General features: G+C 60.1%; 68 protein-coding genes (1 of these 68 cut by a window edge). 38 read left to right on the forward strand and 30 right to left on the reverse strand.

The window, feature by feature from the left end:
* Together J3U87_RS33785 and J3U87_RS33790 are read left to right on the forward strand one after the other, a co-directional pair.
* On the forward strand, positions 1-4,514 hold the 3' portion of the coding sequence (locus J3U87_RS33785; RefSeq protein WP_272932444.1) for a non-ribosomal peptide synthetase. 4,453 nt of this gene lie to the left of the window's left edge; 4,514 of the gene's 8,967 nt are visible here — the last part of the coding sequence; its start codon lies off the left edge, out of view; the stop codon is at positions 4,512-4,514.
* Positions 4,515-5,853: 1,339 nt separating this feature from the next.
* Positions 5,854-6,459 (forward strand): hypothetical protein, encoded by a 606-nt coding sequence (locus J3U87_RS33790; protein WP_237380415.1) that lies wholly within the window; start codon positions 5,854-5,856, stop codon positions 6,457-6,459.
* Between the two features lie 385 nt (positions 6,460-6,844).
* Here J3U87_RS33790 and J3U87_RS33795 read toward each other — a convergent pair whose 3' ends face one another.
* Positions 6,845-7,144: a hypothetical protein gene (locus tag J3U87_RS33795; protein ID WP_237380417.1), complete on the reverse strand. Its 300-nt coding sequence runs from the start codon at positions 7,142-7,144 to the stop codon at positions 6,845-6,847.
* 408 nt (positions 7,145-7,552) lie between these two features.
* Here J3U87_RS33795 and J3U87_RS33800 point away from each other — a divergent pair, with 408 nt between their 5' ends.
* The 3 genes from J3U87_RS33800 to J3U87_RS33810 all read left to right on the forward strand — a co-directional run bounded on the left by J3U87_RS33800 (position 7,553) and on the right by J3U87_RS33810 (position 12,212).
* Entirely contained in the window at positions 7,553-8,323 is a 771-nt protein-coding gene (locus tag J3U87_RS33800) for a hypothetical protein (RefSeq protein ID WP_237380419.1), read from the forward strand.
* A 269-nt stretch (positions 8,324-8,592) separates the two neighbouring features.
* Positions 8,593-11,514 (forward strand): CHAT domain-containing protein, encoded by a 2,922-nt coding sequence (locus J3U87_RS33805; RefSeq protein WP_237380422.1) that lies wholly within the window; start codon positions 8,593-8,595, stop codon positions 11,512-11,514.
* A 266-nt stretch (positions 11,515-11,780) separates the two neighbouring features.
* Positions 11,781-12,212 (forward strand): GFA family protein, encoded by a 432-nt coding sequence (locus J3U87_RS33810; RefSeq protein ID WP_237380423.1) that lies wholly within the window; start codon positions 11,781-11,783, stop codon positions 12,210-12,212.
* A 27-nt stretch (positions 12,213-12,239) separates the two neighbouring features.
* On the opposite strand, the gene J3U87_RS33815 is transcribed toward J3U87_RS33810, so the two are convergent.
* Both J3U87_RS33815 and J3U87_RS33820 read right to left on the reverse strand, forming a co-directional pair.
* Entirely contained in the window at positions 12,240-13,034 is a 795-nt protein-coding gene (locus J3U87_RS33815; protein ID WP_237380425.1) for an ABC transporter permease, read from the reverse strand.
* Complete coding sequence (locus J3U87_RS33820) at positions 13,031-13,627, reverse strand: ABC transporter ATP-binding protein (protein ID WP_237380427.1); 597 nt, start codon at positions 13,625-13,627, stop codon at positions 13,031-13,033. Before J3U87_RS33820 ends, J3U87_RS33815 begins: the two co-directional genes overlap by 4 nt.
* 1,314 nt (positions 13,628-14,941) lie before the next feature.
* Between J3U87_RS33820 and J3U87_RS33825 the strand changes: the two genes are divergently transcribed.
* The 6 genes from J3U87_RS33825 to J3U87_RS33850 all read left to right on the forward strand — a co-directional run bounded on the left by J3U87_RS33825 (position 14,942) and on the right by J3U87_RS33850 (position 23,198).
* The gene (locus tag J3U87_RS33825; protein ID WP_237380429.1) at positions 14,942-15,685 is read left to right on the forward strand and encodes a DUF3592 domain-containing protein; all 744 of its coding nucleotides are present in this window, start codon (positions 14,942-14,944) and stop codon (positions 15,683-15,685) included.
* Positions 15,686-16,031: 346 nt separating this feature from the next.
* Entirely contained in the window at positions 16,032-16,409 is a 378-nt protein-coding gene (locus J3U87_RS33830; protein ID WP_237380439.1) for a GntR family transcriptional regulator, read from the forward strand.
* Complete coding sequence (locus tag J3U87_RS33835; RefSeq protein ID WP_237380440.1) at positions 16,406-17,263, forward strand: ABC transporter ATP-binding protein; 858 nt, start codon at positions 16,406-16,408, stop codon at positions 17,261-17,263. Before J3U87_RS33830 ends, J3U87_RS33835 begins: the two co-directional genes overlap by 4 nt.
* Positions 17,260-18,207: a hypothetical protein gene (locus J3U87_RS33840; protein WP_237380442.1), complete on the forward strand. Its 948-nt coding sequence runs from the start codon at positions 17,260-17,262 to the stop codon at positions 18,205-18,207. The genes J3U87_RS33835 and J3U87_RS33840 overlap by 4 nt, the downstream gene beginning before the upstream one ends.
* Positions 18,208-18,628: 421 nt before the next feature.
* A complete protein-coding gene (locus tag J3U87_RS33845; RefSeq protein ID WP_237380443.1) occupies positions 18,629-19,510 on the forward strand; it encodes an ABC transporter ATP-binding protein in 882 nt (293 codons plus the stop codon).
* A 112-nt stretch (positions 19,511-19,622) separates the two neighbouring features.
* Positions 19,623-23,198 (forward strand): ABC transporter permease/M1 family aminopeptidase, encoded by a 3,576-nt coding sequence (locus tag J3U87_RS33850; RefSeq protein WP_237380445.1) that lies wholly within the window; start codon positions 19,623-19,625, stop codon positions 23,196-23,198.
* Positions 23,199-23,215: 17 nt separating this feature from the next.
* On the opposite strand, the gene J3U87_RS33855 is transcribed toward J3U87_RS33850, so the two are convergent.
* On the reverse strand, positions 23,216-23,911 hold the full coding sequence (locus J3U87_RS33855) for a DUF4276 family protein (RefSeq protein ID WP_237380447.1): 696 nt from the start codon (positions 23,909-23,911) through the stop codon (positions 23,216-23,218).
* A complete protein-coding gene (locus J3U87_RS33860) occupies positions 23,898-25,007 on the reverse strand; it encodes an AAA family ATPase (protein WP_237380448.1) in 1,110 nt (369 codons plus the stop codon). Before J3U87_RS33860 ends, J3U87_RS33855 begins: the two co-directional genes overlap by 14 nt.
* A gap of 169 nt (positions 25,008-25,176) precedes the next feature.
* On the opposite strand from J3U87_RS33860, the gene J3U87_RS33865 reads away from it, so the two are divergent.
* The 3 genes from J3U87_RS33865 (at position 25,177) to J3U87_RS33875 (ending at position 35,783) form a co-directional block, all read left to right on the forward strand.
* Complete coding sequence (locus tag J3U87_RS33865) at positions 25,177-25,938, forward strand: cysteine peptidase family C39 domain-containing protein (protein WP_237380450.1); 762 nt, start codon at positions 25,177-25,179, stop codon at positions 25,936-25,938.
* Positions 25,939-27,169: 1,231 nt separating this feature from the next.
* Positions 27,170-31,417 (forward strand): hypothetical protein, encoded by a 4,248-nt coding sequence (locus J3U87_RS33870; protein ID WP_237380452.1) that lies wholly within the window; start codon positions 27,170-27,172, stop codon positions 31,415-31,417.
* A gap of 670 nt (positions 31,418-32,087) precedes the next feature.
* Positions 32,088-35,783, forward strand: a complete 3,696-nt coding sequence (locus J3U87_RS33875; protein WP_237380454.1) for a serine/threonine-protein kinase — start codon at positions 32,088-32,090, stop codon at positions 35,781-35,783.
* Positions 35,784-35,835: 52 nt separating this feature from the next.
* On the opposite strand, the gene J3U87_RS33880 is transcribed toward J3U87_RS33875, so the two are convergent.
* A complete protein-coding gene (locus J3U87_RS33880; protein WP_237380456.1) occupies positions 35,836-37,965 on the reverse strand; it encodes a winged helix-turn-helix domain-containing protein in 2,130 nt (709 codons plus the stop codon).
* 867 nt (positions 37,966-38,832) lie between these two features.
* On the opposite strand from J3U87_RS33880, the gene J3U87_RS33885 reads away from it, so the two are divergent.
* From J3U87_RS33885 to J3U87_RS33895, 3 genes are all read left to right on the forward strand, one after another.
* The gene (locus J3U87_RS33885; protein WP_237380458.1) at positions 38,833-39,273 is read left to right on the forward strand and encodes a nuclear transport factor 2 family protein; all 441 of its coding nucleotides are present in this window, start codon (positions 38,833-38,835) and stop codon (positions 39,271-39,273) included.
* Entirely contained in the window at positions 39,270-40,001 is a 732-nt protein-coding gene (locus J3U87_RS33890) for a hypothetical protein (RefSeq protein ID WP_237380460.1), read from the forward strand. The genes J3U87_RS33885 and J3U87_RS33890 overlap by 4 nt, the downstream gene beginning before the upstream one ends.
* 449 nt (positions 40,002-40,450) lie before the next feature.
* Positions 40,451-41,782, forward strand: coding sequence for an SET domain-containing histone-lysine N-methyltransferase (locus tag J3U87_RS33895; RefSeq protein WP_237380462.1), 1,332 nt, complete (start codon positions 40,451-40,453; stop codon positions 41,780-41,782).
* Between the two features lie 544 nt (positions 41,783-42,326).
* Here the strand turns inward: J3U87_RS33895 and J3U87_RS33900 are convergent.
* The gene (locus J3U87_RS33900; protein ID WP_237380464.1) at positions 42,327-45,770 is read right to left on the reverse strand and encodes a CARDB domain-containing protein; all 3,444 of its coding nucleotides are present in this window, start codon (positions 45,768-45,770) and stop codon (positions 42,327-42,329) included.
* A gap of 676 nt (positions 45,771-46,446) precedes the next feature.
* Between J3U87_RS33900 and J3U87_RS33905 the strand changes: the two genes are divergently transcribed.
* Complete coding sequence (locus J3U87_RS33905) at positions 46,447-47,253, forward strand: arylamine N-acetyltransferase family protein (RefSeq protein ID WP_237380466.1); 807 nt, start codon at positions 46,447-46,449, stop codon at positions 47,251-47,253.
* Between the two features lie 371 nt (positions 47,254-47,624).
* Here the strand turns inward: J3U87_RS33905 and J3U87_RS33910 are convergent, their stop codons facing one another.
* Positions 47,625-47,840 (reverse strand): hypothetical protein, encoded by a 216-nt coding sequence (locus tag J3U87_RS33910; RefSeq protein WP_237380467.1) that lies wholly within the window; start codon positions 47,838-47,840, stop codon positions 47,625-47,627.
* Between the two features lie 584 nt (positions 47,841-48,424).
* The gene (locus J3U87_RS33915) at positions 48,425-49,033 is read right to left on the reverse strand and encodes a LysE family translocator (RefSeq protein ID WP_237380469.1); all 609 of its coding nucleotides are present in this window, start codon (positions 49,031-49,033) and stop codon (positions 48,425-48,427) included.
* Between the two features lie 106 nt (positions 49,034-49,139).
* Here J3U87_RS33915 and J3U87_RS33920 point away from each other — a divergent pair, with 106 nt between their 5' ends.
* On the forward strand, positions 49,140-50,078 hold the full coding sequence (locus J3U87_RS33920) for a LysR substrate-binding domain-containing protein (RefSeq protein ID WP_237380471.1): 939 nt from the start codon (positions 49,140-49,142) through the stop codon (positions 50,076-50,078).
* Here J3U87_RS33920 and J3U87_RS33925 read toward each other — a convergent pair.
* The gene (locus J3U87_RS33925; RefSeq protein ID WP_237380472.1) at positions 50,072-50,695 is read right to left on the reverse strand and encodes an NAD(P)-dependent oxidoreductase; all 624 of its coding nucleotides are present in this window, start codon (positions 50,693-50,695) and stop codon (positions 50,072-50,074) included. The genes J3U87_RS33920 and J3U87_RS33925 overlap by 7 nt on opposite strands.
* A gap of 71 nt (positions 50,696-50,766) precedes the next feature.
* Between J3U87_RS33925 and J3U87_RS33930 the strand changes: the two genes are divergently transcribed.
* From J3U87_RS33930 to acs, 7 genes are all read left to right on the forward strand, one after another.
* Entirely contained in the window at positions 50,767-51,354 is a 588-nt protein-coding gene (locus J3U87_RS33930) for a TetR/AcrR family transcriptional regulator (RefSeq protein ID WP_237380474.1), read from the forward strand.
* Positions 51,355-51,557: 203 nt separating this feature from the next.
* Positions 51,558-54,476 carry a sensor histidine kinase gene (locus J3U87_RS33935; protein ID WP_237380477.1) on the forward strand — a complete coding sequence of 973 codons (2,919 nt, stop codon included), beginning with the start codon at positions 51,558-51,560 and terminating at the stop codon, positions 54,474-54,476.
* Complete coding sequence (locus J3U87_RS33940) at positions 54,477-55,793, forward strand: sigma-54-dependent transcriptional regulator (RefSeq protein WP_237380478.1); 1,317 nt, start codon at positions 54,477-54,479, stop codon at positions 55,791-55,793. It abuts the gene before it with no gap.
* 631 nt (positions 55,794-56,424) lie between these two features.
* On the forward strand, positions 56,425-56,685 hold the full coding sequence (locus tag J3U87_RS33945; RefSeq protein WP_237380480.1) for a DUF4212 domain-containing protein: 261 nt from the start codon (positions 56,425-56,427) through the stop codon (positions 56,683-56,685).
* Complete coding sequence (locus J3U87_RS33950; RefSeq protein ID WP_237380482.1) at positions 56,682-58,352, forward strand: sodium:solute symporter family protein; 1,671 nt, start codon at positions 56,682-56,684, stop codon at positions 58,350-58,352. The genes J3U87_RS33945 and J3U87_RS33950 overlap by 4 nt, the downstream gene beginning before the upstream one ends.
* A 198-nt stretch (positions 58,353-58,550) precedes the next feature.
* Positions 58,551-59,678: a hypothetical protein gene (locus J3U87_RS33955; protein ID WP_237380484.1), complete on the forward strand. Its 1,128-nt coding sequence runs from the start codon at positions 58,551-58,553 to the stop codon at positions 59,676-59,678.
* 15 nt (positions 59,679-59,693) lie between these two features.
* On the forward strand, positions 59,694-61,652 hold the full coding sequence (gene acs, locus J3U87_RS33960; protein ID WP_237380486.1) for an acetate--CoA ligase: 1,959 nt from the start codon (positions 59,694-59,696) through the stop codon (positions 61,650-61,652).
* Positions 61,653-61,802: 150 nt separating this feature from the next.
* Here the strand turns inward: acs and J3U87_RS33965 are convergent, their stop codons facing one another.
* Positions 61,803-62,759: an alpha/beta hydrolase gene (locus J3U87_RS33965; RefSeq protein ID WP_237380487.1), complete on the reverse strand. Its 957-nt coding sequence runs from the start codon at positions 62,757-62,759 to the stop codon at positions 61,803-61,805.
* 245 nt (positions 62,760-63,004) lie between these two features.
* Here J3U87_RS33965 and J3U87_RS33970 point away from each other — a divergent pair, with 245 nt between their 5' ends.
* The 4 genes from J3U87_RS33970 to J3U87_RS33985 all read left to right on the forward strand — a co-directional run bounded on the left by J3U87_RS33970 (position 63,005) and on the right by J3U87_RS33985 (position 67,146).
* Positions 63,005-63,895 carry an AraC family transcriptional regulator gene (locus J3U87_RS33970; RefSeq protein WP_237380488.1) on the forward strand — a complete coding sequence of 297 codons (891 nt, stop codon included), beginning with the start codon at positions 63,005-63,007 and terminating at the stop codon, positions 63,893-63,895.
* Positions 63,896-64,034: 139 nt separating this feature from the next.
* Positions 64,035-64,736 carry a glutathione S-transferase family protein gene (locus tag J3U87_RS33975; protein ID WP_237380490.1) on the forward strand — a complete coding sequence of 234 codons (702 nt, stop codon included), beginning with the start codon at positions 64,035-64,037 and terminating at the stop codon, positions 64,734-64,736.
* A 299-nt stretch (positions 64,737-65,035) separates the two neighbouring features.
* Positions 65,036-65,716, forward strand: coding sequence for a hypothetical protein (locus J3U87_RS33980; protein WP_237380491.1), 681 nt, complete (start codon positions 65,036-65,038; stop codon positions 65,714-65,716).
* Positions 65,717-65,799: 83 nt separating this feature from the next.
* Entirely contained in the window at positions 65,800-67,146 is a 1,347-nt protein-coding gene (locus tag J3U87_RS33985; RefSeq protein WP_237380492.1) for a PQQ-binding-like beta-propeller repeat protein, read from the forward strand.
* A gap of 612 nt (positions 67,147-67,758) precedes the next feature.
* Here J3U87_RS33985 and J3U87_RS33990 read toward each other — a convergent pair.
* The 17 genes from J3U87_RS33990 to J3U87_RS34070 all read right to left on the reverse strand — a co-directional run bounded on the left by J3U87_RS33990 (position 67,759) and on the right by J3U87_RS34070 (position 98,119).
* Positions 67,759-69,255, reverse strand: coding sequence for a hypothetical protein (locus J3U87_RS33990; RefSeq protein ID WP_237380494.1), 1,497 nt, complete (start codon positions 69,253-69,255; stop codon positions 67,759-67,761).
* Between the two features lie 392 nt (positions 69,256-69,647).
* The gene (locus tag J3U87_RS33995) at positions 69,648-73,265 is read right to left on the reverse strand and encodes a hypothetical protein (RefSeq protein ID WP_237380496.1); all 3,618 of its coding nucleotides are present in this window, start codon (positions 73,263-73,265) and stop codon (positions 69,648-69,650) included.
* 539 nt (positions 73,266-73,804) lie between these two features.
* Entirely contained in the window at positions 73,805-75,529 is a 1,725-nt protein-coding gene (locus J3U87_RS34000) for a flavin monoamine oxidase family protein (protein WP_237380497.1), read from the reverse strand.
* A 687-nt stretch (positions 75,530-76,216) separates the two neighbouring features.
* On the reverse strand, positions 76,217-79,558 hold the full coding sequence (locus J3U87_RS34005; RefSeq protein ID WP_237380499.1) for a two-component regulator propeller domain-containing protein: 3,342 nt from the start codon (positions 79,556-79,558) through the stop codon (positions 76,217-76,219).
* A 526-nt stretch (positions 79,559-80,084) separates the two neighbouring features.
* Positions 80,085-81,371, reverse strand: a complete 1,287-nt coding sequence (locus tag J3U87_RS34010; protein ID WP_237380501.1) for an ankyrin repeat domain-containing protein — start codon at positions 81,369-81,371, stop codon at positions 80,085-80,087.
* 584 nt (positions 81,372-81,955) lie between these two features.
* Positions 81,956-82,852, reverse strand: coding sequence for an oxidoreductase (locus J3U87_RS34015; protein WP_237380502.1), 897 nt, complete (start codon positions 82,850-82,852; stop codon positions 81,956-81,958).
* Between the two features lie 70 nt (positions 82,853-82,922).
* Complete coding sequence (locus J3U87_RS34020) at positions 82,923-86,093, reverse strand: efflux RND transporter permease subunit (protein ID WP_237380504.1); 3,171 nt, start codon at positions 86,091-86,093, stop codon at positions 82,923-82,925.
* 8 nt (positions 86,094-86,101) lie between these two features.
* A complete protein-coding gene (locus J3U87_RS34025) occupies positions 86,102-87,277 on the reverse strand; it encodes an efflux RND transporter periplasmic adaptor subunit (RefSeq protein WP_237380506.1) in 1,176 nt (391 codons plus the stop codon).
* A 32-nt stretch (positions 87,278-87,309) separates the two neighbouring features.
* Positions 87,310-88,773, reverse strand: coding sequence for an efflux transporter outer membrane subunit (locus J3U87_RS34030; protein WP_237380508.1), 1,464 nt, complete (start codon positions 88,771-88,773; stop codon positions 87,310-87,312).
* A gap of 216 nt (positions 88,774-88,989) precedes the next feature.
* Positions 88,990-89,559, reverse strand: coding sequence for a TetR/AcrR family transcriptional regulator (locus J3U87_RS34035; protein WP_237380510.1), 570 nt, complete (start codon positions 89,557-89,559; stop codon positions 88,990-88,992).
* 980 nt (positions 89,560-90,539) lie between these two features.
* Positions 90,540-91,376 carry a metallophosphoesterase gene (locus J3U87_RS34040; RefSeq protein WP_237380512.1) on the reverse strand — a complete coding sequence of 279 codons (837 nt, stop codon included), beginning with the start codon at positions 91,374-91,376 and terminating at the stop codon, positions 90,540-90,542.
* A gap of 296 nt (positions 91,377-91,672) precedes the next feature.
* Positions 91,673-92,371: a class I SAM-dependent methyltransferase gene (locus J3U87_RS34045; protein ID WP_237380514.1), complete on the reverse strand. Its 699-nt coding sequence runs from the start codon at positions 92,369-92,371 to the stop codon at positions 91,673-91,675.
* Positions 92,372-92,575: 204 nt separating this feature from the next.
* Positions 92,576-93,478: a cyclic nucleotide-binding domain-containing protein gene (locus tag J3U87_RS34050; protein WP_237380516.1), complete on the reverse strand. Its 903-nt coding sequence runs from the start codon at positions 93,476-93,478 to the stop codon at positions 92,576-92,578.
* Positions 93,479-93,926: 448 nt separating this feature from the next.
* Positions 93,927-94,784: a DUF4198 domain-containing protein gene (locus J3U87_RS34055; RefSeq protein ID WP_237380517.1), complete on the reverse strand. Its 858-nt coding sequence runs from the start codon at positions 94,782-94,784 to the stop codon at positions 93,927-93,929.
* A 1-nt stretch (position 94,785) separates the two neighbouring features.
* On the reverse strand, positions 94,786-95,280 hold the full coding sequence (locus J3U87_RS34060; protein WP_237380519.1) for a DUF2271 domain-containing protein: 495 nt from the start codon (positions 95,278-95,280) through the stop codon (positions 94,786-94,788).
* A gap of 31 nt (positions 95,281-95,311) precedes the next feature.
* A complete protein-coding gene (locus tag J3U87_RS34065; RefSeq protein WP_237380521.1) occupies positions 95,312-95,983 on the reverse strand; it encodes a PepSY-associated TM helix domain-containing protein in 672 nt (223 codons plus the stop codon).
* Positions 95,984-96,019: 36 nt separating this feature from the next.
* Positions 96,020-98,119, reverse strand: coding sequence for a TonB-dependent receptor domain-containing protein (locus J3U87_RS34070; protein WP_237380523.1), 2,100 nt, complete (start codon positions 98,117-98,119; stop codon positions 96,020-96,022).
* A gap of 484 nt (positions 98,120-98,603) precedes the next feature.
* Here J3U87_RS34070 and J3U87_RS34075 point away from each other — a divergent pair, with 484 nt between their 5' ends.
* The 5 genes from J3U87_RS34075 (at position 98,604) to J3U87_RS34095 (ending at position 107,248) form a co-directional block, all read left to right on the forward strand.
* Complete coding sequence (locus tag J3U87_RS34075; protein ID WP_237380525.1) at positions 98,604-99,212, forward strand: ECF-type sigma factor; 609 nt, start codon at positions 98,604-98,606, stop codon at positions 99,210-99,212.
* Positions 99,213-99,824: 612 nt separating this feature from the next.
* Positions 99,825-101,861: a LamG-like jellyroll fold domain-containing protein gene (locus J3U87_RS34080; RefSeq protein WP_237380527.1), complete on the forward strand. Its 2,037-nt coding sequence runs from the start codon at positions 99,825-99,827 to the stop codon at positions 101,859-101,861.
* A 749-nt stretch (positions 101,862-102,610) separates the two neighbouring features.
* Positions 102,611-104,812, forward strand: a complete 2,202-nt coding sequence (locus J3U87_RS34085; RefSeq protein WP_237380529.1) for a serine hydrolase — start codon at positions 102,611-102,613, stop codon at positions 104,810-104,812.
* Positions 104,813-105,036: 224 nt separating this feature from the next.
* Positions 105,037-105,810, forward strand: a complete 774-nt coding sequence (locus J3U87_RS34090; protein ID WP_237380531.1) for a response regulator transcription factor — start codon at positions 105,037-105,039, stop codon at positions 105,808-105,810.
* Positions 105,803-107,248: a sensor histidine kinase gene (locus J3U87_RS34095; protein WP_237380533.1), complete on the forward strand. Its 1,446-nt coding sequence runs from the start codon at positions 105,803-105,805 to the stop codon at positions 107,246-107,248. Before J3U87_RS34090 ends, J3U87_RS34095 begins: the two co-directional genes overlap by 8 nt.
* Here J3U87_RS34095 and J3U87_RS34100 read toward each other — a convergent pair.
* Positions 107,220-107,609, reverse strand: coding sequence for a hypothetical protein (locus J3U87_RS34100; protein WP_237380534.1), 390 nt, complete (start codon positions 107,607-107,609; stop codon positions 107,220-107,222). The two genes, J3U87_RS34095 and J3U87_RS34100, sit on opposite strands and share 29 nt — an antisense overlap.
* Before the next feature lie 137 nt (positions 107,610-107,746).
* On the opposite strand from J3U87_RS34100, the gene J3U87_RS34105 reads away from it, so the two are divergent.
* From J3U87_RS34105 to J3U87_RS34115, 3 genes are all read left to right on the forward strand, one after another.
* Positions 107,747-108,175: a hypothetical protein gene (locus J3U87_RS34105; RefSeq protein ID WP_237380538.1), complete on the forward strand. Its 429-nt coding sequence runs from the start codon at positions 107,747-107,749 to the stop codon at positions 108,173-108,175.
* Positions 108,176-108,345: 170 nt separating this feature from the next.
* Positions 108,346-110,259: an efflux RND transporter periplasmic adaptor subunit gene (locus tag J3U87_RS34110; protein WP_237380540.1), complete on the forward strand. Its 1,914-nt coding sequence runs from the start codon at positions 108,346-108,348 to the stop codon at positions 110,257-110,259.
* Complete coding sequence (locus tag J3U87_RS34115; protein ID WP_237380542.1) at positions 110,259-113,345, forward strand: efflux RND transporter permease subunit; 3,087 nt, start codon at positions 110,259-110,261, stop codon at positions 113,343-113,345. Before J3U87_RS34110 ends, J3U87_RS34115 begins: the two co-directional genes overlap by 1 nt.
* A 1,386-nt stretch (positions 113,346-114,731) precedes the next feature.
* Here J3U87_RS34115 and J3U87_RS34120 read toward each other — a convergent pair.
* Positions 114,732-115,163 (reverse strand): type II secretion system protein GspG, encoded by a 432-nt coding sequence (locus J3U87_RS34120; protein ID WP_237380543.1) that lies wholly within the window; start codon positions 115,161-115,163, stop codon positions 114,732-114,734.
* Positions 115,164-115,343 lie beyond the last annotated feature (180 nt).

Below are 115,343 nucleotides of genomic sequence, written 5' to 3' on the forward strand. Positions count from 1 at the left end.
TCGTGATCGCCGGGGACCAGGCCATGAACCCCGACCCGGCGGCGTTTCTCGGCGAGCGCCTGCCGACCTGGATGATCCCCGCCAAGTTCATCTACCTGGACCGTTTTCCGCTGACACCCAACGGCAAGGTCGATCATCGCGCGTTGGCGGAGCACCCGGAACTCCATTACGAGCCGATTCCCATCGCCGATCCCGCCGACAGCTACCCGCTCTCCCACGCCCAGCGACGCCTGTGGTTCCTCAGCCTTTCGGACGAGGGCTCCCGCGCCTACAACATGCCGCTCACCTATCGCATCGCGGGCGATCTCAACCCCGAAGCGCTGCGCAGGACCTGGGCGGACCTGCGCCGACGCCACGAGAGCCTGCGCACGGTCTTCCGCGCCGACAACGGCCATCCCATCCAGCAGATTCTGCCGGACGAGGCTTTCCCGCTCCCCTTTGTCGCCGAGGATCTGCGTCACAAATACCAGCCGGAGGCCGAAGCCAGCCGCCGCTTCGAACGAGAAGCGGGAACCCGCTTCGACCTGGAGAACGGTCCCCTGTGGAAGGTTCTGCTCTTCCGCACGGGCGACCGGGCATGGGCGTTGATGCTCCATCTGCATCACATCATCAGCGACGGTTGGTCGATCGAAGTCACCATGGACGAGCAGCGCCTGCTCTACCTGCACCACCAGGAGGGCACGCCGCTCGAATTGAGCCACAACCGGATCGGTTACAAAGACTTCGCGACCTGGGAACGGCGGTTCGATTTCACCGACATGGAACACCACTGGATGGCCAAGCTGCGCGATCACGCGGGCCCGGTCGCGCTGCCGTACGACCGGCCACCGGGTGATCACCACTTCCAGGGCGCCTACCTCTCGTTCTCGCTCGACAAGGCCCAGACGGCACGCCTGCGCAGCCTGGCCGCCACCGGTCGCACGACCCTGCCCAACGCGGTGCTCGCGCTCTGGGCCCTCGCCTTGGCGCGCTTCAGCAACCAAACCAAATTCAACCTCGGTTACGCCGACGCCAATCGCCGTCACCCCGATCTGACCGGGTTGCTGGGCTTTTTCGTCAACATGCTGGTCCTGCCGGTCGATTTCGAGGACACCCACGATTTCGGTCACATGCTGGCCCGGATTTCGGATTCGGTGTTCGAAGGCCTCGAGCACGGGCTCTACCCGTTCGACCGCCTGGTGGAAAAACTCAATCCCACCCGCGACGCCAATTCGGTCCACCTGATCAACGCGGTGTTCGGCTACCAACGGTTCGGCGCCGAGGACCGCAGCCACCATTCCATCCTCAATCCACAGGGCTTGTTCGGACCGAGCACCGAAGTTCACTCGATGTTCAACCAGGCCTTCGACCACGGCACCTCCAAATTCGACCTGACGCTCTTCGCGTTCGAGCACGAGCACCAGCTCCAGTTCGGTTTGGAGTACGACAGCCGGGTGTTCGAAGAGCGCACCGTGGACCTGCTCGTTCACTTTTTCACGACCCTTTCCAAATACACGAGCTGCCAGGACACGTCGGCAGATATCGACGCCCTGCTGCGCGAGCGGGACCGATTCGCGCTGGAGGCATCCGAGCCGATCGCCATCCAGGAAGACATTGCGGCCCGTTTCTCTCGAATCGCACGGCGACAGCCACGGAAATGCGCCCTCACCGACGGCCTGTCCCACTTGACCTACGAGGAGACGGACACCCTTTCCGACCGCTTCGCCGCGTGGTTGGCGCCGAAGCTCGGCGCACATCGCCGCGTCGTGGTCATGGTGGAGACCGGCCCCGAATTGGGCTGGCTCCTGCTGGGCATCCTCAAGGCCGGCGCCACCTACGTGCCGCTCAACCCGGGCTTGCTCCACCGCCACGTGAAGCGGCTGGTCGAAGACGCCGGCGTACGCGTGCTGGTGACCGATTTCGCCCATCAGCACCAAGCCGAGGAACTGTTGTGGCACTTCCCCAACCTGCAGCACCTGTTCAACATCGAAGGCGACGGCCACGCGCTCGTGGAACAGCCCGGTGAATTGGGCGACGTCACGCTCTGGGACTACGTGGGCACCTCGGCCGCCGACGACATCGACGCGGGTGGCTGGCAGGACAGTTACACGGGCAAACCCTTCAGCCGCACCGTCATGGACGAATACGGCGACAACGCGCTGGACAAGCTTCGACCCTACCTGACACCCGACACGCGCGTGCTGGAAATCGGCTGCGCTTCGGGGATTACCATGGTTCGCGTGGCCCCGTTGGTCGGCCGCTACGTGGGCCTTGATCTTTCGCCACGCGTCCTGGCCCACGCCCGTGCGCGTGTCGAAGACGCGGGTTGGGACCACGTCCGCTTGGCTTGCCTGGAGGCCGTGGACGTGGACATGCTGGACGAGGAGGGTTTCGACCTGATCGTCATCAATAGCGTCATTCAGTGCTTCCCGGGTTACAACTACCTGCGCGAGGTGTTGGCCAAATGCGTCCACAAGCTCGGGCCGACCGGTCGCATCTTTCTCGGCGACGTGATGGATCTGGCCCGCAAACAGGAAATGATCGTCTCCCTGCGCGCCCACCTGGCCTATTCGCCAAAAGCCAAGACCAAGATCGATTGGTCCAACGAGCTCTTCCTGTGCCATGCCATGCTCGCCGACCTGGCCCACGACCTTCCGGCCATTCGCGCCATCGAGATCGGCGACAAGCGGCCCTGTGATTTCGACAACGAGTTGACGCGCTATCGCTTCGACATCTTCCTGGAAGTCGACCGTGAATCTCGGGACCAGGTGTTCCCCCGCCTCAAGGAACGCCACGATCGAAGGAGCCTGCCACTGCGTCCCGATCGAGTTGCCGCACCCGCGAACCCGGTGGCGCTCGTTCACCACGCCTCACGTCGCGACATCGCCATCGATCAAAAGGGCATCCTGAACCTGGTGACGGACCAGGGCGATTTGGCCCTTGCGCAAGACGACCGCGTGCTCCTGGTCCATCAGCCTTTCGAGGAAGTCCACCTGTTCGAGCTGTTCGGCAGCCTGCTCAACGGCGCCACGGCGGTGATCGCCCCGCAAGACGTGCTGGCGAACGGCGCCGACTTGGCCAGGATCTGGCGCGATCGACAGGTGACCGTGGCACTGCTGCTGACCCCGGTCTTCCACGATCTGGTCGCCGGGAATCCCGCCGCACCGGCCCCCCTGCGCAAACTGATCACGGGAGGCGACCGGCTCGAGCCGGAGTACGTCGCATCGGTGCGTGAGGCGTGTCCCGCGCTGCAACTGGTCCACGCCTGGGGACCGTCGGAAGCGACCGTCATGACCACCACGCTCACACTCGACCGCCCATACCATCAAATCCCGGCAGGTAAACCGTTAGCCGGCAACGAGATATTGATTCTGGACCAAGAGGGCAGGCCGACTGCGACGGGCATTGCCGGTGAGGTCTTCGTCGGCGGCGCAAGCCTGGGTCCCGGCTACTTGGACGAAGAGGAAACACGCGATCGGTTCGTTCGGCTGCCCCACCGGCCACGAGGGCACTGGTTTCGCACCGGAGACCGGGGGCGCGTGGACGTATTCGGGAACCTGCACATCCTCGACGACACGCAGGTAGGACGGCGCCATCAGGAGGCCGTTCCGGAGGAGCCGTCCGAGTTGACGGCGTCCGACGCCACGCTCGCCGCATCCATTCTGCGCATTTGGTGTCGCGAATTGAACCAAGCCCACATCGAACCCCACCACAATTTCTTCGAGATCGGCGGCCACTCGCTCAAGGCTGTCCGCGTCCTGCACCGCATGCAGGAGGAGCTGGATCTCAAGATTCCGCTGGCCGTGTTCTTCAACCATCCCACGGTTTCCGGCCTGGTGCGGGCGCTCCAGTCGCGCGGCGATCAGGCCGAATGGCTGATGCTCAGCGAAGACCACCCCAACCTGCCGGATATTTACTTCATTCCGCCAGGCATGGGTCAGCCGCTCATTTTCAAAGGGTTGGCCCAACGGTTGAGCGGTCGCTTCAACGGAGTCGGCATGTTCTACCCCTCCTCCCGCGACGCCTGGACCCTGGAGACCATGACCCAATCCATCTTCCACGGCATCATGAAGCGCCACCGAAGCGGTCCGGTGTACTTGGTCGGGTACTCGCTGGGTTGCAACCTGGCCTTTCAGATCGCCAAGGAGCTGGAGATCCACGGGCACCCCGTCAACGTGGTGCTGATGGACGGCCTGGTCCTGGACGGTCGCAAGCGATTCGGAGACGACCGCAACTACGAAATGGAGCAATGGCTGGCGACCTGGAACTTCGAGGATCGCGAAGATCTGGCCGAATGCCTGGCGCTCTGCTTCGACGCCATCAGCGGCCGCACGACCCTGGGCTCGATCGCGGGCGACCTGCTCGCGATCGAGGCCCGCGACAACCCGGTCGCGACCGAGATGGAGAAGTGGAAAGGGTTCTGCGAGGGCGAATTCCGCCACCTGAAACTGCCAGGCAACCATTTCACCATGCTGCTGGAGGACAACGGCAACCTGGACCATGTGGCAGATCTCTTGGAAGAGCGGTTCCGCTGACCATGCCTCCGCGTTTCGCGCCAGGTGCGTCGCGGCAGTGACTGCGGATTTTTACCACGGAGTCGCCGCCCAGGCCGGGGGCCGGATTGCCGGACCACCGGGTTTCAGGTGGGTAACTAATCGAAGCGAATCGTTTGGGAGTTCCCGCATTTGTGAGAGGGGCGTCGTTGCAGTAAGTTGGCCCGCCGGGCCGACATTTTTCGACGAACTCCCCGCACATCCGCCTTTTTAGGTTTTTATCTTTATCTTCGAGCTTTACAGAGTTTGTTACATAAGAGCCGCGAACCAGCGGGCAAACCCGCTCGATTTCGAGAAAGAAACAGCACACCTGGTTTCTGGCGAAGGGCCATGGGTCGTTCATCCAAAAAATTTAGCAGGAACGCATGAACATCGGAAACCAGGAAAGGATCGGCATTTGGTGTCACATCATGGTCCTGCTTTTCCTGGTTTCGATCATTCCTGCCTTCCTGATCAAGATTTGACGACGGCAAGACCCAGCTCAGGTTGAATACACCACTTTGTTTCAAGAGAGTTCACAGAGGGAAAGGAGTTAATTGCACTCACCGTAAGTGTCTTAATTTTCAACCACTCTCGCTGTCGCTGTTGGTTTTGAGATACTTTTGCTCGCAGTATGGATGGTTGGACGCGGCTGAGGCTGGTGTCCAACTATCCACAGGTTCCCTTCTTCGAAAGCAAAGGCACATTGTTTCTAGCCGTCTCTTTCACTTTTGATTGAGATCCTTTTCACTAGAACCCTCTCCGTCTTACATGTGGATTAATACCTCAAACTATGTGTCTTTTTCACACTATAAAAGACATTCCTACCTTGAGCTCAAATCTCGATATTCTCATCTGATGATGGGTGGTGACCAACACCAGACAAAATACGGATTTTTTATAAAACAACATTGCCTCATCTCTCAAAAATCACTTTTATAAATTTAAGCGATCAATGTAAAATATTACCATTTCCAAGCACATGATAATTTTCGATATCAGGAGCGCGAAATCTCGGAATGTCTTTCGAGGAACACTTAGATCCCATTTGCGATTTTTTCAAAAAATGGATTAAGCCTCAAGAGGCAGAAGAGACATTACACAAACTGTCTTTATTGAATGCAAAAAAAGCGTTAGAGCTTTTCCTGCCTGGTTCCTCCATGCAGGAATCTCCCGCATCGTGATCATCGGATCCACTCAACCCGGTGTTCTCGCTCGGACGGACGAATCCCCCTTCGCCCTCGAATACCAATTTCCGATCATGCCTCGCAAACCACCTGCGCGGCAGGAGGGCTGAAACTCTCTTGAATCAACCGGTGGCGACCGAACGGGAGGAATCGAAATGGCCCAGTCGGAAGGAAATTGTGCCGAACCGCAGGATAAAAAAAACGAAGAAACAGACCATCCCCAATCTGTGATGCGATCGAATACCTCATGGTATACCACAGATCATCCAGGCGTTATTGAATTCACCAGTGTCCATGCACCATGGGAAATCGACTCAGCCCATATCACGCAAATCTATGCCAGCCCTCCCAACTGCGTCATTGGAAAACCCAGTCCAACCGGCCCCTATCCCGAATCGATTCTATTTCCAAATGCGACACCCTTCACGTTTCATCCCCATGTTGCACATACAGGGCAGGGATCAAAAAATCTCTTCATTGGCTTGTCCCAAGGCGACGAGTTTGTACTCGTGGGCTTTCGTGTCGACCAAGATTATTTGAGGCCCGTCACGCTTTACGGATACTGGATGGATTTTCGTCCCTTATTAGAAAAGTCTCGTGATGCCAAGGACCTTGTTCCCTTTAATGACTTCAACAAGGCCTTCGATGAACTAAATAAAGGTAGCAAAAGTGGCGCGGACTTTATCAATGAATTCCTCGCGATCCAAAAAAAAATGACCGGTGGGACCGGCACATATGGCGCCGGAAATCAGGGGACCTGACATGAATGGGTACACCGCGAAGTATTTCCAATCCATAAGCCCGCTCAAAGCCACACCTCCCACACCCTATTCGCCAAAAACGCCATTCCCCGAGCTCATCCGGGAGAACCACGCCTATTTCGGACTGGAATCCTGCGAAACCTATCCATTCCCACCCATCAGGATTCGGTTGTTGGTGATCGTCGATGGCAAACTTCAATTCGACAACTCGCCTTGGGGTCTATCCAAAATGTTGCACGCACTCCTGTTCAATCCACAATGGTGGGTCAAATTCTACATCACCTGTGCACACCGTCAAAAATCGAAGACGTTGAAACTGAAGAACATCTTGGGCAAAGATATTCGCAACAGCAGCATCTGTAAGCGCATCAAAGAGCACGATAACTCACCGTTCAGATTCGAGCGCGATACGATTTGTACAAAGGGCCGAAACCGAAACGAGGTCAGGTTCAAATTCGATCAAATCTGGTTTTTCGGGACACTGGCCGATACCGACCCCCTCCAGCCGCACGAAGTGGACATCCTGCGAAGTTTCATGGATGCAGGATACGGGGTCTTCGCCACGGCGGATCACGGCCTCCTGGGCAATGCGCTCTGTGGTCGGCTTCCCCGCGTGCGGCGCATGCTGCACTTTTCGAAGGATCCTCTTCCAAATACCACCACTCATCGAAACAATACCGTACATCCCCGAACCCCTCCCGACCCGTTGTTTCCGGAACACCAGTCGGATGAAATCCCCCTTTCGCTGAACGTGCGGTATTACTACGACTACCAACTCACGCATCCCCTTCACGAACAACAGATTGTCGACCCCCTCCTCTTCCGCAGATATGCACTGCCCCATCCCATTCTTTCGATGCCTTGGCCCCTGAACGAGGTCAACGCATTGCCGGATCACCCTCACGAAGGCGAGGTCCTGGAATGCACCAAAGAAGCGCTGGAAGACATAGGTGCTAAAAAGGGTCCGGGCATCGGGCCCTTTGTCAACGAATTTCCCTATGCCGCCAGAGATTCATCCACGTCATTGCCTCAAGAACCGCCGAGACTACCTTGGGAAATCGTGGGGTCCACGTTCAATCGGAGCACCAAACTGTTGGTGGATCGAAACTTCCAAGAAGACCAAACACAGGGCGATCGACCCCCTTCGGAATTTGGCGCGGTGGGCGCCTACAACGGCTTTCTGGCTCTAGACCCGGTTGGGCGGATCGCGGTGGATTCTTCGTTTCACCACTGGACCAACCTCAATTTGAGAGGTTGGCCCGATTGGCACCGTCTGGGAGAAGCTCAAAAGAAAGAGAACCTGACCCGCGAGGAAGAACAAGCATTCGCCAACATCAAAAAAATAAGAGGGTACTATACCAATCTTGCGACCTGGCTCGCTCCCTGGGAAACCCAGCGCCTGATATCCGTCCACGCGATTGCCTCATCCATCCAGCGAACCCCTCTCGAGGAAGCCCTGCCCGATCCGCCGCCTCACAATCTCGCCAACTATTTGAGGTTTGGCCAGCTCACCATTTACCACCTACTCCCGCTCGTGGCGGAAACCCATATTCGCACCTGGTGGATCTATTTTCTGGAGCCAGGCCAAGCAGGTTCACTCCTCGACGAGCATAATCTGAGGGTCGATTTCCATCTGGAAGTGCTGGACGAATGTCTGCTGGGTGCCATTGTCCTGTGGTATTGGGAATACTGGTGGAAAGATGGAAGATTACCCAATGTCGAGGACTTGATCGTCGTCGCGGATGAAGCCATAAGGAGTGGATGGGAACATTACAAACGGGCATACATCACACAAACCAAAAAAGCTTCGGAAGCACTGATCAAACGAATCGACAAACTTTTATATCCAACCCCCGGCCCTTGACCTAAATAGAGCGATTCTGGGTGGGCACGATCCCATACGGTCCCAGTGAAGGCGCCTCTGTGTCCTCGGTTCCAAACGAACCTGCGATACAAAGAAGTGTCGCGAACTGGGACCTTATCCTTGGATGGTCGAGGTGCGAACCCCGGCGTTGCCGCTCGTCATGCCTCCGAAACGGGAAACGGCATCCATCCGACTTGCTCTTGAAATCGATCACGCGTCTTCGTATGTTGGAACCATCCACCCTCCAGCATCCAACGCTCGGAAAAGCCATGCCGTTCGCTTCGAAACCCACCGGTCGTTCCGCCATGCCCAGCCTGGTTCCCTCGATGACCACGCTCACCCTTCGCCTTGCCCTGGGAGTGATTCTAGGGTACTCGATCGGATGTCGTTCCATGCCCGCCCCCACGGGCGCCAGGGAGGCCACCTCCCCCAAGCTGGAGGCAGAGGCGCTCCCTCCTCCGCCGGAACCCCCGCCTTTGGGACCTACCGATCACCATGTGGCCGAGTGGTATTGGAAGCAGGCGGAGAAGGCACGGAAGCGCGGTACGCCCGCGTGGCTGAGGCGTTCGGTGGAACAGTATGATTGCGCGGCGGAACTGTATGCGCAATCCGGCGACGAACTCGGGGAGGCCCGAGCCCGAAACGCGGGGGGACTGGCCTGGTTTGAATTGGACGACTACGACGAGGCGGAGGCCTGGCTGAGCACCGCATTGAGTATCCGGGAACGCGAGGGGGATGCATTCGAGCGCGCCCAAACCTTGAACAATCTGGGATTGGTACAACTCGGGAAGGGCCTTCCCAAACAGGCTTATCCCTACTTTCTGCGTGCCCTGCCCCTCTGGCAGGAAGCGGAAAAGCCCATGGAAACAGCCTTCACCTGGAATTGCATGGGCGGCGCTTGGGATCAATTGGACCAACCCGCCGCCGCCCTGGAACAATACCGGAAGGCATACGAGGTCCTCGATCACTACCAGGAAGAAGAAGCCCTGTGGGGAAAAGCCTTTGTGGCCAACAACATCGGGGTTGTGCTCAATTACCTGAACGAATTGGATCGAGCTTCGAGTTTCCTCGAGATGGCGCTGGCCATTTGGCCAAAGCTGGACAACCCGAGCGGCGAAGCCCAGACACTCAACAACCTCGGTTGGACACGCCGTCTTCAGGGCGATCCCGAGGCCGCGCTCGACCTGCACCGGCGTGCGCTTTCCAAAAGCGGCGCGATTCGCGATCGCGCCTTTTCCCTTCACAACATCGGGGTGGTCCATTTCGAACAAAACCGGCTTCGAGCATCGGAACGATACTTCAACCGAGCTCTGGAGCTGCGCGAATCCATGCAAGATCATCGTAGCGCGGCCTATTCCCACTACAGTCTCGCCCGCACGGCTGCGCTCTTGGGTAACCCCGACGCCGACGACCGATTCAAAGACACCCTGCATCGCGCCCGGAAGGTGGGCGACGTGGCTTTGGAAATCGAGACATTGGTGGGGCTCGCATCGCTGGCGCGTTCACGTCAGGACCCGGCCTCCGCGCTGACGCAGGTTAACCAAGCCATCGACCTGAGCGAGCACCAACGCGTAAAAGTCCCGCACGGCGACATGCGGGCCGAGTACCTCGCAACCAAGATGAGGGCCTACCAATTGCGCATCGACCTTTTTCTCGACCTGCATCGCCAACGACCTACAGAGGGCTTCGACGGCCTCGCGCTCGCAGCCACAGAGGCAGCCCGCGCCCGCTCCTTGGCCGACTCGCTTCGAAAAACAAAGGAAATCCGAGACTTTCCCTATACCGAATCCAATCGCGACACCACTTCAGGCAAGCGCGATGCAGCGGGATCTTCAAAGGCGAACCCTATCGCGGAACCGCATGTGACAGAACCGTTCATGGCCGCGTCTCTCGAAGATTCGGCGGGGAGCCGACTCTCGAAGGCGCTCGACAGCCCGGCAAGCTCACCAGGAGGGCCCGAAAGTGCGGTAGCGAAGCTTCTTGAATCCCGGACCGCCGAGGCGGCGGCTTGGCTGGACACCGTCCGAACGTCCCTTTTGGGCGAGGAAGATTTGCTCATCTACTTTTGGCTGGGAGACGATCGGGGCTACGCCTGGATCCTCGATCGAGAGACACTGATCAGCGTCGAACTCCCTGCCCGCGCAGCCCTTGTGGGAATGATTCGAACCACCTCCTACCGGGCAAAACACCACGTGATCAACGCACAGTCCATCGAAATCGCGGCCCGGAATTTGAGCGAAGCCCTCTTCGGAGATCTTTCCCCATATCTGACCAAACACCGCTTGATTCTCGTACTCGATCCAGGCCTGCTGGGCGTCGCGTTCGCAGCGCTCCCCCTACCTCGAGGATGTAACCCGGGCACCGACGAAACGTGGATGATCGACCGTTTCGAGCTGATTCAAACACCTTCGATCCAAACGCTCGCCCTACTGCCCCAAGTCCCCGTCTTCGAAACAACGGAAACGGCAACCGTCGCGGTCTTCGCGAATCCCACCTACACTCCAACCAACGAACGAAAGAGCACGCCTCCACCATCCCCGCCTACGGGTCAACCATCGGCGCGGCTTACCGATGCTTCCGCCGATCCATGGCGGTCTCCGGCACAGACGGAGCTGGTCCCCTTGCCGTTCTCCAGAACCGAAGCGATGAATATCCAACGCATCGTAGGACCTGGACGAACGGTCATCCGCCTTGGCCCCTCTGCGGCCCGGCTTCCCCTGTTGCGCGGGTTCGGCCGCGATCATCGGATTCTGCATTTTGCCACGCATGCCACCTCCGACAGTGCCCGTCCCGAACGATCCGGCTTATGGTTAAGTACTTGGAACGAGGAAGGAAAGGCAGTGAACGGCCTACTGAATCTCCACGAAATCTATGGGTTGGAATTGAACGCGGGATTGGTCGTACTCAGTGCATGCGAGACAGCGCGAGGTGCCGAAATCCGGGGCGAGGGAGCGCTGAGTCTGGCTCGCGGTTTCATGGTTTCAGGCACCCCGCGAGTGGTTGCAAGCCTCTGGCGTGTCTCGGATGAAGGTACCGCCCATCTGATGACACACTTTTACGAAGGCGTGTTCCAACGACAGTTGGCACCGGCAGCGGCGCTGCGCCGAGCCCAGTTGGCACTGAGATCCAGTGGCGATTGGTCGTCCCCCTACTACTGGGCCGGTTTTCAGCTATATGGTCGTTGGGATTGACCCACAGGATTCCACTGAGGCGCGGCGACGAAACAGCCATCATCATGCGGACCGATGAGTTGAGCCGAGTGCCGATAAGTTCGAGTCGGTTTCCGAGTCCCAACCATGCCAAAGATAACCGGTCCCGATCATCAACACTTCGGGTTTGAACGTCGTGCTCACGAAGGGGAGGCTAACCTCCTGCAAGCGGGTGGTTTTGCGAGGAGTGGTATACTGGGCTCCTGCTTTTTTCGCGGTCCTATCCCAATCGACGAGTGAGGTCGAACATGTCAGACGAGAACAAGATCACCCTCGGCGGCTGCCTGTGCGGCTCCGTGCGATACCAGGTCAAAGGCCCCCTACGCGACGTGGTCAACTGCCATTGCAGCATGTGCCAGCGCCAACACGGCAACTTCGGCCCACACACCAAGGCGCGTAAAGTCAACATCACCATCACCAAGCGCGAGGGGCTCGCCTGGTACAAGACTTCCGACGTCGCGCGGCGCGGCTTTTGTCGCGAGTGTGGTTCCGGCCTGTTCTGGGAGCCGTTTCACCTCGACGCGACCGGCATCATCGCCGGCACCCTCGACGGCCCGACCGGGCTGAAAACCATGGGCCACATCTTCGTGGGCGAGAAATCGGATTTCTACGAGATCCAGGACGAATTGCCGCAATTCGAAAAATCCTCGAACGGGCAACTGGTGAACGATTACAAGTAATGGGCGGAGGTGGTGCGGGTAACGAACTCACCCGGCCAAGCGATCCAGCCGCAGGCGGTGCCGTTCGTCGAACAGGCGACGGGCCGTCAGGCGCACCGAACAAATCACGCCCAGGCCGGTTCCCGCCGCGATCAGGAACATGATCAGGATTTGGTACTTCACCGCCTCGGTCGGTGGGCTGCCCGCCAGGATCTGACCCGTCATCATGCCGGGCAGGCTCACCAATCCCGCCGCGGCCATCGCGTTGACGATGGGGATCAGGCCGGCGCGAATGGCTTCCCGCGAAAGGGCCAACAGCGCCTCCGTGCGATCCTGACCCAACAACAGCCGCTGCTCGATGGTTTCCTTTTCGCGGATCACCGATTGAAGCAGGCGATCCACCCCCAGGGCGACGCCGGTCATGGTGTTGCCCAGCAGCATGCCCAGCAGCGGAATGGCGTACTGCGGGTCGTACCAGGGCTCGACGCCGATCATGGTGCGCAGCCCCAAAAAAGTGACACCGAACGAGGAAACCATCATCGAGGTGGTGCCCACGCCGAAGCCCCACCAACCGCGCAGGGGGCGTTTTTGGCGCGCCATCACTTCCCTGCCCGCCGCCAGCAACATGATCGAGGCCACCAAGGTGGTCCACCACCAGGCTTCGTTGTCGAAAATGAACTTCAGGACCAGACCCAACAGGGAGAGCTGGACCGCGGTGCGAAGGGCACCGATCACGAGTTGCCGGCCGATGCCCAGCCGCGTGCGCCAACTGATCAAGGCCAACACCAGGACCAACGAGGCCGCGATGGCCAAGTCCAACGGGGTCAGGGCGATGACACTCATGATTCCGCCTCCGCCGGCCGTGTTTCGATGTGGAATCGGCGATTGGATACCCGTTCGATCTGGGCCGGCTCGTGGCTCACCCACAAGACAGGCGCGCCCAGGTCTTTTCGATAGCGCGCAATCACCGTTTCGACCCGTCGCTTGTTGTCCTCGTCCAGGCTGGCCGTGGGTTCGTCCAACAGCAACGCCTTGGGCCGGTGGGCCATGAGGCGCAACAACGCCAGGCGTTGTCGTTCGCCGGTGGACAGGCGATGGATCTGCCAGTCCCACACATCCTCTGCGAAACCCAAGTCGGCCAAGTCGTCCGCGCGGCGTTCGTCGAAGTGCTCGCCCACGGTTTCGAACCACCAACGGCTTTCGGTGGGAAGAAAGCCAACCAGACGCCGCCAGGTGGGCGCACTCATTTCGTTGCGGGATCGGCCGTCGAGAAACACGTCGCCTCGATTCGGGTCCAGGTCGGCGATGGCCCGCAGAAGCAGCGATTTCCCGGAACCGGAGGGGCCCACCACGCAGAGGCACTCGCCCGCACCGACGTGCACATCGATGGGATCTCTTCCAAAGGCCTGCAGCCGCTTGATGTCCAGGTCGGGCATAGGCGGTTCCCGCGCTCCACCAAATCCAATTCGTGCAGGCAAGTATACCCGAGATGGCGCTTGCGCGCGCGGGCCGACTCGGTTTCCAAGCAGGCATTTTTTTCACCGCAGAGTCGCGGCTCAGGCCAAGGGCCGGATTGCCGCGCGCCGGTGTGCCAGACCATCGGTATTCCGACCACTGGGTTTTGAGGTGGGGTGACAATCGAAGCGAATCGCTTGGGAGTTCCCGCATTCACGAGAGAGGCGCAAGGCCTGTAGGTTGGCCCGCTGGGCCGACTTTCGAAGCGACGTAACCCTCGATGAAGCGCCATCCCAAAGAGCCTTGCCGATCCTTTCCCTAAACGCTCACCCCAAAGCACCCATCCTCGTTGTTCCCGCATGCCGAGGGAGAAACCAGGCCAGTAGGTTGGCCCGCTGGGCCGACGTTTCGAAGCGACCCAAGCAACAGCAATCAATTGCGCCAAAGAGCGAAGCCGATCATCTCCCTCGCGACCCCGATCCGAAGTCGCAAAGTTCAAAGTCCCCGCATCGCGAGAGGGGCGCCAGGCCTGTAAGTTCACCAGCTTGGTGAACCAATCGAAGCAACTCAAGCAACGACAATCAATTGAGCCAAAAAGCGGAGCCCGATATCTCCCTCGCGACCCCGATCCGAAGCCGCCAAGTTCAAAGTCCCCGCATCGCGAGAGGGGCGCCAGGCCTTTGGGTGGAGCAGCTTGCTCCACCAATCGAAGCGACCGAGCACAGATCGAAATCGATCATCGGGAGATCTAGAGGCCCGACTTATCCGCTTCGCTCTATTACCACTTGATCTTGCGAAGCATGGGCTGCTTCGAAGTGTCGGCCGGGCCGGCCAACCTACTGCAATGGCAACTCTCTCCTGGATTCAGGAACTCCTGGATGACGAGCTTCGATTGGTGGAGCAGGCTGCTCCACCTACAGGCACTTCGCCTCTCTCTCGATGCGGGAACTGCTAGCATGCGCCCTTCGAAGTGTCGGCCGGGCCGGCCAACCTACTACAATCTCGACCCTCAAAGCATGCGGGAACTCCTCGCATGGATTACTTCGACAAGTTCATCCGGCGGGCTTACCGCCCCTGATGCCCCTACCTGGCATGACGAATCTCTCGGCATTCGGGTACCCCGAGCGGATTTACTTCAAACGAGGATCCAGGACTGGGACGATCACTTGGATATCTGCAAAAAAACTTGCTTTCAAATGTCTAAAATCTCCAAGTTGTCTGCACCGATACCCGTCACGAACTGTGAAAAGCTTCAAGAACGTCTCTGTGCGATCCAAATCGGAAATGAGGCGCCTATGGTCGATGAAGTACCCCCGGACCTCGCAGACAAAATGATCGATGCCCTCGCCTCGAGCGACATGGCCCATGCTCTCTTGCTCTACCACCGCGTCCGCGGCTCGGATTTGGAAACCGCCTGGAAGGTTGTGGCGCAAATGCTTCGGGACCTGGGTGAGGAACCGAATGCATCCGCACGACATGCGATCATTCGCGAAGTCAAGGAAGTGTTGACCATGGACCGGCGCACCAGATTCAAGCGGTTCATGGGTGCCCTCGCCCTGGCGCTACTCTGTTGCGGTTTCTCGGGTTACGTGCTCTTGGACAAATCGGCACGGCTGAAGACCTCGTTGCAGTCCTTGTTTTGGTCCTCGGCCCAAGCGACGGTTCTCGAGGTGCGAACCCATTCCACACGAAAATATGAACAACAACGGCAGGTGGACCGCCATTACCAAGACCTTCAATACCAATATGCGGTGGAAGGAAACCTGTACACCGGCTACAGGGGCAACCTTCAGTATTACCCGGGACTCGGGGACGAGCCCTTGAAAAAGGGGGACCCGATCACCGTTCTCTATAACCCGAAGACGCCTGGCCAATCCCTCTATAAGCGATCGATCTATCGCTTGGTCGTTACGTCCCTGTTCAACCTGGGTATTCTGGGGTTTGGCCTGTTGGTCGCGGTGTTCGCTTTTCACCGAGAGCGGCGTTGGCGCCATTTGAAGCGATTGGATGAGCAAATGGGTGAGACCACTCAGAGCTGATCTGGCCCAGCCGACGCGGCCCGGTTTCGGTTCGTTGCCCGCTGCCCGCGTTCACCGCTGTCCCTGCGCCAATCCCGACGCGAGATTCCCCACGCAACGGTTCGTGCCACGAGTGGACCAAAGGGTCCTGCACAAAAAAAGCCATCAGGTGTCGCTTCCCGAGTCGCCGCCGATCGGGATGGGCATTTGTCGTTCTGGCTCGGGTCGAGATGCCCCAGGGTTTCGGACCGACTGTTTCAACGGAGGTTCCGAGGCCGAGCAACAAAAAGAACATCTCTCCCGTAGTGGTGTTATACTTGAGTACAACACCTAAACACTAAGCAACCGGAACCCCACAGGCCCATCCATGCACATCTCCTGGAACGACAACATTCCGATCTACATCCAGCTAAGGGATCACATGATTGCGCTCATTCTTTCCGGCGCGGTGGCCGAAGGCGAAGCCCTCCCTTCCGTGCGCACCGTCGCCGCGGATTTCCGGCTCAACCCGATCACCGTATCCAAAGCCTTCCAACTCCTCGTCGAAACCGGACTGGTGGAAAAACGACGCGGGCGCGGCATGTTCGTCGCCGAGGGAGCACACCGGCAACTGCTTGCGGCCGAACGCGCCAAGTTTCTGACCGAGGAGTGGCCCGCCATCGTGTCGCGCATCCGGCAACTGGGCCTGGATCCCGCGGAACTCCTCGAATCCGTCGGCCAACCAAAGGGGGACACACCGTCATGACCGCGATCGTCAGCGCCCGCGGGCTCCACAAACACTACGGCTCACTCCGCGTCCTTGACGGCGTGGACCTGAACATCGAGAAAGGCGCCATCGTCGGCCTGATCGGACCGAACGGCGCCGGCAAGACCACCCTGCTCAAGGCCCTGCTGGGTCTTTGCCGGTTCGAAGGCGAACTGGAGGTGCTCGGTCTCGATCCCAGGCGGCAACGCCACGACCTGAGCCGGCAGATCTGCTTCATCGCCGACGTATCGGTGTTGCCCCGTTGGCTGAAGGCCGGCCAGGCTCTCGAACTCGTACGCGACATCCACCCCTTGTTCGATATGGACCGCGCCCGGTCGTATCTGGATCAAACCCGGATTCCCATGAACAAAAAGGTGGCGCACCTCTCGAAAGGCATGATCACCCAGCTCTACCTGGCCCTGGTCATGGCCATCGACGCGCCCTTGTTGATTCTGGACGAGCCGACCCTCGGGCTCGACATCCTCTATCGCAAGAAATTCTACGACCACCTGATTCAGGACTACCACGACCGCGAACGCACCATCATCGTGACGACCCACCAGGTCGAGGAAATCGAGACGCTGCTGACCCATCTGCTGTTCCTGAAGGACGGCAAGCTGGTGCTGAACACCTCGATGGCATCGGTCGCCGACGAGTACTGCGAACTGATGGTGCCCAAGGATCGCGCCCAAGCCGGCCGCGATCTGGGTCCCATCGGCGAACGCGAGGTGTTCGGTCGCAAGTTGTTTCTGTACAAAGGGGTGGAGCGTGATGTCCTGGGCCGCTTGGGCGAGCTGCACACGCCGGGCATCGTCGACCTCTACCTCGCGTTGATGAAGGAGGACGCCGCGTGAAATCCTTCGTCGCCCTGCTCAAACGGGAGTATTACCAGTACCGGGGTCCCCTGCTCTTCACACCGCTCTTGATCGCCGGCATCCTGTTCACCCTCGCCATGTTGAGCCTGTGGACCCCCTACCGGCTGGTGGAGGCGTTGATCGATGCAGGTCCACAGGAAAACTTCGCCCAGCTCCCCGAGTTCCTCGCCGGCCAAGACGCCGCCACCCGCCGCGACACGATGGAACGCTTGTTGTTCGGCGTCTCGATTCCCTTTCACATCGGCTGGTTCATTGCGCTCCTGGTGTATCTGTCGAACAGCCTGTACCGCGATCGCCGCGACCGATCGCTGTTGTTTTGGAAGTCCCTTCCCATTTCGGACACCCGCAGCGTGGCGGCCAAGGTGGTTTCGGCCAGCCTGGTGGGGCCCGCCATCATGTGGTCGACCATCGTCGTCATCCACCTGCTGCTGTTGATGTTGTTGGCGATCATGGCGTGGCGGTCGGGGGTTCCGGTTTGGGATACCGTGCTGCTGCCCGGCAATCCCTTCTCGGTGTGGTTGAGGCTGGGATTGGGTTACCTGTTGCAGATGGGATGGTACCTGCCCCTGTTCGGCTACCTCCTGCTCGCCTCGGCCCACGCCCGCAAGTCTCCGCAACTCTACGTGTTCGGCCCCTTGTTGGTGCTGGCCCTGCTCGAGGGCATGCTTTCGAGAAGTATCGAATTCCTCCGACTGCTCCAAGTCCGGGCCTGGGGCGGGCCGGTTCCGATGGTGCTCAAAATCCCCAACGGCATGGTGGGATTCCCCATCGAACTGGACCAGACCAACCTCGATTACCACGTCATCCATTGGCAGGAACTGCAGGCGTTCCTGCTCCAACCCGCTTATTGGCTCGGCCTCGTGCCAGGCCTGCTCATGATCGTCGTGGCCATCAGGGCCTGCCGGTACCACGAAGATCTCTAACATCCCCAGCTACTACCAGACCCACAACCCATAGCGCCTACCGCACCGGTTCGCCCCTTCCCGAGGGTTGATGCCGCGAAGCCCGATCGCTCCTTGCGAGGGGATCGCCAGGGCCGTTCGAGCAAGGCGCCCCACTTTCCAAAGACGAGACAGATAAACGCCGGCCCCACGGGCAACTGGCGCGAGAGAACCGATCCCGAGGCGTCGGCAGGGATTCGCTTGCCCCAAATCCGGGTAGCGCGATCCCGAAGGCCACCCTTCATCCCCACCCCGCATGATCGAGGTCCGTCCCCGGTTCGCTCGCGGTGCGTCCAGACTCCCGGATCCGCATATCCAACACAAGCACTTTAAACACAACAGCTTGCAAATCAAAAAAAACACAAACCACACCACTTCCCGGTCGAAACGGACAGGAGGAACCATGTTGTCCATTCGGAATCTCTCGAAAACCTACGCCAATGGGGTGCGCGCCATCGACGACGTGAACCTGGAAATCGGGCAAGGCCTGTTTGGGTTGCTGGGCCCCAATGGAGCCGGCAAATCATCGCTGATGCGCACCATCGCAGGCCTTCAGGCACCCGACTCGGGATCGATCCACTTCGACGACACCGATATCGTGGCCGATCGGCCGGCCGTTCGCCGCGTCCTCGGCTACCTGCCTCAGGAGTTCGGCGTCTATCCCCGCATGTCGGCCCAGGCGATGCTGGACCATTTCGCGATCCTGAAGGGTTTGACCGACCGGCGCGCACGCAAGGCCGAGGTCGCGGCCCGTCTCGAGCAGACCAACCTGTACGAGGTGCGAAAAAAGCCCGTGGCCAGTTTTTCCGGGGGCATGAAACGTCGGTTCGGCATCGCCCAGGCCTTGCTGGGGAATCCGGCCTTGATCATCGTGGACGAACCGACGGCGGGTTTGGATCCCAGCGAGCGCAACCGGTTCAATCGGCTGCTCGCCCGACTTGGGGAACAGGCGGTGGTCCTGTTATCGACACACATCGTGGACGACGTGGCCAATTTGTGTTCCCGAATGGCGATCATGGGCGGCGGTCGCATTCTTCGACTGGACAGTCCTCAACGCACGGTTGGGGAACTGCGCGGTCTGTTATGGCGCAAACGGGCCACGATCGAAGAACTCGCGGAACAAGAAAGACACTGGACGCCGATCGCCACCAAGCTGAGCGGCGGCCATACCTGGATATGGGTCCGCGCCGAGACGAAACCGGGCGAGGACTTCGAGTCCGTGGAACCGCGGTTGGAGGACGCCTACTTCGAAACCCTGCGCCGCCACGGTCTCCAGGCCAGCTAGCGCCCGTCCGGAAACGGAATCGTGGCTGCTCTCCCAGCCGCCCGGCACGACGGACCGGGTCTCAGGCCCCGTTCGCCAAGTACCGGCAACCCACACCTTGGAGGTTTTGTCGATGTTCGCTCACGTGTTCCTGTTCGAAGTGAAATTCCAATCGCGGCAACCGCTGATGTACATCGCGTTCGGCATTCTGTTCTTCCTGGCTTTCCTGGTCTCGAGCGACGAGAACGCGGTGCTGATCGGCATGACGCCAGGCCTGCAGGCCGACGCTCCCCTGGCCGTGGTACAGGCCCTGGGGACCTTCAGCGTCATCGCCGTCCTGCTCGCCACGGCCCTGGCCGCGAGCCCCGTCCTACGCGACTTCGACCTCCAGGCCGCCGAGCTGTTTTTCACGACCCGGGTGGGCAGAGGCGCCTATCTCCTGGGCCGCTTTTGGGGTGCCTTCACCTGCACGGTTCTCGCCTATGGCGGTGCGATACTCGCCGTGTGGCTCGGGTTGACGTTCGTCGATATGGAAGGTCCCCGTTCGGCAGCTTACGGCTTCGCCTACCTCTTCGGTATCGGTGTCATGGCGATTCCCAACCTTTGGATCATGTGCGCCTTTTTCTTCTGTCTCACCACCCTGACCCGCAATCGGTGGATGGGCTACGTCGCGGCACTCGGCCTCTTGATGCTGTTCACCGTCATGGCCCTCGGCAACGACCCGAAACACCTGACGCTGACGGCTCTGGCGGATCCGTTCGGGACGGTGGCCCTCGCGGCCCAAACCCGCTATTGGACGGCCTTCGAAGCCGCGACCCTGGCGCCCAGCCTTTCCGGCCCTTTGGCCCTCAACCGCCTGATTTGGCTTGGTTTCTCGACAGGCTGCCTGTTCCTGGCCTACCGCTTCGCGCCTTTCGGCAACCTGCCGCCGGTGGGTCGCGGCACGCGGACGGTGGCGGACTCCGGCGATGACCCAGTTCCCTCGACGCATCTCGCGAAGGGGCAACGCCCGCGCTTCGAGAACGCGACGGAAGTGCACCAGTGGATGTCCCAAACCAGACTGGAAATGGCAGCCACCTTCAAGAGCCTGGCCTTTTGGTTCATCCTCGGCATGGCCGTGCTGACTCTGCTCCTGGCGACCACGGCGTTCATGACCGGCGCGCGCGGCGCACCGCTGTACCCCACCACGGCCAACATGCTGGACTCGATCCGCGGTGTCCTGTCCGTTCCGTTGCTTCTCGTCGTGATCTATTACGGCGCCGAGATGGTGTTCCGCGAGCGGCACCATCGCGTGGCGGAAATCACCGACGCACTGCCCTACCCGAATTGGGTCATGCCGATCGCCAAGCTGACGGCACTCCTGGCCATGGTCGCGACCATGCTGTCGGTCTGCGGGCTGACGGCGGTGACCTATCAATATGCGAGCGGCTACCCGGACGTGGAGTGGGGGCTCTACCTGGGCGGGCTGCTGGGAAATTACGGGGCGCCCTTCTACCTGCTGTGCGCCCTCGCGATCTTTCTTCAGGTGGTCGGCAACCATCGCTTCCTGGGCATGTTCCTGATGCTGCTCTACGTCGTGGGTCAAAACATCATGGACGGTCTGGACTTCCGCCACCACCTCCTGCGTTTGACCCTGCCGCGGGCACCCTACTCCGACCTGAATGGGTTCGGTCACTTTCTGGAGGCCCGCCTGTGGTTCGTCCTGCTCTGGTCGTTGGGAGCGGTTCTGCTGATGGGGCTGGTCCATCTGCTCTGGATGCGGGGCACGGAGGACAGGCGCCGATTCATCGGCCGGCTCCACCGGAAGCCAGGCACCCCGCTGCGCGTGCTGTTCACCGCGGCGGGAACGGCCTTTCTCGCCACCGCGGCATTTATCGGGTACAACGTTTACATCTTGAACGACTATCAAACGACCCGGGAGCGGCAGGCACTGGACGCCGAATACGAAAAGCGCTACGCCCAATACGCGAACCTGATCCAGCCGCGGGTGACGTCGGTCGAGGTCAAGGTGGATCTCTACCCCGCGGCGCGCGATCTGGAGGTCAGCGGTCGCTACCGGCTGGAACACCAGGGCGCGGAACCGATCGACTCGATTCACCTGAGCCTGCCGCGCAATCCGGACCTCGAGATGACCAAACTCGTGGTTTCCGGGGCGGAGCAGCGCCACGCCGACCCAACCCATGGCTATGTCATTCATAGGTTCGACGAACCCATGCAGCCAGGAGAGATTCGAGATCTCGAATTCGCGTTGCGTTGGGATACGCGTGGCTTCGTCAACGACGGCAGTTCACGGCGCCTGGTCCACAACGGCACCTTCCTCCTGAACCGCGAGATCATGCCCTTGCCCGGCTATCAACGAATCTTCGAACTCGAAGATCCCAAAGTGCGTCGCGAGCACGGCCTACCGCCCGCCAAGCCGATTCCGGACATCGAGGATCCCGGCGCCCGGGACTTCGGCGGGTTGAGCGGCGTGCGCTTCCAACGGGTCCGCTTCGAGGCCGTCATCGGTACGGAGGCGGGCCAGATCGCCATTGCACCGGGACGCCTGGTGAAGCGGTGGCAGGAGGGCGATCGGAACTATTTCCAGTACCGGTCGGAGGCGCCCATTCTCGACCTGCTCGCTTTTCTTTCGGCCGATTACCAAATCCAACGAGGCCGTTGGGAAGAGGTCGATCTGGAGATCTATCACCATCATGGCCACGGCAGAAACAACCCGATCCTGATGGACGCGATGAAACGGTCACTGGCCTACTTCAGCGAGCACTTCGCACCTTACCCCTATCGTCAGATGCGCATCGTCGAGTTCCCCGGCTACCAGGTGTTCGCCCAGGCATTCGCGAACACGGTGCCCTACTCCGAGCGGTTCGGGTTCACGACCGATCAGCGGGATCCCGACGACCTGAACTTCACCTTCTTCGTGACGGCCCACGAAATTGCCCATCAGTGGTGGGGTCACCAGGTCATGAGTGCCGATGTGGCGGGTGCCCCCACGATCGTGGAAAGCCTGGCGGAATACTCGGCCTGGATGGTCACGCAGGAGACCTTCGGCAGGGGGGTGATGCCGCGATACCTGAGATATGAGTTGGACCGTTACCTGCGCGGGCGAGGTGGCGAGACGGTTGGCGAGCGCCCCCTTTCCAAGACCTACGACCAGAGCTACATCCACTACGGTAAGGGCAGCATGGCCTTGTACGGCCTGCAGGCCTACATCGGCGAAGCGGCGGTCAACCGGGCGCTGCGGAAGTTCCACGACCGATTCGGGTTTCGCGAAGCGCCCTACCCCACGACAGAGGATCTGCTGGGTTACCTGCGTGCCGAGACGCCGGCTGAATTACAGGATTGGTTTACCGACACCTTCGAACGCATCGTGCTCTATGACGTCAAGGTGAGCGGGGCATCCTGCCAAAAGCTGGATTCCGGTCGGTTCCGGGTTCGAATCGAAATGGAGAACCGGGTGCTGGATGCGGACAGCGAGGGCCGCGAGATGGCGCGACCCCACTTTCTCCTACCGGTGGAGATCGGCCTGTTCGCGGGCGACCGCGCTGAGCCCGACGCAGCCATCTACCACGTGCGCCATCTGCTGACGGAGGCGGACCGCACTCTGGAGATCGAGGTGGATCGGCGGCCGGACTGGGTGGGCATCGACCCCTACCACATCCTGATCGACCGCAACTGGGACGACAACGGCATGCGCATGCCAGCCGACTAGGTCATCGGAGCAATCGATCAACCCTGGGGCGATCGAGGCAACGAGGCCAAGCGAAGCAACCAGGCGTGAAAGTGTGGGCATCGGTCGCGCATGGTGGCCATGCCGATCGCTGCGGCGATTCGGTTTCCCATCGCGACCTTCTTGTATCCGGGCAACCACGCCATCAGGTACTTCGACGGGCCCTTGGCCTCGTTGATATGTTCGGGTGTTTCAAACTGGGACAGGGCTTTCCGGATTTTTCGCTCATCGATTTCGGTGATCTCGGACAGGATCGCCGGATCACTGAAAAGCAAGGCTTCGAACTCGTGCATCGCGAAATAGGGAATGAACCGACGGCCTACACCGTAGCGAGGTAGCGAATCCTCCAGCACCGCGCGAGTCTCGGCTTCGATGATCTCGGCTTTCCGCCCCGGATCGAGCTTGGTTCCGGCTTTGGCCAGATCCGAGATGCGTTCCCTGCCCGGCCACTTGGGATCGATGCGGAAGAAATCCAACATGGTCGTCACAAAGGTGTCGTTTCGTTGTTTGAGCAGGCGAGCGATGTCCTTTCTGGCGCGCTCGAAACGCACATCGCCACCTTTGTGGCCAGGAGTACCGACCAACGTCGGATGAAGATACACGCCCTGGGAAGCCAATGCAGGCGCAAGGGATTCGCGAGCGAAAGTCCGTTCGGTTTGTCCCTCCACCAACAGGTACACTTCAACAGGGTTCACGGACGGGACCTCCCTCCACGACGTTTTTGCGCCACAAATCGCCGAGCGAGTAGTCATCCAGCCACGAAACCAACGCTTCGGGTTTCAGACGCGCGAAGGTGGAGGCACCTTTCTCCCGGTTGACCACCACGATGTGCTCGGGATCGAAACAGTCCACCAAGGTGGGCGATTGCGTCGACACGATCACCTGGGTGCGCTTTGCCGTGGAGCGAATCATTTCGGCCAGGATCTCGATGGCGTAGGGATGCAGACCCAGCTCGGGTTCGTCGATCAGAATCGTGGAAGGCGGATGGGGCTGCAAAAGCGCCGTGGCCAGGCAGATGAACCGGATGGTGCCGTCGGAAAAGTGATAGGGCTGCATCGGGTAATCGGAACCCACTTGCCGCCAGGCGAGCTTCACGACCGTTTTCTCTCCCATGGACGTGGACTCCAGAACGAAATCATCGAAAAACGGGGTCACGAGGCGCACGCTGTCGACGATGTCGCGATACTGTCGCGGCGATGTGTTTTTCAAAGCGAGCAGGAAAGGCGCGATGTTGCCGGCGTCGGCTCTGAAGTGGCGGTGATCTTCGACAATTTCGGAGCGCCGCATGGCTGCATTTTTGCCGGTATCGTGGAAATGGTAGAAAGTCCAACTGGAGACTGACTCATGGACATAGTGACCAACACCACGCCTCGCGGACAAGCCAGTCCGGTTTTTCACGATACTTAAATGGCTTTCAAAGTCATTCTTACCAATGGTTTGCCAACCACCTAAATGGTACTTTTGTTCCTCGAGCGTAATCAGCAACTTCTCTTGGGCTGTCGGTTCCAATTGAAAGCGATACTCGTTCGGACCGAAAACGAAATGAGCCGAGATCGCGGAAGTCAGCTTGGGTCCATTGAACAGGAAATCGTAGGCGCCACCTCCACCGAGCACATAACGAGAGAGATTTTGATCCACCATCGCGCGCAGCAATCGAAACATCTCGAGGAAATTGCTCTTGCCCGCACCATTGCCGCCAATCAGCACATTGAGGCTGCAGAGTTCAAAATCCTTCAATGCGCGAATGGACTTGAACCCTTCGATGGTGATTTTATCCAAGGGGTGCGCCACCCGAATCCTCCTTGCCCGAACGATTGCTGGGAACAAGCATACCAAATCCCCCTTCCAGCTTTCGCTGGTTTCGTGTGCGGGTTATATTGCAAGATTGGAATCCATCTCGAAACAAGTGACGGACTCGCCGGGAGATGGAGACACTCGGTCTTTTTCGAAAGGGGGCATCTTGAACGGTTCGTTTTGGCAGCCCGCACCCATGTGGCGGCACACCCTCGTTTCCCTGGCCCTGATCTGGGTGTTCGGGCTTTTGGCGGTGGCTGGAGAGACCGATCCCGCGCCGGAGGAACAGGTACCGAGACAAAAACCCCACTCGGTCGTACCTCTCGAACAGAAAGACGGTCACTCCTGCGGACGCCTGGCGATGAGCGCCCTGTACCGCAGTTATGGATTGGATCCGCAGAAAGCGCGTCTCCGCGAACGATTGGGCACCGACATCCCGCTGCTCCCGTTCGACGAGGAAACCAAGGGCACCATTCAGCCCGATTTCCTGCGCGTGTTGAAGCAGGACGGATTCGCGCCGGAAGTCGTTCGGCTGAACCAGACCTACCACGAGGACCGCATCAAGGCGCACCTGAACGAACATCACGCGCTCGCCCTGATCAAACGCAAGGAGAACGGCAACCTTCACTGGGTCGTGTTGGCAGGATACCAGGCGCGCAACTTCGTCATCGCCGACTCCCTGAAGCCCCAGCCCTATCTGGAACCGGTCCATCCCTTTCTGCGGGAGAACGTCATGTCCGTCATCCTCGTCTCTCCCCAAAAGCCACAACCGCATACCGGTTTTTGGCAGGAGCACCTGAAGGGCGTGTGGGACATGGGCGCCATGTGGTTCGTGAAATACCTGACCGAGCCGGTCACCCTGATCCTCGTGTGCGTGGCCGCCTTCGTCGCAGGCAGGCGCTTCAGAAGAAGATACCGAACTCCGTGAACCTCCCTGCCTAAGCACACTTCGCCTGTTCAACCCGCCGAGTCTTTCTGCGCGACCTCCGTGAACTCTCTTGAAACGAATCCGCTCGGAGTCCCCGAATGCCGAGAGATTCGTCGTGCCCGGTAGGTACATCCGCCGGATGTACTATTCGAAGTGATCCATGTGAGGAGTTCCCGCAGGCTTTGAGAGTCGGCACGGCGGTAAGTTGGCCGGCCCGGCCGACACTTCGAAGCGCCAATGCTACGCAAGATCGAGCGGGAAAAGAGCGAAGCAGATAAGCCGGGTCTCTAGATCTCTCGATGATCGGTTTCTATCCATGTCAGGTCACTTCGATGCTGCCATACCGGCCGTGCTCAACCTACAGACTTTACGTCGCTTGCGCACAGGCGGGTTCCCCGAGCTGGCTCGCTTCGGGTTGTTTCTTTCTCGAAATCGAGCGGGTTTTCCCGCTGGTGCGCGGCTCTTATGTAACAAACTCTGTAAAGTTCGAAGATAAGGACAAAAACCTAAAAAGGCGGATGTGCGGGGAGTTCGTCGAAAAATGTCGGCCCGGCGGGCCAACTTACTGCAACGACGCCCCTCTCGTGAATGCGGGAACTCCCAGCGATTCGCTTCGATTAGTTACCCACTTGAAACCCGATGGCCGGTGTGCCGGTGGTTCGGCATACCGACCACCGGCATTCCGGCCCCGGCCTGGGCGGCGACTCTGTAGTAACAAAACTGCCACATCGACAAAAAAGGACCTACAAAAGCATTCTCTCCGCCAAAATCGACGTCGCACCACGACCCGAGGATCCTTGTTTTGATGAGGTTGTTTTCGGGTTTACCAATTCTATACGCCTCGATTATAACTATTTACACAATTCGGGCAGGCACCCGGTGCGCGGTCGCGAGCCCCCAACCACCATTCCCATCGCGTGGATCGAGTGGTGTCTTCCGGATCGCTTCCGGGCGAACCGTCACCGCAGGCCCGTGCAACCCAATCCCCGAATAACCGGGAACCATCCGTCACTCAATTCTCCCCCGATCGAGGCGGATCCAACCCATTCTCCCCCAACCGGATTTACCCCACTCGCCACGCATACCCAAAATCGGCCTCCCCAACTCCCGGCACTTTCATGCCCTCTCTTAAAGTTCCGGGACAGGGAACCGGTCTGCCCGCGTGCGGGCGGGTTTCTCCGTCTTTCGTGTTCATCTCATTCATTTAGGTAATAAAGGAGCGTTCAGCCACATGAGAAAACGTTCATTTTCTCTATGCTCATTGATTTTTCTGCACCTCGCCTTCCATCCCGCGCTCGTCGCACAAAGTCCTCCCACCTGTCAAAACTGCGCGAACGGGAACATCCTGATCGAGCAGGACCTCGTCATCGATCTCGGGGGCGACGTCCCGAGTTACACCGGCGATCCGGATCTGAATCCCTATGTTCGCAGCCAACGTGAGGGCGATTCGCCCAGCCAATGGACGATCCACGTCGAGGCGTCCAATCAGGCGCCCGAGGTCGCGATCGAGGCCCCGGTAAACTTCGCGGAATTCACCGAACCGGCGGAATTCCTCATCTCCGTCCAAGACGAAAACCTGGTTTCCTGGAGCCTGAGCTACACCCTCAAAGGACGGGATTGCTGGCAGCAGATCGAGGCCGGTACCGGTCCGATCGAACGATCCTACGCGGGTTTGCTGCCCACCCATCTCCTGCCCAACGGGCTCTATACCGTTCGCTTGACCGCGACCGATCTCGAGGGAGAAACGACGACCCTGGATCATCACTACCGGGTCTACGGCCGGCTGGACCTGGGCAGCTATCACAGATCCTTCGAGGAACTCTCCATCCCCACGCCAGGCCTGCCGCTCGGGGTCACGCGCACCTACCACGCTGGCGACGCCTGTTCCGGCGACTTCGGTCGCGGTTGGCGCCTGCCGGATCTCGTGGTTCAGGACACCACGACCATGGGCGGAGCCTGGAACGTGACCAAAACCTCGGTCGGCGGTACCACCCGGTTCTGTATCGAAGAACTGGCTCCCCACTATATCCACATCGTCTACCCCGACGGCGAAACCGGTCGCTTCGCCTTCGTCCTCGACAACCCCTGCCAAACGGTTTCGGTGCCGGTTGAATTGACCGGTCGCTTCGTGGCCATGCAGGGCACGCGCGGGACCCTGATCGATCCCGACCACCCACAACTCCGTCTGCGCCGAGTATTCGGCGAGAATCCGCGGTACGTCGTCGTCACCCCGAACGGCAACCTGTACGATCCGCAACGGTTCGTTCTCTCCACGCCGGAACGCATCCACCACGAGATCGTTTTGAACGAGGGTATCGTGGACAGCTCGGACGAGCTCGGCAACGGCATCGAATACCGAAACGACGGCATCTCCCACACCGCCGGTTTGGACATCCGTTTCGAGCGGGACGAACAAGGGCGGATCACGACGCTGTTCGACCCCATGGGCAATCCGACCCACTACGAATACGACGCCGAGGGCCATCTGCAGGCCGTCTACGACGCGACCGGAAACCCCACCCTCTTCGGTTACGACGAGATGCATCGCCTCATCGAAATCACCGGCCCCGTGGGTAACCTGATCGCCCATCTCGAATACGACCCCGAGGGTCTGCTGAACTCTCGAATCGAGCCAGGTATCGCTTCGGTGCAGTACGGCTACGATTTCGCCCAGCCCGGCGCCGCGCGGCGCACCGAAACCGATTTCGTCGGCAACATGCGCGAGGTGATGTTCGACACCTTCGGGAACCCGATCCGCGAGGTCGATCCCAACGGCATCGAAACCCACTACGGTTACGATCATGCCCAGCGGCTGATGGCCCGAACGGTCGCGGTCGGCACCCACCTGGAAGCCACGACGACCTGGATCTACGACCTGCAGGGCAATCTGCACACCGTCACCGATGCCGAAGGTAACACGACCACCTATGACTACGATTCGACCAACCGGCTGCACGCCGTGCGGGACAGTCAGGGCGAAATCGAATCCTATGCCTACGATTCGGTGGGTCGCCTGGCGGCGGTGACCGACGCCATGGGTCACACCACCACGTTCGAACATCAGCCAGGCCCGGAGGGCATGCGCACGATCACCACCGATCCGCTGGGACACAGCACGGTGGTCGAGAGAAACCACTTCGGCTTCGTGATAGGGGAAATCGACGCCAACGGCAACGAAACCTGGTTCTCCCACGACGAAATGGGGCGCGTACTGACGACGTCGAAGCAGGTTTTCGACGAATTCGGATCGCAAATGCACTGGCGTTGGGAAACCGAATACGATGTCCTGGGCCGGATCATCCGCGAATCCGATCCCACCGGCGCGAGCACCCACACCGAATACGACGAGGCCGGCCGGGTGACCACCCGTATCGACGGCAACGGAAACCGCACCGAATATCGCTACGACGAAATGAACAACCCGATGGAACGCATCCGACCGGACGGTATCGCACTCACCGCCTCGTTCGATCTCAACGGCAACCGCATCTCTCAAATGGATGCCAAGGGTCGCGAGACCACCTTCGAATACGACGCCCACCAACGTCTCACGCGCACTTCCTATCCCGACGGTACCGTGGAGGAACGCGAATACGACGAGGCTGGCAACGTCATCAGGGAAATGGATCGCGACGGTCGTTCGCGCCACTTCGAAGACTACACCCTCACCGGAAAACCCCGGGGCATTCACATCGGGTACGACTACTTCGAACAGTACCAGTACGACCTGCGCGGCAACGTCACCAGCGCGAGGTACGGTCACCAGCCCGAAATCCTGTTCGCTTACGATTCCAAGAACCGGTTGATCCAAAGGGAGCAAGCGGGCGCACGGTTCACCTGGGATTACGACGAATTGGATCGCGTCATTCGCGCCGAAGACGCCCTGAACAACGCGACCGGCTACCACTACGATCCCAACGGCAACCGCATCGGCGTGATGGACGCCCGGGGTCACTACACCCACTTCGAATACGATGCGATGGGTAACCAGATCGCAGAGGTGGATCCGCTTGGTCGCCGAACCGCTCGCGGCTACGATCACGCCGGCCGGATGATCCGAACCACCCTGCCGATGGGCGAGCAGGAAACCTACAGCTACGATCCCAACGGCAACTTGGGCGAGAAGCACGACTTCAACGGTCAGTCGTTTCACTACCACTACGACGCCTTCGACCGCCTGATCGAGCGCCAGCTCCCCGACGGCCACGAATCCTACGAGTACGACCTGGAAGGTCTGCGCACCGCAGTTTACAATCGCCACGGCGCCACGATCTACCACTACAACGGCGAAGATCGCCTGGAGTTGGTGGAACACCCGGACGGCAGTTGGGTGAGCTACCATTACGAGTGGTCTTCCGGCAAGGTCACCCGCATCGAAACCGCAAACCACGCCATCAACTACGGTTACGATCATCACTTCCGCTTGACCGAGGTGGACGATCAATGGACCGGCGTAACCCGCATCGAATACGACTCGCTCGGCAATCGCATCGCCATCGTTCGCCCGAACGATACATCCACCCACTTCGACTACGACGAGATGGGAAGAGTCCTCGAGGTTCGAACCCAGGGTGCGGGCGGCGCCATGATCCAGGCGACTTCCTACCTGTACGACCCCATGGGCAACCGCATCATGGTGTCCGACAGCGAGGGCGCGCAGTCCGAATTCGGTTACGACGAGACCTACCAACTCGTCGAAGAACATCGTTTCGACCCGAACACCGGGCAGTCCCGGGCCGTTTCCTACGGCTACGATGAAGTGGGGAACCGGGTGGAACGCTTCGATCACGAGCGTGCCATCCATTACGAGTACGACGACAACGGGCGCTTGCTGCGCGCCGGCGATCGGGAGTACAGCTACGACCAGGCCGGCAACGTGATTTCGGCACTCGTCGACGGCCGCCATCTCGAATTCGGCTACGACATGGACCACCGTCTGGTCATGGCCACCACGCCCGAGGGTGTCCTGGAGTTCGGGTACAACGTCGACGGCGTCTGCAATTACCGCTCACTGGACGGCCAGGTGACCCGGTACGTCATCGACGGCAACCGAGACGTTCCTCGGGTGCTGGCGGAATTGGACGAAAACGGCTTGCCTCGGCTTCGTTACACGTTGTCCGACGACGCGCTGCTCAGCGTGCAAAACGAAACCTCCAGTCGCTTCCATCACCACGACGACCTGGGCGACACCTTGGCGTTGACCGACGAAACGGGGACCGTCACCGATGTCTACCGCTACGATCCCTGGGGTGACCCGACCCGCGCCGAAGGCGAAACCGAGAATCCCTATCGTTTCAGGGGCCACCGCTTCGAACCCCTGCTGGGCGTCTACATCATCGACGGAAGGGTCTACGATCCCGCGGCCGGCCGATTCCAATCCGCGCCGCAGCGGGAGACCCTCGTTCCCCAACCCACCCATCCGCACAGCGACATCTACCGAAACAACAACCCGTTCGCCGCCTCGCGGGCGGATCGCTGACGATCGCGTAACCCAACGGGGTCCGGGCCTTCCGCACCCGGACCCCTTACGAATGTCACAAAAACCATGGTCTGGGTAACGTTTTCGACCACAAGCCACCGAATTTCGTTATCATGCCCATCGAATCGATAATTCTCGCATTTTCGAGTATTATCGATTCGATGGGCATTTTCTGTTAGCGCTCATCATTCTTTTAAAAATCGAGGTCTGCGATGTGCCACCGACACCGACCAAAGCGAAGGAACCGACCGAGGCCTCCAACGGGCCATCGACCTGGAACCACCGTTGCCCTTCCCGTGAAAGATCTCGCGACCCACGCGATGAAAATTATTCTGGTAGGGCACTCCATTTTTTGGGTCCGATTTATTGGCTTCAAAAACACCCCAACGACAAATCCCACGCTTTGGTTTCCCGCCTCCATCTACCGATAGAAGGCACATTTTTTCATACCGCACCACGCCACGGCGAAACCACGCGATTTAGACGACCCCATCTTTTTTGAAAGAGCGCGCGTTGAGTTTTTTGACGTGGCTGTTAAATAGCCCCATAATTGTGAAAAATAAATCGCATTACATCATTCAGGCTTGCCGGAAGAAACCAAAGATATTTTTGATTAATTTTCTCTTTTTTTCATTTCACTAAAATGTGCCAGCATTTTTGGAGCTTGTAGATGGCAGAACGTTCTAAGGGCAGTGAATTGAGCGAGTTGGATGCGAAAAGACGAGCGCGAGGGATCCTGGCCACGCTGAAGGGCGGTAACCAGCGGGCTCTCGTGGAAATGGTAATGGAACTGGCCGGCAAGGAACATCCGCGCGTGGCGCACCACCTGAACGATATGGTGATGAAGTGCGATGTCCTGACCCAACCTCCCACCGAAAACCTCGCAAATGTGTCGCTGCTCAAGGAGGGCGACCAATGCGGTCCCTTTCGCCTGGAAAAGAAGCTGGGAGAGGGGGGTTCGGGTTTCGTCTACTTGGCGACCCGAACCGATGACCTGGATTTCAAGGTCGCGCTCAAGGTCCTGAACATCGTCAGTCCCAAGGCGGTGAAACGCTTCCGCCGCGAGTGCAACATTCTCGCGAGTTTGAAGCACCCCAACATCGCCCACCTGATCGATGCCGGGGTCTTGCCCACCGGCCAACCCTGGATGGCGATGGAGTACGTCGAGGGGCAGAACCTGGACGTCTACCTCGAACGGAACTCGCTGGATTTGCGCACGCGGCTCAAGCTGTTTCTGAAGATCTGCGCCGCCTTGAGCCACGCCCACCAAAACCTGGTCATCCACAGCGACATCAAACCGAGCAACATCATGGTCATGGCGAACGGCCAACCCAAGCTGCTGGATTTCGGGATCGCGGTGTGGCTCGACCCCGATACCGGGGGCCAGGGCAATCAAACCATGCTCGTCGACAAGATGATGACCCCGAATTACGCCTCGCCGGAGCAAACCAACGGGATGCGGCTCACGGCGGTATCGGACGTCTACAGTCTGGGCGTCGTGTTTTACGAGCTGCTGACGGGAAAACGGCCCTATGACATCGCGGGCACGAGCATGAGCGTGATCACGCGCACGATCAACCAGGCGAACATCGAGCGACCCAGCCGCGTGGGTTTCGCCGAGCAGCCCCAAAAGAACGCCTGGTCGAAGTTCACGAGCGGTGACTTGGACCGCATCGCGCTCAAGGCGCTGGCCCGAGATACGCGAGACAGATATCAGAGTGTGGAGGCCCTGGGCACGGACATCGTGCTGTACTTGAAAGGCCTGCCGATTCAGGCACGCCCCATGACCAGCTTGTACCGGTTCCGCAAATTCGCGATGCGCAACCGTCTCGCCCTCGGCTTTGCGACACTTTCCTTCCTGGCCCTGTCGCTCTTCACGATCAACCTGCAGCAACAACGCATGGCGGTGGAACGGGAAAAACAGACCTCGGAACGGGTCACCGAATTCCTGATTTCCCTGTTCGAGCAAATCGACCCGGACCGAACGCGGGTTCGCGACATCACCGCCCTGGAAATCATGGAGAACGGTCGCCGGCAACTGCCGCGCTCGCTCTCGGATGAGCCCGCGGTGCAGACGCGCCTGCTTCAGTCGATGGGCCTGGTCTACCGCGCCCTGGGCCAGGACCAGGTGTCGATCGACCTGTTGGAACAGGCGCTGGAGAAAGTGCCACCCGACTCCGAAAAGGCGTTTTCCATCGAGTTCGACATCATCGCGTCGCTCATGAGTCGAGGCGATTACCAGGATTCGATTCAGCGACTCGAAAAAACGGTCTCGCGGTTTCCCGAACCGGTCCCCGCTTGGATACAGGCCCATCGATGGTTCCTCGAGGGCAGCCAGCTATTCCATATCGGGCAGTACCGCCGTGCCTGGGACGCATTCGACAAAGCAAAGGACCTGGCGGATCTGTTGAAGCCCGGGCGGCGACTCGATCTGTTGAAAATGCAGTCCCTGTTGAAATGGGAAATGGGCTACCCCGACGAGGCGATCGCGGAATTGGAACGGTTGTTGGTCATGCAGCGGCAAGAGTTCGGGGAGGTCCATTCCTCGATCGCCTGGAACCTTCTGAACCTGGCCCAACTCGAACTGGACCGCCTCAATTTCGAGCGAGCCACGGAGCAGCTCGACGCCGCGGAACACATGTTCCAGCAGTTGTTCGACGAACGGCATCCGGCCTATATCGAGTATTACTACAAGCGCGGCAACCTGCTTCTCGATCTGGAGCAGTATTCCGAAGCCGAAGAAACGTACCGGATGGGGATGGCCCTGACCGAAACCCTTTTCGACAAGCAACACAGCCTGTATGCCCAGGGGCTCAACGTCATGGGTGTGTCCAACTTCCGCCAGGCGAAGTACGACGAGGCCGAATCCTTCTACCGCCAAGCCATGACGGTCTATCTCGAAGTGTTCGGCGAGGTTCACCCCAAAGTCGCGATGTGCCTCAACAACTTGGCGGTGGCGTACAACGCCAAGGACGACTTGAAAGGCTCGATCCTGCTGCACCGCCAGGCCCTGGGACTTCACGTCCAACTCTACGGCAAGAAACACTCCCAGGCCGTCAACGACATGAACAACCTCGCCGCGGCCTTGAAAGACCTCGGCAACCTCGACGAAGCACAGGAGCTGTACACCGAAGCCCTGACGATCTCCCGCGAAATTTTTGGGGAAGATCACCCGAAAATCGGGATCATTCTCAACAATCTGGGAGATTTGCTGTACTCCATGTCGGATTTGCGGGGCGCCCTGGAGAAACAGCGCGAGGCGCTTGCCATCCGCCGCAAATATTACGGCGACGATCATTGGAAAATCGCCCAGAGCCAGAACAATCTCGCCATCATCCTCCAGCGAATGGGCAACTACGCGGAGGCCGAGACCGCACTTCGCCAGGCATTGCGCATCTGGAAGGCGACGTACGGCGAGCAACATCCGGAACTGGCGATCGGCATCAGCAATTTGGCATCGCTGCTGAGGGAAAAGGGCGACTATCCGGCGGCGCTCGATCTGTTCCAACAGAGTCTGGCCATGCGCGAGGCCATCTACGACCCGGGCGCACCCTCGATCGGGTTCGCCCAATGGAAACTCGGTCAGATCAAGATGTTTCTGGGTGACTACGACGAAGCCCTGGACCTGCTGAAGCGTGCCGAGGCAAATTATGCCGCGTCCCTCAAACCGGGGCATCCGAAAAACGTGCGGTGCACGACCCTTCTCGGCCAATGCTACGCGTCCCTGGGGTTGCTGGAGCAGGCCGAAACCGTCATTCGCCGCGCCATCGAGATGGGCGAAAGCCATTTGGACCCAGGCCACGCCAACCTGCTTTGGGCGAACAGTGACTTGGTCGAACTCCACCTGGTCCAGGGACAGGTAGCCGCAGCCGAATCGTTGCTGGAACGGAGCATGACGTTGGAGCAGGGCTCCGGAGATGCCAAAATCCACCTTCGCCTGCGATCGCTTCAAGCCCGTGTGAAAGCGTTGCAGGAAGACCATGAGACCGCGGAAGCGTTGTACACCCAAGTGATCGATGATTATCGGAAACTGTTCGGTCGACCCAATCCCCGCGTCGGCGAGGCCTACCTGGAGTTTGCCCAGTTGAAGTGGGTTCAGAACCGATACGAGGACGTGCTGCAGGACCTGTCCTTGGCCGAGGAGAACCTGGCCGTCAGCCTTCCGGAATCCCATCAATCGCGCCTGCTGGTGCGCATCCTCGAGGGGCGGGCGCTTCGGGAGCTGGGTCGCGAGGGCGGCGATTCGCTCTTCGAGGAATCCCTGAAACGGCTGTCGAGATCGATGGGCAAGGACCATTACCTGGTGATTCAGGCCCGGGACGACACCCTCGGCCCCCTGGTCGTGAAACGCAAAGGCGCCTTGTGAACCCGGGTCGGGCCCCGACACATTTCGGTTGGAGGGAACCGGATCGATCCCTTCAAAAACCGGAGACCGGGTTCCTGATCAACATCAGGTCCACTTCGAAGCGCGCGACTCGGGCGTAGAGCAGGCGTTTGCCGTCGCGGGAGACGGAGAGGCTGGGTGACGCCATCCGGGGCAGCACCCCGTACTCTCGCAATTCCTCTCCCGCGAAGTTCACGCTGGCGGCCACGGTCTCGCCCTCTCGAGTCGCCGCGAAAAACAGGCGGTCCCGTGACAGCCCCCAGTTGTCCAGGTGGCGTGGCGGAATGCCCGAGACGACGCGCACCTCGCGGCCGCCCACCAGGGGGCGGCGCCAGATCCCGTCCCGATCGCGCCGCGTGAAGAAAAACCAGGCGCCATCGACGGATTCCTCTCCGTAGAAAGCGTGATCCCCAACAAAGGGCACAGCAGAGCCACCGTTCGACGACCATCTGCGAATCTCGTGGACGCCATCGGAGACTGCGGAAAAATAGAGCGCCTCGCCGTCGGGAGACCAGCTACACACCAATCCCCGCTCGCCCGTATCGGTGACGGCGCCGCTGTCCGGTTCCACCAAATAGATCTTCGATTGCCCCTTTTCCAGGGCCGAAATGGCGATTCGCGATCCATCGGGCGACCAGCGCGGCCGCGTGATGAATTCCCGGTGCCAATGGGTCAGTTGCCGAGGGTCGGCGCCCTCCGCGTCACAGACCCAGAGCTCGAGCGCTCCGCTGCGGCTGGAGGTGAAGGCGAGCCGCGAGCCGTCGGGTGAGAAGAAGGCCTCGCAATCCCAGTATCCCGAGTTGATCAGGGAATGGTGGGAGGCCTCCGGCTGGTCGGGCCGCACCAGCCAGATATTTTTCTCGTAATTCACCTTCTCGTAGGCCAGGCAGTGCCCGTCCCGAGAGATGGAAGGCGCGTAACTTCGTTCCCCGCGCGTGGGGATCCAGGTTTCGCGGCCGTCGCGAATATCGATCAACCACAACCCGTAGGTCCCGTGCCGGAAGCTGGAAACGACCAAATGCCGGTCGCTTTGCCAGTCCAATCCCACCGCGAACAGGTCGTGCGCCGGAATGGTGGCGATCTGGCTGCCGCGCAGATCGAGGGTATGCAGATCGCGGTGGCCGGAAGGGTGAACCCGCGCAAAAGCCAGGCTGGTCCCGTCGGGCGAGACTCTCGGCAGGAAGTCGCCCCGTACGTCCGGACCCGGCTCGGTCAGGGTCCGGGTACCTCTGCTCGTCATGTGGAAACTCTTGAGTCCGAAGGTGCCATGGGTCGGGTGAGCCTCCGAGAAATAGAGCGTATCGCCCGTGGGCGACCAGTCCAGATCGGAGATTTCCCGCCCCGACAAAAGGGAAACCGCCTGTCCTCCCAGTGCCGGAATGGTGGCCAGGTCGTGTTCATCGCCCTTGGTGCGATACATGGCCAGGGTGGTGCCGTCCGGTGACCAGGCCGGATGGCGGTGGTGTCGTGGCTCCCTGGTAAGTTGAATCTCGGACAGCCCGTTGGCATCCACCATAAAAATCTGATCCCAAGACGCGACGCGTTTGACGAAGGCGATGCGGCTACCGTCCGGAGACACGGCCGGCTGGGACTCGACCCCCGGATCGTTCGTCAGGAAGGTATCGCTGGGAGGACGGAACCGCGGCGGATCGGCGGCCCTGGACGACCTGACAAAGATCCCCACGGCGACGACGAGCCCCAGCAACACGGCGGTCAGGACCCAAGCCGTCGGGAACCGCGAGGGTGCTTCCGCCACGGTCGGCGAAACGGGAGCGACCGTTTCGGCCTCCGCCATCGGTCGCTCGGCGGTTGGCCGGCCTGACCCCACCGGTTTCACTTCCCCGACGAACAGGTACCCTTTTTTCGGGATCGTGGTGATGAATCGGGGATTGCGCGGATCGTCGCCCAGCACTTTGCGCAAATCCGAAATCACACGGGTGATGGCGTCGCGCGAGACGTGGGTATCGGGCCACAGACATTCGCGCAACGCTTGACGGGACCACACCTTTCCCGGTTGGGACGCGAAAAGACGGAGCAGGAGCATCAGGCGCGGCTCGAGCCGGCGCATCTGCTCGTCTTTCTGCAGGCCATTGGTGGCGGGGTCGACGTACCAGTCGCCCACCCAAAAGGGTTCTGACGGCAAGGATTCCGTAGTCGTGTCCATCCTGATTCCCCTGGCCGTGGCCCCTCGATGCCGGGCGATCCATCCGTTCGGGCCATGCGTCGCGATCAACGGTCGTTGCGGATGAGCACATTCTATCAGCATTCGCCATCGGGTGCCGACGGGTGGGTCGACCTGTCCCACACCGCGAAAACAGGGCCACACTCTCTTGAAACGAAATAGTGTATTCAACCTGAGCTGGGTCTTGCCGTCGTCACATCTTGATCAGGAAAGCAGGAATGATGGAAACCAGGAAAAGCAGGACCATGATGTGACCCGATATACCGGTCCTTTCCCGCTTTCCGATGTTCCTGGTTTCCCGCCAAATATTTCGGATGAACGACCCATGGCCCTTCGCCAGAAACCAGATATCGTGCTTCTTTCTCGATATCGGGCGGGTTTGCCTGCCGGTGCGCAGCTCGTATGCAACAAATTTGGTAAAACTTGAAGATAAAGTTAAAAGCCTAAAAAGGCGGATGTTCGGGGGGTTCGTCAATAAATGTCGGCCCAGCGCCCTGGGCGGACACGGCCGGTTTGGTCCGGCAATCCGGTCCCCAGCCTGGGCGGCGACTCAGTGGTCACGGTCAGCCGAAGCGGTCGACCCGCCCTCGGACCCCGCCACACAACCTGTTTCTTTCAAAACACCTACACAACGGACCTTTTCCGGATGTCTTTCGGAGAAGCGGGCGCGATCGAGTCGCGTAGAGTTTTCCCGACCAGAGACGGCACCGCCGATCGCAACACCGCGACCGGGGAAATTCGAGCGAACGTGAGGTCCCGAACCAGGCCTACCCGAAGCGAGGGTGTCGCTATCGGACTCGTATTTCGAGCCTCGAAGTGCCGGCTCGAAGAATCAGGAAGGAGACATTCATGGGAACCTATTTGATGTGTTTGTTGTTGGCCTTGGGCCAAACGAGTGGCGAAACCGGTGGCGCGCCGCGCGCCGAGGTCGGCTTCGACGCCGCGGGGGTGGAGCGCTGCATCCAGGACTATTTGGAAGGTACCTCGCAAGGGAGACCGGCCCAAATTGAACGGGCCTTCCTCGCCACGGCGGGCCTGCAGTTCGTGGCGGAGGGCAAGCCCAAGCGCCGCACCCTGCAGCAGTACCTGAGTTATTTCAAGGAAGGCGTCGCCCACGACCGCAAGGGCCGTCTGGTTTCGGCGGACATTACGGGCAATGCCTGCATGGCCAAGGTGGAGATCGTCATGCGGGGACGCAGGTACACCGACTACCTATTATTGTTGAAGGTCGAGGATGGCTGGAGAATCGCGGAAAAGATCTTCTTCGCGCCCGAACAGGCGGAACGATGAGAACGGTCATCGTCTTGCTGGTGTGGGCGCCATGGATTTGGGCCCAGGAGATACCTTTTGCCCAGCCCTATCTCCAAGTCTATGACGACGCCATCACACCCGGAATGGGTCAGGCCCATGCACAAGCCCTGGCACGATTCAAACAGGCGGCCGTTCCCGCCGGATATCGCGAGAGCTTTCACTTCTTTCGCATGGACGACGGCCACTATCCGGCCTTCAACCCGCAACGGAGCGCCGAGTTCTCGAAGTCGTCGGAAGCCCACTGGGCGGCCGTAGCCGACGAGATCGATGCCGGGCTCCTCGCGGAAAACGCGAAGGTCTACCGCGAAACCATCGCATCCCAGGATCTCTATCTATTGGCGCGGCGACCGGCATTCGGCCACCCGGCCGAGGGTCCCAAAATCCAGGCTTTCGTGGTCGTGGACATCCTGTACCTGAAACACGCGCGCATCGAGGAGGCCGGACGGCACCTCACCGCCCTGGCCGGATTGGCTTCCCGCGAGAAGGCTCCACTTCATTACGCCGTGTACGCCAAGACGTCGGGCGCGGGCCTACCGGCCCTCTATCGATACACCTTCGCCGCGAGCCGCACCGACTACGAACGACGCACCCAGCGGACCGTCCGGCTTCTGGGTGCGGAAGGCGAGGACCTGCAACGAAAACTGGAATCCTGCCTGAGAAGCAAGAGTCGCCGAACGGGTTGGTACCTGCCTCACCTGTCGTACTGATCGCCAATGGGCGCTCGTCCCGGGAATCCGGCACGAGCGCCTCGTCACATCGCTGACGCGATTCGGGGAATTAGGAGGGGCGTACCCAGCGTCGAGCCACCGATTCGAGCCGAGACCGATGTCCGTAGCTATTGTTCCCGCATAAAAAAAGGACTCCATCATGCTCAAAGCAAAAGACTTATAAAAAACATCAAAAAAATCGAAAAAAAAGTGCAGGTTTGTTTGATATTTCCGGTTACTACCTGATGAGGGCGGCTGGTCAACAGCAGGATGGAAACGCCCCCCGACATCGATCGTGGCGCGACGTACAACGGAAGCCACTACATCGTCCCGGAGCGCACCTGTAGGAGGACAGCCCGGGAGTTCATCTCCGGAAAAGAGGGAACGCCACTTTTCCGGATGGGGGGAAAACTGCACCCATGGGTCGCGCTTCATTTTTGGAGGTCTAGATGTCTGCCATGGTTTGTTCTTCTTTCGATGCGATTCGCTCCTTACAAGATTGGCTGCTCACCAACGGCGCACAGTTCGCCAAAATGGGCTCGAGACAACGGGAATCCGGCGAACAGGATCTCGTGTGCCGCCACGAAACCAAAACCGACGAGCGGCTACTGACCCTTCCGCGCAAGCTGGTCATGTGCTCGGACCTGGCGCGCGAGTCCCACATCGGGGTGCACATTCGCAAGTCCGGCGTCCGATTGCAATCGGAGCAAACGCTTTTGGCGGCCTTCATGCTCAGCGAGCTGGAAAACCCCTTCTCCTTTTGGGGTCCGTTCCTCCAGGCGCTGCCCGGAACCTTCGATCAGGTGCCCATCTATTTCGAAGATCATTTCCTGGAGGTCCTGCAGGGCTCCCGCACGCTGCAGGCGATTCTCGATCGCAAGACCCTCATCCGCGAAGAGTACCGCAAACTGTGTCGCGCCGTGCCCTCCTTCGCACGCCACTCGCTTTCCCGGTTCCAATGGGCCATGACCGCGGTCGACACGCGCTGCTTCCATCTCCCCTCTCGGTACGACGAACACGCGGTCGCCATCGCACCGCTGATGAACATGAACCACTCCGGCCGCGCCGCAACCGCCTACTGGCACTACACCGAAGCATCCGATTGCATCGAGATCCGCGCCGACGGGACCTTGTCCGCAGGCAGTCAGGTCGTGCTCGCGAACGACGCGGAAACCCAACAAGAATTTTTCGTGCGATTCGGGTCCTTGTCCCCTTCCAAACTCGACGTGGAAGCGAAGGTCGAGATGCACCTCGATGCCAACGATCCCGCTCGCTGGGAAAAGGCGGCCTTCCTGCGCATTCGCGGCGGCCCCAAGTTCACGCTTTCCTTCACGAATTACCAAGGTATCGACAAGGTGTTGACCGCCATCCGAAGCGTGACCGGGAACGCCTTGGCGACAGAGGCGCGCATCTCCCACGGAAACCCGCGCGACCTCGCCGGTGAAGCCACCGCGTTCAGCCTCCTCTCCGCATTGTGCCGCGAGGCGCTCGCCCGCTTCCCCCGCGCCTTGACCTCGAGCCGCAAAAAGGAAATCGAAGCGGCCGCCTGCAATCCGGCCGACGACCGCGTGCGCAACCTGATCCGCATGCGCTACCTGGAGCAGCAGGTCCTGCATCGGGTGTTGGCCTTCGCGACGCTGATGGAATCTCGGTTGGCGAGCGTTTCGTCGCCGGAAGCGGTGCGATCGGCCTTCACCACCGAATCGCCCGTGTTGCAGCGGTGGCACTTCCATTGGCGCGATCGCTTCTCGACCACCGCGGTAGGCGGGAGCCGGCGCTGATTCGATGCGGGAACGCGGCAAACCTCCGAGCCACTGCGTCAACGGCTGCTTTGCCGCAGCAACTCCTGCAAGGCTCACCTCGGGTCCGGCCACCCGGACCCATCCACCTTTCTGAGCGTGTGGGCCTGCGCATTTTTTGCGTCCCGATCCGAAAACTGAATCGAAAAGACCCGCGATCTCTCATTCGAAAAGATCGCGGGTCGACGGGTTGCATGAAGCCATCCCCTCGCGGGAATCTCGCCACAAGCGGAAGGTCGATCGAACGTTGGTTGGTCCCCATCCGAAAGCGGCGGTTTTTTTGAGATGGTTCCTCGGAACCGGCAGGTTCTCAATGCAAGGGGGCATCGGCAGCCAGGTGTCAGGTGTCAGGTGTCAGGTGTCAGGTGTCAGGTGTCAGGTGTCAGGTGTCAGGTGTCAGGTGTCAGGTGTCAGCTAATCAACTCTGAACAATAACCTTGATGAAACCCGACGCCTGAGACCTGATACCGTGCCCATCCAGCCGAACCACCTTCGGAGTTGTAACTCCCTCGTTTTTGGATGGACCCTAGTTGACGGTGATGGCGATCGCCTCGACGTTGTTGTTTTCATCGTTCTCGATGATGTCGTTGTCCGCGTCGGTGAAGAAGAGGATGTATCGAGTGCCCGACGGCGTTCCTGCCGGGATCGTCACCGGATACCCGTACGTGGGAGGAAATCCGATATCACCTACGTTCACGGTGCGCAAGAGGACATCGCCGGCGCTGTAGGATGCGTCGTCGGATAGGAAGTACTTGAACTTGGATGGCGTGGTGGTGCCGGTTCCCACGTTACGCAGGCGGCAGGACGTGTCGACACTGCCGCCGGCCTGCACGCTGGACGCGTCGAGCGAGGCGTTCTCCACGATGTAGTCCGGGAAGTTGGTGGGCTGCAGCACCGTGATCGAGATTGCGCTTGTGTTGTTGTCGTGATTGGTTTCGTCGATGCTTCCCGTGGCGTTGGCTTCGAAGATCAGGTAGTAGTTGCCTGGCGTGGTCGCGGCGGGCAACCGGGTCAACTGCGACAGGTCGTGATATTGGTTGCCGGTGATCGGGTCGGTCCTGATGGAGGTCAAGCTGGTGTCGACGGAAGGGTTCAACGTGCTGTCGGTGGAGAGCCATACCTTGGTGAAGGTACTGGCGGCATGGCTGGACGACACGCCCTGGTTGGATACACGGACGTAGGACCAGAACCAGTCGCCCGGCTTGACCGAACCGTGGCTGACCCGCCCGTTCCGGGTCACCAGGTCCGGAAGGCCGGCGGGATCGATCAGGGTGAAGGCGACCGACGTGACGTTGTTGCCCTCGTTGGACTCGACCCGTTGGTTATGGATGTCGGCCACGAACAACAGGTACCGGGTGCCCGGGGTACCGCCGGAGATGGTGACGTATTCGGGATCGTAGGAGGTGTCGCCGGGATGCAGCCCGCCCACGGTGCGCGCGTGGAGAAGGGTGTCGGCGGCATCCCAGGTGGCGTCCTGGGAATAGTAGATGCCCATGACCGAATTGCCGGAGTACAGCGTTCCCTGGTTCTCGACCCTGCTGTGGGTGTAGATCCGTTCCCCGGCGAGGATCGTGGAAGGAGAACCCGAGGCGAAGGACACGACCAGATCGGGAAGGTCGGTGGTGTCGGCCAAGACCGTGATCGGACGGGCGACGACGTTGTTGTCTTCGCCCGGTCCTTCCGAAACCTGATCGTGCATGTCGGCGCGAAACAGGATATAGCGCGGTCCGGTGATGCCCGAGGGGATGCCGAGCAGGGCACTTTCGTGGCTCGACCCATCGACGGCCAGGGACGATACGGAATCGGTGGCCAGTTGCTGGTCGGCTTGATCCCAAATCTGGTCGGTGGACAGGTAATAGCCCAGGGTCGAACTACCGGCGGCCGCACCGCCCTCGTTGACCACATCGGCGGTGGCGGTCAACGAACTGCCGGCCGTCAGCGTCGTCGGAGATACCGAGGCGTTCCGCACCACCAGGTCGGCCTGTAGGTTTCCGATCGCCACGGCCAACGCCGCGGTATTGTTGTTTTCGTTGGCTTCGTCGATCTCTCCCAGGACATCGGTGCGAAGCAGGATGAAGTAATCGCCCGGATCGGTATCGCCGGGGATGGTGACCGTGAGTGCCGCGGCAAGGCTCCCGCTCGCGGACACGTTGCCCACCAGGCTGGAACCGATCTGGGGATCCCCGGCCTGATAGACGGCGTCGCTCGAGAGGTAGGCCCGCGTCCACTGCGAGCCCGCATGGGTGGCGGTCAGGTTGCGGACCGTGAAGGAGAGCGACGCGCTGTCACCCGGGCCCGGAGCCGAGGGGGAAAGACCCAGCGAACTGTCGGCGACATGAAGGTCGGGTTTCACATCCTGCGTGATTTGAATCGTTTGGTTGGGGGCCACGTTGCCCAGGGCGAAGGTGGTGGGTGGGTTGGCGCCCACTTTCGGCCAGCGAACCGCCACGCCGATGTCCGAAGGCGCGGCACCCAAACCGAAGTGCTGATCGAAGCTGTTGGCGATGCCGTAGCTTTCGCCGGCCCGCACTTCGCGCATTTGGGTGACGGCCGTGCCGCTTTCGCCCTCGAAGGCGTTCGCTTCACCCTTGGTCGCTTGGGTACTCGTCAGCGAAACACGTGCGCCGACGGCCTGGCGATTGCCGTTCTTTCCCTTCAGGCGCACCTTCAGGTACTTGTTGCCGTTGTTGTAGTTGTTCAACCAGAGCTGGTCGGGCCGATCCGGGTCGGCACTGTTGGAAATGCCGCCGCCCGTGACGAAATCCACATAGCCGCCGTAGATGTCCAGAAATCCGTCGTCGTTCAGGTCGCCGATGGCGAAGGTGGCCATGTTCAAGCCGTCGCCAAAGTCGAAATGGCCCACTCTTTCGAATTGGCGATTGCCGATGTTGCGGAAAAACTCGCTGCTGTTGCCGGCGATCACCACATCCAACAGGCCGTCGTTGTCGAAGTCGCGCATGGCGACTTGGGCACCGTTGTCGAGGTAGCTGAGCTTGCTGACGGTCGACAACACCCGCACGTACCTGTTCTGGTCGTTGCGCACCAACAGCGAGGCGATCGGATTGGAACCATCTCCCGTGTGGTTGAGCACGATCGCTTCCAGGATCCCGTCGTTGTCGATGTCACCGAAATCCAGGGCCCAAGACTGGGAATTGTCGTCCAGGCGATAGGTGATGCCCAGGTTCAGATAGGAGCCCGGTGCCTGTTGTACCAGCATCATGTTGGTCCGCCGAATGTCCCCGGACGACGCGCCGGCCTTGCATTTGGCGAGGTGCATGTCCAGATCGCCGTCATCGTCGATATCGGTCCACACGGAACCGTAGTTGCCGCCGAGTACCGAAAGCGAGGTTCCGGGATTGGATTGAGGTATCAGGTCCTGACTGGTGGGGATGCCGCCGATCTGTCCCTTCCACGTGAGGTTTTCGGTGGTATCGCCACAGGCGAAGAGATCGAGCACCCCGTCGCCGTCGATATCGACGAAGTTGGCGCCCTGCGAGAAAAAGCTACCGGTGCTGGGATTGGCCTGAATGTGGGGCAACTGGGGATCCCAGTTTTCACTGCCCAGGAGCAACGCCACCTCGTTGCCGTTGCCACCCACGTAGATGTCCATGAGACCGTCGCTGTCCACATCCGCCACCGCGATGGCCCACGGAAAGAAGGAAAGCGTCACCGTGGTTTGATCCGAAGAAAACCCGTTTTTGGTTTGGCGCGTGATCGTCAATTTCCTGCCGTCGTGCAGGCGAATGATGTCGTCCAAATCGTCCTGGTTCATATCGACGACCGCCATGGGAATCGGGCTGAAGGCCGGCACCGGATTGCCGAACAGATCCGGAATCAAGGGGAGCTGTTGGGTCGCATTGGTGAAAGGGAGACCGGAGGATTGGGCGATGGCCGTGCAGAGTGGAAAAAGCAGAAGAAGCTGACCGATGAGACATCGAATCGAAAACGAACGGAGACTGGGAAAGAACATTCTAACCACCTTTGAGTACAGAACGAGTAATACATTTAGATGCAACCAGATAGGCGCACCACTAGATGCAACCAGATAGGCGCACCACGAGTTTGTTGTTCACGCCGAGGGTGAATCCAGGTTGAGCCAGATTGTCTTGTAGCCTACGGATTAAAATCAAATTTGTTGATAAATCATGAATTCATATTTTTTCTAAATTAAACAACTTAAAAGTAACCATGTAGAATATATGATTTTAGTTTATTAAAGTTTTTTCAATCCTCAGGATGGATCCAGAGGATGGTGCTCGTATTGATTTTGGCCCGAGCGCAGCACTGAACTCCACATCGCAACCCGTGGGCACCCAAACCGATGTGGTGATCTGACCAGTCCTGACGAGGCCACTCGAGGATCCTTCCGAGACTGTTCTTGCTGCGCCGAGTCTCCGAATCATGGGAACATCATTCGCGTCCAGGAAAAGTCTGTCGCATGGAAGACATCGTCTTAGCCACAAAAAACGCTGTAACCGCCAATATCCCTCACAAAGTAATTTTGACCGTGTTTGGTTCCGAACGACACGGTTTGGGAGCCGTGTTAGGATTCGGCGAATTCGTTCGATTGCAGAAACGCCGCTTGGGTTGCCGCGGCCGCTAGCCTCGTTCAAGTCGTGAACCACGCACGAACTCAGGAGAGAACCATGCTGGATCCACATCAGATAGACGCATATTTAGATCGCATCGGATTCGTCGGTGATCGCACACCGAACGGGGAAATCCTGCGACAACTTCACCTCGCCCACATGTACCGCGTCCCCTTCGAGAACCTCGACATTCCCCTGGGCACCCCGATCGACCTGTCACTCGAAGCGCTCTTCGACAAGATCGTATACCGGCGTCGCGGCGGATTCTGCTACGAGCTGAACTACCTGTTCTCGCGCCTGCTCGCGGCTTTGGGTTTCGAAGTCCGCATGCTGTCGGCCCAGGTCTACCAGAACGGCGCCTACGGCAGGCACTTCGACCACATGACCCTTTCCGTGGCGCTGGATGGGCAATCGGTGATCGCCGACGTGGGTTTCGGCGATTCGTTTCGCGAGCCCCTCCCCCTGGCCACCGAAACGCGGGAGCCGCTGGGTGTCGGTTACCGCATCCAACAAGATGGCGACGCGTGGGTCATGCAACAGCGGAAACCCGGGGAAACCTGGCAACACCAGTACCTGTTCACCCTCCAGGGCCACGACATCGAGGCCTACCACGAGATGTGCCTTTACCAACAGACGAACCCCGAGTCGAGCTTCAGCCACAAATCGGTTTGCTCGATCGCCACACCCGACGGCAGGTCGACCATCTCCAATGGCCGGTTCATTCGGTCCACGGCGGACGGCCGGCACGTCGAACCCATCGAAACCGAATCGGCGTACCGCGACCTCCTCCAGCGGCATTTCCAGGTGGCGCTCCCCGAAGATGCCTCCCTGGCCCGGCTGCTCTACAGACCCGACCAAAGCTGATTCAGGAGCGGGCACCAATCAGGCCCGCCCGCAGCACCTACCGCTCAGTATAGGAACAGGCACCCATCATCATCTCGAGGTATAATTGAGATAAAGACGGCTCGCCGGAGGTATGGGTGGAAGATCTCAAACGGGTTTGTAACCAATGTGGTGACCGTCTTTGCAGTTTTCAATTTGAACTCTGCGATATCTGCAAGACCGTCGAGTGCGAGGAGTGTCGCTACCGCGCAAACCCAGGTGACGGCTCTTGTCCCAATTGCGGCAACCTGCTACGGGACCCGGCTGTGCAATACCCGATAAGCCGATTGGACCAAATTTTCCAAGTTACCGATCTTGGCCAACTCGGGCAACTCGGGGACAGGTACCCATAATCACCTAGAAGGAAACGCCATACCTGGTTTCTCGCGCAGGGACATGGGTTTTTCACCCTGAAATCCAATCAGGAACCCTGGAAGATCGGAAGCCAGGAAGGCCCGCGCTTTAGACTGCACCTTCGCCCAATGCTTATCCTGGTTTCCAAGATTCCTGTTTTCCTGATTTTTTTCGATGACGGCAAGACCAATCCAAGGTCGAAGCTTAGGCTGCATGGGCAACCAACGGGCGACCTGCATGGTAGTGCATGGGGACAGGCACCCACAAACATCTAGAAGGAAACGCCATACCTGGTTTCTCGCGCAGGGACATGGGTTTTTCACCCTGATATTGAATCAGGAATCCAGGAAGATCGGAAGCCAGGAAGGGCCGCGCTTTTGGCTGCACCTTCGCTCAATGCTTATCCTGGTTTCCAAGATTCCTGTTTTCCTGATCTTTTTCGGGGACGGCAAGACCAAACCAAGGTCGAAGCATGGGCTGCATGGGGGATGGCCTGCATGGGGCATGGGGACAGGCACCCACAAACATCTAGAAGGAAACGCCATACCTGGTTTCTCGCGCAGGGACATGGGTTTTTCACCCTGATATTGAATCAGGAATCCAGGAAGATCGGAAGCCAGGAAGGCCCGCGCTTTTGGCTGCACCTTCGCCCAATGCTTATCCTGGTTTCCAAGATTCCTGTTTTCCTGATCTTTTTCGTAGATGGCAAGACCAATCCAAGGTCGAAGCATGGGCTGCATGGGGACAGGCACTCACAACCACATATCTTCAAGCTTGTTACATAAACGTAATCTGAATTTTAAATCAAGAGCAGGAACGCCGAAAGGACCAACAAGATCCCCATCGTCGCATCGAACCATCGCCTTCGATGCTCCTGCGCCAATTGCCCGTGGATGGCGGAGCCGGCCAGCACCCAAACCGTCATTGCCGCGAGTGGAATCACCAAAAACAGCGCGTACAACCGCCAATCCGGGTCACGGGACGGCTCGCCTCCGGCGGTCGCGGCCGTGGCGGTCAGCACCGCGATCCAACTTTTGGGGTTGAGCCACTGAAACAAGGCCACGCCGAGGGCGGTGCGCGGCAAAACCCGCTTCGGCGACCCGCTCGCCTCGGCCCGCGCCACAAGGGCCGCGCCGATCATCTTCAGCCCGAGCAATAGCAGGTAGGAACTGCCGGCCACCGAAAGCAGGCGTTGCAGCCATGGCCGCGATACCAGCAGGTAACCGAGCCCGATGTCCGAGAGGACCAGGAGCCCAAGCGTTCCCGCGAGCACCCCGCCCATGGGCGCCAGCGCCGCACGAAACCCGCCCTCGGCGGAGGCGCCCAACAAAATCAGGTTGTTCGGGCCCGGCGTCACCGCGGCGACCGTCACAAAGCCCGCCACGGCCAGATAACCTTCCATCAACATTTCTGCGGTGCCCTCCTCATGCTTCGATTTCGGCACCCTCAGGTTAGCAAGCGCTCAATGGAATTTCTGGTCTCAAAAACGTCATTTTTGGTCTAATATTTAGACCATGCGTGATTTACCTCTCAATGCGATTCGTGCCTTTGCCGCGGTCTACGAATTGGGCGGCATCCGACCCGCCGCCCGCTACCTCCAGGTGACTCACTCCTCGGTGAGCCGCCACGTTCGCGAACTGGAATCCTGGCTGGGTCGCCCCTTGCTGGTGAAAGGGCCGTCGCACCGCGTGATCGCCTTCACGCCAGAGGGCGAGAGCCTGGGTCGGGCGTCACTCGAGGGCTTGCGCGAACTGGCGCAGACCGTGGCCGGCCTGCGCGAATCGAAGCCGGCCAACGCGGTGACCGTCTCCACCGTGCCCTCCTTCGCGATTCGTTGGCTGCTGCCCAGATTGCCAGATTTCGAAGCGCAGTTTCCGGGCATCGAGCTCTCGATCGTGACCGACCAGCGACCAGTGGATCCCAGCGAGCAAGGCGCGGACTTCTGCATCCGCATGGGCCGCGGACCCTGGCCATCGCTAGACTGCACGCCGTTGATGGACGATTGGCTGGTCCCGGTCATGTCGAAAACGCTATGGGAGGAAAAGGGTCACCCCCAATCGGCCGAGGCCTTCGCGAACCTGCCGCTGCTCCACGACCGCGATCCGAGCACGACCTGGGAATCGTGGCGATCGATCGTCGCGATGGACGGCGTCGACCTGCAACGCGGCCCGCGATTCACCTCGTCGGATCTGGTTTTGCGGGCGGCGGTCCAGGGATTGGGCGTGGCCCTGGCCCGTGCCAGATTGGCCGCGGACGAGATTGCCGCGCAGACATTGGTTCAGCCCTTCGACGAGCTTCGGTTGCATCTACCCAACGCCTACTGGATCGCCCTGCCGGAAGGCGTGACCCCGCGCCTCGCGGTAAAGGCCGTGATCGACTGGCTCCGCGATCAAGCGAGCAGGCAGCCGACCGCAATCCCCACGGACGCGAGGCCCGCCCCTGATCCTCAGTAGGACATGGCGGGGGTCATCCCCACGTACTTGTTCGAATCGAGTTGGTGGAGCATGAAGTGCGCGACATCGGCGCGGGATACCTTGAGAGCCAGGTTTTGAGCCGAAGGGGAAAAGCCGTGGCGATAGTGGCCCGTCAGATCGCCATCGGTGAAAGCACCAGGCCGGACGATCGTCCATTCGAGCCCACTCTCGACGATGAGCCGTTCCTGGGCGACGTGGTCGGCATAGGCCTTTCGCAGCAACAATCCGAACATGAGGTACTTCCAGAAGAAGTTCAGATTGGCGCGGCTGTCGCCCACCCCGAGGCTCGACAGGCACACGAGCCGCCCGATACCGAGACGCTTCATCGCCGCGACGACGTGGCTCGTGCCGGTCGCGCGAACCTGCCCCTTGGCGCCCGCACCCAGGGCGACGAGAACTGCGTCATGCCCCGGCAATGCCCGCTCGAGCGAGGCCGGGTCCATGACATCGCCGGCAACGATGCGCAACCTGACGTGCTCCATATCCAACTTTGAAGGGTTCCGCACGAATGCGGTGACCGAATGCCCCTTGTTCAGTGCCTGGTTGACCAATTGCCGGCCGATGGTGCCGGTAGCGCCGATGATGAAAACGTTCATGCTTCACTCCTTTTTGCAACTTGACACAGTGTCAATTGACACGATGTCAAACATATGGCAACCTTGACACCATGTCAAGTCACGATGCAAATACGCGAACCCGAATTCTCGATGCCTCCGTCCGCCTGATGGCCGATCGTGGCGGCAAGGGCGTCCGAATGGGCGACATCGCCAAAGCTGCAAACATCTCTCGGCAGGCGGTTTATCTTCACTTCACGTCACGCGCGGAACTCTTGGAAGCCACGACCAGACACCTGGATCGACAACTGAACCTGGAGCACCGCCTGGAACCGTCGCGTGCCGCCACCACCGGCGCGGACCGCCTCGCCCGCTACATCGAGTTCTGGGGCAACTACATCCCCGAGATCTACCCGGTCGCCAAGGCCCTCCTTCTGGCCCAGGACACGGACGAAGCCGCCGCAACCGCCTGGCGCGAACGCATGCAGGCCATGCGGGACGGCTGCCGCGCCGCCATCGAGGCACTCGCCGCCGACGGCGACCTGGCCCCGCAATGGACGGCCGAGCGGGCCACGGACATGCTCTGGACCCTGTTGTCCGTGCGAAACTGGGAGCAACTGACCCAGGATTGCGGCTGGCCCGCGAGTCAATACATTCAGTGGATGCAGACCGTGGCGCATCGGACTTTCGTGGCGAACTGACCCTGCCCGCCCGAATTGACGCTATACTTGGCTCATGAACCGCAAAGACGCTTTTATTTGCCTCTTCCTCCTTGGCCTAATGATGTTCAGTTACCCCGCCATCAATATTTTCGAGCCGGTTCTCGCCAAATATTTCTATGCGGCCTGGGCCTTTTTGATCGCGATGATCGGGTTGTTGGCCTATCTCCAAGGTCGGTAGCCCCATGTTCCACACCTCGACCCTGCTGCTGATCACCGCCGCCTACCTGGGCCTGCTGTTCGCCATCGCCTCCTACGCAGAGCGCCTCGGCAAGGGCGGCCGCTCCCTGGTGGCCAATCCCTACGTGTACACGCTGTCGCTGGCCGTTTACTGCACCTCCTGGACCTTCTACGGCTCGGTCGGCCAGGCCACCCAGCACGGCCTGCTCTACCTCACCATCTACCTCGGCCCCACCCTTTCCGCCGTGCTCTGGTGGGTGGTCTTGCGCAAGCTGATCACCATCGCGAGGGAACAGCGCATCACCACCATCGCCGACTTCATCGGCGTCCGCTACGGCCATTCGCTCGCCCTCTCGGCGATCGTGACCCTGGTCGCCGCCGTCGGCATCAGTCCCTACCTGGGCCTGCAGATCAAGGCCATTCTCACCACCTTTTCGTTGCTGACCGGGTCGACCTCGCACTGGGCCGGGCTGGTGTTGGTGGGCTTGATCGCGCTATTCGCGGCGAATTACGGCGTTCAGGGCCACGACGTCTCGGAGAAACACGAAGGACTCACCCTGGTGGTCGCGATCGAAGCGGTGGTCAAGCTCGCCGCCTTTCTGGCCGTCGGCCTATACGTGGTGTGGATGGTGCTGCCCTCGGTGGACGACCTGGAAGCCAAAACGGCGGCCTTGAACTTTCCGGCATCTTTCGATCCGATCAATTGGCACACCAACCTGCTGTTGGCCAGCGTGGCGATCGTGTTTCTGCCCCGACAATTTCACATGGCCGTGGTGGAAAACCACGACATTCGCCACCTGCGTACCGCCATGTGGCTTTTCCCCGCCTACCTATTGCTGCTCAACGTGTTCGTCCTGCCAGTGGCGCTGGCGGGCCTGATCACCCAAGGCGCCGACAGCCACCCCGAAACCTACGTGCTCACCCTGCCCACCGCCGCGGGGCAATCCTGGCTGGCCCTGCTGGTGTTCATCGGCGGATTCGCCGCCGCCTCCGGCATGATCATCGTCGAATCACTGGCCATCGCCAACATGTTCATGAACAGCATCATCTCGCCCTTCCTCTTCAATTTCCAGCGGGTCCGCCGCATTCCCGGGCTGCTCACCTGGCTCAAGCGCCTGGTGATCGTCGGCGCGGTGATGGCCGGTTACCTGTTCGCCATGGTGGCGGGTGAAAGCCGCTCGTTGGTCGACTTGGGCCTCATGAGTTTCGAGGCGGTGTGCATCTTCGCGCCCATCGCCCTGGGTGGCCTGTTCTGGAAGGGCGGCAACCGCAACGGCGCGCTCTGCGGCGTGATCGCCGGTTTCGCGGTTTGGGTGTATACCCTGGTCCTGCCGCTTTTGGCGGAAGGCGGCTGGTTCGACGGGCTCGCCTGGATGGCGCCCCTGCTCGAGCATCCGATTTGGAACCCCCACGCCCTGTTCGGGTTCGATGGCCTCGACCGCTGGACCCACGCACTCTTCTGGCAGCTCAGTTTCAACATCGGGCTCTACTTTTCGGTGTCCCTCCTCACCCGCCAATCGGAAACGGAGCAACGCCAGGCGCTGCGGTTCGTGGCGTCCTACATCCCGCGCGTCATGCCCGCGGGCATGAACGCGACGCGCATTCGCCGCACGCTGGGACGGTACCTGGGCAAACCGGCCGCGGCGGAGGTGGTGGACGGCTACCTCGAGAGCCACCAATGGAAGGAAGGTCAACTGGACGGCGCGCAGCTACACCACCTGCGCGAGGAGGCCAAACGCGCCCTTTCGGCCAGTTTGGGTTCGTCCATCGCCAACATGGTGTTCGAGCACCGCGACTCCTACACGGACATGGAACGCCAATCGCTATTGGAAGAAATCACCGACATGTCCCAGACCCTGCGGCTGTCGCGCCAGGATCTCGCCGTGGTGAACCGCCAACTGGCGGGACTCAAAGCCTTTCGCGAGAACATCATCGAAAGCTTGCCCCAAGGCGTCGGCACCGTCGACGAACTCGGCATGATTCGCTACTGGAACCAGGCGATGACCGGCTTCTTTCGCATCCCCGCCGACGAAGCGCTCGGCCAACCCGCGGCCCGGGTGCTGGGCATGCTGGAGCCCAACCCGCTGGCACCACAGATTCAAGTCGGCGATCACGAATGCCGCACCTCGCGGAAGCATGGCCCCCAATTTACCGCGCACGTGGCCGCCCTGACCGGCTCCGAGCGGGGCTTCGTGTTGATTCTCGAAGACGTCAGCGAACGCCACCGCATGGAACAACAGCTACTGGCCGGGGCCAAACACGCCTCGATCGGCCGGCTGGCCGCCGGGCTCTCCCACGAGATCAACAATCCACTGGCTTCCATCTCCTCGCTGGTTCAGGAGATGATGGACGAACCCAATTCGGCGTTCACCACATCCTCGCTGGAAACCGTGGACCACCACATCGATCGCATCTCCCGCATCCTGAAAGGATTGGGCGATTTCGCCCGCCTCCAGCCCGAGCGCAAACAGATGGGACTGCTGCAGAACGCCGTCGACATGGCACTGCAATTGGTGGCCTACGACAAGAGCTTCAAAGCCATTCGCATCGAGACGTCCTTCGCCTCGTTGCCACCCATCCCGCTGAACGGCGACCGCCTGCAGCAGCTCTGCCTGAACCTGATGCTCAACGCCCGCGACGCCATGCCCGACGGCGGCACGCTCACCATCCGCACCTGGCTGGAAGAGGGCCAGGTGGGCCTGAGCTTCAGCGATACCGGCGCCGGAGTCAGCCCCGACGATGCCGAACACATCTTCGAACCCTTTTTCTCGACCAAGGGACCTCGAGCCGGGACCGGTTTGGGTCTTTCCATCTGTGATAGCATCGTCAAAGACCACAACGGCAGTATCGTGCTGACCCGAGCCCCCGGCGGCGGCGCCTGCTTCGAGATACGCCTGCCCCTCGCGGCAGATGAGCTGGATTGAATGATGAGCCCGACCATCCTGATTGTCGAAGACGAAGATACCCTGCGCCAATCGCTACAGCGGGTGTTACGGCGCGAGGGCTATCAGGTGGACAGTGCCGCCACGGCGGAGGAAGGCCTGGCTTTGTGCCGTGCCACCCGCTATCACCTGATCATTTCCGACATCAATCTGCCAGGCATGGACGGCATCGAGATGTTGGCCCGCATTCGCGCGATGGATGCCGACGCCATCTTTATCATCACGACCGCCTACGGCGCGCTCGACAGCGCGATCGGGGCCCTGCGCGCCGGAGCCTACGATTACCTGCTCAAACCCGTGAAACACGACGCCCTGCGCCGGCTGGTGCGGACGGCGCTCGCCGGTACCGCCGACAACCGGTCGGACGCCCCAACACCGGACGGTTTCGACGGCATGATCGGCATCGACGGGGGCCTGCGCCACATGGCCGCCGAACTGCGCATGGTGGCGCGCTCGGCCTCTTCCAACCTGTTGTTGCTGGGTGAAACCGGCACGGGCAAGGGCTTTTTGGCCCGCGCCATCCACGCCGCTTCGGCCCGTGCGACCAAACCCTTCATGGCGATCAATTGCGGCGCCGTGCCGGAGCATTTGATCGAAAGCGAAATGTTCGGTCACGTCAAGGGCGCCTTCACGGGCGCCGTCTCCGACAAAACGGGCTTGTTCGTGGCTGCCGACGGCGGCACCCTCTTTCTGGATGAAATCGGTGACATGCCGCTCGCCATGCAGGTCAAGCTGCTCAAGGTGCTGGAGGACGGCGAGGTGCGCCCCCTGGGCGGGACACGCGGGCGCAAGGTCGACATCCGCGTGATTTCGGCGACGAACAAGGACTTGACCCAGGCCATCGCGGCCGGCACTTTCCGCCAGGATCTGTATTACCGCATCAACCTATTTACGATGTCGATCCCACCCCTGCGCGACCGCCGCGAAGACATTCCGGCGTTGGTGGCCCACTATCTCGCGCGACACGAATCCGGCAAGACCATGTCGGCCGAAGCGCTCGCCAAACTACAAGCGCACGGTTGGCCTGGCAACATTCGCGAGTTGCAGAACGTCGTGGAACGCTGTGCGCTGATCAGCCAAGGCGAGGAGATCGAAGAATCGGACCTGCCCACGGCGTTGCGAGCGGGGATGAACCCGATCGATGCCCAGGATCGCGGCGCGCTCTCCATCGAGGCCTACACCAAAAAAGTCATCTTGGAACACCAGGACCGTCTTTCCGAGACCGAACTCGCAAAAATGCTGGGCATCACGCGCAAGACCCTTTGGGAGAAACGACGCAAATGGGGCCTGCTGCGCTAGCCCGAGGCGCGCCAAGGTCTTGCCAAACCACTGAGCGGTAGGTGCAGGGGTGTTCATGCGTAAGTCTTTTTTTACCACAGAGTTCCCAGAGGCCGCGGAGACAGGCACAACATAGCCGAGAAGAAACATATCCCACCATCGATTAGAAATGAAATGCGCAGGATCCGGGAGTGATATCTGAATTCGTGTCAATACGTGTGATTCGTGGGCAAATTTCTTTCAGCCAAAGATAAGCCAGGATGCGTGGTTTCCAGGAAGAACACACCGGAAAGATCAGATACATAAACTAAAAAAATAAAGCAACTTCACTCCGTTTCCTCTGTGACCTCAGTGGTAAAAATCCGAAATCACCGCCGATCGGGATGGAAAGTCGGAAAGATCAGATCCGGCGGCTCGTGTCACCGTGTTTCTTTTCGTAATGCGCCTTTGTTACGAAACGAAACGGGATCGGTGGTCGCCATCGCCAAACCAACATCAACTTTTTTGAATCTAAACCTTTAAGAACGTTCCAAATCCTGGCACCGAGCCTGCACCCTCGTTCGATCGCGATTTCATCGATCGAAAAAAATATGGATTTGGTCACACCTCGGATGGACTTCACCTGCGGTGGGCCAATCGAGGGGGGACTCCAATGCATGGTGATGGCAAACGCTATTGGCACACCAATTTAAAATATCTGACCGCCATACTCAGCGTGTGGTTTCTGGTGTCGTTCGGCTGCGGCATCTTATGGGTCGAGCAACTCAACCAAATCAGAATTGGCGGGTTCCAACTGGGCTTCTGGTTCGCCCAGCAGGGCTCCATCTATACGTTCGTCGTCCTGATTCTCGTGTATGTGGGACTCATGAACCGGCTCGACGCCCAATACCGGGCAGAGGAGGCCGATTCATGAGCGTTCAGACCTGGACCTTCCTGATCGTAGGACTCAGTTTTGCGGTTTACATCGGCCTGGCCATCTGGTCACGGGCCCGCAGCACCGGCGAATTCTACGTCGCGGGCGGCGAAATCAACCCCATCTTCAACGGCATGGCCACCGCCGCCGATTGGATGAGTGCCGCCTCGTTCATCTCCATGGCCGGCATCATTTCGTTCGTCGGGTACGACGGCTCCGTCTACCTGATGGGCTGGACCGGCGGATACGTGCTGCTGGCGCTGTTGTTGGCGCCCTACCTGCGCAAGTTCGGCAAATTCACGGTGCCCGATTTCGTGGGCGACCGCTATTACTCGCGCGTGGCGCGGATCGTGGCGGTACTCTGCGCACTCTTCGTGTCCTTCACCTATGTCGCCGGCCAGATGCGCGGGGTCGGCATCGTCTTCTCGCGCTTTCTGAATGTCGAGATCAACACGGGCGTGGTCATCGGCATGCTGATCGTGTTTTTCTACGCGGTGCTCGGCGGCATGAAAGGGATCACCTACACCCAGGTAGCCCAATACTGCGTGTTGATTTTCGCCTACATGGTTCCGGCGATCTTCATCTCCATCATGATCACGGGCAACCCGATCCCCCAGTTGGGCTTCGGCGACACGCTCAACGACGGCTCCGGGGCCTACCTGCTGGATGTGCTCGATCAACTGAACAGGGACTTCGGCTTCGCCACCTTTACCGGGGGCAGCAAGAGCACGATCGACGTCTTCTTCATCACCGCCGCGCTGATGGTGGGCACGGCCGGACTGCCCCACGTGATCGTGCGGTTCTACACGGTGCCCAAGGTATCGGGCGCGCGCGTCTCGGCCTTCTGGGCCCTGCTGTTCATCGCCATTCTGTACACCACCGCACCGGCGGTGGCCGCGTTCGCCCGCACCAACCTGTTGCGCACCATTCCCGAACGGGCCTACGCCGACGTGCCCCAGTGGTTCGCCCGCTGGGAGGACACCAAGCTGATCCGCTTCACGGACAAGAACGGCGACGGCATGATCACCTACAGCGGCAACGGTGCCGTCAACGAACTGGACATCGACCGCGACATCATGGTGTTGGCCAATCCCGAAATCGCCGACCTGCCGTCGTGGATCATCGCCCTCGTGGCCGCCGGCGGTCTGGCCGCCGCGCTTTCGACCGCGGCCGGGCTGCTGCTGGTGATCTCCACCGCATTCGCCCACGATCTGCTCAAGAAGAGCTTTTACCCCGATCTTTCGGAACGGCGCGAATTGGGCTTCGCCCGCATCGCCGCCGGCGGCGCCGTGATTCTGGCCGGTTACTTCGGTGTGAATCCGCCCGACTACGTGGCGGCGACGGTAGCCATCGCCTTCGGGCTGGCGGCCTCGAGCTTCTTCCCCGCCATCATTCTGGGCATCTTCAGCAAACGGGTGAACCGCGAAGGCGCCGTGGCCGGCATGATCACGGGTCTCCTGTTCACGACCTCCTACATCGTCTACTTCAAGTTCCTGTTCCCCGAAACCAACAACGCGGCACACTGGTGGTTCGGCATTTCGCCCGAAGGCATCGGCACCCTGGGCATGATCGTCAACTTCGTGGTCTCGATCGCGGTCAGTCTGTTCACGCCCCCGCCACCGCGGGATGTCCAAGAGATGGTGGCGCGCATTCGCCTGCCGGGTTGATACCCGAGAGGTTGCGGAGGGCCGCTTCCGGAGGGCCGCTTTCGGACGGCCGCTCTCGGACGGCCGGCCCTCGGAGGGTTCCACCGCCGGGTGCGACCATCGCCCGGCACCCTCGCCCCGCAGCCCGCACTCGCGAAGCGCGAAAGCCACCGATCCAAACGAGAACCACGAGATCTGCATGTACATAGGGGGGATACTATGAGACAGCAGCGTTGTGCCCGCGTGCTGATGGCGGCGCTATGCCTGGTGGCGAGCGCCGTGGCAGGGCCACAAGATAATGATGTGAACGAACACCGAATCCGCATTTCCAGCTCCGTCGAGATGGGTTTCTGGGGGCGGGTGATCATGAACACCCACCTGGATACCGAGGACATTCGCGGCAATACGGATTTCGCCACCTACGTCACGGGCGAAGCCTCCGACGAGGTGAACTTCAACCCGCGCGACACGCGCCTCGGCTTCAAAACCCACTCCGTGTTCGACGGTTGGCACGCGGGTTTGGTGGCCGAAGCCGATTTCTACGGCGACAACGCCGGCAACAACCTCACCCCGCGCCTGCGGCTGGGCTACGTGAAGCTGGAGAAAAACGACCTTTCCTTTCGGCTCGGTCAGGATTGGATTCCGCTGGGCCAACAGAACCCCGGCATGGTGGATTTCGGCATTCTCGCCTGGGGCGGCAACCTCTGGTGGCGGGTGCCCCAACTCACCGTGCGCAAACAGTCGGGCAAGTTCCAATGGCTGGGCTCGTTGATGAAACACCGTATCTCCAACGACCAGGAGAGCCAGGAGAAATGGCCCTGGATGATCGGCCGCCTGGCCTGGCAGTCCGACGGCCACCTGGTCGCCGTGGGCGCCGGCTATCGCTCGGTGGAAGTGAACGGCATCGAGTACGATCCCTTCCTGACGGTTCTCGAGTTCAAGACGGGATTGGGCGGCAAGGCCTCCATCAAGGGCGAGCTGTGGCACGGCGCCGGTCACGGTCGCGAGTTCATCCGCTACGGCTTGGATTACAACCCCGTCATGGCGGATACCATCCGCTCCAGCGGCGGCTTCGTCTCGGTGCACCTGCCCATGGGCGACCGCAACCACTTCAACCTGGGTGTGGGTCTGGACCATCCCGACGAGGAGGATCTCAGCGACGGCGTTGGCGGCATCATCGCCACCGCCCCCTTCGTGGAAAACCAGGTGATCTTCGCCAACTACCAACGCAAGTTGAGCAAGCAATTCAGTTACGGCATCGAAGTGCTGCACATCGATACCGAGCAGCGCGATCGCACCAACATCGACAGCCAGCGCTTCACTTTGAGCGTGGCTTACATCTTTTGATTCAAGGGGAACATCATGACCATCGACATCTTCCCGGCCAAGGAAGGTCAGGGCCGCATCCACGGCATGCGCGAATACCAACAGACCTACGAGGCCGCCCAGCGAGATCCCAACGCCTTCTGGGATCGGGTCGCCCAGCGGCTGACCTGGTTTCATCCGTACCACACCGTTCGCGAGGGCGACTTCACCGACGGCTCGGTCAACTGGTTTTCCGGAGGCCGACTGAACGTGTCCTTCAACTGCCTCGATCGCCATTTGAAGACACGGGCCGAAAAGACCGCCATCATCTGGGAGGCCGACAATCCCGCCGACACGCAGCACATCAGTTACAAGCAGTTGCACCGGGAAGTGTGCCGCATGGCGAACGTGCTGCTGGCCCACGGCGTGCGCAAGGGTGACCGGGTCTGCATCTACCTGCCGATGGTGCCCGAGCTGGCCTACACCATGTTGGCCTGTTGCCGCATCGGCGCCATTCACTCGGTGGTGTTCGCCGGCTTCTCCGCCGATTCGCTGCGCGACCGCATTCTGGACTGCGGCGCCCGGGTGATCGTGACAGCCAACGAAGGGCTGCGCGGCGGACGGGTCCTGCCGCTCAAGCAGATCTGCGACCGGGCCTGCGAAGGCCTGGCCAAGCTGGACAGCGTCCTGGTGGTGCGCCGCACCGAGGCCGACACGCCCATGGTGGAGGGTCGCGATCACTGGTTGCACGAGGCCATGAAAGCCCAGCGGGCCTACTGTCCCGCCGAGTGGATGCACGCCGAGGATCCGCTGTTCATCCTCTACACCTCCGGTTCCACGGGCAAGCCGAAGGGCGTGCTGCACACCAGCGGCGGCTACCTGACCTACGCCAGCTACACCCACGAAACGGTGTTCGGCTACCGCGAAAACGACATCTACTTCTGCGCGGCGGACATCGGTTGGATCACGGGCCACAGCTACATCATCTACGGTCCGTTGGCCAACGGGGCGACGACCATCATGTTCGAATCGACCCCGATGTTCCCCAACCCCGATCGCTACTGGGACATCGTCGAGCGCCACGGCGTCAACATCTTCTACACCGCACCGACGGCGATCCGCGCCCTGGCCGCCAAGGGCGATCAATGGTTGGAAGGCCGCGACCTGTCCAGCCTGCGGGTGCTGGGCACGGTGGGCGAACCGATCAACCCGGAGGCCTGGCAGTGGTACTACGACAAAGTGGGCGGCGGTCGTTGTTCGATCGTGGATACCTGGTGGCAGACCGAAACGGGCGGCATGATGATCACGCCGATCGTGGGGGCCAACCCCGTCAAGCCCGGCTCGGCGACCCTGCCCTTCTTCGGCGTGGAACCGATTCTAGTGAACGAGCACGGCGAGCGCCTGGACGGCAACGACGTCACGGGTCACTTGTGCATCGCCAAGCCGTGGCCCTCCATGGCACGCACCATTTGGGGCGATCACGAGCGCTACCTGCACACCTATTTCTCCACCTACCCGGGCTACTACTTCACCGGTGACGGCTGCCGTCGCGACGAGCACGGCAACTACTGGATCACGGGTCGGGTGGACGACGTGCTGAACGTCTCCGGTCACCGACTGGGCACCGCGGAAATCGAGGCCAGCATCAACAGCGCCGAGCTGGTCGCCGAATCGGCGGTGGTCGGCTTCCCCCACGCCATCAAGGGCACCGGCATCTTCGCCTACGTGGTTTTGCAGGCCGATGCCGAGAGCAGCGATCACGACGTCGTGTCGTTCAGCGTGCGCGAGCAGGTCACGCGCGACATCAGCAAGATCGCCCGGCCGGACGAGGTGTTGATCGTGTCGGGCCTGCCCAAGACCCGCAGCGGCAAGATCATGCGCCGAATCCTGCGTAAAATCGCGGAGCACGAATACGAAAAACTGGGCAATCTCACGACCCTGGCGGACCCGAACGTGGTGGAGCACATCGTCGAAGCCCATCACGAGAACTGCAGCCCGACCCGCGTCAGTCCCTGACCTTTGTGGTTCCCCAATCGGTGGCATGCCCGCGGATCCCCGGCCGCGGGCATGCCATCTTCTCGTTCGGGGGTCGTTCAGCCCGGGTTCGCTTCCGGGTGGCCCCCCGGTCATCCCGTGCCGAGTGGACCCCCACGCCACCACGACGGCTTACGCATGTTTCTTGAAAAACTGGTCCATGGCCTCCACGGCACGGCGCACATCGGCGTCGACATCGTAGAGCGAGACGTGGCTGGCCCCGGGAATTTCGACCAGTTCCTTGGGTTCGCTGGCCGCCGCGTGGAAGGCAACCGTGAGCGGGCCCGTATCCTGGAGCGCCTTTTCCGCATAGATGCCGATGTAGGGTGTGTAGAGATAGGGTGCATACGTCTGGGCATCGGCCAACATGGTACCTTCCTGCATGAAGGTCGGAACCAAGTGGGAATAATTCGAATAGGTCTGCTTTCCGGCTCGCTCGGTCATGTAGAATTCATATCCCTCGTACCGGGCGGAGTCCTTCGGTAACTGGGACACGTCTTCGGTCTCGTAGCCCAGGCCATCCATGTATTCGATCTCCCCGGTCTCGTAGGTCTTCTGCCGGCCCGCATTGGCGGCCGCGATCACCGCGGTGACGGTCTCTCGATTCATGGTCTGGAAAAAACTGGCTTTGTTGCTCATCATGCCCGAAACCGTGGCGATGGCCTTCAAGCGCTTGTCGGTCGTCGCAACCAGCGCCATATACCCCCCGGAGGCACAGACACCCAAACCGAAGAGTTTCCCGCGATCCACGAAAGGAAGCGTGCCGAGAAAGCTGACGCCATCGCGGATGCTCTCCATTTTGGTGAACGCGTGTTCGTAGTTGCGAATGTCCCCTTCGCTGTCACCGTATCCGAGGTGGTCGAAGACCAGCGAGACATAACCCAATTCGGCTAGGTGGCGGCCGTACACGGCACCGGTCTGTTCCTTCACCTGATTGAACGGCGGAGAGAAAATCACGGTCGGGTAACTTCCCGTCTCATCGAATCCTTCGGGTGTATAGAGATGAGCGGCCAACTGGCAGCCTTGGCTTGTGAAAGTAATCGCATTCTTACCCGCTTCGATGGCAGTGGCGTTGATGGGATTCGTCATATGGGCAACTCCTAACGCTTGTGTTGAAAGCTTCGGCTCCGGCGGAGGCTCGCCTGATTCGGGCCTTCCCCATCGCTCAGGCTCCCACCGGGCAGGAGTCCCGATGGATGCGCCGATCCGAGCCGTTTTCTCAGGTTGCATGGTACAGGCTGCGTCGAGACCAAAATAGGCGGGAACCCCTCGAATACTTGCCTAATCCAATTTCATCGATGGCGATTGATCAAAAACAGGGTATTTTGATGGCCATGGAACAAACGAGAGTTCAAGAACTGGTCGCCCGCCATGCATCCTCCGAGGGTGTACACGACACCCCCTTCGACGGGGTTCAACTCTTCAGATTGTGCAAGCCGGTGGAGCGCCTTGCCGGCGTCTACAGCCCATCCCTGTGCATCATCGTGCAAGGCAGCAAGCGCGCCTATCTGGGCGACGCGGCATTCACTTACGACCACGAACACTACATGTGCGCGACCATGCCCCTCCCGGTGGAGGGCGAAGTGCCCCACGCAACCCCGGAAAAACCGGTCCTGGGTCTGCTGATCAGTCTCGAGACACGGGCCATGGCCGAGATGTTGATCGAGTACGAAGCCGGCGCCAGACCATTGCCAAATCCCAAGGCTGCCGAAACCATTCCGGGACTGGTCGTGGCGGCATGGAGCGAAGCTTTTGTCACGGCGCTTCTACGTCTCCTCCAATTGCTCGACGATCCGCTTTCGGTGCGTCTCCTGGGTCCCGGCCGCTTGCGAGAGCTCTTTTTCGCGGTGATTCAGGGTAAGGCGGGGCCCATGATTCGCCATTCCTTCGGAACGTCACACAACCTCTCGCGCGCACTGAGTTACTTGCGGAACAACTTGGAAGAGCCGCTGTCGATCGACGACCTGGCCGAGCACGCCGGGATGAGTCGTGCGGTGTTCGATCGCCGCTTCAGGGAGGCCACCACCCACTCCCCCCTGCAATTCATCAAATTGCTCCGATTGAGCGAAGCGGCCATGCACATCGCCCAAGGAATGCCGATCAGCCAGGCCGCCGAAAGCGTGGGCTATGGCAGTGCGTCTCAGTTCAGCCGCGAGTTCAAACGCCACTTCGGCAAGTCCCCTCGGCAATGGGGAAAAGGTGCGGCGCGGGAACCCTTCGTGTAGGAGCTCGGCTACTTGCTTCAGGCGTGTGCGCGCCAAGGGTATTTCCAAGGATTGGTCGAAACGTAGCGATTTTTGCGTCCAGCCGGCAGGGTTCCCGTCTTTCGGTAAGAACACGACATCCAAACACCGGAGGACGAACATGATCAAAATTGTCAGCCTGAAAATTTGCCCTTTTGTCCAGCGAGTCATCGGAACCTTGGAAGCCAGAAGAATCCCATACGAAGTGTCGTACATCAGCCTCGAGGAGAAACCTCAATGGTTTCTCGACATTTCTCCCACGGGGCAGGTTCCCGTGTTGATTACCGAAGCCGGAACGCCCTTGTTCGAATCCGACGCCATCGTCGAATATCTGGACGATGAATTCGGACCCATCGAAGACCGGGTGAGCAACGAAGACAAAGCCCTGGACCGGGCATGGAGCTATCAGGCCAGCAAACACTACCTGGTCCAATGCAGTGCTCAGCGAAGCGGGGACAAAGCGACGCTGGAAGAACGAGCGGCCAAACTGGGCAAAGCATTTGCCAAAGTGGAAAAGGTGCTCGGCGACGGGCCTTTCTTCAAAGGCAAAGACCTCAGCAAGGTCGATCTCGCCTGGCTGCCCCTGCTGCATCGAGCCCACATCATCGAAAAACACGCCTGCTTCGACTTTTTGCAGGCTTATCCCAAAACGAAGGAATGGCAGCGGCATTTGCTTCAAACAGGGCTTGCGGAAAAATCGGTACCGGAAGACTTCGTCGATGTGTTCACGCGCTTTTACCTGTCGGATCGAACCTATCTGGGTAAAGGGAATGAATGCTCGGGTATCTCGGACGATCAGTGTGCCACGAGAGACTGTTGTTGAGATCGTTTCGACCTTCATGACCCAGTAGCCCTGCGAAACCATTCGAGCTGGACGCGAGACCTATAGGTTTTGCGTCCAGCCCTGCCACAAAGCGTCCAAGCGGCTTCCCCTGCGCGTTTCCCCATGCGCCTTCACCGACGACCCTCGCCCAAACAAGCCTACGAGCAAGCCAGACACAACATATTCCTTCTCAGAAAGTTAGGCGATCGACAACAGCGAACTCCCGTCTTTTTTGCATCCATTCGTCCGTTCCTCGTCTTTCTAATATCACCCTTATGTCAGTTCTGTGGAGGTATCTCTTGACCCTGATTCAGATCGCACTCATGACCCTGCTGTGTACCACTCCTCCGGCCGGCACCTGTGGGGCGGCGCCCCCCTCGAAGACGACCGCTTCCAAATCCAGTTGTCGTGCGACGCCCGACCCCCTTCCCCCGGCCGAGATCAAAGTTCGCTGGAAACGACCCGCCCCAGCCCAACAGGATTTGGCGGCGATCGATGCCAGTGTCCAGCGGGGCATCGATCGCCTTCGCACCAACCTGCGAGATCGTGCCTTTCAGGTCCGGCTCGAAATCGTCGACCTCCCGGAAACCAGCGATGGTCGAGCCGCGGAATCGGTACTTTTCCTGAACGGGGTTGCACTTTCGAGTTGGTTGAAACGACTGTCCGCCGATCCGAACCAGGCGAACCGAATCGCCGAGCCGACCCTGACCACGCCCGATCGATGGGAAGCGGCGGTCTTCGCATCGGGCATGCTCGCGGTCGCCGATCACGAATGGCTGCATCGGCCGGAAAACCAAGCTGCAGGTGGGTGCGGCGACACCGGCAAGTCTGGTAGTTGCGGTTCCGCCAAAAAAGCCGGGTGCGGTTCGACCCAGGCCCAAGGTAGTTGCTGTGAAACACGGCAAGCGGGTGCCGAGCCAGCCAAAGCGGCCTCGTCCGCACCGAGTGCGCCGAGTGACCGGGATCGACCGACGCCATGACGGGGAAGATCCTGACCAGCGAGACCCGAGCCCATCGAAAAGGAGCCATCTGGAAACGGCTCTGTATGCGAAGGAGTGCCACCTTGACGAGATGGACTGTCCTGATGATGTGTTTCCTCATGTGGATGCCGCCGGCCAGGTCGGAAGACTGGCCCCAATGGATGGGGCAGCGACGCGACGGCACCTGGCAGGAAGAGCAGGTCATGACCAGGTTCCCGAAATCCGGGTTGGAAACCGTGTGGCAGATGCCCATCGGACTGGGGTTCGCCGGCCCGGCAGTGGCCGACGGCCGCGTGTTCGTCACCGATTTCGTCAAGGGATCGGGCACCCTGACCAACAACGCCTCGGCCCGCGACAAGGTCACCGGACGCGAGCGGATCCTGGCCTTCGACGAAGCCACCGGTCGCCAGCTCTGGGTTTACGAATACCCCGTGTCCGTCCAGGTTTCCTACGCCTCGGGACCGCGCACGACGCCGACGGTCGACGGTGATCGCGTTTACGCCCTGGGCACCAACGGGCATGTGGCCGCACTCCAGGTGAAGACGGGCGAGCTTCTGTGGTCGCTGGATCTGCCTCGCGCCTTTCAAACGGAGATCCCGTTCTGGGGCTTTTCCAGTCACCTCCTGATCGTCGACGACCTCCTGATCACGCTAGCCGGGGGCGACGGCAGTACGGTGGTCGCATTGGACAAGAAGACCGGCCACGAGCGTTGGCGGGCCCTTTCCGCATCGGAGCCGGGATATTGCCCACCGACGCTCGTATCGCACGCCGGGAAACAACAGTTGCTGGTCTGGCACCCCGAATCGATCAACGGCCTCGAGCCGGAAAGCGGTCGGGTGCTCTGGTCGATTCCCTTGAAGGCGAACGCCGGCATGTCCCTGACCGCCCCCCAGAAATGGGGCGACGGCTTGTTCGTGAGTGGGATCGGTACGGTCCCCACCCTTTTCAAATGGAAGGGAACCGAGGTGACGCCCCAAATCGCCTGGCAGGCACACGACGGGCGGTCGCTAAGCACGGGAAACAGCACGCCTGTGGTGGATCGGGGTGTGGTTTACGGGGTCGATACCCGAGGTTATTTGATCGCCATCGAGATGGAAACCGGCGAGCTGTTGTGGTCGACCCTGGAACCGACGACCGGGGCCCGACCCGCCAAATACGCCACTGCCTTTTTGGTGAAGAACCATGATCACTACTACATCTTCAACGAGCGCGGCGACCTGATTTCGGCCAAGCTCAGCAGGGACGGTTACCGCGAGATCGACCGGACCCACCTGATCGAGCCGACGACGCGTACCTACAACCGCAATGTGGTGTGGGTCCATCCGGCTTTCGCCAACGGGTCGGTCTTCGTGCGGAACGACGGCGAGATCAAGCGGTACTCGCTGAAGGCGAAGACGGTTGGCGGCGCGGAGGCGGCTCCCGGAAAATGAGAGGGCGCGGAGGATTTTTTCACCACCGAGTCGCCGCCCAGGCCGGGGGCCGGATTGCCGGACCACCGGGTTTCAGGTGGGTAACTAATCGAAGCGAATCGTTTGGGAGTTCCCGCATTTGTGAGAGGGGCGTCGTTGCAGTAGGTGCCGGGCCCGCCCAGGGCGCCGGGCCGACATTTTTCGACGAACTCCCCGAATATCCACCCTCTTAGGTTTTTAGCTTTATCTTCAAGCTTTACATAGTTCGTTACATAAGAGCCGCGAACAAGCGGGCATACCCAGCTCGATTTCGAGAAAGAAACAGACCACCTGGATTCTCGCGAAGGGCCATGGGTCGTTCATTCAAAAAATCAAGCAGGAACCCATGAACATCGGAAACCAGGAAAGGATCGGCGTTGGTGTCACATCATGGTCCAGCTTTTCCTGGTTTCCATTATTCTTGCCTTCCTGATCAAGATTAGACGACGGCAAGACCCAGCTCAGGTTGAATACACCACTTTGTTTCAGGAGAGGCCGCGGAGGCAGGGAAGATTCCCTGCCTTTCCCGGAACCAAAGTGAGGCGTCGCCGGTGTAGATGTGGAGGCCACCCAGCCCGACACACCCCCGCAGGCTCATTGGCGGATACAGGACAGAACCAAATGAGCCAGGCGTGAATTGTCGTAGAGTTCGTGCATCAACCGAATCGGCTGGGTGCGCAGCGTGTCCGAGGCGATGATGGCGTCCCAGTCCAGAGAGTGGGGAACCGCGACGCCCGCCGCCTTCATGGCCTCGATGAACACGTGGGCGATGATCCCCTGACCGATGGCCGAGGGATGCACGCCGTCCAAGCTGAAGAGGCCGCCTTCGATCTGATGGCCCTTCCGCGTCGTGTGGTAGTAGCGGGTATCGGGTTTGGGAACGAGCCCCTCCAACGGTCCTGGCAAGGATGCCGGTCGCCGGTTGTTGCGCCGGAAGGCCATCTCCAGCAGGGTTTTGTTGGTTTCGACGGCCACGAACCGGTTCTGCCCCAGCCGTGTATTGGCCTCTTGCAGCACGGTACGGATGATTTGGTTGTACTGGGCGATCGTCTTGTCGATGCGGTACACCTCCTCGAAGTCCAGGCTGAGGCTGGGATCCGGTTCGTCGATATTCTTGAACACGACATAGGTGTAGTACTGCCAATACGATGCCGTGCGAGGTGTTCCTGGGCCTCCGCCAGGGGTCAGGACCCCGAATGGATCGGGCGCCTCGATCCGTTCGCCGACACCTCGAGCCAGGGGCGCGACGGTGACCGCCGGCACGTCACCCACGAAGACGTGCCAGTCGGGATAGACATTGGCCCGCATCGCGTCGACGACGTGGTCGATCAGGATCCGGTACTCCTCCTCGAAGTGGGCCGCCGTCCAGAGGTTGAAGTCGGCATAGCGCAGAAACCGCTGGTCCACATCGTCGCAGCCCTCGGTGCTGCGGATCTCCATTTCGAGGAGCGTCGCGAGCGCATTGTTGGCACCCAGCCAGAGGACGAGATTTTCGACGCCGCCCACCGACCTGTCGCGAGCGTGCCGCCGCAGCCACCCGATCGGGGAGTGATCCCGGAAGGCGTCGTCGCCCGAGGGATTCAACACCGCATGGGCCGTTCGATCGAAGCTGAACTGGGTGATTCCGAAGACGTTGTCCTCGAGTGGTTTGTTCATCCGGGAACGAGCCACGGCGGGGGTGAGCTTGAAGGCATCGGCCACGGTCATGCCGCGCGACGCCACGTTGTGAAACCAGGGATCCTGGCGCACTCGGAGGTCGGGTGTCCAGGTCGGATGATGCTTGTCGATGGCACCCTCGCCCCGTTCGAAGTGGTCTTCCACCTTGTCGAGAAAGAGCATCGCGGTGGTGATGGCCATCGGCCATTCAATGGGCCCAAAAATATCGCCGCCGTACAGCTTCTGAAGGCGCCGCAAGAGCAGTTCGACATTGGCGGGGTGGCCCCCCAGCTCCCAGCGTGGGAACAGGTAATCCCGCCCGGGTTGGAGGCCCAGGCACCGCGCGATCAGGGTGGAGTAACACAGATCGGTCCGCGCCGCGGCCGCCGACATGAACCCTTGGGAAATGCTGTCACCGATGGTGAAAAGCTTCATAACCTACCCCCTTGCGACGAGCACACGCAGATGCTTCGTTCTGGAAAACTTTAGATTTTCTCAGAACAACACCCAATGTTTCCCCGGGACAAAACCGTACTTTTATTTTAATTTCAAATTAACACAAATATCACCTTGCTCATTTTTTTCTTTCAAACGCCCTGCCGGCTTCGATGCCGCCGAGGCCGACAGATCCATGGCACCGAATGCCTTTCCGATGCCCGGTTACATGGTGCTGACGCAAACCCAACCAAGATGGCCTTTTCCCATCGCCACCGAAGCGCGCCGAAATCTAGGAACGGCTGGATGCGGAACGAAGCAGGCGGTCATGCCCTGGGTTCGTCTGTGGAGAGCCCCCAGACCGGGGCTCCCCCATCTAAAGGGTATGGCATTCATTCAATGCCGCTGTAATTTTGTTCGTCATATTCTCCGGAATCGTACATGGTCGCGCTTGCATGTGAATACAGGATCGTTCCCTCCGTTCCGTAGGCGATATCCATACCTTGTAGGAAGTGAGACTCACTTTGCTTATAAGAATAGTCTTGGGAATATACTCGTTCCCAAATCCTGTAATCTGCGTACGCGGTGATATATTTTTGCTTCTGGTTTTCAGCAAGATTAGCACCTATTTCCGAGTTGGAAACATAGATCAGTTTTCGAAAGTCCTCATTGAGGTAACTTCCCGATTCGTTACATATGACCATCGAATCGAAATTTCGATCCTTTCTTTGTGCAACGACCCTGTATCCCGGTTCACAGAAGGCATGACCTTCCTGGGGCGTGTAGTTGTCTTTTGAAATATTGATCTTGTACAGTGTGTTTTGTGTGAGAATGAACAGTATGTCGACATTCAGCCTGGCATCGGTTTTCTCGCATCTGATGGCCTTAATGTCTTCTATCGCGCCAGGAATGACCATTTTCCTTTGAAAGTTAATTTTCCCATTGCTTTTAAAGTCTTTGTCGAAAGTACCGCGATAGATCCAATAGGTTTCGCTGTCTTGATCATGATAAGCGAGATATAATATTTGGCTATCCATACCCGCAGCCGCTATTCCGGAAAAATTCGGTTTAAAACTCGACGGAAAAGGATCCAACATGATACTGGTAGAACAGACGACGTTGTCAAAAAAATGACAAAAGTAATTGCCATCGGATTCTTTGATTAATATGATTTTTACCAACTCGCCAGGTTCCGAACCTTGACTGGGTGGTGGCATTCTCGTTGCGGTTATATCCAGAATGATATCGAGAGGTATGGATCGCCCTCGGTTATCCACCAAGTAATCCAGGTCGGTATAACTTACTTTGAACTTTCCTGGTTCTAGGCCTTCTCCCGGTATCGACCGAAGGTGAACATTGTAGGGTTGGCTTCCGCTATAGCATTCGAACCTTCGATTTAAGTTTTGCAAAGAACCCTCCACTTGAATTAGGTTGGGTTTAGATGCAGGCCTTCCAAGCTCTCCTGTTTTCATCTCCTTTGTGTTGTCTTGGAATAAACGCAGTTCATTATCCCTAGCGGTAAAAGAGATACTGAATAATTTGTGCCGATAGCCTTCTCTTTTCATGAAGGCTTCGTCGAATCTCTCGAGCGCCGATGGCGGTTGCGGCCAATACAGGTAGATGAGCAAATCAATAATCGCCACGATGGCCCCGACGACGGCGACACCGAAGGCCAAGGGTCCTGCCCAGGCAAAACTGGCGATAGCTGCGATTCCCGCAACGATCCCGGCCGCCGAGAGGGCGGTGTTGACCGAGGCCATGACGATGTCCTTCGCGGAACCGGCTTTAACCGCGTCGTAAAGCTGGTAACACGAAAGGCCAAGGGCGACGACACCGGTTACGACCGCGACCCGTGCCGCAAATTGGTTGGCGCTGTTGCCGAATATTCTGAGGGCAGACGAGCTGCCACTGGCTCCCTCATCGAGCCATGAAGCAAACCTGGTGGCCATGGTCGTCAATCGGGGTGGCAGCGCCGTATTGGGCGCTTTACTGAGCCACTTGGAAAAGGGCTTGGCCAAAAATGCCTCCAGGACGGTCACCCCGGAGTAAATCGTGTTATTTGTGAACCCGATGTCCGATACCAAGTTATTTTTACTATCGTTGACTTCCATAGTGTACTTGGTCAACGCAAACGCGTAGAGGACGACCTGTGCCACGCCGCCACCTTCGCCCCAGGCATCCCTGGCCGGGGCGGTCGAATACATCGGGTTGTCCGTTTGAGGGTGCCTGAGATTGCCGACCGCGGAACATGGATAGGTATCCGACTGAGGTGAATTCATGGGGGACGCATCGAGAGCATGCTCCACCGCCTCCACCACCATCTCGTTCAAGAGTGCCTTTTCCGAGAGATCTCCGCTGATGAGTGTATCGTAGATGACTTTCGCTACTTGACGAACGCCCCCGTGCAAACGGCACCAAGCTTCGATTTGCTCTACGATCTCCCTTGCGTTTTGCTCAGGGTATTGTTCCGAGATGTCGGTGGTGTCGATGTTCTTTAATTGCTCCAGCGTTTCGCTCATGAAATCCATGGCCAACGTGGCATTCCAGTTTGGGCCGTCATCTCTGGTAAAGAAGCTGGTCTGGACATTTCTCGCTTGAGCTTGAAGCAATGCCGCCTCCATCCTTGTTTGCAGCTCCTGTGCAGAAACACCCTCAACCCGATTCGTCAACAAGATTTCGAGCTTCGCCGTTTTTTCCATGATTTCCGCCATGGGATTCAGTGGATCCTGAATGCTTTCACCGGGCAGGATTTTCATGCGATTTACGAAATCTTGAATTTTTTCGGTACTAAGACAGTAATCGAAGTAGAGCTCTCCCCAATCACGGCTAGTATTCCTTGGTTCCACCCTGTCTTTCACATCCGCATTATTTGCGGGCAAAAACTTCCTTAGATTGTAGCCGGCGGCATCTCCCTGAAGACTGCTCCCTGAATATAGATAGGCGATTCGGTACAATTTATTGAACATACTATCAAAAACTTCCGCCTCTTGCAGTTCGGAGAATTGGAAATTAACTTTGCACATGTCCCAAGTCCGGGTTGTGTCCAACAGGTTTGAATCTGCCGCGAGCCCTTGGGCCAAAAAAAGTTGGGCAGCCTTGTTGTAATGGTCTCTCGCGAAGTTGTCTCTTATCTCCCGAACCCTGTTACAAAGGTCCGTTCGGGTCTCCGGGGTTCCACCTCCGGGGGGTGCATAATATACATTTTGGTTCTTTTTTGGATCTCCACCCTTCCTCGGTTCTCCATACGCAAGAGTTGGGTTGGCCGGTTCCATACCAAAAGATTCCAACCAATCTGAAGTATCCACTTCTGGAGGCTTTACACCCACGCCATCAGTGGAGTAGGCATAATCCGGGTCATCCTCGTCCCATAGCTTCTTCAAGGTGGCTTTCAGGTTGTCGATATAATACTTTTCGGCAAACAACTGTGCTTCGTCCGCTTTTTCGTCCATATTCCAGTAGGTAATCGAGTTTTCCCTATCAACCCAAGAAGTGATGTCGTCAATTTCATCCAGATATTTCCTATTACTATTGATCTCATCTGGGCTGCTGGGCGTTCTTTCCATTCCCGCCACACTATAGGCAGGACTAAAACTCTGACGAAATCCTTTCAGCTCATTTCCAGGTAACGACGGAGCTCCCCATCTCATCGACCTTCCATTCCCCGGACAGGCCTGACCCCGGCTGACTTCATGTTTGCATCCGCGAATTTGGCGAACCGAACTGTCAAATCGATTAAAAAAGTCACCAGTGAATTCGTTTTTGTTTTTATGGAAAAAGATCGTTCCCTTTCCCTGCTGGTTTTGGCCGAATTCAAAGATGACCTTGTTCGTGGCAGGATAGTGCTGAAGATTCGTAACCGACTCATTGCCAAACATGATGGGGAACATGCCCCAATTGAACAGGGTCAAGGAATTCCAGCTTCCATCGTTGCTCTGGTAATAAACTTCATAAATGTAGCGATTTCGTACGATATCGTGAAAGAAAGCCTGAAAATTTTGAAGTATAGACATTGAGTTCTCTCCTGGGAAATCGTGTTGTGTGTTGTAGAAAAACACATTTTGCGGAAGCCAAGGCAGGGATCTGACGGCCGCCCTTCGAGAGGCGCTCGATTGTCAAACGTTTGGAATGGGTGATTGTAAGTGAATGGTCTAATGACATACGGCATCACTCTGTCATATGCCCAAGTATTTCTCAGCCCAGCATGTCGTGAAGGATGGAATATTCACAACTATGGACGTGGCGAGGTACCCTTTGTGAACCGAAATCAGGGTATCGAACCCGTTCGCTTTGTTCCGACCCTTAAAAAAACGCAGAAGAACACTCGCAGGAAAACGCCGGTCATTCTGACTGGCGTCCGGCTTGGGGTGGTCACTGAACGAAGAATGAAAATGTAGCCAGTGATTCGGAATCTATTGGATCGGGAACCTACGATTCCCTCCATCACGAATGCAGAAAACGGTCACTTACAGTGCGCGTTTCGGTCAAGTGCGCACCTACGGTCGCTGCCAAACCACGACATCACCTTACAGCCAGGCCCACGCCCTCGGACTCACCCGTGGCCGCGGGTGATCTTGAAGGTGTTGGGGGCCGTGCAGTCCTCCGGCACGATCGCCGGTTTCAGGCCGCCGATCAGCTCGACGACGTGCTCCGCCGACATCATCGAGCCCTCCTGCCAGCCCGGCAGGGTGGAGGCCTGATCGCCGACCACGTAGAAACGCCGGTCGGGCAGGAGCAGCCGGCGGTAGTCGGCGTCGTCGTGCTGGCCCTCGCCCCAACTGGGCCAGGCGCCGGCCAGGTAGGGTACGTTCTGCCAGGCGATGGACAGGCCCAGTTCGGTGGGTACGATCGAGTTGTCCTCGAACTCGCGATGCAGCCGGGCCCCGCCCTCCTTGGCGACCCGCAGGCGCTTGGCCAAATCCCATTTGCCGAACTCGGTGGCGTTCCTCGGCGCGTCCGGGCAAATGCCGTCGTGGATGTAGGCCCCGGTCAGGGTCCCCTTCTTGGAGAAGTAGTCGTTCGAGGGGTACCAGATCTGCTCGATGATGTCGTCCGTCCAACTGATCCCGCCGTAGATCTGGTAATCGTGCCCCTCCCAAAATCGGGTGTTGCACTGCCAGCCGACCTTGCAGGACGCGTCGAAGGTGGTGCGCGCCACGGCCTTGGCGAAGTCCTCCCGGAAGTTGTTGTCGATGTCCTTGAGCACCGGACAGGGGATGTTGCTCACGCAGTAGTCGGCCCGAAGGGTGTCCTCGCGCTGGCCAATCCGGTAGGCCACCGTCACGCCCTCGTCACTGACGTCGATATCCGTCACCGGCGCGTTGTAGGTGATCAGGTGCCCCACTTTCCGCAGAAACCCTTCGACGATCATGTCCATGCCACCCACCGGCTGGAACAGGGTCGGCTGCCACTCGAACTCGAAGGGATCGTAGAAACTGGTGTTCCAGAAATTGGAATCGAGCAGGGCGCGGAACGGCATCTTGGCGGGGATGTCGCAATTGTAGAACACGTTGGGCGTGGGCGTGCCCTGCGGGTCCGGCCCGCAGCCGACGCGGGTCGAGCCCTCGTAGTGATAGTCGCTCTGGTCTTCGCAGGTGTTGTGTTTTTTGCCCAAGGGCCCGAAGGTCCGCAACAGCCCGAGCAATTTTTCGCGATCCTCACCCGACATTTCGCGGTCCAGCGCACCCTTGTTGACGGCCTTGGCGAGCAGCTCGGCGATATAGCCGCGCGTATCGTGCTGCATGCGGCGGTACGGAAAAGGTCGGTTCAGGGCGCCGCGACTGGTCTGAAACAGGTTGCCCGTGGTGTTCATGACGTAGGGCTGCAGGACCACATCCAGCTCCTGGCAATAGCCCAGCACACGCCGGTGATGGTAGGGCAATCGGCCCGGGCCCAGATTCATGTACAACCCGCTGTCGAAGCGGCAGTGCTGGTACGTGGTGCCGTGCTCCTTGCTCCGCTCGACGATGGTGCTGCCGCGACGCGCCGTGTGATTGCGGCCACCGGCGCGATGGTCGGCCTCCAAAATGTGGCATCGGTACCCGTATTGGGAAAGCAGGTACGCGGCGGTCAGCCCACCGATGCCCGCGCCCAGGATCACGACCGACTTGCCGACCCCGGAGCCGCGCTCCATTTTCGGCGGGCCGTCCCAGGCCGCCGGTTTGTGGATCAGCCCCATCGCGACCATGGTTTCGTACAGCGCGGCGGCACCACCCGCCTGCCCCACTCGCGTCAAAAACTGGCGCCGCGTCCAACCGGTCATTCCCTTTCCGGTCATGAAGCCCTCCTTCGACGAACCTGACCCATTTCGAAACGTGGAAACACCGTACTTTTTCCCTCGCCCGCGCGAAGAGAGCGAAGTGACAATTTTCCTTTTCCTTGGATTTGCCCATCATCTCAATTTTTCAACGCCAAAATCAAGAAGGGATCGGCGAGGTGTTTCAGAGAAACCGCCTGGTAAAACACACAAACATCGAAATTATGCCACCGGATAAATTTATACACCACAGCGTAGATTCAGAGACGCACATTTTCTTGACCATAAAGTCGTAGCTCAGGCCGGGGCCGGATTGCCGGCGATCCGGCACACCGGCTACTGGGTCACAGGTGGAGAACTAATCGAAGCGACTGAGAAGAACTATTTTGCGCCATCGAGAGATCTGGAGGCCCGACTTACCTGCTCCGCTCTGTTGCGATTCGATCTTTCGATGCCTTGATCGCTTCGAAGTGTCGGGCCAGCGGCCTTACCGGCCCTGCCCAACCTACTGCAATGCCGACCCTCAAAGCCTGCGGGAACCCCTCGCATGGATCACTTCGAAATGTTCAACCAGCGGGCTTACCGCCCTTGCTGAACCTACCTGGCGCGACGAATCTCTGATCATTCGGGCACTCCAAGCGGATTCGTTTCAAATGAGAAAACGAAGGCCTCGGAGGCCGCCCGATCGAGGCTTCCGTGTGAACATGCTCAGAAGCGCAGGCCGACCATGGTGATGTCGTCCCGCTGCTCGCTGTCGCCCATGTGTTGCTCGAGCGCCGCACCGATTCGTTCCTCGATCTCCTCGGTCGACAGGCAGGCCACTTCCTCAAGCAACTGTTTCAATCGCCGCGACCCGAACTTCTTGCCCGCCGCATCGCATTGATCGGCAAAACCATCGCTGGCGAGCACCAACAAATCGCCCTGCCGCAACACCAGCTCTACCTGCCGGTAGGTGCGCACGTTCTCCTTCTGCCTGCCGCCGATGCCGTGGCGATCGCCCCTGACTTTTTGGACGCTGCCCTTCGCGGCGTCCCCAAACGCGGGTCGGACCAGGAAAAGCGGCAGTCCGGCTCCGGCGAACAACACTCGGTCGCTGCCCTTTTCGAACCGACACAGGCACAGCTCCATGCCGTCGCGCGTGGTATCGCGCTGGTTTTGATGCAGGCTCTCCCGAACACCGATGTTCAACAATTCCAAGATTTTGGCGGGTTCGACGACCGCCTTTTCGCCAACGATCTTGTTGAGCAACTGGTACCCGATCATCGACATGAAGGCGCCCGGCACCCCGTGCCCGGTGCAGTCGACCACCGCGACGAACAAATGGGGACCCGTCTCCCAAATCCAATAGAAATCGCCCGAAACCAAATCCTTGGGTCGAAAGATCACGAAATGGGCGCCCGGGTAGTGGGCCATATCCTCCGCATGGGGCAGAATCGCGTGTTGGATCTTTTGAGCGTAGCGAATGCCCGCGGTGATCTTCTCGTTTTTATCGGCCAGTTCCCGATTGGCGATGTTGAGTTCCGACGTTCGCAGCGCGACCACGGATTCGAGGAAGCGACTACGTGCTTCCAGTTGCTGGACTCGAAGTCGAAAGCCACAGTACGCCAAACATGCGAGGAGCAACACCAATCCGATCCGAAATGCGGTGGTCTGATAGAAGGCCGGGACCACGACGAGCGAAATGCCGGCTTCGCGGATGCTCCACGATCCCGCGCGGTTGGTGCCCTGCACGCGCAGTTGATAGGAACCGGGCGGCAACGAGGTGTAGGAAACCGATCGCTGGCTGGCGTCCGCCTGCAGCCAGTCATCGTCAAATCCCTCCAACCGATAGCGATACTGCAGTTTCCACGGCGCACTGAAGTCGAGTGCCGAAAACTCGAATCGCACCGTTTTGCGCCCGGGCCCGATTTGCAGCGAGCCCCGCTCGATGGCGCCCCGCTCGTCCCGGCCACCGGCATGAATGTCGTTGATGATCAGGGGTGGCTGGAACGACCAGGTCTCGAGACGCCGCGGATCGACCAGCAGCACGCCCTGCGGAGAGCCGAACAACAGGTTGCCGTCGGGCGTCTTGCTGCGGCTGGCGATGAAAAAACTGTGAAAGTCGTTCCCCTCGGCGGGCCCGAAGGTTTGGTGGGTCCAATCGCGGGGATTCACCCGAAGCCGCGGGCCCAGCCAGATGAAGCCCTCGTCGTCTTCGATCAGCGTGTGGACCGGGCGCGGTTCGATCCCCACGAGGTCGTGAACCATCGAGAACGAGGCACGCTGCCCATCCCATCGTTCGAGAACGGCCGCACCCGCCTGGGTCGCCACCCACAGCCGATCCTCGCGATCGATGAGCAGGTCGGGTACCCAATTGCCCGGCAGGCTGTCCGGGCGCTGTTCGTCGTGAAAAATCCGCCGAGCGGTGCCTTCGGTTGGGTCGAAGGCGTTCAATCCGTTTTCCGTTCCGGCCCAGAGCAGGCCCACCCGATCGAACACGAGCGATTCCACGGCCTGGCCCGAAAGCGAGCGCGGATCGTCGGACCGGTGTGCATACCGGACCATCTCGTAGGTCTCGGGATCGATGCGGGCCATGCCCTCCGAGGCGCCGACCCATAGATGTCCCTCGCCGTCGAAGACCATGGTGCGAATGGGGCCCCACGGTAGCCCGTCGTTCTGGTCGAACCGCCGGAACCGCGCCTCGCCGGACGCCATGCGGTGCAACATGCCGTTGAGGGTCGCCACCCAGCGGGTACCGTCCGTCGCCTCGATCATGCAGGTGATCGAGCCGTCGCCGAGCGCTTCGGGGTCTTCGGCGTCGGCACGGTATTCATCGACCAGACGCCGTTCGCGATCCATCACGTCGATACCGTTGCCGTTGGTTCCCAGCCACAGGGTTCCGTCCTCGAGGGCCAGGGTTCGCACGATCGAAGGGTGGGTGGGCCCGATGGGGTTGAGAAGACTGTGACGCAGTTTGACGAAGGGCCGCGTGGTGGGATCGTGGAACGCGATCCCACCGCCCCAAGACCCGACCCAAACCAATCCGGAGTGATCGACGATGAGCGCGCCGATGCGGTCGTTTCCGATGGTCGCGGGATCGCTGGGATCACTGCGCAGGCGATCGATGACTTCCAGCGTATCGGGATCCAACACATCGATGCCGCCGCCAAAGGTCGCGATCCATATTTCGCCCTTGCGGGACTCCACCACGGAGTAGACGAAGTAGTGATTGACGCCGTTCGGCGACGATGGATCGTGGGGAAATCGATGGAAGCGCCGGGTGGCCGGATCGTACATGGCGGCGCCTTGCTCATTGGTGCCAATCCAGATCCTGCCGCGCGAATCCTCGAAAATCACGACGACATACTGCCCGGCCAGGGAGTCCGGCACCGCGGGATCCGAGGCCACCCGCTCGAAATCGGCGGTCTCGGGCCGCCATCGCTGCAGCCCGTCGCGCGTACCGATCCACAACCGGCCCGAGCGATCCACCAACAACCCACGCACTCGATCGTCGGCCAGGCTGTCGGGATCGGTCGGGTCGTGGGCGAAATGGTCGATTTGGTCGCGATCCAAATCGAGACGATCCAGCCCGGCGTGGGTGGCCAGCCATATATGACCGGTGGGCGTTTCGGCAATGCCCTCGACGCGGTTGTGGGAAAGACCGCCACCGCCCTGGGGTTGGTATTGGTAGCGTCTGAACCGGTCGGTTCGGGGGTCGAACACCGAAGCGCCGCCACCGAAACTCCCGATCCACAACCGCCCGTCCCCGGCCAGACAAAGGGCACGGATATAGGATCCGCCCAGGGAATGGGGGTCGTTGCGACGAGAGCGATACACTTTGAAACGATAACCGTCGTAGCGCACCAACCCGTCCTGGGTCCCCAGCCACAGTAGCCCACGCCGGTCTTGAATCATTTGGGAGACGAGGTGAACCGGGACATCGTCCGGAATGGCCAATCGCTTGAAGGAAACCAGACCGGGTCGGGTTTGGGCCTGCAGGGATGGGCCGAGGAAAGGCAGGGACCAGGCGACCGCGCAAAGCAGGATCGAGATGGAGCGGTTGGCGTTCACGGGCAGGGACCCCGGCGCGAAGAGGCGCGGCAAGCTGACAGGATGCCATCGAGCTCTCGTACGTTGCACGAACCACGAGATGGACGGGAGGATGGGTCGGCCAAATTCGGTGTGTCGGTTCGAACCACGCGCATGCCTCGTTGTCTCGATCGATGGGAACCAAATCGATATCGATGATTTTACCCTTCCCCGTCGGGGAAGTCGGTGTTTTTAATGCCCTGCACCACCGCCATCCTGACCGTGAGGCTTTCCCGGAGCCAACCCCGGGTGGCGTTCTCGGGCGCCCCCTTCCCTACTCGAACGCCCGTGCGGTTTTTCCACCAATCGAATGCCCAGAAACGCGACAACACGGTGTCCTCGAGGACACCCCGGAAAACGGCAGCACCTGGGACTACGGCGACACGTTCGGCGAAGCCACTTCGGCGGACGCCGACCAGCGAACGCGCGAGTTTCGTTCCGAATTGGGGCTTCGGTTTTAGGGGGTCGAGGCTGGGTCGACCCGATCGACGCATCTCCCCGCAGGGGGTTACCAGGGATGGAAATCGATTTTGAGGGTCATCCGTACGGGTGCGGGCTTGCCGTTGATGGTTCCCGGTTTGAAGCGAGCCTTTTTGATGCTTTCGATGCAGGCGAACTCGAGTCCCTCTTCGGGACCGGCAAAGGTGCGGAGAACGGAAATATCGGTAACCGCGCCATCGGGATGAAATTCGGCCTCGACGATGATGTACCCGAATCGGACGATCTGATCGGGGGACAGAACGGGTTTGGGCCGGGAAAGAAAAACGGGATATTGAACCAGGTCCCGATCGGCGCGCGTCGGCGTCTCCGGGTTCGGTTGGGCCTCGAGCAGGGCGACGAGCGCGTCGAGATCCCTGGCGGTGTCGCCCACGGGCACATGGCGCCCCTCGAGATGTTTGATGCAGGTGGCTCCCTTTCGCAGTAACAGGTGGACCATGCCACCATCGCGGCGCCACAGCGCTTTCGTCAGGGCCGTGCTGCCCCAGCGGTCGTGGGCATCGGGGTCGACGCCGCGATCCAGAAGAAAGCGAGCCACTTGGAGTCGCCGGGCCCAAGCCGCTTCGATTAGGGCGGTTCGCCCACCCTCGTCGCGCGAATCGAGGGCTCCATCGTGACGACGAAGGGCTTCGAGATCACCATCGGCCGCGAGGTCGAAAATGGTTTTCTCGACAGGTGCTGGAGCTTTTCCATCCAGGCAGGCGATCATTTCCGCATGATTGAGAAAGGCGGCCAACTCGCGAGGCGTGTGCTTTTTTTGGTTCCGCACCACAAGCGATGCCCCGCTCTCGAGGAGGAGCGGCACCAGACGGGTGTGGCCATACAGCACGGCCACATGTAGGGCCGTGTTGCCGCCGTGGTCGCGATGGTCGGGATCGGCACCGGCGGCCAACAACATTCGGGTCATGACGATTTGCTCCCGACGTACGGCCAAGAGGAGCGGGGTGCGACCATGTCGGTCTTCGAAATCGAGGCGTTCGCTCGCCTGGATGAATTGGCGCAACATGTGGACCCGGCCCAGGCTGATGGCGCGAGCCATGGCGTTGTCGTATTCCCCGGACCCTTCGATTCGAGCTCCCTTCTCGAGCAGGGAACCAACCAAATCTTCGTCACCGAACGCGACCGCGTGATTCAAGATGGTTTCCCGGTCGTGGACGCCGTTGGGATCGGCGCCGGCCTGTAGGAGCGCGATGGCGGCTTTCCCGTCACCCCGTGTCACCGCTTCGAAGAGTTTGGCGGTTTGCTTTCCGGCTTGAAGCGAGGCGGAGAGCAGCAGGAGGATCAGCATCGGGCGCATGGACATGCCTCCGGGAGGGATACTCGATTCTATCCCGAAACGGGAGGCGGTGGAGGTGTTCGCCACTTTCCGCGTGTCTCGCGAGGGTGTGCCTTCGGTACTTTTACCACGGAGTCGCCGCCCAGGCCGAGGGCCTGGGTTTCAAGTAGGTAACTAATCGAAGCGAATAGCCAGGGAGTTCCCGCATTTGTGAGTAGGGCGTCGTGCCTGGTAGGTTGGTCACGGGCGGTATGCCCGCTGGGCCGACATTTTTTGACGAACACCCCGAACATCCGCCTTTTTAGGCTTTTATCTTTACCTTCGAATTTTACAGAGTTCGTTTCATAAGAGCCACGCACCAGCGGGCATACCCGCTCGATTTCGAGAAAGAAACAGCACACCTGGTTTCTGGCGAAGGGCCATGGGTCGTTCATCCGAAAAATAAAGCAGGAACCCATGAACATCGGAAAGCAGGAAAGGACCGGAATTGGTACACATCATGGTCCTGTTTTTCCTGGTTTCGTTCATTCCTGCCTTCCTGATCAAGATGTGACGACGGCAAGAGCCAGCTCAGGTTGAATGCACCACTTTGTTTCAAGAGAGGGTCAGTGGAAGCGAACCTTGGTGAAACGTTCACTCAGGTTCCACAGCTTCCGCATGTCTTCCGTTTTTCTCGCCGCGGAGGTGGTGTCCACCGGAACGGGGTAACCCCGCAATTCGAAGCAACTGGCGGGACCGAAGTACTCGCCGCCTTCGACGCCCGGATCGACCGCCGCCCGCAACGTCGGCAAGGCGCCCTGCCAGGGCTTCATGCCGAAAAGGGGGCTGAGCATGTTCGACAGGCTGGTGTGGCGCTGAAGGTCGGTCTGGGTCCAACCGGGGTGAGCGGCCACCGCCTTGACGTCGCTGCGATCGGCTTTCAACATGTGATCCAACTGGAAATGGAACAGCAGATTGGCGAGCTTGCTCTGCCCGTAGGATTCCCACTTGGCGTACTTGCGCTTCACCCAGTTGGGATCCTCGAAATCCATGCGACCGAACTTGTGGGCCAGGCTGGACACGGTCACGACGCGCGCGCCGGGTCGCTTCCCGAGCGAATCCAACAAAAGGCCGGTCAGGGCGAAATGGCCCAGATGGTTGACGCCGAATTGCAGTTCGAAACCGTCGCTGGTTTCCTGGCGTTGGGGCGGCACCATGACGCCGGCATTGTTGATCAGCAGGTCGAGGTGATCGTGTTCGGCCTTGAAGGCATTGACGAACGCGTGGATCGAAGCCAGGTCGGACAGGTCGAGCTGTTTGACTGTCACGATCCCGGCGGGCTTGTCCGCTTCGATTCGTTGCATGGCGGCAGCTGCCTTCTCGCGGTTGCGGCAGGCCAGAATGACATCGGCGCCTTTGGCCGCGAGAGCCCGAGCCGTTTCGAAACCGATACCGGTGTTCGAACCCGTGACGATGGCGATGCGGCCTTTCTGATCGGGAATCTGCGCTTGGTTCCATTTCATGATCTCACTCCTTTCCATGTGTGTTGGGTACTCCGAGAGGTTGGACGATTGGCGGGACGGTGGACACGGTTCATTTCGCGATCACTTCGACGGGTTGGGGTTCGGGGTGGGCCTGACCTCGCAGTCCCCCGAACCGATGCCACACGGATTCGCTGACCCGTTGGATCAGCACGTACATTGCGGGCACGAAGAGGACCAGCAGCAGGGTGGCGGAAAGCATGCCGCTGAACACGGCGGTCCCCAGCGCCTGGCGGCTGTTGGCACCGGCGCCGCTGGCCACGACCAGGGGCACCATGCCGAGAATGAAGGTGGTGGCCGTCATCAGGATGGGCCGGAATCTGAGGCGTGCCGCCTCGCGCGCCGCCTCGAGAATGCCGTGGCCCTCGTCGCGGGCGGCCTTGGCGAATTCCGTGATGAGGATGGCGGTCTTGCAGGCGAGCGCCACCAGGAGGACCAGGCCGATCTGGGTGTAGACGTTGATGTCCATGCCGCGAATCGCCACCGCGATCACGGTTCCCAGCATGGCGAGCGGCACGGTCAGGATGACCGAGAGCGGCAGGGTCCAGCTCTCGTACTGGGCGGCCAGCACGAGGTACACGAAAATCACCGCCAGAATCAGCACGATCGCGGTCTTGCCCTGCGCCGCCTTCTCCTGGAAGGACATGTCGGTCCACTCGTAACCCATGCCGTGGGGCAACGAGGTGTCGGCCAGGTTCTCGATCAGGGCCATGGCCTCGCCGGAACTGATGCCGGCCGCCCCCTGGCCGTTCAATTGTGCGGAGGGATAGAGGTTGTACCGGGTGATGGTTTGCGGACCGACACCGTGTGACACGTCGATCACCGAACCAAGCGGCACCATGGCGCCGTTTTCGTTGCGCACTTCCAGGCGGGCGATGTCGTCGGGATGCGATCGGAAATCGGCATCCGCCTGGACGCGAACCTGGTAGTTCTTGCCGAATTTGCTGAAGTCGTTGACGTAGACCGAGCCGAGGTTGGCTTGCAAGGTTTCGAATACGTCCGAAAGGGGCACCCCGAGCGCCTTGGTCTGGGTGCGATCCACCTCGGCCCGCAACTGGGGCACATTGGCCCGGAAGGTCGTGAACACGCGCTGCAGATCCGCGTGACCGTTGGCCGCCATCATCAGCTTGAAGGTCTCTTCCTGCAACCGGTCCAGACCCAGGTTGGCGCGATCCTGCACCTGAAGCGTGAAACCGCCGGCCAAGCCGGCACCAAGCACGGGCGGCGGCGGGAAGGCGAAGACCATGGCTTCCTGGATGCCGGCGACCGCACCCCAGAGCTGGCCCACCATCGCGTCCACGGAAAGACCCGCGGGCAGCCGCTCTTCCCAGGGATCGAACACGACCCACACCACCGCGGTGTTGGAGGCGGTGGACATGTCCAGCACCGACAACCCGGGTATGGAGACGTAGTTCTCGACACCAGGCATCTGTTCGAGCCTGGCCTCGATGTCCTTGGCCACCTGTTTGGTGCGATCGAGCGAGGCGGCGTCGGGCAGTTGCACCGCGATCAGGGCCCAACCCTGATCTTCGTTGGGCACGAATCCTTTGGGAAGCTCGATGAAACCCCAGAGCGCCGCGAGACTGAGACCACCGAAGAACAGGGACATGACCAGGGTTCGCCGAATCAAACCGCCGACCATGACGCCGTATGCCTTTTGGACCCGGTCGAAGAAGCGGTTGAAGGCGCGCGCGAACAGGTTGGGCCGTTTTCCGCGAGAGGGTCGCAGCAGGATGGCGGCCAGGGCCGGGCTCAGCGTGAGCGCGTTGATGGTGGAAAACACCGTCGCGGAAGCGATGGCTAGCGCGAACTGGCGGTAGAGCTGACCTGTGGTGCCCCCCATGAAGGCCGTGGGCACGAAGACCGAGAGCAGCACCAACGTGGTGGCGATGACCGGCCCGGTCACCTCCTTCATGGTCCGGATCGTGGCGTCCTTGCCCGTCGTGTCGGATTCGTCCAGGTGCCTGGTCACGTTCTCGACGACGACGATCGCATCGTCGACCACGATCCCGATCGCCAACACGAGCCCGAACAGGGACAGCATGTTGATGCTCACATCGAGCCAGTACATCACGGCCAGGGTGCCGAAGATGGAGACCGGAATGGTCGCGACGGGAATCAGGCTGGCCCGCCAGTTCTGCAGGAAGAGCAGGATGACGAACACGACCAACAGGACGGTGATGGACAGGGTATCGACGACTTCGGCGATGGAGACTTCCACGAAGGTGGTGGCATCGAACGGAATGGTGTAGGCCACACCGGGTGGAAAATTCTCGGCAAGCGTGGCCATGCGGTCCTTGACGCGCTGGGCCACGGCCAGGGCGTTGGCGCCCGGTTGGAGGTAGATTCCGATGGCCGAAGCGTCCTGGCCGTTGGTTTGGCTGACCATGTCGTAGTTCTGGGCACCCAGTTCCACCCGGGCCACGTCCGCCAGACGGATCATGCCTCCGCCCGGCAGGTTCTTGACGATGATCTGTTCGAATTGCGCCACTTCCTCCAGCCGGCCGGTCACGTTGACCGCGAACTGGAACGGCTGGCCGCCTGTGCCCGGCATCTGGCCGATCTGGCCCGCGGCTACCTGCACGTTCTGCTCGCGCAGGGCGGCGATCACGTCGCTGCTGGTGAGCCGCCGCGCCTTCAAACGATCGGGGTCGATCCAAATCCGCATGCTGTAATCGCTGGAACCGTAGGCCACGACCGAACCCACCCCTTCGATGCGGGTGAGCTGATCCTTGATGTGCAGGCTGGTGTAGTTGCCCAAATAGAGGGCGTCGTAGCGGTCGTCGGGCGAGATCAGCGACACGAACAACAGGATGCTGCTGGCCTGCTTGCTGACCGTGATCCCCATGCGCTGCACTTCCGGAGGCAACTGGGACTCCACCTGGCCTACGCGGTTCTGCACCAGGACTTGGGCCAGATCGATGTCGGTACCCGCTTCGAAGGTGACCGAGAGGGTGTATTCACCGTTGTTAGTGCTGGTGCTGGACATGTACAGCATGTTCTCCACGCCGTTGACCTGCTCTTCGATGACCTGGGCCACCGTGTCGGCCAACACGCCCGCACCTGCGCCTGGATAGACTGCCCGAACCTGGACTCGCGGCGGTGCGATTTCCGGGTACTGGGCCACGGGCAACGACTGCAACGTGACCAGGCCCGCCATGACGATCACGACCGACACCACGATCGCGAGGATGGGCCGCTCGATGAAAATGCGACTGAACATGGGACCTCCTATGCCGGCGGCTGGCTGTTTTCTGCCGCATTCGCCATTTGGGACGGCTTCTCGGTGGGCGTGACCGGTGTACCGGGGCGCGCTTTTTGAAGACCGTTGACGATCACGCGGTCACCCGCTTCGATGCCACCGGAAATGACGCGGAGGTCGTCTACCAGCGGCCCCGTCGCCACGGGTCGGTACCGCACCAGATCGTCTTCACCCAGGACCAGCAGGAAATCGCCCTGCTGGTCTCGATTCACTGCGGTTTCCGGGACCAGCAGCGCCGCGGTCGGAGCGCCCACGGGCACCCGTACCCGGGCGAACAGGCCTGGCAACAAACGGTGATCGGGGTTGGCGAAGATGGCGCGAATGCGAAGGGTTCCCGTCTCGGGATCCACGCGGGTATCCACGAAATGGATGGAACCCTCGAAGGGGTAGTCACTGCCGCCCGCGAGCCCGAGTTCGACCGGCGTTCCCTGCCCCTCGCCCCCGGCTTCGGTATTGAACCGCTCCATTTCCAACAGGTCGCGTTCGTTGATGGTGAAGTAGACGTAGAGCGGATCGGCGCCCACAATGGTGGTGAGGGCGGTTCGCTCCCCGGCGCCCACCAGGTTGCCCGGGTCCACCAGCGTTCGCCCGATGCGGCCATCGATCGGCGCGGTGATTCGGGTATAGGAAAGGTCCAGTGTCGCCCGCTTCAGGGCGGCTTCGGCGGACACGACCGCGGCCCTGGCGATGGCGATATCGGCGTCGGCCTCGATCACCGCCACTTCGCTGACCGCCTTGTCCTTGAAGGCTTCGCGTCGGCGTCGTCCGGTGGCCTCGGCCAGGTCCAGCTCCGCCTTACGAATCGCGAGGGTCGCCTTGGCTTCGTCCAATCGGGCCTCGAAGGGTTCGGCATCCAAGCTGTACAAGAGATCGCCCTTGCGAACCAGGCTGCCCGGGACGAAGTGCTTTCGTTCGACGATGCCTTCCACCCGCGCGCGAACCGTCACGGATTCCAAGGCTTCGGTCATTCCCGTGAAGTGTTTGTAATGGGTGATGGTTTTCTGATGGGGCTTTTGAACGGTGACCGCCGGTGGAGGGGGCGCCGCGGGTGTGGCCGGGGCTTCCCCCGCACATCCGACGAGCAGGGCCGTGACGGCGGCCAAAATGGGGAACAATGCCCGAGGTCTTTCAAATAGTCGCTTCATGATGTTCAACCTCTCGTGTGGTTCGATGCCGGTTATGGGTGCGAGGCGCCCTGGTTCGCGGTATGGGTGGTTTGGTTGGGATCCCAGCCACCGCCCAGGGCGGCGTAGAGCCGCACGAAGTTGGCGGCGCAATCGCCACGGGCCGCGGCGAGCTGGTTCTCGAAATCCAATTGATCGCGCCGGGCATCCAGAATCGGTTGAAAATCGATCAGGCCCTGGGTGTAGAGGTCGGTGGCCAGGCGCACCGACTCCTGCGCCGCGGTGACGGAACGCTCCAGGGCGCCGAGTCGGATGCGGCCCTCGGTGTAGGCCTCGAGGGCGTTCTCCACCTCGCGGAGCCCGTTCAAAACGGATTGCTCGTAGGTGAAAAGGGCCTGCTGGGTGAGCGCGTCTCGCGCCTTGATTTGGTTGCGGATGCGGCCCCCCGAGAAAATGTTCCAACGCAGCGAGGGGCCGAACGAAAGGGTACGACTGCCGGCATCCAACAGGTTCGAGGCGTCGAACGATTCATTCCCGAACGAACCGACCAGCGAGAAACTGGGATAGAGCGCGGCTTTGGCCACGCCGATCCGCGCGGTTTGGGCGGCCAGCATGCGCTCGGCCCGCCGGATGTCGGGGCGCTGGCGCAGGAGATCGGCGGGGACCCCGAGGGTCACTTTGGGCGGCGGCAGCGGGATCGGCCGCGGATTCAGGATCTCTTGCGAAAGCGCACCGGGCTGGCGCCCCAAAAGTACGGCCAGGTTGTTGACCCCCTGAGAAACCGCCAAACGCAGCGGAGGAACCTGGGCCTGGGCGTGGGCCAACAGTCGCTGGGCCTGGGCCAGGTCGAGGTGGGTGGCCAAACCGTGGTCCACCCGGACCTGCACCAGATCGAGCAACGCCTTTTGCGCTTCGATATTGGCTTGGGCCGCGGCCAACCGGGCCTGGTTCGTACGGATGTCCAGGTAAGTGAGCGAGACGGTGGAAAAGAGCGTGATCATCACATCGGTGCGCTCTTCCTCGGTGGCCTGATACTCCGCGTGGGCGGCCTCCACCGATCGGCGGATACGACCGAACAGGTCGATTTCCCAACTGGCGGTGAGTGCATGGGCATAGAGCGTCTCCACGCCCAGGTCGGCGCCGCTGTTCTCGCTGGTGCGGATGCGCTGCACCTCGGCCCCGCCTTCAGCGGCGGGAAGTCGTTCGCCCCGCGCGAAACCGAGCAGGGCCCTCGTTTCGGCGACACGGGCGACGGCGGTGAGCAGGTCCCGGTTGTTCTGGGCGGCTTCGGCCACCAGGCGGTCGAGCAGGGGATCCTCGAACAGGACCCACCACGCTTGAACCAATTCGGCCTGGGGCAGCAGCGCCGGATCTTCGGTGTGGTGCCATTGTGGCGCCAATTCCAGTTCCGGTTTCTTGTAGTCGGGCCCAACGGTGACGCAACCGGCGAGAAAGAGCAGGGTGAGCAGCGAAAGGAGCCTACCGCGGAGGTTTCTTTCGTGCGGCGATGATGTCATGGTCTTGGCCTCCAGATAGGTGACGGATGACAGGTGAGTCGGTCAAGGGTGATGGGGTGGGAAAATGCGATGCTCTTGATTGAACGTTCATTCGATTGTTACTCAAAAAAAAGGCTGATCACGGCGCACGCCCCACGCACAGGGGACGTCGCCATGGTCGATTCGGGTCGTCTTTGGCGGTTTCGAGTGGGGTGCTGGACGGGCTGGGAGAAACGCCTAGCGGCGGATCGCTTCCCAAAGGGCGTCGACCACCCGATCGATCAGGGGATCGTCGAGCTCCAGGACGCCGGAGGCCTGTTTTCGGGCCAGGGAGCTGGCCACGTCGACGGTCAGGGTTCCGATGACGGGCGGCGGCAAATCCTTGATGATCATTTCTTTTTTGGCGCGTTCGAAACAATCGAGGAGCGGTTCGAAATAGCGCTCGACCTCGTCGCGAATCGCGGGCTCGTTGTAGGGAGAGTTGGTAAACTGCTCCAGAAAGGTCACTTCCCTGGGGTGCTGCAGGCTGTAGCGAAAGCAGAGGGCGCACAGCTCGCGGATCTGTACGCTCAGGGGTTTGCCGGGGTCGATCGCGACGAAGAGCGCATCGGCGAACCCGCGTTTGACGACGCGGTACAACTCGATGATAAGTTCGTCCTTGTTTTTGAAGTAGTGGTAAATGATGCCGGCACTGACCCCGGCCTCCTTGGCGACCTTGGACATGGCGGTCCCGTGAAACCCGTGACGGGCGATCAGGCGCAGGGTGGCGGCCAGGATCGCTTCTCGTTTGTCTTCGACAGGGCTCATGTGATCTCCCAAGATTGAACGTTCATTCGAAATCTTAATGCGAATTTCTCGAATGTCAACCGAGAACCACCATTTTGTCACTTTTTTGGAAAAAACCCGATCGATGACTTGGCACGGGTCCCGATCGAATCGTCCGTGGCCATCAATCCAACCCATATCTCGGAGGCAACATTGCCTGCACGGTAAGCCAATCGCTTCTTCGATGGGGGCTCGCTTCCTGTGTGGCGACGCGGCACACCCGACATTTGAGGACTTGTCCACGGATCACACAGATCCACACGAATACGAACACCGTCGCTCCGCTGGAGGCCGCTTGCGTTGGTTTCCCGCAATCGAACACAAGACCAGATGGTTCAAAATGACAAATCAACCTTCATAAGCATTTGATAATCATAACCTTAAGTTCGATCTCTTTTCAGAATACCTGTCGTGTGTCGCTCAGGGGTCCTGTCTATTCGTGTCAATCGGTGTGATTCGTGGACAAACAGAACATGTCGGTCACGATCCACCACCTGGAGGAACCGACCCCGTTGGGCCTTCTCTGTCCACGAAAAACACGAAAGGACACGAAAACGACTTTTGTGACATTGCCTGCTCGGTGAGCCAATCGCTTCTTCGATGGGGGGTTCGCTTCCTGTGTGGCGACGCGGCACACCCGACATTTGAGGACTTGTCCACGGATCACACAGATTCACACGAATACGAACACCGTCATTTCGTGCGAGGCCGTTTGCGTTGGTTTCCCGCAATCGAACACAAGACCAGATGGTTCAAAATGACAAATTAACCCTCATAGGCATCTGATATTCATAATTTTAAGCTCGATCTCCTTTCAGAATACCCGTCGTGTGTCGCTCAGGGGTCCTGTCTATTCGTGTCAATCGGTGTGATTCGTGGACAAACAGAACATGTCGATCGCGATCCACCGCCTGAAGGAACCGATCCCGTTGGTACCGACTGGAACGCCCATTCCCAATTGATCAGGGGCCGGCTGTGTCGGGCAATTCTTCGATGCGGTCGCCAGATACCTTGAACACGGCTAAAGAGGGCCATCCCTGATGAACACTGGCCAGACAGGCAACGCTGGTTTCATCACCGCTGGAATGGTGAAGTGTGGCGCGATATCTACGGTGCATATGTCCACAGAGCACGAGCTTCGGCTTCAAGAGATCCACCAGTTCGCGCGCCGGTTCGTTCCCGATATCCTCGGGCTCGACCACGCGATACTGACCGCGAAATTGTTCGTAGTCTTGGGGACACACGAGACCATGGGGCCAATCGTGCAACAGAAGAACATCGACCGGATCGTGATCAAGAACGGAATCGACGTCCTTGGCTCCGAATCCAATAAAGTCCTTGAGTGATCGATGACCGATCTTGTCGATCGAAGGTCGGCCCTCCGGCCAGGTCCGCTCCTGGTAGATTCCGGACAAACCGGCGATACGAAGACCGTGACCAAGTGTCACCGATCCCGCTCTGCCGAGGTAGCGGCAATTCGGTGCCACTTCTCCCCCGTCTGCCAACGGTTCGAGAAATCCGTGAGGCTCGTGATTGCCCCCGATGAAATAGATAGGCCACGGAAACCGTCTTTGCTCCCGATGAAACAGATGAAAATCACCCAAGGTCTTGTACTTCGCAGGAGCCGACATGGTAGCCACATCCCCGTCATGGCGATGGGGCTCGAAATCTCCCACCTGAAGAATAAAGTCGAGGTCCACGCCGGAAGAGGATTGCCAACGGGTCACTAAATCGACCATTCGCTGGTGACTACCGTGGACATCGCCAACCGCAGCAAAGTAGGTTTCTTTCCGTGTCATTGCTTCCTCCAAATCGCAACGACACATTTCTGGCACACAAAAATCAAAAAGACAACAATAAAACCATATTTTTAGTCACAAAGACAAAGGGGGCGCTTTTTCCCCAACGTTCCAATATTGGCTTCCACTCGGTGGATCCTCAGACGATTTGTGGCGAGGAAGGCGGCTATCCAAACGGGTTCTCCTCATTGTTTTGGGGTTTTTCGTGTTTTTTCGTGTTTTTAGTGGACAGAAAGGACCCGCGAAGGCAGGACACCCCCGCCCCCGCAAAGACAGTTTCCGCGTTTTTTGTGGACTCAGGCCAAGTTCGCGAACCAGGCGTAGATCAGCCCGGCCTGATAGAAGCGCACCGGCGCATCGAAGCCCGCCGAAGCGATGATCGCGGCCACTTCCTCGGGCGGCAGCACCGCGACGGCCCTATCCAGATTCACGCGATACGTCTCGACCTCTTCCTCGTTCATCTCGCAATGCTTCAAAGCCCGCGCCCACGAGGCCCAAAGGCTCTGGTAGGTCGGATCGGCCTTGTCCGACGCCAAATCGCCGTTCACCAAACGACCTCCCGGACGAAGCCGCGCCGCAATTTGCCGGAACAGGCCACGCCGCTCCGCCACGTCCATCATGAAATGCGAGACCAACACGCAGGTCGCCGCATCGAAAGCCTCGGTTTCCGGCAAGGTATCCAGGAATCCCTCGTGGAAGGTGCAACGGGATGCGACACCCAATTCCTCCGCACGCTTGCGACAAATGGTCAGCATGGGGACCGCCGGTTCCACCGCGGTGAAGTGCCAGCCCGGATTCGCACGCGCCAATTCCAACAACTCGAGGCCGGTACCCGCACCGATCACCAGGATCCGGGCATCGGCGGGAAGATCGGACAGGACCATGCGAATGAGGAAATCGAGTGCTTCGCGGATGGGCGCCATCTTGGCGAACCGCTTCTCGTAGTTCGAGGCCCGCTCCTCGTCGAAAATGATGGATGATTTTTGGTTTTCCATGGCATAAGCTCCTAATTGAGTGATATGTACAGGATTCGCCACCCATGATCAAAGGATGAAACAGATCAACGTACCAAGGGCAAAGGCCACAACCCGCAAGAATATACCAAGAAAGACTTATCACTCTTAATTCAAAATAGATAAAACATCACTAGAGCTTCGAATTCGCCTCATCGATCCAGGATGCACACCCACACCCAAAACTCAACCCAACGAGTTCAAGCCGTTCAAGTCGGCCTGGCCCATCGCCTCCCCACCTTTGGTGGTGGTCTCGTGGGGCTCGTTGCTGCGCAGCTTGGCCAACAAGTCGAGACTGATGGTCGCCTGTAGCGCCAACAGCAGTTTGGGCTGCTCGCTCAACAGGGTCGACAACTTGGTCCGCGACCACCGAATCAGACGCAGCGGATCGGAAGCGACGACCGTGGCACTGGCGGGCTCCTTGGTCAGGAAACTCATTTCCCCCACGAACTGATGAGGCGCCAGCATGGCCACCACCTCGTCGTCCACTTTGACCTCGGCCCGCCCCCCAAAAATAAAGTAGAGATACTCGGGATCTTCACCCCGCTCGACGAGGACCTCCCCGGGGTCCGCGTGACACCAGGACCCATAGTTCAACAGGGTCATGAACTCGTCGGAGGCGAAGGGAATGAAGCCCTTCATCCGATGGCGAATCCTGCCACCGATGACGAGCGCGGCCGCGACCAACACCAAATTCTTGACGATGTACTGACCCTCCAGCGTGAGCGCGTAGGGAAACACCTGCCAGCAACGCTCCGGCAAGAGCAAAAACGGCAGGGCCGTGCCAGGCATGTGCAGGAACAACAACAGCAATCCCAAGCGCAACAGGGGTTTGTATAAAAAACAGAGGCCGATGGCGATTTCCCAAATCCCCAGCACAAACACGAAATGCGGGATGGGTGACCAATAAGTGACGTCGCGAACCAACTGATCGGCGGGGCTCAGGCCAAAGGGCTTGAGAACCCCGAACCAAATGAACACGATGCCCAAGGCGATCCGCAGGGCGAGCATCCCACTCTTTTCCATCCAACCGAAAATGCGCAGCTCGACTTCGTCGAACCATTGACTGACCGTACTTCGCTTCTCCATGGGCACACCTCTCCATTGAGATCGATGGATACTCCAGACCTGGCTCGATCCAAATTTTGCACAACAAAAATAAGCACCAAAATCACAATTGGTGACACAAAAAAATTAACGACTCGCTTCGATTCATCGCGCAAAATGACTCATTCACGAAATGAGACCGAGTCAAGTCGACATACGGAACATAAATCCAGGATCTGGCCAAGCGGCTTTTCGCCCACGATGATACGGCTCGAAACAGATCCGATTGCTATATTCTGCCAGATCACGACCTAGATTTGGAGACCATACTTTTGCAAGGACAATTTCGAAAACCCCTGGGAAACATGCATTTTTGCAACGAGCCCCAAAGAAAAACGCCTCGATTCGATGATCGAGGCGTTTTCGATGGGAATGTCCCGTGCCGTGGCCTGCCCAGGGGTGGGACCTCGTTCGGTCGTTACAACGGGCTTCATTCAGGGAAGACTTCCAAGGTCACGAACAAACTGTAGTGATGCTTGTCGATACCGGACTCGGGTTTACCGGGGAGCGTCAACGCCGCCTGGAATAGGTAGAAACCCGCTTCAGTGAAGGATAGCTGGAAACCTCCCTGCTCGTCGGTTTTCAACTCCATGGCTTTTCGCTCGTTGCGGTGGCGTGTCCCACTGCGGACCACCACGATTTCCGCGCTCTGATCCAGGGGTTTGCCGTCGTAGAACAACTGGAAGTCGCCCGTTTCGTTGACGAACAGGTCGTTGGGATGTCCCTTGCCACCGAGCTCCAAGCCTTTGCCCGTGGGCTTCATGGCGGCCCTGTTGGGTTCGTTGAGTGTGACGAAGGTTTCCACACGTGAAGCCGTCGTCCGGCGCACCACATCGGTCGCGCCCTCGGGAAGGGTCGCGTCCGGGCCGAACACACGACCCCGCGATCCGTCGGCCTTTTGAAAGGTCGTCATCGGGAACTCGGGGTGGATCACGCTGATCCGGTAGGTGCCGGAGGATTCCAGTTTGAGATCGCCGACCGACAAGCGGGAGAAGGCCTGCCAATCGAAGTCCTTCGATACGCTGCCGTCGGGATTGATGACCACGGACTGCAAACGCGCGAAGTAGCCTTTCAAACTGGGAGGAACCGCGCCTTTACCATTGTCGCCGAAGGGTCGATCGGGATGAAAGACGTCGTTGGAGATGCTGGAGATCACACTGACGCTTTGGCTGCTTTCCCCGGACAGCACCGTATGGGTGGGTACGATGTAACGGTCGTGGGCCAGGGCTCCGCTCACGGCGGGAATCAGGCTCGAGAGAATCAGGACTCGGATGATGGTCACGTTCATTTCATTTACCTCCGTCGATCTCGATGTGGACCTCGCCGATTTCGCCACGACCGGTCAAGGTATAGTGCTGGGGTTTGTCGCCGCCCAGGACCACTTTCTGGCGCAGAAAGTCGCGGCCCCCTTCTTCTCTGGCCGCCTCGACGTTCAGGTAATACTCGCCCGCGGGCAGCGGCCGGCCCTCGGCATCCAACCCATTCCAGAGCACGCGATAGGAACCGGGTTTGCGGGTCGCACCGGAAACGGCGTCGTAGGGCGGCTCCTTGCTACGTCCCAGCTTGCGCCACCACTGACGCATATCCTTCAACCATTCGTCCTGCTCGTGCCAGACGGCCAGGGTGTGGACCCCTTTTCGTTCCGTGGTTTCCAGCCAGATGGCCACGTAGGGCCGGTGATAGGGTCGAGCATCCAGTTGCGGAATGACAATTTCGACGCGTACCCCTTCGGCCGCGGGAGCCGGGCTGCCCAGCAGCACCAGCAGCAGTAGACATGAGTTCATGATCTGAACCCTCCTCAACCGTGCGCCTCCCTCACGAGGCGGAAGGCACCCATAAAATGTAGATGAGCCAGGGCGATACCGTACCGGCGACGACCAACACCAAACCCGATAGCCGCCACTTGGCTTGCTGTAACAAAATGACCAGGCCCGTCAGCGCGGACAGGCCGATTAGGATTGCCGAGAGGTCGATGACCCAAGACCACTGGGCACCGGTGTGACGACCCTTGTGCAGGTCGTTGAGCACACCCACCAGGGTCCCTTCCTGGAACTCCGCCTCCATCACGCCGTCCTCCAGGAAGATGGTGATGAAGGCGTACCCGGCGGGCAGCGGATAGTCGAAGGTCCACTCGCCGAGCTGTACGTCCAAGTTCACCTTGCGCGGGTTCTTCAAGCCGGTCACTTCTTCGATCATCCGCTCGACTCGACCGAGCGGCGGGTTCTCGGTATCCCGAACCGCCTGGCGCAACGCGGCGGGCAACTCGTGCCGCTCCAGGCGATGGGCCCCCTTGCTGTCGAACCAGGATAGGTGGTTGAGCAGGAGGCCGGTGACACAGAAGAAGAGCAGCAGGCTGAACATGACCGTCGAGATGTACACGTGAATCCAGCGACAGGCCGTGAACAAGCGGCGCCCTTGCGCGGACTTGGTCCAGCCCCAAAAGGTACTGGTCTTCCGAGCGCCACGAGGACGCGGCAGATCCGACATCCTCGTGGCCTGCTTTGGACGAGTCCCGGTCATCGATTAAAATTGGAACGCCAGGGTCGCCTTGATGTTCCGCCCCGGCTCGTAGTCGAGCAGGTACAGTTCACCGAAACGCGGGTGGAAGGACAGCCCCGTTCGCGACGAGTGCGAGGCGTAGAACTCGTCGAAGAGGTTGTCCACGCCCAGGGTCAGCGACAGGCCCTCGAGGCGGCGCGGCATCCAACGCGCCGAGACGTTGTGCACCGAAAAGCTGTCTTTCGCATTGTCGCGGGTCGCACCATCCAGATCCAGGCCGGCATCCACGTCGCCGGCCACCAGGCTGTCCCAATGCAGGTGGAGCCGCGTTTGGGGCAACTGGTAGTCGATCACCAGACTGAAGGTATCGCCCTGGGTCCGGTCGAGTCGGGCGCCATCCAAATCACCGTAGATGTCGAGGGCGGACAACTCGCTGTCGGCGGTGGCGTAAGTCAGAAACGCGCGCAAGCCACCCGCTTCGTAACCCACATAGGCTTCGCCGCCATCGATCTGCATATCGCCCACGTTGTCGCGCCAATACCGCACCTCGGGATTGGGCGCGTAGTCGTAGATGTAGTCGTCGATGTCGGTTCGAAACATGGTGAGCCCGAGCGAGAAACGCTCCGCACCGAACAGCGGCGCGTTGTAGACGAAGCCGATCTCCGTGTTCAGGCCCGTTTCCTCTTCGATTCCGGGGTTCGGCGAATCGTACAGGCCGGCGCCAACGAAGACTTCGCCGATTTCCGGCGCCTTGTACAACTGGGTGCTGCCGATCCGCCAGAAGACGTGATCGTTGACCTGGTGTTCGAACGCCAAGCCCGCCGAGGCGCCGCTGAAGGTATCGGACACCACCGCGGAATCCACGTCCACATGATCGAAGCGGACCCCGGGCACCAAGGCCAGCCCGCCTTCCCATTCGATGCGATCCTCGATGAACACGGCCGTATTGACGGCGTCCTCGCTGGAGGCTTCGACCGAATCGGTGGTGAAGGCGGTGTCGTATTGGTTGCGGTTGACCCCGTAGGTAAGGGTATGGTTTACGCCGCTTTCGATCACGGTGCGGCCGGTGAATTCGAACCCGAAATTCTCGGCTTCGCCTTCGATCAGCGATTCGCCGCCGAACACCGCGGCGACCCCGGACTCGTCGCGGAACAGCTCACTGGTGTTCTGGTAGGCCGTGGCTTCGAGGCGCGTCCCCGAACCGACCACGACCTCGTAATTCAGGGTCAAGGTATCGCGGGTGAATTCGGTGGGATACACCAGCGGCAATCCCAGGTTCTCGGCGATCGCCAGGTCGGTGGCCAGACCCATGTCGGGTCTGTAACTGTAGTCGCCCTCGTCCTTGTAGTTTTCGTAGCCCATTTCGAGGCGCTGGTCGCCGCCGAGGTCCCAACCCAGCTTAAAGAGCGCATCGCCCAGCTCGCCTTCGAGTCCCCGCACCTCGCCATCGGTCCCGGGAATTTCATTGCCCGAAAAATCTTTGATCTGGTCGCCGCCGACCGAGAAATTGTCGCGATCCACAAAGTTGTAATAAGCCAGGACGTCGATGCGATCATTCAGCCTGGCGAAACCCGTGGCGGTGTACCCGGTTGAGGCATTGTCGCCGTAGCTGGCCTGGAGACGCGCACCGGATTTCTGCCCGGGGGCCAGCAGATCCTTGGGATCCTTGGTCTCCATGCGCACCGAACCGCCGAGACCACCGTTGATGACCGACCCCGTGCCCACTTCGATGTCGACGGACTTCAGAATGTCGGCGTGGATTTGCAGGTTCCCCATGTGGTGGTACATGTAGGAATTTTGGCTGGCTCCATCGATACTGATTCGCAGATCGCGATCGCCGAGGCTGCGGATCGTGATGCGCTGGTTGAGCGAATGGGCACCACCGACGTCGATGCCGGGAATGGTGCGCAGCAGGTCGCTGATATGGTCGGGTTGCTTGATGGCCATGGCCTCGTCGTCCAGCTTCACGGAAGAGGAACGGACCTCGGTGGCCCAGACCTGGATGTTCTCTTCGATGGTCGGCTCGGCATCGGGAGCCTCGGCGTTTTTCTTGGTTTCGGTTTGGGCCAGCAGACCCGCACCCATCCAACAGATCAGTATCAGAACGAAATAATGGAATCTCATCGTGTTCACCCTTCAAGACAGACAGCGGAATAATTGTCGACATTCGTACCCGGGCAAAGCTATGCGTCATCGGCGCGAATCATAGCAATGAGAATATTGAAATTCAATCTCAATTTTAAAATAATACTTCGTGACGACTGATCCCCCTCTCCTGCGAGCGGCAACGGTCAGTTTGGGGATCGGGCTGGGCAAGATCATCTGCTCCCGAAAAAGCCCAAGACCGGTAACTCGAGATCGTCCGCAGCTCGGGCGCCCGCATTTCTCAGAAATCCAGGCTGGACCTCCCGAAGCTCCAATGAGAAAATACGTCATTTTAGAAAATACGATCTTTACGAAACCTAAACATACCAAGTTAATTGATCAGCAAAATCGAACGCTATCTCGGATCCCCACCGAGCAACCTTAATCCCCCCTCATTTCCTCCGCCAGTTTCAAAACGCGCCCAACCTTCCACTCTACCCCCCTCGAGCAAAGGATGTCATTTATGGGCCATGAATGTTCGGGTGACGTGGTCACCCCAGGGGCGGTGTCCCTGGAGATCACCGCTCTCCTGCGCCGCTGGTCGTCCAGTAACCAGCAGGCATTAAATGAAATTATCGTCTTGGTTTACAACGAGTTGCGTTCCATGGCGCGCCAGTACCTGCGCCACGAGGCCCGCAATCTCTCCATCCAACCGACCGCCTTGGTGCACGAGGTCTACGAAATGCTCCATGGCCGCCACGACCTGGTTTTCGAGAATCGGGTGCACTTCTTCCGGTGCGCCAGATTGATCATGCGCCAGATTACGATCAAGTACGCGCGCATGAAGCAATCGCTCAAACGCGGCGGCAGCAAGGCCCACCAGACCTTCGACGATGCGGTGCACCTCGGCCAACGCATGTTGGAACCGGAAGTCCTGCTCGCCCTGGATCGGGCGCTGAACCAATTGGCGACCATGGATCCCAGAAAGCACCGAATCACGGAGCTGCGCTTTTTCCTGGGATTGAAGATGGAGGAGATCGCGGAGGTTCTGGAGATCTCGCCGCGGACGGCTCGGCGCGAGTGGCAAACGACCCAGTGCTGGTTGGTTCGCGAGCTGAAAAAGGCGGTCTAGCAGCCACCTGTCCGCGAACGGGGCCAGAGCCATTGTCCACTAAAAACACGAAAAAACACGAAAACGATACGCCCCACATTCCCTGCTCAGTGAATCGGACGCCTCTTCGATGAGTCTCAGGAACACATTCTGTTGTTTATCAGCACGTTAGAGCTGAAAGCTAGATAGGTTCCCTATAATGCCAACGAGTTCGGTTCCTGGGTGGCCACGTGTCACACGCGGCATTTGACGACTCGCCCACGAATCACACGGATCCACACGAATACGAACACAATCATTCCGTTCGATGTGCCATCCATGGGTTCCGTCTATCCGTGTCAATCGGTGTGATTCGTGGACGGTTCTCTCCCGGTTCCCGAGAAACGCCTCTGATGACTTGGAGATCGAGATCGGGAGTATCGTTTTCGTGTTTTTTCGTGTTTTTAGTGGACAGCTCCAGGTGCAACCATCATTAAATCAAGCACTTTGAATTTTTCTCGAAAAAATATTGGCCGCTTTTCCCCATGACTTCCTTAGCAGGGAGTGAGGCCGGAGAGGAGCCTCCCGGACCTTGCTCGGGTTCGGATCGGGTTACATCCAACCCGCTTATTTATTTTTTCGAGGAGAAAACCAATGTTTCAAGCGTGGACCAAATGGTGTTCCTTGCTTTGTCTCGTTCTCGGCGCGTTCTCGATCGCCGGCTCGACAAAAATCGAGAAGGAAGTCTACGACGCCTTTTCCCATGACTTTTCCGCCATGCAGACCTACGGCGACACGGAAGAGAAAGGCGTGCGGGTCATCGTCCACCTCGACCCCAGTGGCAAACCGACCCCCGAATTGCTGGAACACGAGGACGACCTCGCCCTGGCGTCATTGGCCGACGAAGTCTACACCACCCAATCGCTGTTCCTGGAAGAACTGCAGACCGCGGGTCTCATGGAACGGCCCGATGACGATGGACCGTCCGTCTTTCAGGTGGAACTGCTGCTCACCTACCAATACGCCTTCGCGGCAACCGTCGCCGATGCCGATGTCCTGGAAGAAATCGCGGCCTTCGACGAAGTCCAAAAAATCACGATCGACCGTCTCAACGAGTTGTTCACCGTCCAGGGTCGCAACATCACCGGTTCGACCCGGGCCGCCAATGCCGGATTCCGCGGCAACGGCATCGGCGTCGCGGTCATCGACACCCAATTCGACCTGCTCCACCCCGAACTGGGCGGCAGCACCAGGCTACCGAACAGCGTCGTGGCCGGCGGCCGCAATTTCTCCGACAGCTCGCCCATCCACTCCCGCGACATGAGCCGGTGTTACCACGGGACCGGCACCGCCTCGATCGTGCACCGCTACGCGCCCAACGCCGATATCTACGCTCTGGTCGTGTTCCCCAACGCCTACGACTCGGTGATCGCCAACGCCATCGATTGGTGCGTCTCCAACCGCAACGGCGTCAATGGCGGCGCCCGTATTCGCGTGATCAGCATGTCGCTGGGCGGCGGCCGCTATACGGGTACCTGCAACAGCGGCGTCATCCACACCTCGGCCGGCGTGGCCCTGCGCAACGGCATCGTGGTCCTGGCCGCCTCCGGCAACAACGGTTGGACCAACGCCATCGCGTCACCGGCCTGCTCCTCCAACGTGATCTCGATCGGCGCCACCTGGGACGCCAACAACGCGCGCTATACACCGTTCCCGCCCGCCAACTGCAACGATTCCAGCCGCCGCGTCAACGAGCGGACCTGTTATTCCAACACCTCCGCGGCGTTGGACCTGTACGCGCCCTCGGAGGAAGTCATCTGTGCCCGCTGCGGCGGCGGCACCGCGCCCCTCGGCGGCACCTCCTCGGCCTGTCCGGCCGCAGCCGGCATGTTGGCCCAATACTTCAACACCGATCGGTCCCTGTTCGGCAACCGAACGGGCATCATCAACCGTTTCCGCAGCACCGGGGTCGTCGTCGCCGGCGATTCGGGCAAACGGCGCATGGATCTGATGGCGGCCATCGGCAATTGCGTCGACGCCCCCAGCGGCATCGCGGCCTGGTGGCCCTTCGACGAATCCTCCGGCTCGACCGCCCGCGACATCGCCGGCAGCAGCCACGGCAACCGTCGCGGCGCCAGCTTCTCCTCGGGTCGCGTCGGACGCGCCTACAAGTTCGACGGAAGCAACGACTACGTCTCGGTGCCCAACCGCTCGGCCATCAACCTGGGCACGGGCGACTTCACCATCACGGCCTGGATCCGGACCACGCAAAACCACGCCATCATCTTGACCAAGCGCAATTCGGCCGACAACCGCGGCTACCTGTTCATGGTGTACGGCAAGCGCCTGCTGCTTCAGATGGCCGACAACCCGCGCGGCCACTACAACTACACCAGCACGTCGATCCCGATCGTGGCCAACAACGCCTGGCGCCACGTGGCCGTCACCGTCGACCGCAACAACACCAGGGGTGGTCGGATGTACGTCGACGGCAACCTGGTCTACACCTTCAACCCGACCAACCGCCAGGGGAGCTTGAACACCTCGGATGCACTCCGCATCGGGCAACGCGACGGTGCGGGCAGTTACTTCAAGGGCAACCTCGACGAAGTGACCCTGTACAAGCGCGCGCTTTCGGCAACCCAGATCCGCAACGAGTTCCTGGCCGGTGCGGACGGCAAATGTAGATAGGATCCCCAACCGCCCCGGGGCAGTCCCTGTCGACCAGGTCCCCCGGGGTTTCCGTATTTTAGTTTCTTTTTTTACCACAAAGTGCACAGAGGACACCGAGGAAGAACACGCACATTATCATTAAAAAACACCTCATTTTCTACTACAAAGAATGCAGAGTTTTCATAATCATTCACCATAAATCACCCATTTAATAAATACAAAATAAGAACCATAATATATCTATTCAATCTATCCACTCACAAACTCAATATTTCCAATATCGAAAACATAATAAAATTAAACATATATTTTCACATCAATCAAATACGTAATTTCATATTAAATTCAAAAAATATAGCTAATTTTTTCGCCACTCTTCGTTACCTGCATCCTCTGCGATAGAAATCCTCCTCAAACACTCAAGTAAAATCAATTTACATACTTTAAAATTATTTCAAACACTCATCAATCAAACTCAGAAGATCAACAACTGTCATTAAACACCATGACTAAAAGAAGGATAAACCTCCGCTTCTCAACTTAGTGTTCTCCGTGCACTCTGTGGTAAAAAAACAGCAAAACAAAACACAAAACACAAAACACAAAACACAAAACACAAAACACAAAACACAAAACACAAAAAGAACCCCCCTCCACCAAACGGTCTTTACAGGATCTTCATAACTGGATGCGCATGATCCATCAGAGATCTCGATATCAGCCCGCATGCCGGACGCGATCTCGAATTTTTGATAGGAGCCTTCCATATGAAGCCTCAGTTGTTCGCTGCCTTTTTCCTGCTTCCCTTGATCTCGTGGCACCTGCTCGCCGGCGACCTCGCCGAGGAAATCGATGCACTGGTCGCCAAACACCACCAATCGGACGCCTTTTCCGGCGCGGTCCTCGTCGCCCACGGCGACAAACTCCTCTACCGCAAGGGCAAGGGCCTGGCCAACCGCGAAACCGGCCTCGCCAACACCGCCGATACGCCCTTGGGCATCGGGTCGATGAACAAGATGTTCACCGCCGTGGCCATCGCCCAACTGGTCGAGGCGGGCAAGCTATCCTTCGAAGATAAGGTCGGCCAGCACCTGCCCCATTATGCCAATCGCCAAGTCGCGGAGCAGGTCACCCTTCACCACCTGCTGACCCACACCGCGGGGCTCGGCGGCTATTTCGACAAGCCCGACTATGTGCGGCGCAAGGACGAGCTGGCCACCGCCACCGATTTCCTCTCCCTGTTCGAAAAAGACCCGTTGCAGTTCGAGCCAGGCACGCGAATGCAGTACAGCAACAGCGGGTTCATCGTGTTGGGCGCCATCATCGAAAAGGTCTCGGGCCTCTCCTACAGGGACTACCTGGCACGCCACATTTTCCGGCCGGCCGGCATGACCCGCAGCGGGTTTTACCCCGCCAAGGGACAGCCCGATCCCCACGATGGCGCAGCCGGGGTGGTCGGCTACACCACCATGCGACGCGACGGTTCACGCGGCGAACTGGGTCCCAATCAACGCGTTCGCTCGCCGGGAAGCTCGGCCGGTGGCGGGTACGCCTCCGCCAGGGACATGTTCCGGTTCATGCGCGCCCTGACCACGGGCAAACTGGTAGGCGCGAAACTCGTCACCAAGCTCACCTCACCCAAAGTCCGCCATCCCCACGGCCTCGTGTACGGCTACGGCTTCGGCACCCACCACAACCGTTTCGGTCACAACGGCGGAGGTCCTGGCGTCAACGCCGCATGTTACGCGTTCCCCGAGCTCGACGTCGTCGCGGTGGTCATCGCCAACCAGGATCCCCATGCCGCCAGCCATCTGTTCCGCGACCTCACGGACCTGCTGCACCGCCACCTGGAGGACGCGAAACTGAAGGCCTACGAGGGCGACTACGGCATGGTCTCCCTGAAGGTGGTGGGCAATCGGCTGAAAGTCGCGGTCGCCCATATGACGTTGGACCTGATCGCCGATGGCGACGACCGCTTTCGGGTGGCAGGCATGCCGGGGCTCGCCTACGCGTTCCAACGCGATGACAGCGATCGGGTGGTGGCGATGACCGCAACCGATGCCAGTGGGGACGTCGGCGAATACACGAGGAAAGTACGCGACCCCGCCGATCGAGACCTGGTCCGGCGCATCGAGGATGTCTTGAAGGAGCACTACGTGGTCAAAGAAAAGATGCCCGAGATTCTGGCGATGCTGGACCGCAACAAGCAGGAATACGCCAAAATCGTCGACGTGAAGGCGTTGGTGGATCGCATCAATGCGGACCTGATGGCCGTGGCGCACGACAAGCACCTGCGGCTCCTACAGCGCGGCGCCATGCCCGACCTGAGCCCCAAAAAGAAAAGGCGCCGCATGGGTGGCCCCGGATCGGCGGCATCCTCCTGGATCAGCCGCAAGGAAATCCTCGACGGCAACATCGGCATTCTGGCCTTTTCCCTCTTTCCCCAAGGCGCGGCCGCGGCTCGTGCCATCGACGACGCCATGGCCGAAATGGCCGAAACGGACGCGCTGATCCTCGATATGCGCCAGTGCCGGGGCGGCTCCGCGGAAGCGCCCAACCAGCTCTTCCACCACCTGTTCACGGAGCGAACGCATCTCCTGACCAGCGAGACGCCCTTTGCCGCGGAGCCGATCGAGGTCTGGGCCGACCCCGACCGAATCGGCATGCCCCCGTATACCAAGCCCGTGTATGTGTTGACCGGGCCGAAGTGCGCATCGGCCGGGGAACATTTGGTCTTCCCGCTCAAAAACACGGGCCGCGCCACGCTGGTCGGGGAAACCACCGCGGGTGCCGGCTACCTCAACACCTTTTTCGACGTACCCTTCCACATCAAATTCTCGGTGTCGATCGGCCGCACCTACCAACCCAAGACCAAAAAGGCCTGGGAGGCCACCGGAATCGCGCCCGACCGATTTGTAAAGGCTGACGAGGCCCTGACCGATGTGCTTCAATCCTTGACCAAGATGTAACGAGACGGGATCCGGAACGGGTGGCCCCCGTTCCGGACCTGGGTTCCGGATTGGAGCGAGCAGGAATGCCGGTTGACGAAACAGGAGCCGGGTAGATCGAGCTCATGCTTCGGAGGACCACTTGATGCGGCGCCCGGAACGCCGTTCGAGGTGCCCACCGGGGAACAGGATCCGAAACCGCCCGTCGGACGCGGGCCTTCATTCGAAAAACGAGGTATCGACAGGTGCGAAGACCCCGGATACTGATCGTCGAGGACGAAATCAAGACAGCCCACACGATGCGTCTGTATTTCAACCACGCGGGTTTCGATGCGACGATCGTCCGCGATGGACGGCAGGCCTTGGACCTGCTCGACCGAATCGAATACGACTTGATCTGCCTCGATCTCATGCTGCCCGGTGTCGACGGCCACGAGATTTGCCGGCGCGTTCGCGGCAACCCCGGAGGCAACACCGAGACATCCGCCGATCACCCCCTTGCTTCTTTGGGGACACCCAACAAAGCGGAATCACGTGCCAATGCGGGGACACCCATCATCATGGTGACCGCCCGGACCCAGGAGGGAGAACGCATCGACGGCCTCGACCTCGGCGCCGACGACTACGTCTCCAAACCCTTCAGTCCCAGAGAGTTGGTGGCCAGGGTGCGGGCGGTGCTGCGCCGTGCAGGAACGCGTGCATCCAATAAGGTCATGATCCATGGCCCCCTTCGGCTGGACCCGGCCGCCCGTCAAGTGACGATCGACGGTCGCCCGGTCCCGCTGACCCCGACGGAGCTCGATTTGCTGACCCTGTTCCTCGAAGCGGGACCCCAACGGGTACTGGCACGCGAGAACCTGATTGACGCGCTGTTCGGGGTGGATCATCACGGGACACCGCGCACCGTGGATGTCCACATCAAGAACCTGCGGGCGAAAATCGAGCCGGACCGCAGGCACCCGACCTTCATCCTCACCGTTTTCGGCATGGGTTACAAACTGGGAGAACCACTTGGCTAGCCTGCGGTTGCGCATCTTTCTGGCGCTTGGCGCGGTGGTGATCGTGTCCCTGGCGACCACCGGATTGGTCTCCTACCTGAACGTCCGCTATCAAGTGGCCAAAGCCGTTTTTTTGCAGGTGGATGAAGGTCAGGCTCCCCAGTTGCCCCTCTCGGTTTTGGACCATTTGGTGACGGCCCTGGAAGGAGGCGCTTCCCCCGAGACCGTAGCCGAAACCTTAAGTGGTCTCTTGCGAGAGACCGACTATCACGGCGTGGTCTTCGACGGCGAAAAACAGGTTCACGGTACCTATCCCGCCGAGCTGGCCGATGCCGGACCCACCCTCACCCCCGACGGCTCGCTTCACTTTCGCAATCCCGAATCCGAGGACGCGCCGACGACGATCAAAATTCGCGGTCCCTTCCGCGTGTTTCGCAATGAGGCCGGGGCGGCGCTCGGGTACCTGTACCTCTTCCCCAATCGCGGGCTCACCGACGGCAGCCTGCCCGACTCGATGCTCCCGGAACATCCGGCAAGGCGCATGATGAAAAAGGTCAACACCTGGCAGTCGATCTCGATCGTGGCGATCGGATTGCTGGCGCTCTTCGTCCTGTACCGGCTCTCGCGGCGCCTGCTGCGACCGATCGAGCACCTGACCCTCGCGGTTCGCGAAATCGCTGCGGGCGACCTCTCGCAGCGGGTCGACATCGAGGGCGACGACGAGGTCGCCGAACTGGCGGCGGCCTTCAACGCGATGGCGGGCGAGCTGGCCCGACAGGAGAACCTGCGCAAGCAGATGGTGTGCGATGTCGCCCACGAATTGCGCACGCCGGTCACCAATATTCGCTGCGAATTGGAAGCGATTCGCGACGGATTGATGACCGCCGACGCGGCCACCATCGAGTCCATCCTGGAAGAAGTCTTGTCCCAGAGCCGGCTGGTCGAAGAACTCCAGGACCTGAGCCTGGCGGAAGCCGGCACGCTGGCCCTTCACCCCGAAACCCTGGATTTCGACAAAGTGATCGACGGGGCCTGTAAGGGATTCGCCTCGTTGATTGGCCAGGCAGAGCTGTCCCTCGTGCGCCAACGAGGCGAGGCTGCGAAGGTCCGTGCCGATCCCGAGCGGCTGCGCCAGATCCTCGGAAACCTGCTGCGCAACGCCATCGCCCATACCCCTGCCGGCGGGACGATCACGGTGACCACGTCACGAGATGAAGCAGGTGCGGTGGTGACCATCGCCGACAGCGGCAAGGGGATTCCAACCGAACACTTGGCGCACATTTTCGAACGCTTCTACCGCGTGGACAGCTCGCGCAGCTCCGAAACCGGCGGCACGGGCCTTGGGCTGACCATCGTCAAGAACTTGACCGAGCTGATGGGCGGCCAGATCAGCGTGACGAGTGAAGCGGGAAAAGGCACGAGCTTCCGAATCACCTTCCCGGAATCCTCAGGATCGTGAAGCCCGTCACAAAGGAGCGAGCCCGACCCAGCCCGGCGAGCAGCAGGCAGCTCCAGCGCGAGCAAATCGCGAGGATGGCAGAGCGGATCAGGGATCGGGCCAGGAAGATGGTCATCGCCAGAATCTCCAAACCAAAAACCTCTTTGCGCGGACCATCATCCGAAAACGAGTCCGCTACCCAGGGGTGGGGAGGGTCGATCTGGAGGAAAAGATTCTGTTTCCAAGCCCCATATGGAAAATCGGCAATTGTTCTAACAACATTGGCAAACATGATATGGACGAGACAGTTTTCGAACCCATCACGATGGATTTCATGAACACCGTGATTTTTGGTTACAACTCCCAACCTTTGGACCGTCATGGATGCGCCACCCGTACCGAATCCTTCGCTTCTCGCGGAAATCACAGGCCGGCATGGGGTGGATCTCCCAAATCCGTGGTAGGCTGGAGAAGCGCGTCTCGGTGGAAACCGTGCGAAACCTTGATAGGAAGCTGTCGATGAACTGGTCCCGTCACATATTCGGCGATGCGGCTGCCATGTTGACCTTGCTGGTGTTGCTCGTGATGTCGACCGGTCTGCAACCTATGAGCCCGAGTATCACCGATACAAGCGTCGATGCCTGCGGCGTGACCTGCCCATGCGACGCCGAGCCGACGGACCACGATGTCGCAGGCGACACCCATGATTGTGGCCCTCTCGCGGCCCAAACGGACGGTGATTGCGGCAAGGACGCACCTTGCGAGGACGATTGCCCCGACGGTTGTCCCGATTGCAAGTGTTGCCCTGGATTCATCGCGGCGGTCATGCCTGAAGCCGTCCAGCCGCTGACCGGCCAGGCCGGGGCCCTGCCCCCATTGGAAAAGAAAGTGTGCGCGCCCCACGGCGCCTGTAACGGGATATTCCGCCCACCACGCTCCCTCACCTAAACCTCGGAAATCGAAAAAGGTTTGAATCGGCGGGTTCGGCTCGAGGCCACCACGCCGAGAAGGGAGTATTCTCGATGATTTTCTGCAAGTGGGCCGCGCTGTGCGTACGGCAACAGGAAAAACCGGCCCCCACATTTTCGAACGAGTTGGTTGATCGGGCGACAAATCACATGGCGACCCACAAGGGCGCGCACGGCCGGTTCGCGGTCGCCATGATCTGCGTTTTATGGTTCTCGACGGGATACGGCCAGATCACGCACCCACCACAGGTGGGCATCGGCGCGGCATATGTATGCGCCACCGCCCAAACTGCCGGGGGCTCCGACTGGTGCGCCGGGCACGAAGTCCCCGAATCCAAATGCACCATCTGCAATCCCGAACTCATCCCGCAATTCAAGGCTTCCGGCGATTGGTGCGCGGGCCACGGCCTCCCCGAGTCCGTCTGCCCACCCTGTAACCCCACGCCATCCGCCGATGCCCCAGCGCCGCCCGCCGACTGGTGCGCCGGTCACGAAGTCCCCGAATCCATGTGCACCATCTGCAATCCCGAACTCATCCCGCAGTTCAAGGCTTCCGGCGATTGGTGTGCGGGCCACGGCCTCCCCGAGTCCGTCTGCCCACCCTGTAACCCCACGCCATCCGCCGATGCCCCAGCGCCGCCCGCCGACTGGTGCGCCGGTCACGAAGTCCCCGAATCCATGTGCACCATCTGCAATCCCGAACTCATCCCGCAGTTCAAGGCTTCCGGCGATTGGTGCGCGGGCCACGGCCTCCCCGAGTCCGTCTGCCCACCCTGTAACCCCGCGCCAACGACCGGCGGTGCGGCCGCACAGGTCGCCGACTGGTGTGCCGGCCACGCCGTGCCCGAATCCATGTGCACCCTCTGCAATCCCGAACTCATCCCGCAGTTCAAGGCTTCCGGCGACTGGTGCCCCGAACACCAATTGCCCGAGTCCGTCTGCCCCACCTGTAACCCGGGCGCACTGTCACCCGAGGTCCAGGCGGCCCAAATCGAATCGCGCATCGTCCGCTTCAACCACCCGGGCATCGAGAAGTCCGCGGGCATCGAAACCGTTCACATCGCGCCAGGACAAGCCGTCCAAAGCCTGGAGGTTCCGGCCCGAATCGCCTTTGACAGCGACCGCACGGCCGATATCCGCGCGATCATTCCCGGCATCGTTCGCGAGGTGACCGTCGAACTCGGCGCCCATGTGGCACAGGGCGACCCGCTGTTCGAACTGGCCAGTACCCGAGTCAGCGAAATGCAGGCCCATCTGCGAAGCGCGCAGGAACGCGTGCGCCTCGCCCGCGCCGAGCTGAAGCGGGAACGCGCCCTGAACCAGCGCAAGGTGTCCGCGGATTGGGAACTCGAGACGGCCGAGAGCGAGTTCGCTTCGGCCACCGCAGACTTGGCCGCGGCCGAGGAATCCCTCCGCATGGCGGGCGCTTCCTCCGATAACACCAGCGGTCGATACCAGTTGCGCGCACCGATCGGCGGAACGCTGGTCCGGCGTCCGGCCGTGCTCGGGCAGCTCGCGACCGAAGAGCATTCCCTGGGGACCATCGTCGATACCTCCTCGATGTGGGTCACCTGCGACGTTCCCGATCACCAGGCGGCCCAACTGGGCAGAGGAGACGTGGTCTCCGTGACCCTGCCCGGTGAAGAAGGCACCTTCATTCAAGGCGAGATATCCTGGATCTCCTCGGAAGTCGACCCGCGTACCCGGACGGTCGCGGTCCGCGCCGACGTCCCCAATCCCGAGGGTCGCCTAAAGGCCAACCAATTCGTCACGGCCAGAATCGCCATCGGTCGAGGCTCGGGCTTCGAGGTGCCGCGCGATGCCGTGCAACGCGTCGGCGATTCGGAGGTCGTTTTCGTGCGCAGCCAACCCGGGGTGTACGAGCCGCGCATCGTCACCCGCCACGGCGGCGGCAACCGCGTCCACGTCAAGGGCCGCTTGACCGAGGGCGACGCGGTGGTGACCACCGGGGCGGTCCTGCTGCGGACGGAAATCATGCCGGGCAGCATCGGCGCCGGTTGTTGTGAGGTCGAACCGCGTACCTCGGCACAGGAGGATCCCTGATGCTGACCCGCCTTATCGATCTGTGCCTTCAATACCGTCCCATCGTCTTGCTCGGAACCGCACTCGTGGCCCTCATCGGGCTGGCGAGCTTCCGCCAACTGCCCTTCGATGCCTTTCCGGACACCACACCGGTCCAGGTCCAAGTCAACACCACCGCACCGGCACTCTCGCCGCTCGAGGTGGAGCGCCAAATCACCTTCCCCATCGAACAAGTCATCGCCGGCCTGCCGGGCCTCGAAAACGTCCGATCGATCTCGAAATTCGGTTACTCGCAGGTCACCGCGATTTTCGACGACGATACCGACATCTACCTGGCGCGCCAGGTCGTCAGCGAACGGATCTCCACGGCCCAGTTGCCCGAGGGCGTCGAGCGCCCCGCGCTCGGCCCGGTCGCCACCGGTCTCGGCGAGGTCTTCCAGTATCTGGTTCGCAGCGAGACGCTGTCGGCCCAGGAGCTGCGGACCCTGCACCACTGGGTCGTCAGGCCCCAGATGGTTCAGGTTCCCGGTGTCGCGGAGATCAATACCTGGGGCGGCTACGAAAAGCAGTACCACGTCGTCGTCGATCCGTTCCGCCTGATCAAACACGGCCTGACCCTGGACGACGTGGCAGGGGTCGTCGCGCAGGGTAACCGCAACGCCGGCGGCGGGGTGATCGACGTGGCCGGTGAGGCCCAGCTCGTGCAGGGCCGCGGCCTGGCGACCGGCATCACCGACCTGGAATCGATGGTGCTGGCCCAAGTCGAAGGCACGCCGATCCACTTGCGCGATGTCGCCGAGGTCCGCGAGGGTCACGAAATTCGGCGCGGTGCCGTCACGGCCGAAGGCCGCGGCGAGGCGGTCTTGGGCCTCGGGTTCATGTTGATGGGCGAAAACAGCCGCGAAGTCACCCGGCTTCTGGAGGCGCGCCTGGAACAGGTACGTCGAAGCCTACCGGAGGAAGTGGACATCGAGGCCGTCTACAGCCGCGACGACCTGGTCACCCAGGTGTTGCAGACCGTTCGCAAGAACCTGATGGAAGGCGCCTTACTGGTCATCGCCGTCCTCTTCATGTTCCTTGGCCACTTCCGGGCGGGCCTGATCGTGGCACTCGCCATTCCCCTCTCGATGCTGTTCGCCTTCAACGCCATGCTTCAATTCGGCATCGTGGGAAGCCTGATGAGCCTGGGCGCCATCGATTTCGGTCTGGTGGTCGACAGCTCGGTCATCATGGTCGAGAACGCATCGCGACGCCTGAGCGAGGATACCAGCGGCCGCAGCGTGCGCGACATCGTGCGCGAGGCCGCCATCGAGGTACGCAAACCGACGCTGTTCGGCGAGCTGATCATCGCGATCGTCTACCTGCCGATCCTGACCCTCGAAGGCGTGGAGGGCAAGCTGTTCCGACCGATGGCGCTCACCGTCATCTTCGCCCTCGTCGGCTCGATGATCCTGTCGATGACGCTGATGCCGGTGCTCGCGAGCTACGTCCTGAAACGCGGTTCCGGAGCGCGCCATCGCCGTCCCATTCGCCGACTCGAACGGAAATACCGCTCCGTGCTGGAATGGGCGCTGAACCACCGCAAGTTGGTGCTGTTCCTGGCCGCGGCGGCGGTATTCGGCGCGGCCATTCCGGCCATGCGATTGGGTACCGAGTTCGTGCCGCGCCTGCGCGAACAATCGATCGTCATCAACACCATTCGCATGGCGGGTGTGTCGCTCGAGGAATCGGTTCGGTACGGCACCCAGATCGAGCGGTTGTTGCTGGAGGCGTATCCCGACGAGATCGCCCACATCTGGACTCGGACCGGGACCGCGGAAGTCGCCACCGATCCGATGGGCCTCGAAGTCTCGGACGTGTTCATCACCCTCACTCCGCGGGAGGCCTGGCGGCGCGGGACGACCCAGGACGAACTGGTGGATGCCATGGCCGCCTCGCTCTACGGGATGCCGGGCATGCGCAGCGTGTTCACCCAGCCCATCGAGATGCGGGTCAACGAAATGATCGCCGGCATTCGCGCCGACGTGGGCATCGAACTCTTCGGCGACGATTTCGACGTGCTCCAAGCCCAGGGTGATCGGATTCGCCGGCTGGTCTCCGAGATTCCGGGCGCGGCCGACGTGACCCTCGAACAGGTCACCGGCCAGGCGATGTTGACGGTCGACGTGGATCGCGAAGCGGCGGGTCGCTACGGTCTGCCGGTCGGAGAAATCCTGGAAACCGTCGAGGCCCTGGGCCGCCGCAAGGTGGGCGAGGTGATCGAGGGACAGCGCCGCTTCGACCTGGTGGTGCGACTGGGGCGCGACAGTGCCACATCGGCGGAGGCCATCGGTGGGTTGACGATCCGGACCGAGAACGGCACCCTGATTCCGCTGTCCCGGGTGGCCTGTATCGGCGTGGTCGAGGGACCCTCCACCATTCAGCGTGAGTGGGCCAAGCGGCGCCTGGTGGTCCAGGCCAACGTGCGAGGCCGCGACGTGGGCGGATTCGTCGCCGACGTGCGCGCGGTCCTCGATCATCGGATCGACCTGCCGCCAGGGTACTTCACGACCCTGGGCGGCCAGTTCGAGCACCTGGAGCGGGCGCGCGAACGCCTGACCCTGGTCGTGCCGATCTCGTTGCTGCTCGTCTTCTCGTTGCTGTACCTGACCTACGGGCGCATGGCCGATGCCGTGCGGGTCTTCACCGGCGTGCCGTTCGGGGCCGTCGGCGGCGTCGGGGCCTTGTGGCTGGCCGGCATGCCCCTATCCATCTCGGCCGGCATCGGCTTCATCGCGCTTTCCGGCGTCGCGGTGCTGGGGGACATGGTCCTGGTCTCGCGCGTTCGGCAATTGCTCGATCGCGGTCACCAACCCCTGCAAGCCATTCGGGAAGCGGCTGAGACGCGCCTGCGCCCGGTGTTGATGACCTCGTTGGTCGCCGCCCTGGGTTTCGTGCCGATGGTGTTGAACACCGGCGTCGGTGCCGAGATCCAGAAGCCCCTGGCCACGGTGGTCATCGGCGGCATCGTGACCTCGACGGTCGCGACCCTGGTGGTGTTACCGGTGCTCTACGCGGTTTTCGGCACCGCCCACACCCAGGTCGAAGAGGTGGAGCAGGCGGCCTAGGCCGCAAAACAGGGCACCCAGCGTGCTTCGCCCCAGGGCGATACCACGGACGTTGGGTGTCCCCGTTTTTCCTGACGTCCGTTTTTCCTGACGTCACTTTGGACGGAGCCTGCTCCGGGTCGCGCTGAAGATGCGAGCCGGGGCAGATCCATCCCAACCTTTCGGTATGTCGGGATGGGTGCCATCGTGGTCAACCGAAGGCTCGATTGTGCGGCGTTCGCGGCCAATCCTGAAAGGATGGCCAACCGTATGCTTGGGCCATCACTTTATAAAAACGCGGACCGCAGGTCCGCCACCAGCGGGCACCCCGGAGGGGTGAAACAGTACAGCGAAGGCGGTCCGGCGATCCGGTTAAGGAGCCGGAGGCGACGCAACCCTGGTTGTCGGGGGTTCCCGAACCCCAGCCCCAACGGGGCGGAACTATGCGGTCCCTCGCGGAGTTGACGTCACCTTCGAGGAGCCCTTCGCAGAGCCGCCCCTTCAGGGCTGGAGTTCGGGCTCTTCGGACAACCAGGGTTGCGGGGTCGTTCCGACCCCTTACCCTTCGCTGTTCTGTGTGACCCTTACAGGGTCCCTGCTGGTGGCGCGCCTTCGGCACGCGTTTTAAATAAATGGTGGTCCAAACTGACGTCCGCTCGCACCTTCAGCGCGAGCCGGGGCAGATCCATCCCAACCTTTCGGTATGTCGGGATGGGCATCATCGCGGTCAACCGAATGTTCGATGGTTCACCGTTCGCGGCCAATCCTGAAAGGATGGCCAACCGTAGCCTTGGACCACCATACATATAAACGTGGACCGCAGGTCCACCACCAGCGGGCGTCCTGAAGGGACGACACAATTCAGCGAAGGGTTAAGGAGCCGGAGGCGACGCAACCCTGGTTGTCGGGGGTTCCCGAACCCCAGCCCCAACGGGGCAGAACTATGCGGTCCCTCGCGGAGTTGACGTCACCTTCGAGGAGCCCTTCGCGGAGCCGCCCCTTCAGGGCTGGAGTTCGGGCTCTTCGGACAATCAGGGTTGCGGGGTCGTTCCGACCCCTTACCCTTCGCTGTTCTGTGTGACCCTTACAGGGTCCCTGCTGGTGGCGCGCCTTCGGCACGCGTTTTAAATAAATGGTGGTCCAAACTGACGTCCGCTCGCACCTTCAGCGCGAGCCGGGGCAGATCCATCCCAACCTTTCGGTATGTCGGGATGGGTGCCATCGTGGTCAACCGAAGGCTCGATTGTGCGGCGTTCGCGGCCAATCCTGCATGGATGGCCCGGGAACGCCGCACATCCTATTCGAGCATCACCATGAATTGGCCAGTCTCAATTTGTACCAGTCGGCCATCATCCGGCGAATGATGGGTGTCCCCGTCATCCCCGTCATCCGTCACCTCGAATCGAATCACTTTTCCAGAGCCAAATCGGCAGCTTCGCCCTCGCCACCGAAGCGACCATCGGCGCCGAGCGACCACACCTCGAATGCAGTGTCTTCCTCTCCGGTCATGTAGTACACGTAGGGATTGCCCCAGGGATCGGTGAGTGTCTCGGCTTCGATGTAAGGTGTCCAATCCGTCACGTCGCCAGGATCTTCGGCCAAATCCAGCAACGAATGGGGAAAACGACCGTGGTCGACCCAGAACAGCAACGCACTTTGGGTTAGCGTCTTGATATCTCTGATTGCGTGGATCTGTATGCGATCGGAGGCGTCGATACAACAGAACACGGGACCGCGCACCGAATGGAAAAGGCTGATGACGATCCAGCCACAACAGACGACCCAGGTGATGGCGTTCAGGATCTCGGCGGAGTCCCATGTTTTCCGGTAGAAGTTCATAAGCGCCCTCGTTCCGCGTCGGCATTTCCGGGTAGGACGCCACATCGATGTAGCTGGACGAGATTCGTTCGCGAAAACAGCACACCCAACACGCTTCGCCCGAGAACGGGTTCGCGAATGATGGGTGTCCCCGTCATCCGTCACCTCCCGTCACGCTTGACAAAACGAAACCCGAGCCCT

Source organism: Sulfidibacter corallicola, from assembly GCF_017498545.1.
Lineage (GTDB): Bacteria > Acidobacteriota > Holophagae > Acanthopleuribacterales > Acanthopleuribacteraceae > Sulfidibacter > Sulfidibacter corallicola.

Coding starts and splice junctions, on each gene's coding strand:
- J3U87_RS33790 (WP_237380415.1), top strand. CDS start 5,854: ATGGCCCAGTCGGAAGGAAATTGTGCCGAACCGCAGGATAAAAAAAAC.
- J3U87_RS33795 (WP_237380417.1), bottom strand. CDS start 7,144: ATGTACGGTATTGTTTCGATGAGTGGTGGTATTTGGAAGAGGATCCTT.
- J3U87_RS33805 (WP_237380422.1), top strand. CDS start 8,593: ATGCCGTTCGCTTCGAAACCCACCGGTCGTTCCGCCATGCCCAGCCTG.
- J3U87_RS33810 (WP_237380423.1), top strand. CDS start 11,781: ATGTCAGACGAGAACAAGATCACCCTCGGCGGCTGCCTGTGCGGCTCC.
- J3U87_RS33815 (WP_237380425.1), bottom strand. CDS start 13,034: ATGAGTGTCATCGCCCTGACCCCGTTGGACTTGGCCATCGCGGCCTCG.
- J3U87_RS33820 (WP_237380427.1), bottom strand. CDS start 13,627: ATGCCCGACCTGGACATCAAGCGGCTGCAGGCCTTTGGAAGAGATCCC.
- J3U87_RS33825 (WP_237380429.1), top strand. CDS start 14,942: ATGGTCGATGAAGTACCCCCGGACCTCGCAGACAAAATGATCGATGCC.
- J3U87_RS33830 (WP_237380439.1), top strand. CDS start 16,032: ATGCACATCTCCTGGAACGACAACATTCCGATCTACATCCAGCTAAGG.
- J3U87_RS33835 (WP_237380440.1), top strand. CDS start 16,406: ATGACCGCGATCGTCAGCGCCCGCGGGCTCCACAAACACTACGGCTCA.
- J3U87_RS33845 (WP_237380443.1), top strand. CDS start 18,629: ATGTTGTCCATTCGGAATCTCTCGAAAACCTACGCCAATGGGGTGCGC.
- J3U87_RS33850 (WP_237380445.1), top strand. CDS start 19,623: ATGTTCGCTCACGTGTTCCTGTTCGAAGTGAAATTCCAATCGCGGCAA.
- J3U87_RS33870 (WP_237380452.1), top strand. CDS start 27,170: ATGAGAAAACGTTCATTTTCTCTATGCTCATTGATTTTTCTGCACCTC.
- J3U87_RS33875 (WP_237380454.1), top strand. CDS start 32,088: ATGGCAGAACGTTCTAAGGGCAGTGAATTGAGCGAGTTGGATGCGAAA.
- J3U87_RS33880 (WP_237380456.1), bottom strand. CDS start 37,965: ATGGACACGACTACGGAATCCTTGCCGTCAGAACCCTTTTGGGTGGGC.
- J3U87_RS33885 (WP_237380458.1), top strand. CDS start 38,833: ATGGGAACCTATTTGATGTGTTTGTTGTTGGCCTTGGGCCAAACGAGT.
- J3U87_RS33890 (WP_237380460.1), top strand. CDS start 39,270: ATGAGAACGGTCATCGTCTTGCTGGTGTGGGCGCCATGGATTTGGGCC.
- J3U87_RS33895 (WP_237380462.1), top strand. CDS start 40,451: ATGTCTGCCATGGTTTGTTCTTCTTTCGATGCGATTCGCTCCTTACAA.
- J3U87_RS33900 (WP_237380464.1), bottom strand. CDS start 45,770: ATGTTCTTTCCCAGTCTCCGTTCGTTTTCGATTCGATGTCTCATCGGT.
- J3U87_RS33905 (WP_237380466.1), top strand. CDS start 46,447: ATGCTGGATCCACATCAGATAGACGCATATTTAGATCGCATCGGATTC.
- J3U87_RS33910 (WP_237380467.1), bottom strand. CDS start 47,840: ATGCAGCCTAAGCTTCGACCTTGGATTGGTCTTGCCGTCATCGAAAAA.
- J3U87_RS33915 (WP_237380469.1), bottom strand. CDS start 49,033: ATGTTGATGGAAGGTTATCTGGCCGTGGCGGGCTTTGTGACGGTCGCC.
- J3U87_RS33920 (WP_237380471.1), top strand. CDS start 49,140: ATGCGTGATTTACCTCTCAATGCGATTCGTGCCTTTGCCGCGGTCTAC.
- J3U87_RS33925 (WP_237380472.1), bottom strand. CDS start 50,695: ATGAACGTTTTCATCATCGGCGCTACCGGCACCATCGGCCGGCAATTG.
- J3U87_RS33930 (WP_237380474.1), top strand. CDS start 50,767: ATGTCAAGTCACGATGCAAATACGCGAACCCGAATTCTCGATGCCTCC.
- J3U87_RS33935 (WP_237380477.1), top strand. CDS start 51,558: ATGTTCCACACCTCGACCCTGCTGCTGATCACCGCCGCCTACCTGGGC.
- J3U87_RS33940 (WP_237380478.1), top strand. CDS start 54,477: ATGATGAGCCCGACCATCCTGATTGTCGAAGACGAAGATACCCTGCGC.
- J3U87_RS33945 (WP_237380480.1), top strand. CDS start 56,425: ATGCATGGTGATGGCAAACGCTATTGGCACACCAATTTAAAATATCTG.
- J3U87_RS33950 (WP_237380482.1), top strand. CDS start 56,682: ATGAGCGTTCAGACCTGGACCTTCCTGATCGTAGGACTCAGTTTTGCG.
- J3U87_RS33955 (WP_237380484.1), top strand. CDS start 58,551: ATGAGACAGCAGCGTTGTGCCCGCGTGCTGATGGCGGCGCTATGCCTG.
- acs (WP_237380486.1), top strand. CDS start 59,694: ATGACCATCGACATCTTCCCGGCCAAGGAAGGTCAGGGCCGCATCCAC.
- J3U87_RS33965 (WP_237380487.1), bottom strand. CDS start 62,759: ATGACGAATCCCATCAACGCCACTGCCATCGAAGCGGGTAAGAATGCG.
- J3U87_RS33970 (WP_237380488.1), top strand. CDS start 63,005: ATGGAACAAACGAGAGTTCAAGAACTGGTCGCCCGCCATGCATCCTCC.
- J3U87_RS33975 (WP_237380490.1), top strand. CDS start 64,035: ATGATCAAAATTGTCAGCCTGAAAATTTGCCCTTTTGTCCAGCGAGTC.
- J3U87_RS33990 (WP_237380494.1), bottom strand. CDS start 69,255: ATGAAGCTTTTCACCATCGGTGACAGCATTTCCCAAGGGTTCATGTCG.
- J3U87_RS33995 (WP_237380496.1), bottom strand. CDS start 73,265: ATGTCTATACTTCAAAATTTTCAGGCTTTCTTTCACGATATCGTACGA.
- J3U87_RS34000 (WP_237380497.1), bottom strand. CDS start 75,529: ATGACCGGAAAGGGAATGACCGGTTGGACGCGGCGCCAGTTTTTGACG.
- J3U87_RS34010 (WP_237380501.1), bottom strand. CDS start 81,371: ATGCGCCCGATGCTGATCCTCCTGCTGCTCTCCGCCTCGCTTCAAGCC.
- J3U87_RS34015 (WP_237380502.1), bottom strand. CDS start 82,852: ATGAAATGGAACCAAGCGCAGATTCCCGATCAGAAAGGCCGCATCGCC.
- J3U87_RS34020 (WP_237380504.1), bottom strand. CDS start 86,093: ATGTTCAGTCGCATTTTCATCGAGCGGCCCATCCTCGCGATCGTGGTG.
- J3U87_RS34025 (WP_237380506.1), bottom strand. CDS start 87,277: ATGAAGCGACTATTTGAAAGACCTCGGGCATTGTTCCCCATTTTGGCC.
- J3U87_RS34030 (WP_237380508.1), bottom strand. CDS start 88,773: ATGACATCATCGCCGCACGAAAGAAACCTCCGCGGTAGGCTCCTTTCG.
- J3U87_RS34035 (WP_237380510.1), bottom strand. CDS start 89,559: ATGAGCCCTGTCGAAGACAAACGAGAAGCGATCCTGGCCGCCACCCTG.
- J3U87_RS34040 (WP_237380512.1), bottom strand. CDS start 91,376: ATGACACGGAAAGAAACCTACTTTGCTGCGGTTGGCGATGTCCACGGT.
- J3U87_RS34045 (WP_237380514.1), bottom strand. CDS start 92,371: ATGGAAAACCAAAAATCATCCATCATTTTCGACGAGGAGCGGGCCTCG.
- J3U87_RS34050 (WP_237380516.1), bottom strand. CDS start 93,478: ATGGAGAAGCGAAGTACGGTCAGTCAATGGTTCGACGAAGTCGAGCTG.
- J3U87_RS34055 (WP_237380517.1), bottom strand. CDS start 94,784: ATGAACGTGACCATCATCCGAGTCCTGATTCTCTCGAGCCTGATTCCC.
- J3U87_RS34060 (WP_237380519.1), bottom strand. CDS start 95,280: ATGAACTCATGTCTACTGCTGCTGGTGCTGCTGGGCAGCCCGGCTCCC.
- J3U87_RS34065 (WP_237380521.1), bottom strand. CDS start 95,983: ATGTCGGATCTGCCGCGTCCTCGTGGCGCTCGGAAGACCAGTACCTTT.
- J3U87_RS34070 (WP_237380523.1), bottom strand. CDS start 98,119: ATGAGATTCCATTATTTCGTTCTGATACTGATCTGTTGGATGGGTGCG.
- J3U87_RS34075 (WP_237380525.1), top strand. CDS start 98,604: ATGGGCCATGAATGTTCGGGTGACGTGGTCACCCCAGGGGCGGTGTCC.
- J3U87_RS34080 (WP_237380527.1), top strand. CDS start 99,825: ATGTTTCAAGCGTGGACCAAATGGTGTTCCTTGCTTTGTCTCGTTCTC.
- J3U87_RS34085 (WP_237380529.1), top strand. CDS start 102,611: ATGAAGCCTCAGTTGTTCGCTGCCTTTTTCCTGCTTCCCTTGATCTCG.
- J3U87_RS34100 (WP_237380534.1), bottom strand. CDS start 107,609: ATGACGGTCCAAAGGTTGGGAGTTGTAACCAAAAATCACGGTGTTCAT.
- J3U87_RS34105 (WP_237380538.1), top strand. CDS start 107,747: ATGAACTGGTCCCGTCACATATTCGGCGATGCGGCTGCCATGTTGACC.
- J3U87_RS34110 (WP_237380540.1), top strand. CDS start 108,346: ATGGCGACCCACAAGGGCGCGCACGGCCGGTTCGCGGTCGCCATGATC.
- J3U87_RS34115 (WP_237380542.1), top strand. CDS start 110,259: ATGCTGACCCGCCTTATCGATCTGTGCCTTCAATACCGTCCCATCGTC.
- J3U87_RS34120 (WP_237380543.1), bottom strand. CDS start 115,163: ATGAACTTCTACCGGAAAACATGGGACTCCGCCGAGATCCTGAACGCC.